The sequence below is a fragment of the Paenibacillus sp. 276b genome (assembly GCF_900107875.1).
Lineage (GTDB): Bacteria > Bacillota > Bacilli > Paenibacillales > Paenibacillaceae > Paenibacillus > Paenibacillus marchantiae.
Genome location: NZ_FNRR01000001.1, coordinates 2207181 through 2322523 on the forward strand (window position 1 = coordinate 2207181; position 115343 = coordinate 2322523).

Genomic DNA, 115343 nt, shown 5'->3' on the forward strand with positions numbered 1-115343 from the left:
TAAAAGAAGAACGTGCCCCACAGTGGGGGCACTTGTTTAAGAATCCTATCATTCATGTCACCTCTCTATAATGGTCAGCGTATGATTAGCGGAGTTACAAAGCCCTTTCTTCAGGTCTTCAAAACTAGCTTTAAACCTTTTACTTATTTGCGCTCTTGTCTGCTAAGCTGTGGGAAGGTTTAATGAAGGATGCCAGCAATGCAATACCTGCAAAGATTTGTGGTAAAGCGGAAGCGGGAATTGCTGTGTGGAAAATAGCACTCAGCGTACCAGCTACGAATGAACCCGCAATGAGTTTTAACCCGAACCCGATAACCCAACCTACCAAGAGAGCAAACAAAGTTTTAAGTAGAATAGTACTAATAATAATTGCTAACGCTCCTGCAACTCCGACTGCTCCTGCCGCACCAATACCCAAACCTGCCAATAACGCTCCGACTACTTTTTTCATTGTCGAATCTCTCCCTTAAAGTATTTGAAGTAGTCATGCTGATCACTTAATGGCTCGTACTTGATTCCGTTATCGGCGGGATACGACTCAGTGTGAATTACTTTTAATTCCTGAATCTCTTTAGGTATTCCATTAGGGTAAGCCGCACAGGTCATGTTCTCCCGTTCGTCCCTATTAAAGTGCTTGCAGAATATGCAAGGAATTGTAATATCCATTATAAAAATCCCCTCTCCATTACTGCCAATTCCATCTCTTTCGTAAACGTGACTGATTGAGTTTCTTCTATATAAAGGAGCTTCACTTAGACAGGCAAGGCAACGTAAGACGCTTTAGGAAGTTTGCTCCCTCTTACAGAGATATATTGCTCGTTATTAAAGAGATGATTTTATGAAACACATGTTGGCACATCGTTACCACCCCTCACATTTGAATCCACCGTACTGCTCGTACCACTCCCATATCTTCGCATCAATAGGTACTCCGGTTATCTTGGCGGTGAATGTTTCAGGCATCAACTCAATTGGAAACCACTTGGTTGCATAGTTACAAAGGTGGTTCGCAATATACGTCGATTCCGCATTGGTGAGGATTGTCTTCGCTCCGTAGTTGTCAGGGTCAAGGGCAGAGTACGTATAGAACTGTTGTGCTCCAATGTTGTGATAATGAAGCCAGTGCCCAATCTCATGAATGACCGTCCTCAGTTTATTAGGAGAGGACTTCTGTCCAGTATCGTATTCCATTTGAGCAATGACATCAGCGTTGGTGTAGTCATACGTCTTACTTACGACAACCTTTCCAGAGGAAGGGTCAAAGTATCCATTCGCACCATTACCGTTCTCAATCTTAATTGTTAGCTTATGCTTCTGAATCATATCAGCGAAGCCGCCGCAGGTATTCAGGAGTAACGCCAATGCTTCGGTCACATAGTTTGCGGCATCAATCTTCTTAGCGAAGTTTACTGACACTCCTAAGTTACTTGCCCACTTCTCAGCTTCAACAACGGAAGTAAACGGTTGCCACGTAACAGGAAGCTGTATGCCACTTTCCGGTGCGTCCGGTGGTTGTTGGTCTTCGGCTGGCTCTTCGGGCGGGTCAGGGTAGTTACCTAAGTCAGTTGTTCCGGTGAGTACAAGGTTAACGTCAGGCTCAGTAAGGAAGTGGAACATCAACTCAAGGTTCTTTCCGTCTCCGTGTGGTGTGTGGTACTCGAACAGGAACTCTTTACCTGCCACCACTGGATGCGCTACCTGAAAGTACAAGCCTTCCTCGTAGTTCTTGCAATGAATGTTCTTGGCAAGTACCTTTCCGTCCACAGTTAAATTCCAGTAGTCTTCGACGGTATTCATGTTCGTTCTGATGGATACCGCATAGAACTCAAGGTCATGGGACATTGTAAAGGTATCTTTGATCATCCTATCCCCGTTCGCCTTAGCAGGAACCATGATTGCCCTGCCCACAAAATGAGGGTGAGGTTTGGTAGGGTAGTAGGGTGGGTCTAGTCGCCCACCAACAGCATAACGATCTAACATTACTGACCTCCCTCAGTCTTGGAATCCATTATCTCTGTAATCACCCTAAGACGGAACCCACAGGTTGCTTTGAGGTCCTGGAACTCTTCCATAAATTTATCCTTGTGATGTTTTACAAGTGCCAAGCGCCTAAAAGCATCCTTGTTTTCACGGTATCTGGCCTTCTTTCCAGCAAGATGCGTATCCCTGTGTTCGTGGTATTGCATAATCGCCCTTATTCTCCGGTCACAACAAGTGAATAGATGATTACTGCTACATTTTTTTTGGAATGTCTTACCGCTTTTCTTGCAAACCAAGCCCTGTTTTGCTCTAGGTTTGTAAGGCGCAACGGAGGTCATACCCCCTAGTTCTTTAAAGTCAGTTGTCAAGTTAGACCAATTAATAGTTGAAATTTTGGGTATCACTTTAACTACTCCCATCTGTCGGAGAACTTTGTATAGCAAGTACGGAGGGTGAAGATACCTTCTCTTTTCCATGGCTGGCTTTGTTCTCATATCTTTACGAATTCCTATGTAATCTCTGAGCAATCTCCAACCTTGACCAAGTTTCCGTAACGATAATACTTACTGAAGATGATTAAGCTAATCGTCTTCACCGACACCCTTCTTCAGAAGAACACCGCCAACAGAGACGTATCTTGAACCAGCGTATTTTTCCTCAGCTACATCGTTCGAGTCATCCCAATGGGCATTCATCTTGTTTGCGTCATTGATGGTGTTACCGCCTATGTTAAGCAGAACCTCTTGCAATGGCTCATCACTCATGTGTTTCCTCCTAGTGTAAAATAGTTGGTTCGCCGTTCATCTGCTCAACTTGATTCATGACTTGCATCATCTCTTGAGCGAAGGTGATAATCATTGCTGCGGCTATATCAGAATCGACTTCCTCTTGTCGACCGCCATTCTTAGCGATGTTCTTTGCCGTGTGAGCAACCTTTCCCACGATGATTTCTGTGTATTGTTCTGTTGTCATCTTCATAGCTTGTCGCCTCATTCTCTATAGTGGTCGCTACATAGTCTCGGATAGTTGCAAAATCAAATTTTCAAGAGTGCGAAAGCAGAAACGCCCATCTTCTTGCTCAGACCTAACTGCCCTTCATAAACAACTCAAGAGTGGATGGAAAATTCAAAGGACGAATACTCGACCGCTCCGTAGTGACGGTCTTCCTTGTTCCGTTCAATGTCTCCGATTCTCATACGCTGAATGTCCCCGCTTTACGTCCAACCTGAAGCTTGTTAGATTGCAGGATGTAAAGGAGTTGAGCAGTTGTCACAGAACCACCGAACTCACTTTCAATCTCACGAGTCAGAACATCTTGAGCACGTTCAGGTCCCGGCAGGATTGCGGCAGGTTCTTCGACCAAAGTGTAGCTGTGAATACCGTCACCCAAGTTGTCAACACGAATCTTGTAGCCTTGCTTGTACAGTTCTTGGAGACGTGCCGCCCAACGCTGGCTGATTTCGTACAGTTCGTAGTTAGCCAATCCTTTAGAACCTGCGTTACGCAGTGCGTTCAGCACCATCACTCGTTGAGAAGTACGCTTCTGCTTACTAGGGTTGGATTTTGCTGTTGTCATGTGTCCCTGGCTCCGTTTCGATTGTTTGTTTTGCATTACACTCACAGTAGTCAAGCCATCGACGTAAAAAGGTGCGATAAAATAAAAAGACCCCCGAAAGGATCTTTTAGGTCTTCTTGGCTTGAACTCTTGAGGTTAAGTTAACCATCGCCAGAGTAGGTACAGAAGCCGAAACGGGCGGCTGGACTTGGTATGGCTTATCTCCTATAAAGGCAGTAGCGCCATTACCGGACACCGCTATTGTTACGTTTGCCTCCTTATCTACTGCTTCAATGACAAGCACAGTTCTTGGGTTATCGTCGTGGATACCACCCACCTTGGCGTAAACAGGGCATCCTGCCGCTGTTAATCTACTTGCGATATGCTGAACCAGTTCGGAGGTTACATGCGTATGGCTGGTCTTATACTCCCCTACGTTTAATGTGATGGGGTAATCCGTTCCGTTGACAGTAACGACGATGTTGTCATTAGCTCCAGTTTTAATCTCTGTGTCTTGTGCAAGAGAAACGTTTCCCCACACCCTAATCCCTGAAGCTGTTGCCATGTTATCACTCCTTTCAGACTTGCTATCTTCAATATAAGGTACTTACCTTAGTTAGTAACAAATAACAAAGAAGCCGTTATTATGTGGCCTCCTCTTCTTCCTCTTCGTCATCCTTCTCAGCAAACATACCGACTTCATACTCTATACCGAACTTGGAAAGCTTCTTCTTAACCTCTTCCTCAAAGATATCTCTCCAATCCAAAGCACCTTCGTTCATAAGACGGATTTGCTCTTGCGAGAAGTTGCCGCCCCAATAAGGAGATACCTCAATATCCGATTTGAATTGGACTCCTGCATCGTTAGGGATAACATTAGCCATTGTATCTGTAATCGCCTTTAGTACGGCTAGGTCAACGGTCTCAGGGGCATCGAAAATCAACTCGTCGTGTACTTGAAGGACAAGGTGGATATCATCCTTCTCAAGTTGAGACACATAGCCGTTAATTACCCACTCACGACGGTTTAAGCACGTAGTTCCGTCTGGTCGTTTAGGGTAGAACAGTTCCACCATCGCCTTCTTGGATTGGTCAGCGCTTGAGCCCTGGATTTTGGCATTACAACTCTGCCGCTTGCACTTTTCAATTTTCCAGTGCCAACCAGAACGCTTCCACAAATCCTCCTGTTTAGCTTCAGCAATGATCTCACCGAATCTGCGTTTGCGTCCAAGAACAGTCTCAATGTAGCCCTTCTCCATAACCTCTTTGTGGGTTGTTCCTTCCCACCTAAGGTAGTTAGGCATGGAGGACTTAAAGCCGTCAATCAGTTCCTTTGCTTCCTCTTTACTGGATTCAATTTGGTCACTTAAGCCCAAGTCCGTAATACCGTAAATTACACCGAATACTACGGACTTGGTTTTCTTACGAAGTAACTCAAAAAATGCGGAAAGGCGTTCAATGGTCAGACGGACAATCTCCGTAGTAGAAGAGTTAGTGCCCTGTTCTTTACTGTTCATATAAGTTATTGCATAGATAAGTTCATGAGAACCTGCATATTTCGTAATCGCTTCATCTACGTTAATGCTGGTCTCTTCTTCTGAATCCCCCTTGTAACCCCGAATCGTCTCGAACATATCATAGTCGAAGCTGTGAATCTGGCATGTTACCCGACTGTGCATATCAAGCCCTAGCTTGAAGATATCAATGAGGGTTTGTTCCTGAGTAAAGATAGCCAACCAGCGCAATTCCTGTTGCGAGAAGTCTCCGCTAACCAGTAGTCTCCCACTAGGGGCACGGAAGGCATAGCGAATCAGGTCAAATTTAGATGGAATTTGCTGAAGGTTTGGTGCTGAACAGGAAACACGTCCAGTCCTTACCAGTTGGTTGTAGGAACAGTGGATGATTCCTTCTACCGTATCGTCAGGAAGCTTATTACAGAAGGCATCAATTAGCTTCGACAGCCCACGGTATTCCAGAATATAGTCGATAATTTTGTGAGTCTTATCACCAAGGGTCACGGTTACCTTCTTATTTCTTGTAAGTACCTTCTTACTTGTAGACAGCTTAGGTACTTTACGCTTTAGGTCTTTGTCGTAAACCATTTCAGCCTCAAGAATCTTATGATCTACGTATAGTTTGCTGGCTAGTTGTGCGGGGGAGCCTAGGTTAAACTCTTCCAATACTTCGTACTCTTCCTTAAACTTAATCCCTTGTCGCTGTCGGGTTCGTGACTTAATAAGAGTAATCGTTCCGCCTAAGACGGCGAAAATATCTGCCTTAAGTTCGTCCAATTTCTCTTGTAGAACCTTACCAATAATATCTTTCAGAAACTTGGAGTCTAGCTCTACTCCCCGTCGTTCTGCTGTAGCAAAAACAGCCAGCAATGGCATCTCAACTTCTCGGAAAAGACGGTAAACGCCGTCAAGTCCAAAAGATGGATTTTCCACAATGCTTTTTTGATATCTGAACACCCAATGAGTCATGAATACGTCATGGCAAGCATAGTAGTTAGCAAGCCTGTGAGGTATACTATCGAATGTAATCTTGTCGAACATGCTACCGAACCTAAAAGTTGGGCGGCTAAGTTCATCATGGCTCAATTTACCTTGCTCGATTAGCCAAGGAAGAGCGTAAGAGTTGTACCATTCTTTCAGACCTTTTGGTTTATTTTCGTTTAATAAACTGCCCATAATTATCGTGTCCCAATGAATATTAAACGTAATGTCAATATCTGCCCAATTCTTGAGTGCGTGAATGTCAAACTTTGCATTTGCCATGACAATCATATCTTCTTCTTCTAACAATGGTTTAAGGGCGGTTGATACCGCGTCAAATGACAAACATTCAACATTTATCGACATTTCATGTAAAAAAGGGCGCATGGGTATATTAAAATACTCTTCTGATTCAAAACCTATGGAAATTGAGATTAAAGTGTCCCGCCAGTTGTTTAGTCCATAAGTTTCAGTGTCGAGATAGACATAGGCATCGCCTTGATACATCGTTTTATATGCTTTGTAGTAGTTGACTAATCGCTGAAGTAGCTCAGGAGTATTGATGAGCGTGTAATTGTCAGGCATGACGATCGATGCTTCTACGTCTAAGATTTTCTGTTCTTTCTTAGTGAGTTTCTTCGCCTTTTTAACTATTTCTGTATTCTTAGTGCGTGTGGTTCGGGCAGACTTCTTTTCGCCCTTAGTTAAAATGTTGATGACTTCGTTATCTGACATACTCACCCTCCCTATAAATATGAAAATAACGTTGTGATAAATATTATTGACTGTCGTGTTTAAATAGTGGATTTAATAACGAGGGCCGTCTCAGCCCCTTACTCATTACAGATTAGAATGGAAGTTTGCGTTGTGTTGCAGGTACTCCTTGTTGCTCATAGGCTGGCTTAACACCTTGTGGTGCATGATTATAAACGTTAGGTTGAGTCTGGGCACCTGCTACTAACACTTGCATGAAACCTGCAATCTCGTCTGGGCTATGTGGTGTAACTTGCGTTGTAATATCAGGCATCTGGTCGATTAATTCTTGCGTCGGGAACTCCAGAACAGGTTTTCCAGCTTCAGGGTTTGTCACATAGCGTCGGGCACTGTAGGCAGTGTCGGAAGCACCTTTACCAGTGCGGTAAAGGGTTACAAAGTTCTTAGTAGGGTCGCACTCGTCAAGATTGAATTCTTGGTTCAACTTTTGAACATGAGACTTAGCCAAAGAGACGAATTTGACTCTCTTCTCTATAGGGTCATACACACGGAACTTAATCCGCAATGCAGGATATTTGGAAGGGTTTGCTTTGCAAAGTGGGCAAATGTCTTTGCCGGGGCAACGAATGTATTTAGGTGTCAGACCGGATTCATAGTGCTCACGAATACCGAGCAGGTCTTCAAACCAGTCAATGAAGAGCATAGTCATCGGCTTTCCTTCTTCAAAAGTAATGAATTCTGCACCGCCAGAGAGAATTGCTCCAAGACCACGAACGACTGTATTAGACATAATGTGTTTCCTCCAATGTAATTTGTACTTGAGGTTCGCTGACCTCTTATTATTAGTCGTCGTTCCATCTCTTCAAAAAGGAGCGAATGACTTTTCAAGAATTGGATACGATATATTTCAAAGAGATTTAATCTTCTTTTAATATTTCTTACTTAAAATTAGTAGTGTATTTATACCTTTGGATATCTACGTTATTTGCTTCAACTACTAAAGGATTGGGTAACTAATATGATCTGTAAAATTATAGATTTGTTACAAAACCTATTTTAATTGCACTGTTTTACAACATAGTGTATTGACACTACTCTAAGTGCAGTTGTAGAATGTTTCTATCAGAAATTTGAAATATATATAGGAACATTTGAAGGTTTTTTTGGCAAAGTATGTTATACTTTAAACGAGAGAAATATTGAAGCTAAAAAACTCCTAAGACACTCTTACTAATATCTATTTATGTATATTATCTAAGGTAGGTAATTAGGCTGTTACCCCTGACATAATTTTTTTAACGTTTTCATCGCACGGGAAGCATGAGACTTGTTCAAGCCAAGTAAGTTAGAAATTTCTGTTGGCTTCATATCTATCCCTTCCTCTGTAAAGAGCATGAAATCAATGATTCGACGTTGTTGCGGTGTAAACATACAGAGGTTGTTCAAGTAATCCGTTTTTACGTCAGACAGTCCATAGCCTATTTCTTCAGTTGCGTACGAGAAGTAATCGATAGTTGAACCATATTCTTCATCTGCCCCATCGCAAAAATTAACAGAGGTGCTATTTTTGCTAATCATACGATTGTTTTTGCGGTAGTAGTCAAATACTGCACGTTGAACGACAGTGTGAGAGAATGTGAAGATATCTTTCTTAACTTGCCCTTTGTCGATGGCTGTAAGAATACGAAGCACGGCTTCTGATTGAACTTCTTCACGGTCTTCACTTCTCACGCCTTTCAGTATAAATTTGAAGATAGGTGTTAAGGATTCGACATCGAATTTCGATATCGTTGTTTGAGTTGTCATGGTTAATATTCCTCCAATGGTTTCATGTGTAATGTGTTGCCAGTTATATCAGAGGTCGTTGCTTCATCTGAGTAAGATGCGACTAAATTTGAATAGAATTTTGCTTACTGGAACATTGATCCGATTAGGTTCACGTTGTAGGTGTCGAGACGGTCTAGTAAACAAGCATTAAGCAGTTCATTGCTGTCTTTGAGCGCAGGAAAGCTAGGGTAGCGTACACGGTTCACAACGAACCCTGCCCTATCCAGTAAGATTGCGGCGTCTTGCATTCCCTTCTCGCCCGCTTTATCGTTGTCTAGCATCAAATCAATTTCCTCGATGCCAGCCAACTGCAACTCCCGAATTTGATTCCTGAAAAGAATACGTCCGTTAATCGAGATTGCGGGGATATCCACCTGATAGTTGGACATACAGTCAATAGGTGATTCGACCATCCTGACTCGCCTAATTCGGTGTTTCGTGGTTCTAAGTGTGTTAATGAAATGGAGACCAAAAATAATATCTTTCTTTATCGCGCTGCCTTCATTAATGAACTTAGTACCGTGATAGCTGTTGCCTATTTTTCTCTTCTGCACAAAACGGAGTTCTCCGGATCTCGTCCTCTGAGGGAATACAATTGTCGCAGTTGCAGTGTCAACACAGATTTCGTAGGTTTCGAGGGTTCTGTCGTTAAATCCCCTAGAACGCATGTAATTTATACCAGTCTGATAGAGTAGTTCATTACTAGTCCTCGAATCTTTCATGCTAGTAAGAACCCCCTCTTCAAGGTGGGGAATAACGTACTTGTTCCTGCGATTATCTATGAAGTCAACCATATCGAACGTTCTTCGTTTTTCTTCCTCGATGATATAGGTAGAAAGCAAAACTTTAATGCCCTCTCCTTCATTCAGGTCAAGAGCGTTCTCTATTAAAGTGTCAATTGTTCCTAAGTAGCCACAAAAAAAGCAGTTACAGTGATAGGGCGGTTCTTTAGAGATACCAAAAGATGCCCTTGTTTCGGAATGAAATGGACAGCAACTCATGACCCATTTCCCCGTATCATTCAGTCCTGTGAATGCTTTAGGGTTACTTAGAACCTTCGAGAGATGCTGATAAGAGAACCTGAGTTCATCTGTCAACTCTTCAGGATCAATGTACAAGGATTCAAGAATCTCAATATTGGGATCCTCTTGTTTGAGAGAGAGATTAATCACTTCCCTTCCCCCCTATCTGGGCGAAACCGGGAGAGTGGATTTCTATCTCATCCTCGTGAACATCAACGTGAACGTTGAAAAAGTTAGGGAAGTATTGGCAGTGAGCCGTTAACTCCTTACTCTCCTTATACGCTCCTAAGCTGATAGAGTTAAGGTACAGTTGTACCCACATGGGCTAGTCCCTCCCTCTCTTAGAAGTATTGTTCGTTAATGGAATCATCCAGGAGAGAGACGATACCAGAGTCGAAGTCATAGCGCACAAGGAACGATTGTCCGCTTGCATTTTCACGATTTTTTATGACCAAGATTCTAAAGGTGTTGTCACTCACTTTTACGATAGAGATGCCCTTTGAAGCATCCTGTACGATGGCGAAGGTTTCCCCAATATCTCCGGCATCAACGTTCTCCGTAATGTCCTTCTTTACTTTCTTAAGGGCATCGCGGTTCGCTTGAGCGACAACTATTGCGGGCTTACCCGTATCGAGAATTAAGTCTCGAACTCCTGCCGAAACATCATACAGGCGCTGTCTAAGGTCGCCGCTCCCCCGTGAGGGAAGTCGTAACTTTGATAATTGGTCGAGTGTCCAACGATTGTGTCCTTCTCGTTCGAGTATCCGGTGGATTTGGTCGAGCGTGTAAGGTTTGCCTCCATTACTCTTAAGGTCGTAAATTACCATGTCTTTCTTCTTCTGCTTAAGGCGGTCAATAAACTCCGCATAAGCATCTCTCTTTTCGTTAGAGAGCGTACCGCGTGTTAGAGCAAGCCGTGACACTTTGGCAAGTGTATTGTCCCAGTTATGGGCAATTTCTGACGCTCTTTGCTCCAAGGCGAAGTAGGCTGGATAGTCATCATCTAATGTACTGTTCCATGCCGCTGACATCATAAAGGATGATATGAGGGTCTTCCCCATGTTTGTTGGCGCAAACACGAGAAAGTAATCGACCGCCCCATCTGTGTATTCAAGTCCGTTGGTCGCTAAATCTAGCGGCTTGAATCCAGTAGTCATTCCTATGATTTCATCTTTTGCCCTACCGTGGATTTTGTCATAAGCATCGAGACGTTGTTGAGAATTTTCGATGTAGGAGTAGCCCTGACCCCTTAAGCCGATAGACTTCAGAAATCTTCCTGCTTCCATCTGAAGTTGCTGAATAGCCGCTGTCGTTTCCTTTTTGGCGAAAGTCTCCGAAGCAGATACCAGTATCGGTTTGAACTCCCTATAAAGAAAGTCCTCCCTCACCGCTCGCACAACGTGGTCGATGTTCTCCAATTCCACCAACTCAAACGTATCAAACTTGTTCATTACCGTTTCTATTGTTGGCAAGTATCCGTTTTTCTTTTTGAAGCCTTTGACGTACTCGAAGGTTTCTTTGTGTACCTGAAAGTAATTCTCAGTAATACCTGCATCCTCGACAACGCCCCACTCTTTAACGTTTAGGATGTGGTTGAGTAGCTGAAGTTCTTCGATTGCCGCCATTGTGTTCCCTCCCAATTTCCGATTACACTCTTAGTAGTCGAGTCATCTACGGAAAAAGGTGCAGAGTGATACCAGCTAAGGCTCTATGCGACTTCATTTCCCTCATCGATTATGTACAAGTCAGACTTGTCCTCCTGACCAATTTTCAATAACAACACCCTTTATGGGGATTTTTAACCCCTCTAATTTCAGGATAAAACATAAGATTTCTTCCGCCGGCAAATTTAATCCTATATTATGGAAATAGAAAAGGACTCACCGAATACAATTAGAAAAGTAATTGTATTCGGTGAGTCCTTACGGGTTTTCATGTAGTGACAGTGCTTGAGGTAGGTCATGCGATCAGCGCAACTAAGTTGTCTAATCAATGCCCTTTGGGCTGTTTTCACTTGCCTCTCTAAGTTCGTATCGAGCTGTTATGAGCTGTATCACAACATATGTAGAGTCTCTTTCAACTATGTTGTTCACAAATAGCTCGACAATAGGTATATCTTCACTAAACACACCAACAAACGCTCCACTTAACTTTAGTATTTGTAGGTATTATCCTCTCTTCTGTCTCTGCCGCCCAATGGAATGACCATCGTATTGTAAAGCATTCGAGATACAACCATGTCTCCAAGCATGTCATCTTGACGTAATATCGAATCAGGGAAATTGCTTGTAAAGATTGTACTTTTCTGTTCTTCTTTACGGAAGTCAATAACATCATAGATCAAATCTCGAATGATTGGGGTGATTCGACCGCTCCCGATATCATCTAGTATTAGTAGCGGAACGTCATTCATGTGGTTGAGTTCTCGGTGGGCTTCGTAGGTAAACTTCTCGTCATTACGAGTGTATATATCTCGCTGACGGTTAGCCCAAGCTCCAAATTTCAGATACATTCCTACAGGGGTTTCATAATCAAACCATTGTGGGTCACGACAAACTTTGTAAATAAATTCATTAAGAACGGCATTGGCTGTCCATGATTTACCTGTACCTTTGCCCCTGTTAATCAAGGCAAGGTTCGTACCTGAAGTGACAAAGCCTACTGAATTAGATAGCAACTCCTTCAGAATGGTTGCAAAGTCAGCGTTGTCCGCATCCTCAACGTAGTTGTGCAGGTTGGCAGTACGGTACTCCTTGGGGATTTTAGCCAAGCCGATAGCCTTTTCCAGTTTATCGTAGCCCACACAATAGGTGAGTGTATGCTCAGGCGGCAACTTCACTTCACCGCTACGAAGTTTGCACCAGTCCTTTACCACACAGGTATCACATGTGCTAAACAGTTCTGTCTTTGTTTCAGTCAATATACTCATTAGTTACCTCCTTTAATCCTCTTCAGGAAGTCTTCAGCAGACATGCCGCTCTTTGTCTGTGCGGTAGTCTCAACCATTTCCTTCTTCTCTTGCGCCGCGATATAGAACGGTTTCTTGCCTTTCTCGACGAACAAATCAATCTCTTCCGCCCGTCCTGAGGTACAGAACCACTCAAGGGACTGATTGTCGTATCCAATTTGGAAAAAGGCATTAATTCTTAGCTTAATTAGCGCCTTGTTGCCGTCAACATTCTTGAGCAAGCGCCCAATCATTCCACGGTGTTTACTTCGGGCGGTTTCATGTGTTCTGCCTGTAGCGTCAATAAACTTCTCGTAGAAGTATTGAACGAAGTTGTCGTTCTTCCATCGGTCAATGTCATCAGGCAGGGAGAACCTGCTTTTCCCTTCCCCAAAGTTGCCCGCTTTTTCAACAGTGCCACCTAGAACGTTTCTCATTACTTCCTTTGTCGCAGTTTGGTCGGAGATATCAGACTTTGCCTTTCCAGCGTATGGTGGGTTGAACATATCTTCACCTTCCTTCTTCACCCTGCTTAAAAGGGTCTCACGTATATGTGATTCAGTCTCAGCATCGACAGGAATCTCCCGAAAGATGATTCCCTCTTTGTCAAGCTTCTCAAGCATCTTAATGAAGCATTCGTATACATCTTCGTATAGGCATACCTCAACTTCTTTGTACACGGAATTTACAGTCCGCCAGAACATTTCGGATACATGTAGATGGTCAATCTTGTCTATGTCCATCAGATAGTAGGAGTTCGTCTTCCGATTACCGTTACGTTCCTTCAGGATGAACCCCTTCTCGCAGAGTTCGTCAATGTACTTGATTGCCGTTTTCTTGGTGCAGTTGCAAGCCATAGCAATTCGTGATACGGCAGGAAATGCTTCTCTTCCGTTCTCAAAAACGTACTTGGATATCACGCCGTAGGCTATCTTAGACGTGTCTGATAATTCCAAACAAGAAACCACCATGTTCGGCAGTTGCACATGCCCTCTATTTTCAGAGTCACGGTAAACGAATTGCTTTTCGCTAGATACTATCACCTGTCCTTTGTATTGCCCCATTGTTAAATCATCTCCCTGCTCTAAGTGGTCGGCGCAAGTATTGACAAAGTTGCGGGAGATGTTACGTCCAGCCCCTTCCCGAAGGACTTCGGCGGGCGACTCTTAGGCGTAAACTTGCTGATAATACTTGTGGTATTCAGTAATAAGATTGGACATATTGACCATCTCACCTGGCTTCCTTTAGAGAAGGGGATGTCACGTTGTTCACGTGTATGACTCCGTTGATAGCACAGTGGATAAGGCATATAGCTGTATGTCGTATATGTCTCAACCCCTCTGTTATCAACAGTCGATCTATCTATGGAAAAAGAGTTCGCTCGAAGGCGGGACTTTATTAACCGATTACGTGTACTCCTATTGCTCGAAGTTCTTTAATGAATTTGGAGTACGTTGTGATAGTGAAGGTAAAGAGTTCGGTTCCTCCAGACGATGCAAAGAGAGCTGCCAATCCTATTCCCTTTTAATTCCTAATTGCTTCAGCCAATCACTCAGATAGTTAGCCCCACGGGACGCTAGTAAGCCAGCAGCTACTGTAGATGAGTATGCGGCAATTCCGGTAAGTCCGAATGGATTAAGTCCGAATGCAAAAGCCAGTCCCACGCCTACTATAATAGAAACTGCATATGTGCCTGTATCCTTAATAGGCATTACTTTCTTGATGACTTCCGTGATTGCTTCTGTTAAGCCCGCTACAAGCATCCACAGACCGATTGCACCTACTGCTGTAGCCAATACTCCAGTTAAAGTTACCATTATTTCTTCACCGCCCTAGCAATTAGGATTGTGTTCAGGAACGCCAGTTCAGAGGCAGTCAGCGTACCATTCTTGGCTTTGGTAATCCAAGCTTCGTCCGTAAAGAACCCTTTATCTTTAAAGTCTGTCAGGTTCTTTACAAGCATGTCTAATGCCCACTTATCAAGCTTCATAGGTTCATCGTCCTCCGATACTTCAGTTTTAATTGGTGATTCAGGCGTACTGCAATCCTTCAGTTCAGCCGCCACATCGTTTAGGAATTGAGCCTTACTGATTCCCATAATTTTCAAAGCGTTCTTGAACGGGTCGGACTTGCGGTTCGGATCGAGCTCATTGTGGCCTGAAATCCGCTTCAAGGGATTCAGTCCGTACTTGTTACATAGATATGCCATATACCAAACGTACCGTTTGTATGCTTCTTGGTTATTGATGTTCCCCTTCTTATTGGAGTAACACAGTTCTACGCCGATTGCGTGATCATTGGAATCAAAGCCGTAAAGGTCATTGTCTGTAGTGACGTTGTACAGTACGTGCCAAGCCTTCTCTGTGAGCGGCACACACTCAATGATGACCTCATCATCAATAAAGGTATGTGCTGAAGCACTCTCGACGTTGGCAGAGTTCGTATAGTAGTTCACGTTACCCACCGCAGTACTGCCGTCATTGCCCGTGTCATGAGCCACGATAAATTCAATTCCTAGGTTCTTTAGGCCGGAACGTCTCTTCGTATTGACTGGTATGTATTTCTGTACAATGGAATACTTCATCTTGAAAGCCATCTAGTTCACCCTTTCTATTAAATCTTTGGGGTGCTATCCCCTACCTTTTCCTCCAGGATATTATTGACACTTTCCATTTGAGAATCACTAGGAACTGCAGTGGTAGTTTCTGTATTGGTAGTCTTGAACTCCCTCACTGTCTGCACTGCGAATAATCCGCCCACGATGGTCATAACGACAGGGCTAAGGCTTCCTATCATCTCAATCGAGACGGAGCTGACCGCTACCCCGAAGAAAGGTGCAAAGAATACAATAAGTAGGAACAGTGCAAACAGACCGCCAAACAGTACCATTAGAAAATCCTTAGCGGAGAAGCCGTCATTGTCGTTCCAGAATGCGTTCTTCACAAACTTCACCATCTTAGCGCACGTCTCCCCTCCGTCTTGAGAGTTGAGCCACTAATTGCTCTACCTTGATATTCAGCAGCCTGTTCTCACTAATCAATTCCATGTTTTCCTGTCGAAGCGTAATGACTTCGTTGCTTAGTCTCTCAATCTTTTCTTCCGAAGCTGTGAGACGTTCAATCAACTTTTCACGGAAGGCCTGTTCGTCCTTGGAGAGCAATTCTCTATCCGTTACCTTGTTATTGTTTTTGCCGCTGGCATAGCCGATTACACCGGATACAGCAGTACCAACGAGGCCAGCGATTGCTGTAATTACACCTACGTCCATATCGATCACCTGACCTTTTCTATCTGTTTGTGGCACGTTAATAAGTCACATAATAATCCGGTGTATATTGTGTGACTATAGACAACGGGATGCGATGGAGTAATGAATGATGTTGGGACGTTCCTACTCTACCTGCACACAGATAAGAACTCATCCGAATTGACCCTAGAAAGTTACGAACGGAATATCAAAGGCTTTCTTTCTGTCGAAACCAACTCCTTCTGACATTACAGCCATCGAGTCATCCCATATTAGAAAATAAATAGCGCATCTCTACGTTCTTGGTAGTGCAAGGTCTACTATTAATAGAATGTTCTGTGCCCTGAAATCCTTCGTCAAGTTTCTCGTAGAAATCGAGAGAGTTATTCAGGTGTCACCAGCCGCCCAAGTAAAGTGCGGTGAAAAAGAAAAGTCTCTACCTAAAGTAATCTCTGAAGCTAAGGTGACTGCCTTAATCAACACAACGTCCTAGCATCGACTACCAAATGATTGTTGAACTCCTGTACGGTCTTGGATTCCGTGTCAGCGAGATGCCCCCAACCAGGTAGAGAACATGGACTTCGAGCCAAAGAGTATTCGCATCGAAGGTAAAGGCGACGTTGAGTGGATCAACCCTATCCACGACAACACCCTTATCCGAATCAAGATGTTCATGAAGAAGAACGGCATTACATCGAGATGGTTGCTCCCTAGCAAGCTTGATAAGACTGTCCCTATGTCTAGGGAGAGCATCTACAAGATTTTTAAGAGAATCGCCGCCAAATCAGGCGTTGACACTAGAAACGTCAGCCCCCACGTCTTCCGTCACAGTTTCGCTATTCACATGCTTAACGCTGGTTGCGACATGGCTCTCGTTCAGGAGTATCTTGGTCATTCTGACATCTCGACAACCTAGATTTACGCAAAGGTTTCTCAGAAGAACACGCAAGATACCTTTAAGAAATACCACCCTCTCGCGGCTACTTCTATCTAAAGTTCCACTTTCTCACAACTACAATATAGGTAAATTTTCCAAAAAAATAACCCCTACCGAGTAATGGCAGGGGTCTTGTTTATATGATGAATGCATACCCTCCGTCGTCCGATTCCACTACGACAATGGTACACAACACAGTGGATTCTCCGCCTACTTCGATATGTGTAACCAAGTCACTAGCGTACCTCTCGGCCACTCGAATCTTAGTCACCAAATCCTTGCTTGCACCAAACGGAACGGTGATGCTAGAACTTAGGTATCCTGACTTGATTATGATGCTGCCATCTATATCTGAGTTCTTCCAAACCTCTACCGTAGAGTTCAAGTCGTTTGACTCAGAGCGTTGGATTGTGATTACGGACTCTAGGTGGCTTTCTCCCGACCCTGATACTGTGATTGAAGATGTGAGTACAGAACTAGCTGTGACCTCAATGCCCCCAATTATATCAGGTCTGGTTACATCAACCTTAGTTGGCAGTCCATCTGAATCGCTATTCCTTACGACAACTACCGAAGGTAAGCTGGAGTTGGAATTGTGCCTTACAACCAAAGTACTCTTCATAAAGTCCCTTGAGACTCTGATGTTCGTCTCCACAACACTGTCCCTTCTATTGCTAACCACAATCTCGGAAGGGAGTTGATATAAATCCTCCCGCTTAACTGTGATGGTGGAGCGAATGTCTCCCCTAGTAACTTTCATGAAGGTTTCAAGCATGTCGGGATTAAAGACTGTAAAGTTACCTGGTATGTCGGATTTATCCCAGTAACTCTTGACCGTAATCTTCGTAGCTAGGTCCTTGAACTTCTTCTGCTGGGCGGTAATGTAAGCAATTACGTCTGCATATCCATTACTGCGGGTAGTAGGGTCTTGGTACTCAATGACTAGCTGTGGTGCGTAGCTCGCGCCCCTCTCTCTTGAGCCGAAACGGACAAACATCTCACCGCTGATAGTGTCCAGATTCATAAACATGCCAGTGTTGTCCAGTGTTCCGTTGTACCACCCCTGAACGATACTCAGCATGTCAACCTCAGCGTACTCCTTAGCTACGTCTGCTTGAATCTCAGCGAGCTTCATGCCGTAAGCTGGTGAGCTTGCCCATGTCACGCCTAGCTCTGTCCAGTCATTCTCAACCTGATAAAAGGATACCGGATTACCCACAAGACTTGTCTGTTCTACGTAAAGTCTGAGCTTCGCGCTTAACAGCTTCATGCCCGCCGGGATGGTGCTGACATCGAACTGGATAAGCGAGTTGAAACTTTCTCCATTCGTATTACCTACCAACATCTCCTGCTCTTGCCCGTAGTTGAGCCGTGGAACGGATGAACGTGTGAATGCATCCTTAACCGGAGATAACGTGGAGACAATCTTCGGTGGTGGTACAACATCGACTACCGCCCGCATCTTACCTTTAGGGCGAACCGCAATGGTACTGAGGACGTTGGAAGTCCACTTCACGTCTATAGTAGAAGCAAGGTCTGCGAGGTAAACAGGAGCGACCTTCGCTGTGGCCTTCATTCTACCGTGCGGCTTTACGGTTATGGTTGTCGTTAGGTCGTTTCTGTAAGGAACAATGATGGAAGCTTTACGTTGGTTGAAGTACGCCCCACGCCTGCCGTATATCTCAATCTCACCAATGGTCAGCCAGCCACCGTTGTTGGCCGTAACGTTAACCCTGAACCAGTTGTACATGCCTGTTGGGTTAGGGATTTTGTACCTCCGTCTTTCGGCCGTACTCCAAGTGGTCTGTCCCTTTTGGGTATCCAGTACCGTCCAGTTGTCCCCGTCCACACTTCCTTCAAACGTCCAGTCCTTGGCCATGTCGTTTGGGCCTGTGGATGAAGGGGCTTCCATGAGGTATTCCGTAGCTATTGCAGGCTCTACGATGTTGATTGCCAACCACCCTACGCCGCCGTTACTCACCCCGTTACTCCATTGCCCTGAACCAACTACGTTGTTAAACGCGAAGAATGTATTGTAACCAGTCGCAACGTAGTTGTGGGAAGCCTTTAGTGTGTACCCATTAGATGTTGCATTAGTCATTGGCAAGGTCAGGTCACCAGAAAAGTCTCTGATTTCCTCTCCGTTCTCGTTAAACACACCAATAGTGCTTACAAGGTCGTTTGCGTAAGGGACGTATAAATATGTCTTTCTTTGGTCTAACCCACAGTCGTCGAATCCATACAACTCGAACTCTTGAACACCTAACTGATTTCCTATGGATGGGTTACTGATATCCCACTTAAAGTATCTGTAGGTCTTGTCCTTTTCTCCAAGAGCGAACTTACGAAGCTCCCCTCCCGCCGCCCAATCAGGTTGCGACCTCTGTTCGTCTAAGACATCCCAAGATACTTTATCAGTACTCCCTGATAACTTAAAATCACGTGGGGCCTGCGTTGGAGAAGAAGGTCTCGAAGCTATACCGTACCCTGCTACGTTTAAAGGTTTCCCGTAGTCAAATATCAACCAAGCTGGTACTTGCCCAGCAGGAGGTGCGTATGCGTAGGTGGCCGCTCCCGTTTGGTTATCAAACGCCAACCACTCAGGGTACAAATTACTGTACAGACCAGAGGACTCTATGGCGTACCCTTTCAAGTCCGTTGCAGTTACAGGCACTGTTACGTCTATCATAGGAGACTCTTTATACTCAATGTGGTTTTGGTAAACGTGCAGACCGGAGGACAAGTTGTCTTTGACAGGAACTGTTATCTCACAGACGAGGGAGTTATTGCCTGCTTCCGACACGTACATAATAAACAATGGACGGAAACCCGTACTTGTTACCGTGATGGCTGAGGCGCTGATATACGAGAACCCGCCTAACGTGTTACCTCTAACTGTCCTGCTGCTTACGTTCTGGGTAGTGTTTGGGGTCATTGACCAAGCCCCGCCCCAGTTCCAAACTCTGGTATCCCCTGCCGTAATCTTGCCTCCTAGGGTATTACCTGTAATGTATCTGTCCCATTCGTTGTCCGCGCCTGTCACAACAGCCCCACCAGTAGGAAGTCTTACCATAGCGTTAGATAGACTAGAGTCCTCTTCATAGAACTGAAGTGCGTCTATGCTACTATAATACCCCGCGTACCCATTCGTAGCTGTGATGTGTATTCGGTACATGGTGTAGTAGGTATCATTACTAAATGAGTAAAAACTACTTGTCAAAAGACCAGTCACATTCGTTCTCTCATCAAGCAAGAACCATTTTACGCCATCGTTGCTTCCCTGAATCTGCCATACCTTAGGTGCAGCATTGTTGTATATAGCTGACCGAACAGAGTAGTGCTTAATGAGCCGAGGCTTTTTGTAAACTACTGTCAAGTGGCTCGGTGCTGGATTGTTTGCCACCCACCTGTTCGTGTCACCTGATAATACGCCGTTAAATGCCCTCCAGCCGTTGTAATTTAAGTTGAGTGCTGAGCTTACTATTATTGTCATATCAGGAGAAGATGTGTTACTATTCAGTACAGGTATCGTGGGCACGAATTGCTTATTTAGCACCCTTCCCGTCATCAGCCCCCAATCGTTCGCAGTAGTCCAAGGCATTCCTCCCTGAACATTCCGGTCAGCTAATAAAATGACCCTACCCAGAGGATCAGTGTCGACCGCGATCAAGTAAAAGTCTCCGTCAGGGTTCACGATCTGCACTGCTGGTAAGAAGTCACTTGTCTCTGCACCTAACCCAGAAAATGTACCTACTGTTTCAGCTAGTGCTGCATAATGCGCCCGGATTCTCTTACCTACTGTCAGGTCTTTCTGTTCCAGCACTTCGTCAAAGTGAAGCAACCGCCCACCAGTGTCGATGTCAATAGCATCAAAACGGAAATCGTACCCATCGGAGTTCGTGGGTTTAGTGAGGACCTCTACCTCTACGTTATGTCTGCCGTAAGGAAGGTTTTCTCTTTGGAATCCAGCCACCCTGTGGTAGAAGTAAGAATCTCGTGCACTAAAATCTCTTACTTCTACACCGTCTATAGTCACTCGTATCGCAGGAGAGTACGTGGGGGATTTCGAAATGACTAACCGGAACTTACTTCCAATGAAAGCAAAAGTCATCTTGTTCCCCTTTTGGGTGGTGACACTACCCATTGCAGACCCGCCAGTGTGTGCCGCCAAAGCCGCACTTGTCCACCCTGCCGCCGGGAAGTAGGTGATCGCGGGGTGTGTCTGTTCATATCTAGTCCACCCAAGGTCAGGGTCAGCGACAACTGCCCCCTCTTCTCCCAGCACATAACCGTCATTGTCTATATCGAAAGCATCAAAGTAAAATGCTCCTTCAGGGGCCGTACCTTCGATGACCAACTCGACACTGTGGATAGCTTTAATCATGTTTAATCGCTCATAGACAAGTACCTGACCCACGTTAGCTGTACTATACCTAGTTGTAAAAGTCCCTTGGTCTACTCCGTTAATATACACCCTGACTTCCTGCTGCCTGTCGGTGTAGGTGCAAGCTAGTACTCTAAGTTTTGTACCGTAGAACCTGAACTTAATTCTGTCTTGAGTTCCTACTTGGTTGGCCGCGCTCCTTGATATTACCCTAGCAGCGCTTCCGTACATTCCGGTTATTCCTGTTGCATTGTATACGGTGTAACCGTTAGGGTAAGCCGCCTGAGTATCATCGTACCTCTTCCAAGAGGCATCAGGAGTAGCTAGTGGATACCCAAAAAGAGTATCCCTGTAGTCGTCAGTAGCCTCTACATAAAATTCTACTTCCGCAAGAGTTACGCCGTAAGTACCTTTTTGTACTAAGTCAAACCTAATGAATTTGTACTTGGCGTTAATTACATGAGTACGTGCAGTTCCGTACGGGCAATTGGCTGTAGCGTTGGTCACATAAGGCGCAATTTCTTCCCATGCGCCTGACGCATCTACCTTACCGTAGATAGTATAATCAGAAATAGTATCCTCTCGTGTCCTTGGGTATACGACGATCCGGTCGATGGAAGTAAAGTATCGAGACATTGACGTTAAGTCAAAGTCTAGGTTTACCCTCCCAGCTACAGTACTTGTACTAGCAGCCCTCTGTGTCAACCAGTATCCTGTTGCATCACTTTCTGTTTTCTTTCCATCAAACAAATACTGCATGTAGTAGTAGTTGCTGTTGACCCAAACGTTAGCGCTACTAGTCACTACTACCCCATTCTTAGACGTATACACAGACTGATTAGATATCCCGCCCGAACCCCCAGATAAATCCATCTTCCTTATCATGTGGTGCACCCGCTCTCATTGTATTGAGATATTAAATGTATTCGTACTCTATTGCAGGTCTGAAGCCTATCTTTGAAGGTGACGTGTACGTGCCCAGTGTGCTCCAATAGTTCGTAGGGTCTCCTAGCCTCCCTCTTACAGTCCTGCCTTGAAAATCCATCTGAAACCCTCCGGGCTGACCAGTAAACCCACTATACGGCGTATCCGAAGTCCACTCTGCTTCAATAGCTCCGTTGGTGTATCCCCATACTTCCCCGCCCCACGGACTATTGGCTACTACTTCATCCCATTCATTGGAAGGGAAAATGCCGAGACCTTCGTTTGTGGGGGAAGGATAACCACCCTGTCGGAGATAGGAAACACCGCCTGTAAGCATTCTGACTTTCGTCTTCAAAGGTTCAGGTATTAATCTCAACTCTCCGATACAAGAGTAGTTGGCATGCCCGTCATTTGCTTCGATATATATTCGGTATCTGGTATAGGCCTTAGAGTTGTTCACAGAGTACACTCGCTCTTCCAAAGAAATCCAGCCCGAGTAGGTTTGTCTATCGAGAGTAATCCACCCCTTACCGTCCCACCCTTCAAGTAACCAAGAACTTGGTGCGGCTGTTGGGCTGGTTGTAGTCTTTAGCGTGTATCCTTTGACAACTGTTGGTTTGTAGAAACGATACTCCAGCCACCCTTGTTTCACGTTACTAGGTAGTATCCAGCCCCAAGTCCCGTCAACCCCATCTGACGCCTTCCACGCAGGGTAAGCAGTTGCAGAAAGTACCCCACTTGCAGATAACGACCCGTTGACAGGTTCTATGCCCGAAGGTGAGAAGTCGTTTGCCATGATGGGTATCAAGCTGTAGTTAAAATTCGTACCGTGCGCGTAGCCTGCGTTGCTTAACGTGAACCACGCCGCTCCGTACTGCACAACCCTGTCGGCCACAAGGAGACCTTCCTTAACTTTAATGAAAAAGAAGTACCCATTAGGAATAGTCGTTCCATCTCTAGGAATTTCAGGCTCAATTGTGTCAATTCCAAGTCCAAAAAATTGACCCGCATTTGCCGCTGCCGCCCGATACCCGCACCTAATGAAGTCTCCAACCTCCATGTCGGTAATAAGAGTCCTCAGTTTTCCTCCCGTTTTAGGAAAGTCCTGTGTCTCTACGAAATATCCATCCCCGTCTATGTCGATAGCGTCCAACCTAACTCCGTAGGTTGCTGTAGAATAAACTTCCACAGTGTGACGCCCCCACGGTAGATCAAGCTTCTCGAATTGAAGACATGATGGAATAAGAACCCCTTGCTGACTAAACGTGCTACTAACACCGTCAATAACGATTACAATAGAAGCCGAATGCGTTGGATGAGTTACCCCAATAAACCGTAACTTACTTCCTGTAAACTCGAAGGTGACCTTTGTTCCTGCCACAGTCTGGGTGTAGTGCATCGAACCGCCAAAGTAGGTGTCGCTTACTTGAGTTGTCCAACCCACCCCGACATAATTAAAGGAAGGGTACGAACCATCGTACCTTCGCCATCCTTTGTCCGGTGCAAGAGTACCTGCCCCCAGTGTGTTGGCTACCTGCCCATCGAAGTCGATGTCAAAGGCGTCAAACCTGACATACTTAGCTTCCTTAAGTGTGATTTCGACTTCATGTAAAGAGTCGGAGTCAAGGTACTTCTCGTACATGATTCTTTTGTATGTTGTGGGTGAACCGTAGAAAGTAAACGACTCTACTTGTCCGTCAATAGAAATCTCTACCGCAGATGAATCCGTGTGCTGAGTCCCTATAATCCTCAACTTACTTCCGTAAAACTTGAACCTGATTTTGCTTCCAGCTACGTTGCTGTAACTCTCTGTGTTGTTGTAATCATTGTTGTTACCCGCATGTGTCCAAGCGCCTTCGTACTTAATCCGGACATCGTTGTTATCGTACCTAGCCCACCCCTTTTCAGGGAGAGCTAGTACATCACCTACCTGCGCCATTTACCATCTCTCCTTTCTCAGTAAGGGTCTGACCTAGCCAGTATGTCGAAGTCCCCGCCTGCCATTGTGTCCTCCTGTGTTACAATCCTTACATAAAAAGGTAAATCTTCTTCATCTGCGACTACCCCATTAAAGGACAGCGTGGTTTCTGGGATGAATGGGCTGTTGTACAAACTCAGCTCCATTGTAAGCTTCTCAGGAAATGTTGCAGGTTCTACATAAACCCGTAGGTTGTTCACATCAAATCCCGCTAAGTTCTTAACGAATACTCTCTGTGGTGGAGAAGTCTGACCAGCCACAAGAGTCCCGAAGTCCAGCAACTTAAAGATGCTGTTGAATCCATCGGAATAGTACATACCGTTCTGCCCTGTGCCATCATGGAAACCAATGACTGGCTTAATTAGGTACTCAATGACAAGTCTGGGTCTCTTGGTGGCATCTGCTACAATCGGGCTGTAGAAACCTGACCCCCTGTACCCACCAGACGGGGCAAAAAACAGCCCGTAAAAATCCTGACCTTTAGCTTTAAGTTGGTCTGTAAAATCAATGCTGATTTTAGAACCCACTGCATAGGCGGTGTTATTGACATAGAAGTTATCTCCGACAGATGTCGGGGGAACTCCTACCCCGAACGGTGACTTTACATTGGACACCTGAAAACCTTGTGTCCCGTACCTTGGAACTCCCCTATAAAGGTAAACATCAAGAACTGCTTTACTGATTACAACTTCACCTTTAAGCATTTCTTCCTTTATCCTGTCAATTTCGGTGAAGTATATGGCGCTAGTGTTCTGCATGTACCCGAACGTCCACCCTCCGAAGTAGGTACTGGTGTTATACCGCCACCCCGAAGGGTTACTTCCATCAGCTTCAGTCATGTACACTGCAAGCATTATGTTGTCCGGTGTCTGGTTGACGACTACAGTAGGGTCAATGGCGATAGGGTAAGTCGCGTTGGCAAGGAAGTCTTCGTCCTCGACAACAACCGTAAGAGTATCGAAAGTTCCGTCATGCCCCACGTCATAGCGGATACCGTAACTAACTTCTCCGTCAGCACTGACCATGTAAGGTTTATGGATAGCCCACAGCGAACTGCCTGTGTCAGCATCTACGATAGTCAACTCGTCCCCGTCTTCTCTCAACGAAGCCCCGCCAGATTTAACAGTAAATACGAACTCTCGTTCATGTGTTGGTTTGTTCAGTACGATGTTCTCTTTTACAGAATCCGTCTGAACGATATACTCAAAATCTACTCCATCCATACACTCCACAAAGCGGAACAGGTTGTCTTCGTTCTCTGTGCTGGTAGGGTTAGCCCCTTTAAGCTTGAAGTTAATCCACTTTTCGCTGTCTGCTCCCTTAAATTCAATCCCGTACAAGTGCTGATTATCTGAGGTCACGTCACCAAAGTAGGTGCGGAACAACCCGTTCACAACGCCTTCAGCGAACTCCCAACTCTTGATAGGGGTGATTTCAGTATTAATCTCAACCCACCCGTCCTCTGATGGGTAGTGAATAGGGTAGCCGTAGTATTCAGTTTGAAATCTGCCCTTACCCAAGTCGAATGTCTTGGTTGTTGCAGTCCGTTTTTCCACAACTTCTCTCATGAGTTACCCTCCTTACCTAAGCTCCCACAGGATGCTACCGCCCTTGTTCTTCTTAATAAGAGCGTCAACAATATCAAAGTCTCTTCCGTTCTTCTTGATATGCAGACGACCTTTCAAGTCTTGACTAGCAACAATTGTCAACTCCATTCTTGGAATAGAGTTCATAGGTACTTGGCATATAGCCTTGAAGCTGAAATTTACACCGTCTGTAGCAAACTTCGCTTTATACCCGAAGTTATATTGCGTGATTACGTTATGCCCTGAACCCTCTACTTTAGGGTTAAAGACGAACTCTGCGTCTTTGTATGTGATAATGTCGTTGTACATCATAGGCTGACCAGTCAGCAGATAAGTCTTCTCATCCGTGACATAGGTCATCTCAAGCATCTGGCCGAGTATCTTGAACACCCCGCCGTACACTTCAAAGTACAGCGAGCAGCCGTCTCCTAGGATGCCGAACCGGAGCAAGTCTTTCTTGAGTATCTGATAATAGTCGTTCTCTTCCGTTGTCTGATAATCAAACTCGGATAGATGCGATCCGTCTAAGTATTCGGCCACCCAGACAAATGGTTGAGCAACCGGAGATTTTGTGTCTCTGTTTCCAAACATGCCATGACCCCCATCATATTGGTTGAAAAAACCCTACACTAAGGTAGGGTCATTGATTACGTAAACTGGTATGCGACACGTGTCAGGAATGTAAAGCTTCCCGCTGTGGCCGTGGATGGTACGTTAGCGTGTAATGAAACTTTGGAGAAGTTTGTCACCGCTCCAAGCGAACCGTCATTGGCAGTACCTTTAATAATGCCTGCGCCAGCCCCTCCGCCTGCCTGAATAACCTTGGTAGTCGTACCTCCAATTGGGGTGAAAGTGGTCTCGTTCAACGAGTCTACCCGTGCTTCGACCCACTTGTTCATTACAACCTCCCCCGTGTTACTACCGAGTATGTCTTTAGTTGTAATTGTGCAGTTTGTCATGTCTGACACATTAGTGTTGATTCCCCTGTTATTCCAGATGAGGAAAGTGGTATCTATGGATACACTACCTGCATCTACGACTCCAATCTGCCATTCTGTCTTCTGTGTGGTATTCGTAATGTCGTACCACTGTACTAAAGGGCTTGCCATCGCCTGTCCCCTCCTTTGCTGATTACTCATAGACAATATAGGTTAGGCAGGAGACTCTTTAACAAAATGGCAGTACAAAACAAAAAAGACCCTCGAAAGGGTCTTCAGATTGTCGAGAAACCCTGTACTTTTTTCAAAGTACAGGGTTTCTCATATTTTAGTGGTCGGTATAAAACGGAAATAGGGAAGATTATCCCCGTTTTCCCAGGCGATCCAGGTGGATCGCCATCTTCTTCATGTTTTGCACAGCTGCCGTCATCAGGGCCTGTTCCCTGACGTTTTGCAGTCCGCGCAAACGGCAATAGCGAAACCCATGGAGCTCTTTGGCATCCGCGAAGCTTCGCTCAATCGTCTCTTTTCGTTTTCGGTAGAGATACTTCCCGGATCGACTGAGCCGGTTGCCCCGCACCCATTCTTTGCTGTCCTCCCAGACATGACGGGTCACCACTTTGCGGTGGTTGCGAGATCGTGTGCATTCGTTTAATAACGGGCAGTTCTTGCAATGTTGTGGATCAGAGGTGTACTGCCGGTATCCCTCGCGGTTGGTCGTTCTATATGGTAACTCGTGCTTTGCCGGACAAACATACATATTGCGCTGTGCATCATATATGAACTTCCATTTGGGGAATAAACCTTGGGTCGGGTGAAATCTTCGGTGAGCAATAACGGCAAAAATATTTCGGTTTTGCAGCCCTTTGCAGATGGGTGAAGTCAAGTACCCCGAGTCCAGAGCAACGGCTTCTACTTTAAAACCAAATCGTTGTTGTTGACGATCCAAACGGGACAAATACGGTATAGAATCATGGACGTTTCCAGCGGTCACATGTACATCCGTAATCATGTTGTATTTCAGATCCACAGTACGGTGGTCTAAGTAGAAAAATCCTTCCGGCTTCCCATCACGAATCATATAACCGCTGTCAGGATCTGTTGTGCTCACTTTAATTTCCTTTTCCTCGATCACGTCCTCTCTAGGCTTTAGTGCTTTTTTCCATGTGCATTCCGGTCAGCCTCTACAGCAGCATTGAGTTCATTCACATAATCACGGGTGTTTTGTAGAACCTGTTCCTTGGTGTACTTATGCTTATTCGCATTCGCTTTAACGTGAGTTGAATCGGTAACCAAGACACGTCCGCCTACCATACGGTGCTGAATCGCTTGAAGCACAATCCCATCAAAGATCTCCTGAAAGATTCCGGTGTCTTTAAAACGAGTACGCCGATTCCAGCTAATCGTAGAGTGGTCCGGTACGTTGTCGGTGAGACCTAACCCCAAAAACCAGCGGTAAGCGAGGTTGGCCTGAATTTCACGTTCGAGTTGGCGTTCGGAACGGATACCATAAAAATAACCAAGAAAAATCATCTTAAATAACACGACAGGATCGATCGCAGGCCGACCGTTATCCGTACAATATATCGGACGAACCTTTTCGTCGATGAAAGAAAAATCGATATACTTATCCACTTTACGGAGCAGATGATCTTGAGGAACCAGTTCTTCAATGGAACAAATTCGTAAGCCTGTTGTTTTTCTCGATTCGAACGCAACATATTTGTACACCCTTCCGTACGTTTATATACTAATATTATACAATATTAACGCGGTGTCGTGTTGAATTAAGTGGATGAAAAAATAGCTGTCGAGACTTTCTCGACAGCCTGAAGACCCTCGAAAGGGTCTTCATTGCTTACAGTATTTTCTTGTACTGTACGAACACTACGTCAGGTACTCCATCGACAATCTTCAGGGTATCAGGAGCGAAGTTGAAACCAGTGATTTCACTACTTGCATTCTTGATGTACTCGAAGTTGATGCCGGGCGTTTGAACCTGACCGTTGATTGCCAACCGCATCGTCTTATCTTTGGCTTGTCCTTTAGTGAGCAAGTACTGCGTCTCACCACCGACTGCTTCAAAGACTTCTTCCTCGTCCTGCGTCTCAAGCTTTGTCAGCCTACTATCCTGCTCCGTATTCTTTTGCTCGATGCCATCCATGCGGTCACCGTTAGTGGAATTCGCCTGCGATATCTTAGCCGCGAGGTTGGTCAGCACCGCCTGCACCGTCAACCCTGTGTAGTTAGGGTCACTGGCAACGCCCACCATACCTGCTCCCGCAGTGGCCTTCAGGTCGTTTACGGTCTTGTCGTCAGCATCCTTCCGGTCTTGAATCTCCTTGGTAATCTGTCCTTGGATAGATGTCGCAAGGTTGGCGTTACCGTCATTGTCCAGCGTACCTGAACCGCCGTAAACGTCCTTCATTAACTGGATAAGGTTCATGTATGCCTTGGCATCCGTCGCCCCTTCTACGAACCCTGAGCCGCCTTTAATGATAGTGTCCACCGGAACAATAGAGAGGTTTGTACGAACAGCGAAACGATAGTCTACATTCACTGCATTAGCGTCGAACGTAAAGGGTTGCTCCGTGCCGCCAACTAGACTGTAAAACTTCAGCGTATACACTCCTGTGTTCTCTTCTAACCGACCATATACAACATCTGAGTTTTCGTCACCGATTGGACTGTCCGTACCTGTCAGACGAACCTGAACCTTCTCAGTCAGTACGACGCCCTCCACGTTAAGCGCCGTGGCTACTGGTCGTGCTCCTACATCCGTAGAAACGTCTATCTCAGACACGCCTTCGACGTCGACATCATTGACTTGAACGAACACGTCAATCTTTGTATCTTCAAGAATCTCGCGGTGACTTTTAAAGTCGATAGAGATGTAACTCTCGTTAATCTTGTTGCTAGCGTCAAAGTGGTTGTTGCGGAGAATGTTGTTATTGAACTGCTCTCCACGGAATCGTGCTAGACCTCTTGTACCTGCCATCCTAATCACCTCTCGTATAGAAATTCATACCCATTATAAGTAAAGATTACGTGTAAATAACGATCTCTACGACTAAGCCTTTAGCCCCAGCCCCTACCTTGTCTACGTACAACCGGTAGCTGTCATTTACGCTCACGTCGGTCACGCTGACTACAGGCTGTTGCTGACTACTCTTGGAAGCCCGATTCCCCGCTTCGATGGTAATGTCTGTGGAGAGTATGTTCGTCCATGTCGGGTTCTCTAGGTTGGCCGTTATACATCTTTCGACCTTAACGACAGTATCCTCTGTGCCTGCCGTACCAAGCTTGGCTAACACATGGGACACCTTGCCACTAAATGGAGCAGGGACATCGAAGTCAGTTGTGCCCAACTTCACCTTCGGTAGTACTAGAACAATCGCCCTTAAGGTTGCTCGGTCTTGGATGTAATCCAGTCGGTCATCTAACCGATTAAACGGGGTATCCGTTGGGTTGAATTTCCTAGCTTCGATAATCTCTTCTTCCAGTGCAAGAAACCTTAACGTGTCGATGTTGCCGCCCGACTGAAGGTACTCAGCCTTCCAAGCCGTGATGTAAATCTCATCCCCGATAAAGAGGGGGACAGGCTGTCCCGCCTGCTTGTGTATCGGAGGATACACGCCAAGGTCTAACCGGATGGTGTTGGGGTCGATTTCCTCATAGCCCCCACCTTCCGATAAGCGCTGACCGTTATAGTAAACGTCAAGCATATTACTGCCCATCACATAAGGGTGAGTGAGCGTAATGTACAATCCGTTATTAGTATCCAGAAAATTCTGGTCGACGATAATCTCCTGTTCGTGACGATGCGTTACCTCGCCGCCGTACCGCTGAAGTCTCATTTTAGTGCCTGCCATGTCTCACACCTCCTTATAAATGGGTAATGTCGAGAAGGAAGTGAATCGGCTTTATACCGAAGTGCTCCGACTTCCGTTCTACTTTCATCCAAAACTTGGTCTTCTCTAGTGGGGCGAGTTGTCCCATAGCCAAACGCTGGGAGTAGTTCCCCACCGGAGCGTCAGCCCCGTCATCGTGGCATATATCTGCCCACTCGTACCCGAACTCAGCCATGTACTTGATAATACCCATACTGATGTCCTTGGCCGTCTTGTTGGTTGCCGGGTTAAATAGTTCCATCTGGACTTCTATCGCGTCATTGTACATCGTCCCTAGGTAGGTTTCGCCAGTAACGCTCAGCTCCACGCCTTTCCTTAGGACGCGGAGGTCAGTACCGTAAAGGTATAAGTCCCCTCCGTACATATCGAACGTACCTAAGCTGGAAAGCAGGACTCCGTTCTCATCGTAAACACGGAGGATTCCGTTATAAGGTAAAGTTGGTAACTCTATCTCTACGCCTGTCCATAGCGGTTCTACCGTGGCCGAAGATACCGTGTTTCCGTTAGGGTCACATAAATATGCAGTGTATCCCTCCGGTAAGTTACCTACGGTGATTTTGCTGGCCTTACATAGAACCATCCTATCAAGCTTAAGCATGTCGTAATCGATTGCGTCAGGGTTCTTCAGCGTTATACCCATCTTGCCAGCGGCTAGGTTAGCAGAGTCGAACAATTCCCACCCCGATCCTCTATTCGCGTAAAACGTCCATGTGTTCCCCTTCTTCTGCGCCCGCCAACGGCTATACTCTCTGCTGGTAGAATCCTTACTCTCTAAGAACTCTAGTCTGTGATACCCATCCTGCCATATCAGAATTCCTCCCTCGTCCCCCAACTCAGTAGGGATATAGTCAGCGGTGACTTCAAACATCAATGCCTGCTCGTTCTCTGGGACGTCGAATAACACCTTAGTCTCAGACTCTGTATGAGGGATAATCAACTTCTTTAAATTCGTATCCAATATAGGAGCATCTGCGGGTGAAAGGCTGTAGCGGGGGTCGATTCCCCCGCCATTGAACCCATCATCGAAAATGAGACCACTCCATTTCTTATAGATCCCCATGCACTCACCTACCTCGTCTTCTTCCAGTTCCAGATGTTCCAAGAAGCAATCTTACCGAGAATCAACCAAATGCGTGGTTTCTTGCGTTCAGGATGAGTAATCGCCGTACCGCCTTCCGATTTCTCAATGACCGTCTCAATGACTTTGGTAGGTCTCTTAGCTTCCTCACCTTCATCAATGCTGAGACTGATGACTTCCTTGACTCTGCCACCCTGCTCCGCACCTTGAATCGTTGTCTCGATGGCTTCCTTCTTACGTCGGCCTTCTTCAGCGGTCTCGATGTCGGTTTGAATAACCTTCTTCTTCCGGATAGCGTCAGTTACTTCGTCAACGTACCCTTCTTCGGTTACTGCAAGTAAATCAGCGGTTGAGTCTATATCAACAACGGTCTCCACAACCCCGCCATCCAATTGGGCTTGAATTTGCTCTTGGTTATCTACAACTAAACTCCTATCCCCAATATAAGCAGATACGCCCTCATAATTAACAGCATCGTAAATATTGTCACCAGACAGACCAACCAAATCTACGATATCTGCGTTGAGAGTGTTGTCGGCGCTACCTTGAGCAATCTCTTTATCCATTACACCGTCACCGATGGTCACGTTATCTGCCCACTCCACCTTCTCAGGGGAGATACCGTCCATAGAGCTTGTGTTCTCGCCGCGCTCGTCGCCGTAAACTACGGACTCAAGGGTGATTTCGTCTGTGCTTGCAACAGAATGGTAATCCGTGATAGCTTCGACAACGATGTTGGACTTACTGCCTCTGTCCGGTGTATCGTCGACTGCATCGTAGATTCTGATTCCACCTCTTGCGTGTACGTCCTCATGCAACGTACCTTCAGCAGTTTCAACCACTTCAGCAAGGTCAGGGTCTTGGATAACTGCATCAAAGTCTCGTAGGTGTCTACCTCTCTCACTAGGAGTGATGAGGACTTCGTAATTCTGCACATACGCCGCGACTTCTGTTTCGTTTGGTGCGTCAGAGTTAGGGACAATGGTACTCACTACTTCCGTCGTCTCTGTAAGAACAACGTCGGTATGGTTCTCTGAGAATGCAGTCTCTGTTCTGTGCATTGTCAAATTAAGATTAGCTTCAGCAATGGCTTTACCGATATCGTGTACTACAGCTTCATGCCCAATATTCCTTTCAGCCTCCGCGCCAAAGTCGTACACACCTTCTCCAAAGGATACGGATGTGGCGTGCTCAGGAGCTTCGTTAACCGCGTCCCCGAAGTACTCTACTGTTCCGGTCTTAGTGTCCGACCCTACGCCTTCCATTGAGCCTGCATTAAGTGCGCGTTCCAAGTCTGCAATAACAGCGTCTGTGATAGAACCTGCATCTGCGGTCATGGTCTCATCGACATGGGATTCAACCAGCCGCTCTAACCCCGCCTGAATCATCTCAGCCGCCCTGTGCCCATACATGATTTCTAGCAACCGCCCTGCACTTGAAATCTCCGGACTATCTGATACGATGCTCTTCAGGTTCTCTGCAAGCATTGTTTTCGTCAATTCAGTGTTCCGGTTAACCTCATTGCCGCCTTCGATGAAGTGCTCTGATTGGCTTCCTTCAGTTCGGGAAGAAACGTCGGCTGGCGTCGCATGTTCAATGTAAAGTGGGTCAGTGCTGTATGCTGCACCCTCCGTAAAGTGCTCGACATCAATGTCCCCGCCAGTACTGGCTAAGGCTTCCGTTCCGCTTTGGATATGAAGGTAGTCTCCTGACTCCGCTTCCCCTGCAACCATCACGTCGGGTCGTTCAGCTTCTCTGCCGTCCCCACTTACCGCTGATGTAAAGCTTTCGATCGCAGCGTCCTTGTCAAAGCTTAAGTTTACCGTATCTGTAAAGTCTTCTACCAAAGTCTCGTGCTCATGTGAAAAGTCGAACGGTGTCATCTTTTTAATAGCGTGCATATCAATCATGGTCATCGGACTCACTACGATAAGCCGCTCTTCGGTCTGATGTATATATGAAAAGTTCTCAACTTCCGCTTGCTCTTCCACAGAAGCATCAAACACAGGTAATATCAGCTTCCCGTCACTGTGTTCCTCTTCGACGGCCACGTAGTTGTCTAAGGTCAAGTTAAGCATCCAAGCATCTTCTGAAATAAGTGATGAGCTGTCTTTCATCTCCCCTGTCTCGTAAGCGGGGTCATTCGCTCCGTACATAAGTAATTCAGCATAGTCAGGTAAGGTATCCACCGCGTTAAGAATACGCCCGCCAAACCCGCCTAAGTTCCTTGCGAATACCTCATCTTCAGTTCCGTCCCCTACCCTTACGGTCTCAGTAGTTAGTGTGGACTCACTGCCTTGAGCGTCTACCTTATTCTCCCCCTCCAAGTACTGCTGAATGTCGGACAGATATGTCGCAACGCTTGCAAATACTGACTCTACTTCCACCCCCTCGTATTCCGTTGCAATGGATGTTTCTTTCAATCCATTCCCGAATAAACTCGAGGTCGCATAGGGTAGCTTCGTCGCGTTCTTCATGACTTCCATCTTCAGTGCGCTATAAGTACTATACGCAGGGGCAGACAGGTGGTATTGGGTATCACGGGAAACGTCAAGCAACGTGTCTATCCCGAATGCCAGTCCATAGCCCTTTTTAGAAAAAAGGGCGGTGAAACTGATTAGGTAAGATTTATTACCATTCAGCATATCACCGCCTACCTCCCTTGTTATTTAATTAACTGTTCTTGACCAGAGTCTCTTTCAGGATACCAAGACCAATCGGTGCGAACGGGCTAATCGTAGCCAAGGTCAGTGGACTTACTGGCGTATCCGCAAGAGTGTAACGGTAAATCTGCTTGTACTCATACGTCGCAAGGATTTCTGCATTCGCGGCAGGAATCTTACCTTGCTCGAAGTTAATGGTCTTCGTGCCAACATCGATGGTATAGTCAGTACCAAGTACCTGCTCTACACAGTCGACCTTTACTTTCAGCAAGAATGGTGTGCCGTCATCCTTGAGGGATGGCTGGTGCGAAAGGTGGAACACAGCTTTCGATCCGTCGCCCACGCCCAAGTCCTCGTCCTTAGAAGTTTCCAGTACTTCCAGCTCATCCAGTTGAGAGATGTTCTTCGGATGCACCGCGTAAACTTCATCCAGCTTCCCTACGAAACCGTCATTCGGGTGAACAACGTACATCGGAGAGATGTGATACTTACCACTGTATACCGATGGATTAAATCGGGATTCGCCCGCATCAATGCTCTTATCGTGCGTAATGAACGCCAGATAATGCTTCTGGTAGTACGTGCCGCCGATGGATTGTTGGAGCTGTACAGAGCTGTTACCGTTCGACGTATTATTACCGTAGTCTACATAGGTTGCGCCCAGCTTCATATCCTTCGCCCACAATACTTCGTCCTTAGTACGGCAACCGGAGAAGATTACGTTGTTCTTCCGTGGAGACTTACCGATGGTAGTCATCCGTCCGATGTACAGAGGTGCGTAGTACGTATTCTCTGCTCCCGCCGTTGGGTCAGGTCTCAGGAACATCACGATGCGGTCTTTGGTGAAATTGCCCCAGTAGTACATCGTGCTGTCTCGTTGCCATCCTCTATCGAAGTTGTCCAGCGGAGTGAAGGACAGCGCAGTAGGAAGCGATGGGTAGATGTAGTAGATGCAGGAGTAAACAGCGTCCAGCATTTTCTTTCCGTCTTGGGGGTCAAAGTTACGAGCAAGAATGTCGCCGTAATTGATTACCCCTGTGCCCGATCCCGCCAAGATGCGAACGTAGGAAGCGTGTAGCTCTGCGCCTGCGTCCGGTGCTTTCCTTGTACTTGTGATGGTGACGGTATTTGCTGTATAGTCTACAGTAAAGTCAGTTGTCGGAACTTCGATCTGGTTAATGAACAATCGAACTGAATCGGTTTTGATTGTCGTTGGGGTAGGAATCTGGAAGGTACGTTTTGTACCATCTCCGTCCGGTAGGATGGACTCAGGGTCACCTACGCCCACCGAACCGGTTGTGCCTTCTACGATCTTCTCTGAACGGACGTCGTCAAAGGTGAAGAAGAACAATCTCTTCGGCATACTTGGCGCATTTACGGCAGGAGCATAAGACACTGTGAACTTGTCTGTAGGTTGCGGAGCGGTGTTGGGTTTTACTACACCTGTAAAGTTGTCAATCGTGTACTCCGTCTTGTCGAGGTACACTCCGTTCTTGTAAACCATCTCAGAGTCAGCTTCTACAGGGCGGACGATAATCTGGAAACGGTCAGTCGTTCCTTCAATCAACTTAAGCTCTCCAAGTACAGAGTTTTGGGATACGAAGTCGAGTTCTCCTGCTTTCTTCACTACCCCACCGTAACCGTATACCATACCAAAGTTACGCATTTGCCCATCACTTCCGATGGAGCGGAACAATCGTACGTCAGCGAACTTAGTTTTCGTACTGTTGGGGTTTCCTGTTACTGCCCGATATTTAATAAACGTATTCCAACCGCTTGCGTTGAATCTCTTTTCTAGGTCATCTGGGAAAAGTTGAATGGTAGCATCGCCGTCGAACCATGTCACGTTACATCACCTCATTTTAGGAATTGCCCTACTATGGGGTAGTAGGGCTTGTAATTTCGATACCTTCGTCATCTACTGTGTTTAAGTACAATCCGAGTCCTGCGGGTCTGAATTGCGTGCCGGGTTTCTTCGTTAGTGGGGATACGCCCTCAACCAAGAAGTAACGGTAAACATCAAACTCGTCAGGGCAATTCGTTCTCTTGACACGAAGCTTGTTAGCGTTGAAGGAGAACGCCGCCAGTGCGATTGCATCCTTAAGTGTCCCACGGACACCTTCCTCTGGATGAACAACGTAAATCTTAGAGGTGTGTACCTTGCCGCTATAACGGGACGGGTTAAAGTTGTACTTGTAAAGTGGATTCTCCGAGTTGTTCCAAGCTCTTGGGTAATCCCGTTTCCCGTCTACAGACGAACGTGCAGGCGGCATAGCGTTGGCAGGAGAGTTCCAAGACAAGTAGCTGGCCTGATAACGCGCACCCAGTTTGGCTCGATGAATCATTACATTGTCGAGTCCGTTGGCCGGGTTTGCTGGGTAGTTCTTAATCAAAGGCATAATATTAGCTTGTTTATTCTTCAGGTCATCAAAGTCGTACTCAGCGACGCCCGCCACAGTAGTTGCGATAGGCACAGTGCCTGCGAACATGGCGTAAGCTTCGTCACCCTCTTCTATCGGGTCAAGCTTTCCGAAGTAGAATGGGATGATAGGTACAAGGTTTCCTTCAGGGGCTGGTACGTTATCACTCTGGATAATGAAGAATGCGTTGGTGTCTGTCAGCGTACCTTTGATAGAAAGCTCCGAGTCGTGCCACCAGTTGGTGTACTGTACTGCTGAGTTGTACTGGCTATCATAGTAAGACTCTATCAACTTCGACCGAATACCCGCAGAGACGATAGGGGACTGCATACGCAAGCCTTCTGCCTTTGTGATGGTGAATACCCCGCCCGACGAAGAACCGGAAGTCACCCACTCCGAAGCCTCCACTTCAATGTCCAACACCGCCCTTTTCAACCCGTCAGTTGAGTTGTCAACCCAAGGAAGGCAGATGTCGTTTCCGTTAGGTTTCAGTCCTCTTAATTCCTCTACGATGTAGAAGTACATGGTCTGCGGAGAACGGAATTTACGGAACTCGTTTGTCGCCCACTGTGCAAATTCAGGTAGTGGCGTAGCCCCTTTGACTGGCGACTTGCCAAGCGCCCCTAATTCACCGACTGTAGTTGACCACTGCCCTATCAAAGCTAGTCCGAACATGTGACCCTCTTTGTTTGCGTAGATGAAATGCTCCGCAACAGCAATCGGGAAAGACGATTGTGGCGTCGCTGTGTAAGTCGATTTCAGTGTGCCTGCGTCGAAGGACACTTTCTTGAAATTGGCTGCAACTGTCCATCCTTGAGTCGCTAGCAAATCTCCAAGCCTTGGTTGCAAGTCAGATTCTGTAATCCTTGGCGTAAATGTTGCTGGTGTCGTATCAATAAAAGGCATCTATAGCACCCCTTCACTTATTAGCTTTATATAGCAAGCCCCGCTGTTACACAGGGCAGTTTACCAGGTATTCCCAAGATGAACTTGACCCCGAACTGGAGGACATGACCACCTTTATTTGTGTTACACCGCCAACAGGACTGTACTGGAATTGGAGCGAACCTCCATTAGACACTTCCATGTTAGTGCTGGCAAGCAACTGATTCTGATAGTAAACATCCATACGGTCAGCTATTCCATACATGTTGTAGGTGATGACGACTCGTCCAGACGAATTTCCCATCTCATGCAGTTTCTCCGTATAAGCCCCGCCGCCAGAATCGTTCAGCTTACCGCACTGCAATGTATTAGCCGGTGGGGGTGGTGGAGGTGGTGGGGGCACGTACTTGGCAGTTACCGTTATGGTTGCCATAGCCGTTGCCTGCTGACCTACTTCATTCCACACCGTAAGCTTGACCGAATACGTGCCGACATTGCTGAATGTAAACGTTGCATGATCGACTGTATACAAGCCCTTTTTCACGTCACTCGCCACTTCCCACTTGTAATTCGTAATAGGGGAGTGCTTGCTGTACAGCGACGTGAACTTGATTGACGTGTCCTCTTCTATGCTTGAGTAAGCAGGGTCGATGGACAGAATAAGAGCAGGAGGTTCAGGCGGTGAAGGAGGAATCTCAGGGAGAGTGTACCCCGCCTTTAGAATGCCGAGAGCGGCAGGTCTGTATGGCGTTGCAGGTCTCTTTGTCAGTGGCGAAATCCCTTCGACCAAGTAGTAAGAGTAAACCTCATACCTGTTCTCGTCGTCACAGTAATCTCTCACAGCCTTTAACTCGTCACCATTCATTATAGTTAAGGGAGAGGTTAAAATAACGTTGCGCAGTGTTCCGAACGTACCATCTTCAGGATGAACTAGAAGCGCACGGGATGAATGAGCTTTCCCGCTGTACCTTGATGGACTAAACTGGTACTTGTATTGCTCGTTCATGTAATCCTTCCAGGCCCTTGGGTGCTTATGATTGTCAGCATCTTCCCTTAGCGGTGGCATAGAATTAGAAGGGACATTCCAAGACAGATAATGCGCTTGATACCTTGCACCGAACTTATTTCGCTTGACCATAATGGAGTCAATACCGTTACTCGGGAAGTGCGGATACTCCTTCATAACAGGAAGCAAAACCTCTTGCTTGATGCCTGGGTCGTCATAATTGAACTGACCAGACAGCTTGAGAGCGGCTTCTACGGTAGCCCCGTTCTTGTTGTATGCCGTCCCTGAGAATAAGGCAGACGGTGTGCCTTCTGCGTTTCGATTGGTCTCGATATGAATCTCAAGGAACATCCGACCGGATACCGGAGTGTAGCCACTCACTCCATCTCCACTCACTGCTTCAATGGTCACAGAGGACATGCCCTCAATTCCAGTGATATCGAACTGCCCCATCAACTGAGCATCGTTCCTGTTACTTGTTGGCTCTACCGCCCCTATGGTATTGAACTTTCCAATCTCCTGTCCTGCGATGGTCAGCGTGACAGCTTCGTCAGGCATGTCGCCGTCCGTGTCACCCATTAGCCATACCTTTACATACGACCCTGCATTGACCATCGGCTTACCTGAGATGATTGTGGAAGTTTTCGTCTGCTTCCGATAGAAGTCGAACGTGATATCCCGATTAATAACCTCTTCTGTCAAACCGTTCACATCGAAGTCTCCCATGTAAAGAGGAATCGCAGGTACGGCGTTGTCATCCCAAACAGGAGCAGTGTCCGCAACGATAATCAGCATGAGCGACTTACCGTCCACGAATCCTTTGACGAACACCTTACTGTCGTCCCACCAGTTCGTAAATTTTACGTCAACGAAGGCAATTTTCTCTGTGTGCTCAAGCTGAGGGATTCTTGTACGGGACGTGACTATTGGCGACTGGTACATCTGAGGGAAAGAATCAGTAATCCGTGACTGAAGAGCGTTTGTATTGTCATCCAGACCCCACATGCTTGTCTGAACCTCAACATCCAAAGCTACCCGTTTCAATTCATTGACGTTCTCCCACCCAACCAACATCTTCCCGTTTCCAATCCACTTCTCAAGCTGGTAGAAGTATAGCGTATGCCGCTCGAAGAGAGCATCTTCGTTAGCCTTCTGAATAGCCCAAGAGAATATGCCGCTGTCCTGCGGTGTCAACTGAGTACCGTAATCGGCATTCTTGTCATAGATTGCGAATGGTACTTTACAGTCCGTTCGTCCAATCTGCTCATTGATGTGAGCAAGCATTGCCATGCCAAACAAATTTCCCGATATATTTTTGACGACGATGTGCTTGGTCACATAAAAGTCGAAGGTGTCCGCTGACCCGACCGTGCTGTAATAAATCGCTACCTGACCGGATACCCCTGCTTCAAAGGTAATCGTGGTGGTTTCGTCAGTGTTCTTGACCGCTGTGTAATAGGATGTTGGAGCAATCTCTCCATCAAGGAAGATGTAGTAATCATCGTTTAGTACCTTAGGCAAGTCTATTTCAGGTTTAGCCAACGGAAGGTAGAAACGCTTGATCGTTGGCTTGGTCAGCTTATTAGAGTAGGTTACCTTAGTAAACTCCGCTACCTTAGACCAGCCGTTGGTTGTCATGATTCCAGCAAGCCCTTCTAGCAGGAACTCTTCGTTTATGGTTGTGTCGAGCCACGGCGTTGGCTGGTATGACGTATCTGCCATTTAATCACCTCCTTTCTATTTGAGAGTTTGGTAGTTTGCCCATACTACCTTAGGCTTGCCGCCCTCATTGAAGAACTCAAAGTGAAGCTGCGTTCCCTGCTTACATGGGATAATCGCCGTCAGGTACATACCCTCCGGTAAATCCTTCGTGTAAATGTTCTTACACACCAGTCGTTCCCCTACGTACAAGTTCCAATAGTCCCTTGCTTCATAGTTGGATACGCCAACTGCAACGGAAAGCAACTCACAATCCTCTTGAATGGTCAGCTTGTGTTCGACCTTACCCGCCATTTGGGACTCTATCATAATCCCTTCAATGTACGGGTTCGTTTTGGTAGGCATAAAAGGAAGGTCGAGTCTACCGCCAACCAGATAACTTGCAAAATTTGCTCCGCTAGACATTCACTACACCGCCTTAATATATTCGAGTTCCAGATTCTTAAATAATCCGTTCTCTCTAATAATAGTCCCTCTAACAGTGCTAAAAGATGCGATATCCGTTTCTTCTTCTAATTCCTCATTGACCAAGGAAGGATATGTAATCTCTATCAGGAAGCCTTCCACTATTAAATTTGCATCCCTCTCAAGGGTCAGGACTTCAATCATACCGTTATCGTATGTGTATACCACAGAGGTTACGAGAGCAGAATACCCCGCCAATTCTCTGCGGGCTTCCACGTTAATTACATTCGGTTCTACCAGTGCATCCATGACAGTTAAATCATCGCCGCCAGTGTACAGACCGGACTTCTTCATCTCCCTACGAATTAAATCGAGTATGGGATAGATTTCATTCGAGTTTACAAAGTTTCTAGTGTCCAAAGTATACACCTCACCTTCTACAGCATTATAAGAAAAAGCAGGGAACAATTAGCGCCATAAGCGTAAGTGCTCCCTGCCTGTGTGGTTATCCTACTTCTGATAAAGACTGCCATGTCAACTCTAGGTAGTTGAGGATTCCATCACTGTTTCCGACGATTCTGTTCCCCTTAACCAAGAAATAATTGGCAGTGAACGTCTTGGAATCGTATACGTAAACAGAATCAAGCAGTTCGATTAATGGATTACCTTTGACTACTACATTCTTCGTCCTTGCCTGACGTTTGTAATCGAAGAAAATCTTATTGGCTACGTCCTCCTTCAAGTCTCTCAAGGAGTTTCCGTCTATCTCTTCAATCCAGTCCAACTGAGCGCCCGCCGTGCGGATATTACCCTTGGTAGCGATAATCAGAGACTTGTCGAAGAAGTGTTCCACGATACCCGCTGTACCGGAAATCATCAAGTGATTTCTGACACGGGAGTAATCCGTAGAAGAAGTAACTTCCAGTAGATTCTCTCCATCAATGAACTCCCACTTCATGCCCGCTACCATAGCCCAGTCTGGTGAATCGAGGAAGTCCATCTTCTCCATTCGGAACGTCCCATACCTGTCGCAGTAGGCACGGTAAGGAATATCTTGAATAAGGGACTGTACGGCATCTGAAGCGTTCGTACCTATTGGGAAGGATACACTTGCCACGAACGGATTCTGCCAGCCGCCTACTTCCATAATTTTCTCCTGAGTCACGGCTTCAAGTTCTCCGCTCTCCTTGTTGAATTTCATGAAGGTGTTCTTCCCTTTGTTCACGTCGATGTAAACTGTGTCCTCAATCACGTAGTCAGGGTTGCTCATATCCTCCGAATGGAACTTCCAAGTGCTCATGCCTGCATGGACAACAATGTCTTCTACGATGCTTGATTTAATCCAAGAGAACGCTCCGCCATCTCCTGCATAAGCTTCTTCCGGCGGGTACTGCATAGGCTTGTAGAAGATAAATTCCTCAAGCATGTCGTACCTGTCCACGCAACTAAACGAGACGGTCTTCTCGTCAGAGTTCTCCGTAATCTCTCCTTTAATCATTCCGGTGAATATACGGACAACTTCTTCCCCGTATCCCGCATAGATCCTGATTGGAGTGTACTCGCTAATAACATGTCGCAGTTCCCCTTCTTCGTAATAACTCAACGGAGACTTGTCAGTCTTAAATGAGTCAGGGAACTCTGATCTACGCTCCCAAGATGGAGAATAAATACCGGAAGAGTTGTCCAGCGTTAGCCGTGCGGTACTAATAGTCGTATCAAGGTGGGTGTTGATTTCCCAACTCATTACATCTTTCTCAATGGTGTACATGTCTTCATAAACGAAGTCCCCAACTTCATACCACTTCTCGTCATACGTGTCACCGATGGCAGTAGCTAGTTGCTCGATGGCATAGTCGTTGGCAGCGTACTTCACACTGTCGAGATACATCGTTCCATCCGTCACTGCAAACAGAATTCTGCTTTGGTACGGATAGTCGAATGCCGCCCCACGAATTCCGGTGTTAACCCAGACATCATTTATCTTCACATATACATCGATATCCGTTTGGTCATGGCAGACTACAGTGTACTCGATAAAATCAGAAGTCGTGTTTAGCTTAAACGTGCCGCCACCAGATGTATAAATTTGGTCATCCTTGATGTTTAGAAGAAACCCCTTCGTTCCATCACTAATAACTAACTTACCGCTGGTACCCGCCGCTGTCTTCAGGCTAAAGTTAATCGTAAACGGAAACTTCTTGATTTTACCTAGCCGCTCGATACCTGCTTCACCTCCGCTGGTCGAGATTGCTTGGTAATCTCCTTTGTCCTTCTGTACAACCGTGCTGTACGGAGTCCAGTTGTTGGCACTATTCATTCCATCTTCAAAGTCCCACATTGCCTTCGATTCAACGGTTTCTACATCAAACTCTTTCGCTCTGAGCCACAAGATACCGAACTTTCCTCTCGATGCTTTCGAGGAATTGGCGAAAGTGAATTTCACCACGTTATGTCCTTTTGGCATCGGTATGGAAGGTGGGTATGCCACTCCGTTTTTAGCGCTCACCCCGTTGATACGCACTACTTCGTAATCATTAACTGTGACGATAATCGTGTCATCCAGTTCAAGGTCAGAGAAGTATGCCCAGCCAAGGTTTCCTGCCTTAAACCAATCGTGCTCGAAAACCAGAGTCTTTGCCTGGCCCGCCCCGCCCGTTCCGTTAAATCCGAGGACGTTCATCGAAGTCTTGTCATCAACAACAGTCATTTGCACTGCACCGTTTGTCTCTGTGTACTTCTTGACATCAAGTGTAGTCTTCTTGGTTGTAAATTCCTTGAAGTAAGTTTGTTTAGTGGTTGTCCTGTTGTATTGGTACGTGACGATTTCCTTGTCGATGCTGGCATCTCCAGTCGAGTCTGCCGTTCTTGGTTTACCATCGCCCCAAGACTTGACTCGTACAACAACGGGCTGCCTTCCAAACTTGAGGGCATTCGCCTTCGTATCATAAAGAATGTCAATTCGGTTGCCTTTGATATCCCCGCCCGTGTCATCTGCAAGATACTCTCCCCAACTCGTTCCATTGACAATCAGTTCCACTTTGCTCTTCAAAGGGATGACAGAGGGATCTACCGCAATAATCTTCCAGTTCTTCCATGTCCGTACGTCTGTACCGCCCCGTGTGATTCCAATACAGCCAGGGCAGTCTGCTACATATGCCGTTGCTTCCATGTTGTATTCCACGTAGGAGGTCGAGTCTGCCATTACTCCTGGAGCGTCCATTAGAACAGAAGCATCCTGAATGTTCCTTGGGTCAATTTTCTTGCTTGCTGTCTGAATAGTTTTCTTGCCCCGAAGGTATGGTTCAGGATTCTGTGCTACGTCGTTAAATCGTACTTCAAAGTGCAAGTGTGTTCCGTCACCGCCACCGCTGGAGATGGAGTGTCCGGTATTACCTCCAAGACCTACAAGACCACCTGCGTTAACCTTATCCCCCACACTGACACTGATTTTGTTTAAGTGGGCATACCTTGTCTGCCACCCGTTTCCGTGATTAACGTAGACGACTTTACCGTACCCTCTTAAGGTGCTGGCGATGGCTACTGTACCTGCCCACACAGCGTAAACAGGGTCGTCCATCGCAAGGTCAAGGTCAATCCCTTTATGCTTCTTACGGGAACAGCGAGGGTCTGTCTCGAACCAATCGGTGATATACATCCCGTTGATGGTACGCTCCCCATTCTCCTTCCCATGCATCGTTGAACTAGCTTTTATTGGCATTGAGAAGTCTGCGTTTCTCAGGTCGGTGCTGGTATCAACCAGCGTACCGTCAACGTAGTTCGTAATCTTCTCCGCTTTGTCGATGGATAGCATATCATTCACTGCACTGTCTACCACATACTGGACTGCATCGTATTTTCTACGGAAGCCCCGCACGTATGATGTTTTGTCCAACTCTACGATTACCTTCGGCTCGTTCCCTAGCGCGTTTACACGCTCCATGATGCCTTGTAGCAACTGCCTTGAAGGGTAGTTAACGTTAGATACATAAGCCACTTCAGCCACCTGCCTTATCTATATTTCTCCGTAATCCACTCGATAAATCTGTTGAGGAAGGTTACGGCTTCCGCTCTTGTGATACACGCTTCTGGTTCAAACTTACCATCTTCATAAAGTGGGAACACATAACACCCGTCATGGAACTTTTCATCCAAGAGGGTCAGTACATCGTTCGAGTACCATTGGGAAAGGATAACATCCTTATCCACAATCGGCCTCAGCGGCGTGTCATTGTATGCGAACGCACGGTCGGTGTACCGATTGTGCAGGTTCTCGTAAATACGGCTCATGAGTGCGAAGAAGTCTCCGCGACGAATACGAACGTCACCGAAAAATCTGTCGTTGTATGTCACCCGCCCTGATTCCACAACGACCGTTTCACTTGTACGTCTACTCACCCCTTTAATTACGGCGTTATACCCTATGACAGCAGGGAAGCCATTGTACATGTATGGCAAGTAAACTTCACCCTTATGAATGACAAACACATCACGCTGAAATCCGATCGCGTTCCGGATGACCACGCCTGCATCACTTCCTGCGCCAACGGTAACGAGAAGTCTCTTCAGCTTCACGCCAAGGACTGTACAAGACTCCGGTTGGTTGCTGTAGCTGAAATGGTATGTTGAAGCATACTTTAGGGTTGCGTGTGGCATCCGGTAGTCGCCTACTCTATTGTAAGGGGTATTGACACACCCGATATCTTTCCGGTCAGGGATGCCATAAGCAATGACCACGACTTCGATGCCCGCCGACAGCGGGTTGGTCATGGTTACTTTTCCGTTCTCTACCTTCTCAGGAAGAACCTCCACCCCGTTCACGATGACGAACACCGGATTGTTCACGTGGTATTTGTAATCAGGTACAAGAAACTCTTGCTGTCCGCTTACGGTCACAAACCGCTTGACCATTCGCTCGTACCCTTCTTTGAACACGTTGTACGTCATACCACTTAAGACCTCTACGTCACCCGTCAAATCTGTTCTCATACGGGTAATCTCAAGTGTGTCACGGTAATACCAATCCAGCGGATCTACGTCAATCCATCTTTTCATTTCTTAGTACCCCCTCAGCAACTTGTCTACGTGTCGGTACGTCCGCATAAGAAACGTAATGGATTCTGCTCTTGTAGCCGCTTCGTCCGGACGGAAGTAAACAACAGACTCCCCGTCTGCTTCCCAGTTCGTGGCGATAAGTCCAAGTTGCTGCATATTGTCGATATACTTGTTTGCCCAATGATTTTCGATATCAATGAACTCTGTCATGTACTTGTACTCAAAATCTTGCTTGCGGACGAGAGACATGCCGATGGTTACGATGTACTTCGTTTCCATCTCAGCGGTTTTAATATCGGGTTCTCCGGTCACGATGCCGATGTAAACTGTACCCTTCTCGTCGTAATACTTATGTTGAGAGCCGATGAACTGAAGCCAGTCGGCATATTCCTTCTTAGAATAAAACAGCATGGTTAGGGTAGCGTTATAATGAGACGTTCCGTTCTGAATAAGCCCCGCAGAAGATGCCAAGGTCTGGTTAACATGGGTCTTCAGGTAAGGCGTCGGTGGTTTGTACTCCGTAATCAGCTTTGCTTTGACCTGAATAAAGTGGACTCCGTTGTCGTAAAACAGTTTCTTCTTATATACCGAATCCTCTGACAAGAGGTTATTTTGTTGTGTCATGGTCGTACCTCCTTATAAAATAACTCCCCATCTCATTATAAGACGGGGAGTGGTTTTGCTAACTTCTATAATTGCTAGGATTCATAGCCTGCTGGCTACGAAGGTTTCCTACCCGACCGACAGACAAGCCTTGTCCAATGGATTGTCCGACTTGTTGCAACTGGCGGTTTGTCATACCGTTGGTGATGTTAGGAAGCGTGATGTTGACGGTGACATCCCCTGTACCAATGGTTGTCGTGTTGTGAGTGTTGCCACGGGTAAGGTACTCGTAGCGGCTCATAGAACTTACTCCATTAGGCATGTTAAACGTTCCCGCTGTGGATTTCATTTCATCCAGGATACCCAACTGAGTCTGTAAAGATTGCTTTTGCAAGTCTCGGATTTCGGCGTTAATCTTAGTTGTTTCGTCCGCTCCCGCCGAAGGAAGTTTAGCTCTCAGATCGGCAATGACTTGATTGATTTCAGATACCTCTTCCTTGGCATTGGCAATCCGCTTGTTACGAAGGATCGGCGAGGAGTCATCAGGGTTTCCAGTTCGTAGCTTGAGTTCCAGTAACTCATTCTCACGGTCAGAACTGTTGTCCTGAATCTTAGCCCTGCCAATTCCGATGGAAGCAAGGTTGTACTCTTTAATCAGGGCTTGCTCATTGGCGATTGTATTCTGTAGCTGTAATACCTGCGTTGCCTGGTCTTCGGAAAGGTCTCCGATGGCTTGGATTGCTTGAAGGTTTGCCAGCTCATTTTTCATCTGAGATAGCTTATTCAGTGTAATCTTCTTCATGGTGTCCAAGTATTCTTGAGACTGAGTGTCCATGTTGTACGCTGCCGCCAATTCTTTTGCTTGAGCAATAAGGTCAATGCGAGACAAGCTGGTGTTAACCTTACGAACCTGACCTTGATACGTTTCTTGTTTTGTGTTCCACTCTTGCTGAAGAATGTCAACTTCCCCTTCGGATGCCACTTTATCTCTTGTCGAAGTAAGGTTATCATAAGCAGCTTTAGCATCGGCGTACTCTTGCGACTCAGGGTCAGCGCTGTCCATGACCGCCTTGGCGTTGGCGATATACTTATCAATGATAGCCAGTTCTTCATTCAATACCTGACGCATGGATTCAGTCTGCTTCTTACGCAGTGCAATGTACTCGTCGGAATCAGTCTTCATTCCGCCCATGAGCGCACGAAGCGTGTCAATTTGACTGGTGTCCTTAATCTCATTGATACGGTCAGAGACACGGCTTATAACAGAGCCAGAGTCGATGGAAGAGAACTGGGCTGCACCTTCCTTGTACTTCTCGTCATATTCCTTCTCCGCATTCTCTTGAATTCTCTTATCCTCTGCCTCTTTAAGCTTTGTTGCTTCGTACTGCTTGCTAATGGCTTTCTGTCGCATTTTTTCTGTTTCTGCAGCACGTCCAGACTTTGCATTAAACTCAGCAACGGCTTCCTCTACTGTCTGTCCGCCGCTGGCTTCCCGTTGTTTGAGCCATTTTGAAAATTCTTCACCAGTTCCCGAGAATTTGTAATAATTCATTATCTCGCCCATCATGCCAAGGTCCTCCGGTTTGTATCCTTTAGTCTTGAAAGGATTGTGAAGCGGACCTTGGGCTTCAAAGACACCGAGGTCGGATGGAGTTCCACCGAAAAAGGATGATATTCCGTTCTTTGCAGAGTAGAAAAGCCCCATCAAGTTATTCCGATTCTTAGCCCAACCGCCTTCAGCAAGCGCGTTAAACGTGTTAGCCATGCCTTTCAGATCGTTGTCACGGTCGTCAGCCTGAGCAAGTAACCTTTCGTCATCTGTTGACAGGTAAGACTCTGTCAATCCTTTGGCCGCTTGAGCGAGACCGATTGCCCCGGCAATCTCCATAGCCATCTTAGCGATACCTCCCGCCAAGTTTTTAACAGAAGCCAGAGCCCCCTTGCCCAAGTCTGGAATATCCTTCAAGAACTGTTTGAACCCATTCTTGAGGGATGCTGTAGAAGACATTCCAGAGTTCATGCCTCGTACAGCGTTGGACAGATCTCCGAAGGCAGGGGATGCTTGTCGAGCAGAAGTAGCGGCTTCCCGCTGGGTCTTCTCGTAATCATCCATCGCAGCACTCAGCTTTTGGATATCGTCAATCGGAGGTAAGCCGTTTCGCTGTCTGTCCACCAAGTGGTCTTCAAATCCCTGGAAATCTCCTTGTGACATTTGGGACATCCTATTGGACAAGTCAGAGTAATTGGTATCACTTGCTCTGTGTGCATTAAACACCCCCTGATTGGCGGTGCTACTGTTCAGGGTGGTCAGGAGGCTAGGGGTAATGACGGAAGCCAATTCAGTTCGGGTACTTAAGCGGCTGTTATACTGCTTCGTCCGGTCGAATTTTTCAGCATCCGTCAACTCCTTATTCGGCTCCCAATTTTTAGCTTCGTCCATCGTGCTAAATAGAGTCGGCAAGTCTTTAACCTCTATGTTATTAGACTTCAGGTAGTTCTTAAAATGGTCGCTTTGCTTTTCCGTCAATCCGTTCAGATCACGTAAATAACCATTAAGTAATGGGTCTTTCTGCATCTCCCCGACCTCTTTACGGGTCATGTTCTTGATAGAATTATCAACATTCATGCCCGATACGTTCTTTAGAAATGCAGTGCGTGCAGTCTCTCTCTCGAAGTTGGGTCTAAAGTCAGCACCAATCTTCCCGGCTCCCCACTTGATTCCCTTAAGTAGCATCATCCCAAGCAATACGTTAGATAACACGTCTCCTAACTTGACGAACAATTGAGCATTCTTAGTCACGTTTTCTGCCATGTTCATAAGTGCGTAGGACACTTTATTGATGGTAGGGGTCATCTCCTGAACAAGAGCATCAAAGGCAATGGTTATGCTTTGCCCTGCCCGTTTAGTGTTGACGAGTGGGTTGTCTACAGATGACTTAACCATGTTCTCATATTTAGATTTATCAAAGTTTCCACTAACCTCCATGACCTTAACGAACGTGTTCATAATTTCGTGCATCGTAGCCGCACCTTTGGAGGATTGGTACGTACCAAACAAAGCATCATTGGTATTGCGGACGGTAGAGCTGTCTGCACCGGACAACTTCTCGGCAATAGACTTAAACAATTCCTCCGCTGGAACAAGAATCTTTGCTCCTGTATCATCAACTTTCGCTAGACCCAGTTCCTGCAATTTTTTCATAGCTTCAGGAGATTGAAGTCTGTTGGCTACTTCTGCACTGTCTTCGCCGAAGTATGGATCAACCTGTGATTTATCCATCTTGTTCAGTGCACTAGGAGACTGTAATCTGTTCAGAATGGAGTTGTAGAAGTTACTGACATTCGCCCCTTCAAGTGATTTTGCTTGGAGGGTTGTACCCGCCATAACGATTGACGTTTCAGGGTCAACTTTGGAACCTGAACTTTTCAGTGTATCAATAATTTGCTCAATACTTGCTTTTGTCACGTCGGATACAACCGCCAAAGGTTGTGCGATTCTATCCTCCAGATCAGCCACCCCAAGTCCAAACTGAGCCTTCGTTGAGGCAAGACCATTGGCGATATTGCCAGGACTACTTCCAGGAGCCAGTGCATTCAACTGTGCAGTTACGCGGACAAACTCCTTCATCTCTACAGGGTCATCAAGCAAACCAGAAGCCATGCCACCTACTTGATAAAGCTGTTTGTAATCCGTGCCGTAAAACATAGACTGCTGTCTGATAAAGTTTTGCAGATCACTGACCGCACTCTCCACGCCAGCCATGTTCGTCGTTTCAAGAGGGTTGCCGTCTTTGTCTTGGTTGTATTCGTCCTTCAGCTTCAAGTTCCGCATCATTTTAATCTGTTCAGGCTGAATATTCTTAAACGCCTCAACCGCTTTAGACATCGCCATCATGAGAGCATTATCGAAGGCTCCCGAAATTCTTTGACGTATGATGTTAATGATTGCCCCTTGTACAGCTTCGGCGTTAACCGCTCCCGACCCACTATCCTTTTCACTGCTACTGCCTCCTTTGGATGCAGTTCCTCCACCGTTGTTTTGACTGTCAGAAGAAGATGAACCAGAACGAGGAGTAGAAAGGCCAAGTCCTCCTGCATTCCGAATCTGAGTATCACTGTTAAGTCCACCTGGTCCGGATTGAACCTTATTAATCTCTTGGATGATCGACTGCACCTGAACATTTACCTGCTCACGGATTTTGTTAATCAACGCATTGTTGATGCGGTTAATCTGATTCATGAGGTGAGGCTTCAGCTTAGGTTCAGGGGTGATTTGCACATCATTTATTGCCGTTATTAATTGGTCAATCTCTTCCTGAACATTGTTGCTCAATTTCTTGTCAAGAGCCTTTGCCACTCGTTCAAGTTGAGCCTTCAATCCAGCGCCGCGAATAGAGCCTAAATCGACCGTGCCAAGCGCTTCCAGCTTGTCCACCGTAGTGTCAAGTTCCTGAGCAAGAATCTTCTTGACCTTCTTGCTTAGGTCGCCTAATGGAATCTGCATCTTGCCCGCCATTGCAGTGTTAATGCCTGCAACGGTTTTGTTAACGTATTCATTCAGGCTTTGTTCAAGTTCGTTAGGGATTCTCTTTACCTTGTCCGCAACTTCCATTCCGCTCATGTCAGGAATTTCAACCTCTAGTGCCTTCAACAATTTTTCCTTAGCATCCTTGATTACCTTGTTCAAATCTGCCTTGGAAATTTTCATGTCGCCGGCATCGGCTACGTCAGGGTTCTGAAGCATACTCACAATCTTTTGTTTGATTTTATTGACGAAAGCCATAACCGTTTCCTTGCCAATCGTAATCTGTAAACGGTCAAGAGTTTCCGATTTCATCAGATTGGATTTTTGCTTCTGGATAGCACTGACAAGGTTATGAATTTGCAGTTTGATGACCTTGGCTACTTCTTTATTAATCTCGTTAAAGTCATCTTTACTGATAGGAAGCTTTTGCCCGCCGGCGTAGTTAGGGTCGATTTCAATGTGCATGTTACGAACGTGCGTACGCAACTCTTCGTTGATTTCATTTTCTACTTTGCCCAAGATGCTTTGAAGAGTCTCAAGCTTAACTGTGAGGCCAGCCGAACCTAACTGCTCAAGAACAATCCCGTTTCCTGCGATGAGATTGTTGAGTTCATTTGTCAATGACTGACGGAGATTGCTTCCAGCCCCACGTGATACCTGCGATTGCAATCCGGACAGGGACGAACGCATTGCGTCAATCCGCTGCTCCAATCTACCAAAACGAGAATCGAGAGTTTCCATCTCCTGCCCATATCGAGCCATATGATCTATGGATTTCTGCAACTCTAAAATCACGTCAGTTTGGATTTTGTTATTCATAGTCTCACCACCCTCATAAAATAAAACTCCTGCCCCTCCCTAGAAGGAAGCAGAGCAGGAGGATTTATAATAGCTGTGCAAGGAAATTCATGTCTTCCGCATCGGCTACTTTATAACCATTCACGTATTTACCGTCAGTTGTTACTTCCTCTTCACTGGTTGAATCACCAGCAGGAACGCTTCCGCCGAACAGGCCGCCAAGCGACATGGTAGAAACCTTAATAGTAAACTGAATGTGTTCGTTGCATTGTTCCAAGTAGTAACCTAACTGAGGTAAGGTTAATTGCCACACATCATGCTTTTTCAAGTGGCAGTAGTGGGCAAGTTTGAAGAAGATGTTAGCCCAATCGACAGGCGGCTGACTGTCATAGTCTTCTTCCTCTTCCTGAGTGGTTACATGGACTTTTTTAGTCCATTGAGACCAATCATGCAATCGATAATCTGTTTAGCCGTCTCCAAATCAACGTACTCGCCAAGATGCTCGACCGTCATGTGTTTGTAATATGGCTTAAATGCCATAAGGAGTACTTCAAGCAATTCTTCAAATCTATCTTCCTCATCTTCAGGGATAAGGTTAGCGATGATTACACCGGAATCAATCGTATTAAGTCTCTTCATCAATCTTCGAGCATCAAGCAACCCTAGTGGTGGGATGTAATAAGTCTTACCGTCACGTAAACGAACCTGTTCATCTGTCTCGAAGAATACTTTCTCGCGAATGTCAGCTTCCTCTTGGGTCAGTGGCTTCTTCTCTTCTTCAGCTGTTACCTGTGGAGTCTGCTCTTCTACTTGACTGGCTACTTCTTCAGCGATGCCGCCAGCTTTTGGGATAACTAAATCTCGTTCACTCATTTTAATAGCCCCCTTTATATTTCTCCCCCAAGAAAAGTGAATCGAATTGACCACAGAGCGGGGGAAGTCCCTGCAATCAACTCACAGAACATTCTAAGTAAGTAAACCTAGACTCTAACATTAGGTATGTAAAAAGACTCCCCGAAGGGAGTCTAGTGATTAGCAATCTTCCGCAGATACAGAACCAACTTCGTAACGCTTGATAGAACCAAGCTTACCGTCCGGACGTTCAGGGTCGATTACAGTCAGCGTTACGCTATGCGTGGACGCTTGTTGACGTTGTGCGTCGAGAGTGAAGTTGGACTTCACACGGCATTGGAACAACTCCGTTTGATAACCTTGGATTGTACCGTCCTTCTGCTCGAACTGACCATCGTGAACAACGTGTACTGTCAACGGCATGTCTTTGGTTGTGATATCGAGAATATCAACAACTTCGTTCCGCTTGTAGTTGACGTAAATGTTTACATCTTTGAGTGCCGAGTTGAACTTCAGAATGCCGCCACTTACGACGTACTGATCTTCAGTAGGAGTAGAGCTAGTCGTTTTCTTCAGCAATTTGTTACCTTGCAGAGTACGAACAGAAATCTGAGGGTCAACGTTCAGGGATGCTCCGTACACAAGATCAACAGTAAAGTCTGAGCCGTTCTGTTTAACCGTATGCTTTTCTTCCAGCACCCACACGAAGCCGTCAGGGTCTGGTGTAATCCCAGCCAGTGCCGCAGCATAAACGATAACAACCGTTTTACCTGCCAGCGCCATATCGAATACGACATCCTGACCCGTTACTGTAACATCTGTACTCAGGTCAGCGCCGCCCACTGCACCCTCGAAAGACTTAGGTGTTGGAGAAGCAAGAGCGACTTGAGTAAGTTTCGCTTGATACGGAGAAGCGGAAGGGACTACAAAGGTCTCAGTGATCATGCTGTACGCCGAACCAGAAATTCCTTCACGGAGTTTCGAGCCAGTAGCCAAACGTACAAGGTTAAGGTCGAACTTAGCGGATTCCGCTGTGATATCAATTGTCTTCTTACGAAGCAACGTATCCAGTGCTACGCTAGAGTCACCGCCCTCAATGTCCTGCATGTCCAGCTGAATATCCAGACGCATGTTGTTCAGCGTACCGATTGTAACGAGGTCGTCACAGTTCGGGATTTTCGCCATGAACTTACCAGCACCCTTAATCAACATTTTTTTGTTCTTAGTAATCTTACTCATTCAGAAAACCTCCTTATATTCATCTATCCCAATGGTGAAGCATATTTGGGTGAAATACTTGTAGGTGTTCTCTAGGTCGATGTCGTCTTCAGCACTTGTGACATACTCACCCTTGAACACACTTCCTTTTGGCATCCAAAAGTATTGGACGTCGAAAATTTGGCAAATACGGTCAGCGATGTTCACTGCCAGTTCCACGTCATCCTGTGTATAGATATCGAAGTCAACGATGAACCTATACTCAAGGTGATTTTCGCCTCTTGCGCCGGGATTTTTGTAGAACGTAATCAAGGGCAAGTTGTGCTGAACTAAGTCCTTCGGCTTCTTCCTCTTCTGAATCTTCGTTCCCAAATCTTCCAGAGAAGTGTCTGCCGCCAGCCCTAGCATGGCAAAAATCTCAGGGTCATGACGAAGCGTGGAATGAATATAGGCGTAAATATCAGAGACGCTGATCTTTCCCATATCATCACATCCTCTTATGAGTGCTTCGTATACCAATATAAGTTGAAATGGGTATATTTCTAACCACCCTGTGTACTGCGTTGTCCACCATCGAAATGGACTCATTAAGGCTATATTCGAACAGTGAGACGGTGGAATCTCTACCTAAATGGTTCTTTTTCATTCTATTAGGAGCGCTCCTGACGTTGGATTCATGGATGTTGTCGCCCAAGTCTACCCACTGCCCATATGGTCTTTAGTAGCTAAGTGGCTGGTATGTGTTCTATCGATGACCATCCATCCCAACTGCCCTTTCTTTACTTGATTTCGATAATGGATGCCACAGGCTGGCTACCCGAAGTCATAAATAGCTTCCGAGCCTTGAACGCCCTTTGCTCCTTGAAAAGCAAACGTTGCTCTTCATTGCCCACTCGGAGATTCGGCTTGTCACTAACATAGATATCTCCGAAGCCCAAGTTCTCGACAATCAAGGTGGTATCTTCTGCTTGAGCGTTATAAATGAACTGACCGATGATAGAAAGTTGTTGGGTAAACTCTGCTACTACGCCGCCCTCCAATCCATCTAGGCTAACCGTTTCAGTCTCTTTCTCAGGGGCTTTAGGAGTCCTCTTCCGTTTGTTTGTTGTTCCTGCCATTGTTAAAATGCTCCCCTCATTGTGATATGTAATAATTCAAACCAAGTAAAAAGTCGTCCACTAATTTCTGACCAGACTTGTGTTCAGGCGGGTAAACATGTTCTTTCAGCATCCCAAACTTCTTACCACCTTTCTATCTTTGTCACAAGTCATTATAGGTAGGTGGAGTCTCGCTTTAACCGAAAGCTTTTAAAAACAAATAGCGTGACCCGCAGGGTAACGCCAAGCTTTGCTATAGTTTTACTCAGTGAGTATTTTCACTACCTCTTGCCTATGTTTTATTATTCTATATATCTTTCTTTTATATCTCTTAATCTTTTATATCTCTTTATACGGTGTAAACTTTACAATACAGAACTCACAACAAATGCACTTTTTACATTTCATATGGGTCTGTATGGTAAACCATACAATTCAGACCTGAATGGTAAACTGTACACTTCAGACATAACATGCAGTACGTATCTGGGGGCAAGGAGCTAAATATTATATAAAAAGTAATATATGAACACTTATATAATCTACTAATCTTGTGAATAATGTCTCTACCCACAAAATGAGAGGGATTTACTGGCGGCTGACCTATTCGAGAGAGGGTTGAATGCTTCGGCTATTACCACATACCCTGCTGTGACGAAGCTTCTGAGCGATGGTAGGAAGGAGTTTCCGTTGCAAGATGAAATCGTAAAGCTGACTAAACTGAGCAGGAAAACAGTTGTCATATCGTTACAGGCTTTGGAGGATTGCGGACTACCGGTCTACGTTTATATCCAAAGAAACAGAGCCACGGCGTAAGTTGCCTGTGGCTTTGTCTTTAGTTTCTGGATGCCCCCAAGAGGGAAGGCATTGGCCAGTGTTCCAGTTCTTCAGGGTCTTTTGCAAAGTCCATGTTCAAGTCTTCCCATTTGATGTTCGGGTTGATTTCCCACGATGCCCGATAGATGACATTATCTCTGGAAACTCAGGGTCTTGTCCCTGCTTGTACTTGTGCATCTCTTCCGAATCGGCAAATTCAGCTATATCAATCCAACCCTTCTAAGTGCATATCAAAACGTTCAATCATAAACTCGAAAACGGCAGACAGGTTTCCCCTCAAAATAGTAGTCAGCCACCTCCTGCAAATACTTTTTATTCTCTGGAGTTGTTCTCAAGTAGATTCTCTCTGTTTTCATCACGATAACCCTCTCTTCTTCATACACGGTCTACAGCCAGTGAGTGTTTTTGGCAGAACTTGCATCCGTTGGTTAGGATCATCTAACTCTTCAGGCAAGACCAAGTAGCCATATCGGTTCATGACTTTTCCTGTAATTTTACCGATACAATGGAGACAAAGCAGGGGTTCTCCTTGAAGCCCTTCGGCAACAAAGTTCTCCCTTGCTTTATCTGTGACGTACCTGAACTCGCACTTCATGCACTTGACTAGCAAATCCACTTTACGTCAATCCCTTTGTTCGACTTCTTACCAGAAAGAGTCAAGTGTGCTTGAGATGGGAACGATTCTTCAAAGCCGTCACGCACTGCGTACTCCGCAGTGTTGACAATCGTATTTCGGCAAACCAGCCAACGCTTCTTTTCTCGAACCAATCCATTGTACGGGTCAATAGCGAATCTCTTGATTGGTTTACTAAATTCCTTGTGCCAACGCCCACAATATGTAACGTTCAAAGGTTTTACAGGCTCAAGCTTGTCCATTACTAAATATATTGGTTCTCTTGGATACATATATTGTATATATATTCCACCTTTACTGAGTTTTATGACTCCTTCAATATAGTCACCGTTCAGTAGAATACGAATGTTATGTTCATTAGTCTTGGCGAAGTCAATTGCTCTATTAAGCAACCTAATATCTGCGGCTTCAGACCCGATATGCAAATCATTAAGTAATAGTACATTCAAGTTCTTCACCGATGGGGCGGTAAAACCTGATTTCAGGTATTTCATTGTTATCCTCCTAGTCCAAGTAATTTTCTCCGTATCTCCGCTTTCTTCTTATCTTGAGCACAAGGTCGGCACTCGTAAATTCCCATGTACCTATCCACTAACTCTTGATAAGGAACATTCAAGGTATCCGATAGACAGTGGATACATTTACTGCCTTCCGTCTCATAGATAGTGGCTAGAGCCTTTGCATTCTGCGTAATAAACCTTCCGCAACCGCATTTCAATATGACCACCTCATTTACCAATATAGGTAGGTTTGTGCGTACTTAAACTTTTTGTACGTACTAGACGCAACCTTTCACGTAGATGGCTCGACTGCTGAAAATGTAAGGAGCAACCTAGTGAAATACTTGAAAAAGTTTTTTTAACTAGAAAGTACACTCCTAGACGTACATATCAATCATGTGCAAGCCAACTGACGATTCTCGAAATTGACTAGTGTGAAAGACTTGGTGTTCGTGGCGAAATAGTAAACGTTCAAGGCTGTGAACTTATGTGGGGGTTGCTAGAGTTAAATATGCGGTGACACATACGGACCCGTGCCAATGCGGGGGCGAGTGTTGATTCTCAGAGCGGTCTCATACGCCGCTTCTCAAGGGTTCAATTCCCGTCAAGACTAGCATATCGGGATGTGGAGAAGTTTGGAGTTCTCGCTTGCCTTGGAAGCAAGAGATCGCAGGTTCAAGTCCTGCCACTCCGACCATCGGGAAGTAGCTGAAATAGATTAGCGGCGGCGTGAAATACCGTAGATGTTAGTGCGTTACCAACCTTTTCGACCGTATGCTCTCTTAATTTAATGGAATTTTATGTTCATTTTTAGTTATGCACTAATCTTAACTTCATTTATTTTGTGAAGTAAAGATTAGTGCATAACTAAAAATCCCTCACGCCATGTGGCGCAAGGGATTGGGGAATTAGTACAACGTGATATATTGATCGCGTTCCCATTGGTGGACTTGTGTACGGTACATGTCCCACTCAATTTCTTTCAGCTCATAGAAGTGAGCCAGGGCGTGGTCGCCGAGAGCATCACAGATGACTTCGCTGCGGATCAATTCGTTCAATGCTTCTTTCAGGTCAGCTGGCAAGCTTGGAATGCCTTCTTCCACGCGCTCTTCTTCTGACATGATGTAGATGTTACGGTCAATCGGAGCTGGCAAGGACAGCTCACGTTTGATTCCATCCAAACCTGCTTTCAGCAAAACAGCCAAGGCAAGGTAAGGGTTCGCAGCCGGATCCGGGTTACGTACTTCAACACGTGTGCTCAGACCACGGGAAGCTGGAATACGGATCATTGGACTACGGTTACTAGCAGACCAAGCTACATAACAAGGTGCTTCGTAACCTGGTACAAGACGTTTGTATGAGTTCACAGTTGGGTTCGTAATTGCTGCAAACGCACGCGCATGCTTCAAAGTTCCAGCCATGAAGTGACGTGCAGTTTTGCTCAGACCCAGCTCGTCCGACTCGTCTACGAATGCGTTCACTTTGCCTTGGAACAAGGATTGGTTACAGTGCATACCGGAACCGTTCATACCAAACAGTGGTTTCGGCATAAAGGTAGCATGTAGACCATGCTGACGTGCAATCGTTTTAACAACGAGTTTGAACGTTTGGATCTGGTCTGCTGCTTTTAGAGCATCAGCATATTTAAAGTCGATCTCATGCTGACCTGGAGCTACCTCATGGTGGGAAGCTTCGATCTCAAAGCCCATTTCTTCAAGTGTGATAACAATGTCACGACGACAGTTTTCACCAAGATCCGTAGGCGCTAGGTCGAAATATCCACCTTGGTCATTCAGTTCATTAGTCGGGTTTCCTTTTTCGTCTGTTTTGAACAAGAAGAACTCTGGTTCAGGACCGACGTTGAAGGAAGTGAATCCCATTTCTTCGGCTTCTTTCAGGTTTCGTTTCAAGATGCCACGCGGATCTCCTGGAAACGGATTACCATCCGGAAGATATACGTCGCAAATCAGTCGAGCAACACGGTTCTCGGCTACCCAAGGGAAAATCAGCCAAGAATCGAGATCCGGATAGAGGTACATGTCGGACTCTTCAATACGCACATAACCTTCAATGGAAGATCCATCAAACATCATTTTATTGTCCAGAGCCTTAGTAAGCTGGCTCACAGGGATCTCAACGTTTTTGATTGCTCCAAGCAAATCGGTAAATTGCAAACGAATGAATCGTACATTTTCTTCTTTTGAGATACGTAGTATGTCTTCTTTAGTAAAACTCACGATACCCTCTCCCTTTCTTCTCTGCGTATTTGGCTTGCCTGTTATATTTGTACATTAGAATATTGCATGGGTCAAGGAGTCCTCCTACCCAAAAGCAGGATTTCCCCTGACTTACGAGGTTATACGAACTTATTTTTTATTAAAGAAACGGGAAAGCTCTCCCTGGATGAGAGATACTTGTCCAGGTCTCTTACCTGACACCAGTTGTTGTTTAAGCAGACGGTGTAGTTGGGAGTCCGATAGTTCTCTACGTTTCACTTCCGTATCGGCTGTAATAACAGTCGCTTCTTCTGACTCTTTAGATACAGGATTCATCACTTGTTTAATGCCTGCAATGTTAACTCCTTTTTCAATCAGAGCCTTGATTTCCAGCAATCGTTCTACGTCATTGAAAGAGAACAAACGCTGATTACCTGACGTTCTCGCAGGAACAATCAAACTGTGCTGCTCATAATAACGAATCTGACGCGCGGACAGATCCGTAAGTTTCATTACAATACCTATCGGGAATAAGGCCATATTTCTGCGAATTTCGTCACCCATCATTCATCAACCTTCCAGTCATCTATTCTTCACTCTATTGTACATTTAGTTATTACTAAGTGTCAATGATGTGTTAGATAAACTCACAATAATTTGCGTTCTTTCATGGTCTGTAATGACATCAAAACGCCATATTTAACATGAGAGTACGTTAAACCGCCCTGCATATAGCCAATAAAAGGCTCACGGATAGGCGCATCTGCCGACAATTCAAGGCTTCCACCCTGTATAAACGTACCTGCCGCCATGATGACAGGGTGCTCGTAACCCGGCATGTCCCAAGGTTCAGGAACTACATGGCTATCTACTGCAGCAGCCCGCTGTATTCCTTGCACAAAGGCAATTAAATGCTCGGCCGAACTGAATTGAACAGCCTGAATCAGATCTGTACGCATCTCGTTCCATGCCGGTTTGGTTACAAATCCGGATGCAGCAAACATCGCCGCAGCGAATGTGCTCCCTTTAATGGCCTGTCCTACAATTGTCGGAGCCATGTAAAGTCCTTGGTAGATGCCACGAGTTGTTCCCAACATCGCGCCAACCTCACCGCCAATTCCAGGAGCAGTCAAACGATAGGCAGCCAATTGCACGTACTTTTCCTTCCCGCATATGTATCCACCGGTTTCCGCTAGACCTCCACCAGGATTTTTAATCAGTGAACCTGCCATCAGGTCTACCCCGATTTCAGTTGGTTCACGTTCCTCCGTGAATTCACCATAACAGTTATCCACAAATATGATGACATCTTCCTTGATCGCCTTTACACGTGTAACCATATCAGCGATTTCTTCAATACAGAAGGAAGATCTCCAATCATATCCTCTGGAGCGTTGAATACCAATGACTTTTGTCGCTGCATTGATACTTTTCTCTACCGCCGCCCAATCTACTCCGCCATCTTCTAACAGAGCCGTCTCTTGATAGCCAATTCCGAAATCCCGTAATGATCCTGTTCCATCACCAGGCTTGCCAATGACTTTATGCAATGTGTCATAGGGCTTACCCGTAATGTACAACAACTCGTCACCTGGACGAAGTACACCGAACAAAGCTGTAGCAATAGTATGTGTACCTGATGCAAAATGGGGACGCACCAGTGCCGCCTCTGCACCAAACACATCGGCATACACTTCATCAAGCACCTCACGCCCGCGATCGTTATAAGCGTACCCCGTTGAACCCGCAAAGTGAAAATCACTGACTTTTCTACGCTGAAAAGCATTGATTACTTTCCATTGGTTATGATCGGTGATCCGGTCAATCTGTTGCAATTGCCCCTCAATCTGACGTTCAACCTGTCGTTGAAGTTCAATAATCTCTGAATCAAAGCTTGCCATCTTGCTTCATTCCCCTTCATAGCACGAATCTGACGTCAAACATCAATTATCGTGTCAACTTATCATACAAATATGTCATCGATGTTACAGTTGTATGAAATCTTCAAGTAAATAACCGAATTTCTCATATTCGCCTTTTTGCAGTTCCACTTCATAAATTACATCATTATCTTCAAATGTGGTCTCAACAACATCGCCTATTTTGTAAAGTACAGATGTAAGATCGCCACGCTCAGCCGGAATACGGAACCGTTTGGTAGCGCCAGTCAATTCAGCCTGGATAAGCTCACGAATTTTCAGCAAGTCATCTGCATCTAGAGCGCTCACTTTGATATGTTCTTTATCCAAAGGAAGCATCTCAAGCTGCTCCGGTGTACAAGCATCCTTTTTGTTATACAATACCAATTGAGGCTTGTCCCCTGAACCCAGTTGCTGCAAAATCGTGTGTACAGTTCTCATCTGGTCTTCACGCATTGCAGATGATGCATCGACCACATGTAATATAAGGTCCGCTTCATTCACTTCCTCCAGCGTTGCCCGGAAAGCCGCAATCAGATCATGAGGAAGGTTTTGTATAAACCCAACCGTATCTGTGAGTACGATTTCTTTACCACTTGGCAGTTCCATCGTCCGTGAGGTTGGATCCAGTGTGGCAAACAGCTGGTCTTGAATATACACATCTGCGGCCGTTAATTGTTTAAGCAAGGTGGATTTACCCGCATTCGTATAACCTACAAGGGCTACCTGAACGATCCCCGTCTTCTTGCGACGTTCCCGGTGCAGCTTGCGATGACGTGTCACTTCTTCCAAATGACGCTTCAAGTCATCTATGCGGCCACGAATATGTCGACGATCCGTCTCCAGTTTACTTTCACCTGGACCCCGCGTTCCAATTCCGCCACCAAGTCTGGACAAATTCTTTCCGTGACCCGACAAACGTGGTAACAAATAGCTCAACTGAGCCAACTCAACCTGGATAATACCTTCTCTTGTGTTGGCGCGCTGCGCAAAGATATCCAAAATCAGCTGGGTGCGGTCAATAATTTTGAGATCCAACGCTTCTTCCAGGTTACGAACTTGAGCACCGGACAGCTCCTGGTCAAAAATAGCTGTTGTTGCTCCCATTTCCTCAGCCACTGCACGAAGTTCTTCCACTTTCCCCTTACCAATGAACCATTTGGTGTCCCGGGTTTTCAGGTTCTGTGACAATACACTCAGCACTTCCACGCCTGCCGTCTCGGCCAGTTTTACCAACTCCTCAAGGGAGTACTCCGGGTTAATACCCGAACGTTTGACCTCATCGGTAACCAGACTCACCAACACGGCGCGATCCTTCTTCACCATATCTGTATCATGTGTTCCATTTGTCATCGTGTATATTCACTCCTTCTATTACGTTTCCGCATATATTCTGTGCCACCATGGTTCCATGGCATGCTTTAAGCCGAACCGGTTAACCCGGCCGGCTGCGTTAAAAATTATATTATCGCTTACTTTTGCTCAAACTTCAAATCCTCTGTGCGGATGGTCATCAGCTCTAGTTTTCCCGGATTTCCCTGGGTATACTGTTCCAATAGTCGAACTGCCTGATGGCGAATCGATCGTTCAATGGCATTTCGGACATATCGGGCATTGCTGAACGCATGAAGAGATTCATTTTTTTCCTGAAGCAGATGCTGCTTTAGTTTGAGTATGGTCTGTGGCATGAGAATATAGTCACGTTCCTTAGCCATAATCTCGGAGATTTGAATCAATTGATCAATGCTATAGTCCGGAAATTCAACCTGGATCGGAAAACGGGAAGGTAATCCGGGATTCGTCTGCAGAAAAAAATCAATCTCTTCCGAGTATCCCGCCAAGATGAGGATAAATTGATTCTTATTATCTTCCATTGACTTCACAAGTGTGTCGATAGCTTCCTTCCCAAAATCCTTCTCGCCCCCGCGAGCCAGACTGTATGCCTCATCAATAAATAAGATTCCACCCAATGCCTTTTTGACCAAATCCCTCGTTTTTTGTGCCGTATGCCCGATGTATTCCCCGACCAAGTCTGCACGTTCCACTTCAATCAAATGACCCTTACTCAATACACCCATCTTCTGAAACAGCTTCGCAACGATTCGTGCTACCGTTGTTTTTCCGGTTCCCGGATTGCCTTTGAAAATCATATGATACACGTGCGCCCCACTTATCAGTCCAGCTTCGGTACGCATTTGGGCAATCTGTAAGAAAGCATAGATTTCAAATACTAAATCCTTGATATTTTCGAGTCCAACCAGCTGCTCCAATTCACCTTGAATCTCCTGAAAATGCGCATGTTTGGCTAAACCTTTTGCCGCTTGTATTGCCGTCTCTTCTTCTTTGACCAGCATCTGAGGTTCCTGGTTACGCAAAACAACATTAATTTGTCTGGATGGTCTGCCTCCCGGTTGCCCTCCTGCAGCCATGACCCGTCCGTTCATTCGCCATCACCTCTATTTTATCGGGCTGAACTCTCCTGATTATTAATGTATTCTATCAGGTGCTCTAATATTAGAAGGATGGCGAAGAATTCTGCGACTTTTCCATGACTTAAATCTGAATATTTTTTCTGAACTCCCCATTCTCAAACAAGGTTTGTCTATGCTTCAAGGACAGTTGGAAATACGGAAACACATGAGCATCAATGGCATGCAACAATTCCTTGGCTGTCCGGTTCGCCAGATCATAATCCCCCGTCGTAATGTGCTTACGTGAAAGAGCATCTTCAAGTTCATCTTCGTCCAGCAAAAATATTTCTCCATCCTTCAGGACAACGACATCCAGATACAGATCATCAAACCACGGAACACCTTGATCGGTTATGCCCTGGCTGCGGCATGTATCAATGTACCATTCAACAATTCGCTCCTGATCGTCAAACATGGCCGTAACAACAAAGTGCTCGCCTTTCGGATAATACTGCAACCAGGAATAACCTTTATCCGCAATGCAGAAGGTGCTTCCTCCATAGGTTTTCCACAAAGGCTCTTTCAAATCTTGTATTGTATACAACGTAATGTAACCCGTAAAAATTTTGGATTGAACGAACCGGCATGTAAATTGTCGGTTCGTAATCCGGCGCCAGTTCGCGCGGTCCCCGAATTTCCGTTTCATACGAACCCCTCTTTGCCGACCACAGGTCCGTGACCTGCTGATATTGGTGAACAGCGAATAACGTCCGCATTACCGATTCCACAAGTGCCTGAATCCGCTTTGCACAACGTATTACGAATAGTTACAGCTTACCATATTTAAGTTATACACTCAAAATCAAGCTTTGCCCCATCTATTAGAGAGTTATGGTTCCACTCCAATGGTTATACAAACCAAAAAACCTGCTTCCCCAATATGAGGGAGCAGGTTTTAGGTTGTAATGATTTAATGCGCCTTATTCTTGTTAACCGCCAGTTCCAGTTTGAGAATCTGTCGGTGCATTCGTTTCTCCATTGTTGCCGTTGTTTCCACTATCTGGTGGCGTGACCACTTCGCCCGGTGTCGTCACAGATCCATCATTGGAACCCTCACCCGTACCTCCAGGTTCTGTTGTTCCCTGTCCAGGCGGTGTGTTTCCTTCTCCGGTCTGTCCGTTCCCTTGACCTGTCCCGCCGTTGTTTCCGTTGTTTCCATTATTGCCGTTACCAGTGTTGCCATTTTCATTTCCGTTGCCATTGTTACCCTCAGAACTTCCATTCCCCGGCGAACCGTTGTCTGGATTTTCTGTTCCAGGCTGTTCTGTGCCCGGTTCCGTCCCTGGCTCCGTGCCCGTATCTGGCTGTTCCGGTTCCAATTCCTCCGCTTCAATCATCAGCGATATGATATTGGACGGATCAGTCTCCAGTCCCGTAGCTGAATCAACAGCTGTCACATAGTATTCGTAGGTGAGACCCGGGAGTGCACCTAGATCCTGCGCACTGGTCGAACCAACCGCATCTAATAGATGGGTGAACTGTCCCTCAGATGTCTCTTTTCTGTAAATCCGATACTGTGTCGAGGAATCTCCCGTTGCAGTCCAATTCAATGATACAGTTTGCGTAGATGAATCATACGCACCATTCAAACCACTCACTGAAAGTGTTGGTTTCTCTGGTTCTTTCTCCGGTGGAGGTGTCTGGGCTCCTGCTGGAGCTTCGAAGTCCTTCACAGGAACTCCTTTCAACGCATCCCCCATAACTTTGGCAAAGAACGCCGCTGATAGCTTACTGCTATTTTTGAGCATATGGGTTGCATCAGGATTGTCGTAACCCATCCATACTGCAGCAGTCCATTCTGGCGTGTATCCGACGAACCAAACATCACGGTTGGCACTGTTGCCGGAGATACCACTTTGAACGGTTCCCGTCTTACCGGCAACTGGTCGATCCAGACGTGCTGAACGACCTGTACCGTCATTCACGACATTTTGCAGCATCTTAGTCAAGGAATAAGCATTTTGCTCACTCATAACACGTGTCGTTTCCGATTTATCGTGTTTATAGGTCGTTTTTCCCGCGCTATCCTTAATTTCCTTAATGGAATACGCCTGCTGGTACTCACCCAGATTGGCGAATGCACTATAGGCTTGCGCCATTTCCAGCGTATTCGTACCTTTGCTAAGACCACCCAGCGCAATCGCCAGGTTTTTGTCTTCATCCGTAAGTTGGATACCTACGCTTTTTGCAAACTGAACACCTGTATTCACACCAATTTTGTTTAGGAGCCATACTGCCGGGATATTCTCCGATTTTGTAATGGCATCCGTCATACTAATGGTTGAAGAATAACCATGCAAGTTACCCGGGCAGTAATTTCCGAAGCATTGCTTTTCATTACTGAGAGCTGAGTTTGCATTGTAATTACCTGATTCAAGAGCCGGTGCATAAGTCACAATCGGTTTAAATGCCGATCCAGGCTGTCTGCGGCTCTGTGTTACCCGGCTGTAGCCTTTTGTTTGATAATCCCGTCCGCCCATCAAGGCGACGAGACTGCCATTTTCATGGTTCATAATTACCATGGAACCTTGAACTGGCTGATCGTCTTTACTTGACTCAAACAAACTGTCATCCGAGAAAGCACTTTCCATGGCTGTTTGAGCCTGAGCATCCATCGTCGTGTAAATTTTGTACCCGCCGATATTCAGATCATCCTCCGTTTTACCAGTCACTTTTTCCGCTTCACGAAGAACATAGTCGATAAAGGCTTGGTACTTTTGATCTTTCTCAGGCGGTGTATAGTCATAATCTACTTCTTTGGCTTCATCCATTTCCGCCTTGGTGATGTAACCTTGCTCATACATCAGCTGCAATACCACAGCACGTCGTGCCTTGGAATCGTTGGGATTGCTCAGCGGGTTATAGGCAGAAGGCCCTTTAGGCATCGCTGCCAATGTGGCAATTTGCCAGATCTTCAACTCATTAAGGTCAGACACTCCAAAATAAAATTCAGACGCAGCCTTAATTCCATAACGCTGATGACCGAAGAAAATCCGGTTCAGATACATCGTCAGAATTTCGTCTTTTGAGTACTTGCGCTCCAATGCCATTGCAATGGAAACCTCTGTCGCTTTACGGAAGAAGGTCTTGTCACGGGACAAGAACATATTTTTCGCAAGCTGCTGAGTCAGCGTACTGCCACCCTCCACCATGGAGCGGGCCATGACGTCTTTAACCGCTGCACGTCCGATAGACCAGATATCCACGCCCTGATGCTCGTAGAATCGTTTGTCCTCCGTAGCAACAAAAGCTTCCTTTACTAGATCCGGAATATCTTCTTCATTGACCGGCTCCAGCTTTTGAATGGACAACTCGCCCATTAACTGTCCGTTACGATCATATACTTTTGAAGTTTCATTGATTGTTGTTTTGTCCTTGTTGGCTTTGAGCAGATTTTCCCCACTCACCATAATAAATAAATATCCACCCAGTGCACAAAATATGGCGATTGCCATGGTGAAAAACAGTGTCCATCCAACGCGTTTACCCGTAATTTTTTTCTTTTTAGAGGTCTTTGGCTTCGCTTTTTTGGTTGACTTGTTATTACTGTTGCGATTGTTAGACCTCGACAACGGATCGTTTGGCATGTTACCTCCTGACTCCCTTTCAGTTGCATAATTTCTATTCGTCTACTGGCTCAAGCTCCTATTGAGCTTATTTTGCCCGGAATGAAAAGAACAACCCTTATTCAGGTTGCTCTGTTTCGATTCCTATACATGTAGACGAAATGGTTGATAAAAAGGTTTCGTAATTTTTTAAGCTTCGCCGCTATTATCTTGCTGCATCAGCGATACGCTGCGTTGCGGCGTGAACGTGGAGATGGCGTGCTTGTAGACCATTTGCTGGCGTCCGTCGCTGTCAATGACGATCGTAAAATTGTCAAATGCCTTGATCGTTCCGCGGATTTGAAAGCCATTGGTCAGATAGACCGTAGCTGGAATGTTTTCTTTCCGCAGTTGGTTCAAGAACGTATCTTGGATGTTGATGGACTTGTTCATTAGCCGTACCCCCATTGGTTCATTTGAATTCGTGTTATAAGTAATATTCAATATCGCTGAGTAGCTTTCGTGCTATTATATCATGAACGGATTCATATAATCCACAAAAACCCCTTGCCTGCTATTTTGCACCTATGCCTGAGCTTCGCTTGCAACTAGAAGACTTATCCATTATACACCGCTTGTCAGAATTGCAAAAGAGGGACAAATTCTACCCTTTTCCACGTTTCCCTTCTACTTTTCTGGATCTGTATATGTTTTCCCTTCTTCTCTGGCCAACGTCATATTTTTCCGATTCTTTCTATCATGGATTAAGAGTTTGAGGTATGTATTGGTATTGATGAGAACAATAATTAACCAAATTAAGGCGACAAGACCTCCAATGGCAAAACCAATTCCAAATAATCCTGAGAAAAAGAGATATAAACTCGCTACTCCGCTCGGTTCTGCACTCATAAAATCTCCCCCTTCACCTTACAAACAAAATCAAATGGCCTGTCATGTGAATTCATTTTAATATTTATGTTATTTTTTTACAATGCATTTCTTTGCTTAAATCTACATAGAACTCCGAATATTCCCTCTTTTAATAACATCATTTCATATAAAAAAAGTAAAAACCTCTACCTTTTATTTCTAAAAGATAGAGGTTCTAAAGTCCTAATCGGTGGCAAATTCCACCTTCGATATTCAGTCAAACTTACGTTTGATCATCTCACATACATGGGCATAATTCCCTGCAAAATCTTCGGTATCCGTCATATCCACCCATTCAATGTCTTTCATATGCCGGAACCAGGACAATTGTCGCTTGGCAAAACGACGTGTATCCCTTTTCAGCCACTCTACCGCAGCCTCCCAGCTTACTTCACCCTGAAGATAAGCCGCAATTTCCTTATAACCGAGCCCCTGCATGGAGATATGTCCTCTCGCTACGCCGCGCTCCAGTAAAGACTTGACCTCATCTACCAAACCCTGCTCGATCATAAGATCAATTCGCTCTTCCACTCGGGCATACAGTTTCTGACGATCCATTGTCAAACCCACAATAAGCAGGTCATATGGAGACTCTTTCTTCTGGGAAGCCAGCTGCTCGGACAACTTCTCACCTGTAAGGTGATAGATCTCCAGTGCACGAACAATTCGGCGCTGGTCATTCGGATGCAGTCGTTCTGCGCTAACCGGATCAATGACCCTCAGCTTATCATGTAACGCCTGCGGGCCATGTTGCTCTGCATAACGGAACTGTTCATCCCGGAACGCTTCATCTGAGCCGCTGTCCGAGAATTGAAAGCCGTAACATACCGATTCCACATACAGACCGGTGCCACCAACAATAAAAGGCAACTTGCCGCGCTCATGGATTTCCCCAATCAGACGTGTGCAGCTCTCCTGAAATTCCGCCACGGAATAGGGGTATTCCGGTTCATGGATGTCGATGAGGTGATGAGGCACACCCTTCATTTCATCGCGAGTAATTTTGGCCGTCCCGATATCCATTTCGCGATATACCTGCATGGAATCCCCCGAAACAATCTCACAATTGAACGCCTGTGCAAGCTCAATACTCATTCTTGTTTTGCCTACCGCTGTTGGTCCAACCAGCACAAGCAGCTTCGGTTTAACTTCCGCTTTCAACATTAATCACTCCGTACAGTGTTTTTGCATTGCCCCGGTCATGTACTTCAAAACCGAGTCTTGTGAACTCCGCGCTGCCGCGCTTCTCTTTCATAACTACCCGCTTGCGAGCAACTCTTTTCGCTTCAATAATGCTCTGTTCATCCAGTGCATTTGGATTCGCATAATCTCGCAAAGGCTGAATGGCGCTTGAATCAAGCATTGGTTCACGGAACATCGGATCGAAATATACCGTGTCACAGCTTCGGTCTGGCAAGGAACGCAGCAAATCGAGATGATTCGCATGCCGCAGCTCAATGCGCCGGAAAGCTTCGTTTACCGCAGGCTTAATGCTCTCGTACTGAGACATGCCTTCTACTAATAACGTATACAGTGGCAGGGAGCTTTCACAGGCGATGACCCGACCACTTTTGCCTACAGCAACCGAGAATACCAGTGCATCTGTACCCAATCCTGCCGTACAATCGATAACGGTATCCCCTTCAAGGATCGCCCCCGCGTCCAGCATCGGATCAGCTTCTCCTTTTAACACACGTTTGGCCCGAACAAATCCCATACTGGGGTGAAACTCAAGCAGCGGTGAATCCGGACGAAACAAACGAACTTTACCCTGAAGCACAACTATAATCTCATCAATCTCATAATGTGCAATCATTGCAGGTAAAGACATCCTTTTGCGTGGTACATAGGTTCCTCCCGTTGTTTCAGCAAGGTTTCGTGCACGTTCCACAAGGTGGCCTGCTTCCTTTTCACCGGTTGTAATATACATAATTTCCTCCTAAATAGCTACATGACCCGTTTAAACAATTTCTCCAGATCATAGGTTGAAAATGACACCACAATCGGTCTCCCGTGTGGACAAGTATACGGTTGACGGCAAGAACCAAGACGCTGAATCAACACTTCCGCCTCCTGATCCGTCAATTTCTGATTGGCTTTGATGGATGCCTTGCAAGAGCACATGATCGACGCCGCTTCTCGCATCTTGGCAACATCAATACTACGTTCACTCAGCACCCATTCAGACATCTCTTCAATAATGTCTTTCTCATCCCCCTTGGGGAACCAGAACGGGTGGGAACGCACCCGGAAGGTCTGCCCACCGAAATGTTCCAAATAGACACCCGCCTGCTCGAACCAAGCCAGTCTTGTTTTGAGCTTTTCCGTCTCGGATGGTGTGAACTCCAGTGTAATGGGCAGCAGCAACTCCTGCGAAGCCTGAGCCGGATTGCCAAACTGCTCGTAATAATACTCATAATTCACCCGTTCATGGGCTGCATGCTGATCAATCAGATATAGACCATCTTGATTTTGTGCAATCAAGTACGTCCCGTGGTGCTGCCCAATCAGGCTTAGTTCAGGAAACGCAGGCATAGAAACATCCGATTTAACGGCAGATGCCAGCCTTGCCGGGTCAGGTAAACTTGGAGCTTTCCAGCTCCGCTCTCCTTTTGCAGCCACCGCAGATGGATTATAAGATGAACGCCCTTCTCTAACCGGAGAATTCATCGAATTGGAACGATACGCAGAAGTCGGAGCCTGTGAAGTCGATAGCCCCTTATCTTCAGTTGAAGGTAAGGCATCTTGCGCAGCACGATCTGTAGCAGCACCGGTACTTCCACTCACAGCAGAAGCTGAATCGCTATGGGAATTTTCGTCATCACTATAATTCTTCAAAACATTAGATCCTGAGTCCCCGCTCAACATCCCAAATGGATCATAGGATGGTGGTATCTCGGGTGGAGCTTCAGGCAACGGCAGCGTCTGACCCTCACCGTTACCATCAGGCTCTGATTGCACATCAGCCGGAGCCACATCAGCTGGAGCATCCAGATCATCGTCCTCTGAAGTCATTTTAGTGAGTCCAGCATATTTCCCCAATGGACCCTGTTGCCCATACCCTGCGGATTCCGTTTCCTCCTTTAGAGGACCTCTCGGGAACAGGAACTGTTCCTGGATAAAGGAACTGTTATCTCCACGTCTGATTTGCTGCTTGGTTACCTGTGGAATGAGCACTTCCTTCCGCAAAATTCCACGCAGTGTCGTTTCCACAAACTCATACAGCTCCGCTTCCTTGCTGAAACGAACCTCCAGCTTCGCCGGATGCACGTTCACATCGACCAGGGATGGATGCATTTCCAATTGCACCACGACAAGTGGGAACCGATTAATGGGCAGCAACGTATGATACGCCTTCAGAATAGCCTGGTTGAGCCCGTAATTCCGAATAAAGCGTCCATTCACAATGGTCGACATGCCACCACGATTGGCACGAGTCCATTCCGGCAAACTGATCAGCCCGCTCACTCGATAGTCCAGACTCTCTCCCTGAATGGGGAGCATCGCTTTGGCGGCACTAGTACCATAGATCGCTGCAACCACTTGCAGCAGATCCCCATTGCCCAGCGTCTGAAGCAGTGTATTTTCATTATGACGCAGCGTGAACGAGATGTTAGGATGAGACATTGCCATACGATAGAGAACATCCGAGATATGTCCCAGCTCGGTCTGGATCGTTTTCATATATTTAAGCCTGGCTGGCGTATTGAAAAATAGTTCTTTCACCTCAAAGTCCGTGCCTTGGGGTGAGGTTTCATCCTCATGTGAGAGAAGTTTGCCTCCCTCAATCACAATTCGTCTTCCTCGCCCATCATTCCCACTGGCCGATAACACTTCCACTTTGGAGACAGCGGCAATACTCGCCAAGGCTTCTCCCCGGAATCCAAGACTTGTGATCTGGAACAAATCGCGGCCATGAGCTATTTTACTAGTTGCATGACGATAGAAGGCCTTTTCCATATCCTCCGGCTCGATACCGGAACCATTGTCTTTGACCCGAATGCGGAGCAGTCCGCCCTCTTCCACCGTAACATCAATCTTGGAGGCGCCTGCATCCACCGAGTTTTCGAGCAGCTCCTTAACGACTGAAGCAGGTCGTTCGACCACCTCACCTGCCGCAATCTGGTTGGCAATATGTTCATCAAGCACATGAATTTTCGCCACAGGTTTTCCCCTCCCCTATACTCAGGATAATTGCTGTGCCTTTAATTTGAGATCATTCAGTATTTGCATCGCCTGAAGCGGCGTCATGTTCATTACATCAATATCCTTCATATTACGAATAAACTCCCGAGCAGGCTTGTCAAGGGCAACTACCTCCGTTTTCGGAGTTACACTTGGCTCTTCATCTCCAAAGATGGACAATTGAACCACATCAGCATGTTTGGAGACTGCCTGCTGCTTGCCATTTTGTTTTTTGTCCTGTTGTTTCTGTACTGGAGCTTCAGTCGCAGCAGTGAGTTCGACAGGTTCTATAGATTCCTGCTCCCGAATCAACGATGAATGATCTGTGGACTGGAACTCTGCACCGACTCGAGCATGATCACCCGATTGCTGCTTGTCATTCCCGGCAAATTCGCTGCCAACCGCAACCTGAGCCGCCGCATGCTCGAAACCGTGCAGCAAGCCATTCGCCCGCTCAATGATACTGTCCGGCAGTCCTGCAAGCCGTGCACAATAGATCCCGTAGCTGCTGCTGGCAGCCCCGGCAATCAATTTACGTAGGAAATTGACCTTGTCCCCGCTCTCCTGAACGGCCATGGAGTAATTCGCCAACTTGTCCAAACTCTCTTCCAGATGAGCAAGCTCATGGAAATGAGTTGATACCAGCGCTTTGCACCCAATGATATCGTGCACATATTCAATGACAGACTGGGCAATCGCCATTCCCTCACTGGTAGACGTTCCCCGACCCAGTTCATCGATAATAATCAGACTGCGTGGTGTTGCTTTATCCGTCATGACCTGAATGTCGGCCATCTCCACCATAAACGTACTTTGTCCACCGATGAGATCGTCTGCCGCACCAATCCGTGTGAAAATACGATCCATAATCGGTACTTCAGCTTGTCCTGCCGGCACGAAACAGCCGATCTGAGCCAGAATCGAAATCAGCGCCACCTGCCGCATATACGTACTTTTCCCCGCCATATTCGGACCGGTAATCAGCAGAATGCGCGCCTCTTCCTTCTGCATCGCAGTATTGTTGGCGATAAAAGCACCATCTCGCATCACCGCTTCAACCACCGGATGGCGCCCCTGTTCCACAACCAAATCGTAACCATCGGTCAATGTAGGCCGTACGAAATTACGCTCTGCACTGATGACGGCAAAGGATTGATACACGTCAATCTCCGCGACCAGCTCAGCCAGTTTTTGCAACCTGGCGATCTCCTGATTAAGCCGTTCCCGCAGTTCCGCGAACAAGCCGTACTCAATATCGACCATCTTGTCCTGAGCTTCCAGAATCAGCGTCTCTTTTTCTTTCAGCTCCGGTGTAATATAACGCTCAGCATTCGCAAGGGTTTGTTTCCGCTCATAACGGCCTTCTGGCAGAGAAGCCAAGTTCGACTTGGTAATTTCAATATAGTACCCAAACACTTTGTTGTAGCCAATTTTCAACGAGCGAACGCCAGTCGCTTCACGTTCTCTGGCCTCCAGTTCAGCAATCCACTGCTTGCCATTCACCGAGGCTTCCCGAAGCTCATCCAACCGCTCGTGGTATCCTTCACGAATTAAGCCACCATCACGCACGGACACAGGCGGCTCATCAACGATAGCCTGACCAATTGCATCTCGCAGATCACTGCAATCATCCATAATACCAGCAATGTGCTGTAGCGTCGTGGAAGGCGAGCCTGCACAATACTGACGTAACCCTGGAATTTTGTCTAGTGACAGCTTCAGTGCATTCAGATCCCGACCGTTAGCATTACCAAAGGCAATTCGACCCACCAGGCGTTCCAAATCGTAGATGTCTTTGAGTTCTGCACGCAGATCTTCCCTCAATATAAACTGGTTATACAGCGTATCTACCGCTTCCAGACGTTCATTGATTTTTCCTTTTTGCAGCAAGGGTTTATCAACCCAGCGACGTAGCATGCGGGCACCCATAGACGTTTCTGTGCGGTCCAGCAGCCAGAGCAGCGATCCTTTTTTCGAACGCTCACGTACCGTTTCCACCAGTTCCAGGTTACGCCGAGTAAAGGGGTCCAGAATCATAAAGTGATCCGGCTCATACGTTGAAACCTGTGTCAATTGTCCAAGTGAACGTTTCTGTGTCTCACTTAAATAGGAGAAAAGACGCGCTATGCAGGCTTGACGTTCAGGCTCCAGACGTGCCCATACCGCTTCTCCGAATTGCTGACGCACCAAATCTTCCTTGCTCTTCGTCCATGGTGTATACACCACAGGTCGACCAATTGGAGATGCCTGGGTAGCCACCGTATCAAGCAACGCAACATCCCCCACTAGTTCAGAAGGTTCGTAGATTCCGATCTCATCCTTGAGCCACTCTTGTGAGTATGGAACAGAGGTCACGTAGAGCTCCCCTGTGGACAAGTCACAGGCAGCCAGTGCAAGTGTGTTCTGATTCCCTGTCAGGCAAACCATATAGTTATTGGACTTGTCCCCCAAGGTCTTGCCTTCCATTACCGTTCCGGGTGTTATAACTCGTACAATTTCACGCCGCACCATGCCTTTGGTTACCGTTGGATCTTCCATCTGTTCGCAGATGGCTACTTTGTATCCTTTTTCAATCAAGCGCTGTATGTAATTGTCAGCCGAATGATAAGGCACACCGCACATCGGGATTTTATCTTCTCCCCCTCCTGCGCGTGCTGTTAATGTAATCTCTAGCTCACGGGAAGCATTAACCGCATCCTCAAAGAACAATTCATAGAAATCACCTAATCTAAAAAAAAGAAAAGCGTCCTGCGCTTCGGCCTTCACTTGCAAATATTGTTGAATCATTGGCGTATACTGAGCCATGAGTATCCTCCATCCGTTCCAATGTTGTCAGGAAGAGAAGCTGTCTCGGAAGGAACAATAAGGCGGTCAGGCACCTTATTCGTGCCACCGCCTCATGTTTCGGCTTCCGCCGCTTCCCTCACAGGTTGCTGTTCCATTTCTTCCGTAACGATGATTAAAATCGACTTATTTCTCATTATACCAAAAAAGTGCCCACTCTTCATGAACCTGCTCGAATATTCCAGAGTTTACGTATATCCCGACTCTCGTCCCATGTTCTACCCTGTCTTAGCTGGCTAATTAATGGAGCGGCGTAACGTTCATAACGCTCATAACCGTCCATTTGCGTCAGGTCATCCAGCAGTGCCGGAATATGCGCCTGCATTACCTCACGGTTTCCTTCATAAAAAGCAGTATGAATAGCAGCCTTCGCCAAAGGACGTTGACGCAGCTGATGATAACCTCTCGCGATAAGACCAGCTAGAGCAACAACACCTTTGGCAACCAGAGGAGATACCAGAAAACTGGGTAACGTGCGGTATTCAAATCCACCGTAAGATTTCAGTCGAAAATCACCCAATGCCCCATAACGTGGACGCCGGCCTGAACCTCGTGGGTCCTGAAGAACGGCAAGCGGCAATGCTAGATAATTGTCAAGTGCACGCAGCAGCTCCCCATTTAGTGTAACGCCACTGAAATGGATATGTCCGCCGAGCGGCAATCCGCGCTGGGGCATTCCCCCTGCCTGCCAGATCAGCGAGTGATCACTAATACTACGAGATGCAGCCGCAAAGGCTCTCATCAGATGAGCCAGCAGTTCGCGCGGCTCAGAGCTGGGAGCGGGTCGCAGTTCGGCTACCGGATATATTCGTCGTCCACCGATCGTCACGGAATCACAGCCGGCTACGCCTGTTCGTTCGAGAAATCTGGAGGCGGGCACGATTTTGGATTCTGGCATTTGCACAAGTAGGAATTCAGGGTCCATTCCAAGTATGGGGGCTGCATTACGATGCCGCTCTTCATCCAGTTCGGACTGAAGCTGTTTCCAGCCTGCACGGTACATGGCAGAGAGATCTGTCATGCCCTTCCATGGCCTTGGGTCAATCGAGATGACAGAACAACCGCTCTTTCCTGACGCTTCCAGTCTTACAGCGCCGTGATCCAGTCCAACCGTATACAATGTTTTGGTGGCAAGCCGTTCAATACGTTTGAATAACGTTGATGCTGCTTCACGATCCAGCACACTTTCTTGCGCTCCACCCATTCCACTGGTGTCCCTACGTTTGATGCGAATCGCTTGAAGACAGCATATCTCTACATCGTAACGTACACGCAGACCCAACTCCCGGTCACGCCTGCCCTGCGAAGCCAGCACTTCAATCCCGGATCGTTTCAGGCGATCTGCTCGTTCACGAGGGAGCATGCGTTCATATCGGCGCACCGCCTCCTCGGCCTCATCTATCACATTCATCCTGTCCCTCCTCCCAATTCTCGCCCAAAATGAAAAAAGAGGGCTTACGCCCTCTTCACTGCCGCTTGCGGCGCATATGATACCTTAAGTTTATGAATCCATCCAGATCGCTGAGCTTACAGCTCATCGTCAAGCAGGTCGGGATCGAGATCGTCATAATCTCCATCACCACTACCGAAGTCATAATCCTTGTCTTCATAATCTCCACAGCCATCCGTGCACACTTTCACACAAACTTTGGTCTCGGCGACCAGTTCAACAGCGAATTCCCGTTCTACCCGGATAATTACGCTGCCTCCACCTGCCGACACCGTGGCTTCCACACAGCTCGGTTCCTGCGTTGCATCCGCAGATACCTCTACAGTGGCGGCCCGGTGTTTCGGGTCCAGATAGGACAAAGGCACATGTTCTACATACGACACCGTTTCTTTGGCTACATCCGTCTGTGAATTTTTGTCATAGGAATACCAAATGTTGATATCGTAAGTACCAATAACTTCAATTCCGTCCCCCGCTGATACGGCTTCATATTGGTGGTTGATAATCCAAGCCCCCAAAATACTGGTCGGACCATGTGGCGGAGTCACGGTATGTGTTACGGTAGAGAACTTACGACCTTTCCCGCAGATCGCCTTCGTGATGATCTCTCTACATTGATGTTTATGACTCAATGACATCTTTAAACCTCCTCCATACAATCATTCTTTACAAGTGTATGCAGGGCATCCGTCTAGGGTGACAACTATTTTCTATTATTCATTTGTAGATTGGGACCGGTCCGATACCGGAGACGGAGCTTTGTCCTTCTTGGCTATTTTCAGATACAGCGCGAGTTCCCGGCACAGCTGGAGAATAGCTGAACGAATCTCGAATTCTTCCCTTGTATCCGGCAACTCCATTCGCTTGAATTCTTCTTGCACATCTGCGAGAAGTTTTTCTGTACGTCCGGTGTAAGATTCAGTGAGTACATCCTGACTGAGCTGGTCGAACAGCTCCGATACCATTTCCGCATGCGGCATCTTCTGATAGATCTGGGATACCAGATGCATCATATGCTGGATGGAATCCAATTGCGTTTTGCGCATATAAAAGTAAACACTCCATCCCTCGTTCGGATGGATGACCTGATTCTCCAATGAACGTTTGGCTGCTTCAATGCCGCCCAGTACAGCTTTGTCAGCTTCGATCAGTTCTTTCCCTGCCCACACTTCATTCGGATTACGTAGCGTAGCTGCAAACTCCTTAAAGATAACCGAGAATAACTCATCAATTCTTTTGCGAATACGCAGCATCTGCGGGTCCGCAGCCGGCATATACGCCAGATTGACAACCATCGCGGAACCGAGACCAATCAGCAACAGCCCAATTTGGACCAAAACCACATGTACGTCCATTTCACCGCCGCCAAATACCCGGAACACCACGACAGAACCCGTCACAATGCCTTCCTTGAATCCGGCCCGAACGATAACCGGAAATGCAATTAGTATGTAGAACGCCAGCACCCAATAATGGAAGCCAAGAAAGTGAAAAAGTACACTTGCAAATAAAAGCCCCACTACGGAAGCGAAAAATCTCGCAGATATGGTGCGAATACTTCTTTTCCGTGTCACATCAACGCCGAGTATGGCTAACAAGCCCGCCGATGTTGGTCCGGGCAAGCCGCACCAGTCCGCAATCAGCACGGCCATCAGCGCGGCTATTGCGGTTTTAATTACCCTAAAACCCATTAACTCCCTCTCCTCTAAGCTGCAAAAATGTCAAAGCCAGCGACCCATACCTATCCAAGTGAGCGCTTGTCCAATGCCTGACAGCGTGTATCGTCATATATCATATCCCTAGTATTACACATCCTGCCAAAAACCATTTCTTATCTAATCAAAAGAATCATTCAGGAAGAACCGCATTTCGGAATTCGCTGCTACAGTCATAAACGGCATCAACCGACATGCATATGCATGTCGGTCTCAATAACGCGCCCCGGATGAGGGACGCTGGCAATTTGATTGATGCGACAGAAGCCTCTAGGCCCTCTTCTCCAATCGTCGCATTCATTCCGGACTGCGCGGAATATTCGTAATAGTATGGTACTTGATTTTTCGGGTTCGGGCAACGTGACACCTCTTGTGAAATTGTATACATATCATGAAGCATTCTATTTTGCACACGCATGTTTTGCAGAATTACCTGCGTCCTGCCAGCAGCTTGCGTTCTACATATACAACGAGCTGGTACATCGCTGTAGCTACAGCCGCAATAATCAACAGGCTCGATAAAACAAGGGTAAAGTTAAACACTTGAAATCCGTAGATGATCAGATAGCCCAATCCCTGCTTGGCGACCAGAAATTCACCCACGATTACACCGACCCAGGCCATGCCCACGTTTACTTTTAAGGTAGAGACAATGGCAGGAAAGGAAGCGGGTAATACAACTTTGCTGAAGATCTCGGAGCGATCGCCACCAAACGTACGGATAACCTTTATATAGTTCTGATCTACTTCATTAAAACTGTTATACACGACAAGTGTAGTAATAATGACCGTGATTGACAAAGTCGTCATGACAATGGCCGTAAATCCTGCACCAAACATGACGATAAAGATTGGACCCAGCGCTACTTTGGGCATGCTGTTGAACACAACCATATAAGGATCAAGCACTTTGGACAAAAAAGGAGACCACCAGATCAGAACCGCAAGCAGTGTTCCGACGAGTGTCCCCAGCAAAAAGCCGACTGCCGTTTCCCCTACGGTTACCCCAACATGCGCCCATAGTTCTCCACTGACGATGTCCTTCCAGATCTGATTGAAAATTTTGCTGGGATAACTGAACAAAAGCACATCAATCCAGCGCAGCCTTCCCGCCAGTTCCCACAGCAAAAACATAAACACCAACATGGACAGCTGCACCGTCAGCACTTTATGTCGCCATCTGGCAACCTGCTGAATATGACTTTGGTGCAGCTGTCTCATCCAATCATCACGCATTTCCTGCTTCTGGTTCGTCTGATTCACCCGTTCTTCTCACCTCCACCGGACTGATCCAATTCACTCCATAACGCCTGAAACAGCTCATTGAACCCTGGCTGCTCCCTCGCGTGAAAAGGCTGTGCGTTCCGCAGATCTTCGGGAATGATAAACTCCTTCCGAATGCGCCCCGGATTACGATCAAGCACGATGACGCGGTCACTGACGGCAATAGCTTCGGACAGATCATGGGTGACAAGCACCGAAGTTTTGCCGGATTTCTTCAGTGTGTCTGAGACCAGATCCTCCAGCTGCAGCTTGGTTTGATAATCAAGTGCGGAAAAGGGTTCATCCAGCAACAGTATTCCCGGATCCGTAGCTAGTGTACGTACCAAAGCCACCCGTTGCCTCATGCCCCCGGATAACTCGGAAGGATACTGGCTTTCGGTTCCAGCTAGACCCATACCTGCCAGCAGCTCACGTGTGCGCTCGCGACTCTCGTCATTGAGCCCACCTGTCAATTCAAGTCCGATCAGGACATTATCCAAAATGGTACGCCATGGAAACAGATAATCCTGTTGCAACATATAGCCAATCTGGGCGGACGGACCTTCGATGCGTTTTCCTTTTACCTTGACCTCGCCTGCGGTTGGTGTGAGCAGCCCGGCGATGATCGACAGCAATGTCGTTTTACCACATCCGCTTGGGCCAACAAGACTAACGAACTCTCCTTGCTCGACCTGAAGATTCAAATTTTCGATAACCAGAGATGCTTCACGCTCGCTGACATAGACTTGCGAAATCCCTTCCAGTTTGATCACCGTTTCGGATTCAGGCATACATGCTCACGTCCTTTCCTGAATACCTGGTTACTTCGCTGATGCTGCTTGTTCTGCATAGGAATTATCCACAATCGTTTGAGAATCCACACGCTGTTTCAGTTCTCCCGCAGCACTCATGACGTCCAGCAAGTTATTCCATTCGTCCTCATCAATGATTGGATCGGTTGCATATGTGCCCTGTTCCTTGTAACGGTTCACACTGCTTACCAGAATGGCTGGATCAATATCTTTGAAATAAGGCTTGATGACTTCAGCAATCTCTTCAGCGGTGTGGGAATCCACCCAAGCTTGTGCTTTGTGCAAGCCGTTAGTGAACTTCTGAACGATGTCCTTGTTGTCATTAATATAGCTTTGTTTGGTCATGAAAACCGTATAAGGCAGATGACCACTTTCCTTCCCAAACGAGGCTACAACTTTGCCGCGACCCTCTTTCTCAAAGATGGACGCCTGAGGTTCAAAAAGCTGCACATAATCCCCCGTACCTGAAGCAAATGCAGAAGCGATGTTGGCAAAATCCACATTTTGAATCAGTTCCAGATCATTCTGCGGATCAATGCCATGTTTTTTCAGCGTGAATTCGCCTGCCATTTGAGGCATGCCGCCTTTTCTTTGTCCGAGAAATGTACTCTGTTTCAATTGATCCCAATTAAAGTCACCTTCGGGATTGCGGGCAAACAGAAACGTTCCGTCCGTCTGTGTAAGCTGGGCAAAGTTAATGACCGGATCTTCTGCGCCTTGTTGATAGACATAAATAGACGTCTCTGCTCCGACCAATGCGATATCTACTGAGCCTGCAAGCAATGCGGCCATCGTTTTGTCTCCACCAGCCGTCGTCTGAATGTCCACTTCAAGCCCCTGTTCTTCAAAAAAACCTTGGGCCACGGCCACATACTCCGGTGCGTAAAACACAGAACGTGTGACCTCACCAATCGTAATTTTGGTTTCATCCTTATCTTTATTGCAGCTGGTGAGAGCCACGATGATAATGAGCAAAATGACGATGGCCCGGATGAACCAGGGCGTGTATTTCATGATATTTCCCTCCTTCACTGGTTTCAGCTGTTCTCTCTACTATGGATATGCTGATGCCCAGCAAAAGGTTAAGAACTTGCATGCAAAAGAAGAGCCGGGCAATGATGCCCCGCTCTTCAAGAATTTGATAATAATGATATAGCTGTCTACAGCTTGTAAATCTCAGCATATTTCGCTTCCAGATAATCGGCCAAATAGTCTGGGTTCAACTCTTCACCCGTTACGGCCACAATCAGTTCGGAAGGTGTACGGCTTTTGCCATAACGATAAATTTTGTCAGTCAACCATTCCTTGATGGGAATCAGGTTACCTTCGGCAATATAGGCATCGAACTCAGGCATTTCTTTGCGCAATGTATGTAGAATCTGTGCAGCATACATATTGCCGAGCGAGTAAGAAGCAAAGTAACCAAAGTCACCACCCGACCAGTGAACATCCTGAAGCACACCCATACCATCATTCGGCGGCACAATGCCAAGATATTCCTTGTATTTTGCATTCCAGGTGTCCGGCAGGTCCTTGACTTCTAGACCTTCGTTAAACAGCATTTTCTCAATTTCATAACGAATGATGATGTGCAGATTGTACGTCAGCTCATCGGCTTCAATCCGGATCAGAGAGCTTTCAACCCGGTTAATTGCCCGGTAAAAGTCTTCCAGCTCAACCTCGTTTAATTGAGGGAAGTGCTGTTGCAAATCTTTATAATAACGCGTCCAGAATGGAAGACTGCGACCAATCATATTTTCCCAAAGACGCGACTGGGATTCGTGGATACCCATGGACGTTCCTTCGGCAAGAAGGGTACCGGCCAGGCTGTCGTCAATATTTTGCTCATACAGAGCGTGTCCGCCTTCGTGTAGTGAACTGAAGACCGCACTCGTCATGTCATCCTGCAAATAATTCGTCGTGATCCGCACATCACCTGGATTCAGGCCCGTTGCGAACGGATGAACACTCTCATCGAGTCTTCCGGCTTCAAAGTCATAACCCATTTGTCCCAGAATAAACAGACTGAATTTCTCCTGTTGATCCTTGTCAAACAGCTGGTTCAAGAACTCCGTGTTCGGCTTGTTCGCCGAAGCATTGATCTTCTCTTGCAGCGGAACCAAACGGGCTTTGAGACGGGCAAATACCGCATCCACCTTTTCTACAGTCAGTTCCGGTTCATACATGTCCAGAAGGGTATCATAACGAGTATCTTTCACACCCCAATAGTCAATGAACTCTTGTTTGAGCTTCACAATATCGGTGAGGTAGGGCGAAAAACCTGCAAAATCACTGTTATGCTTGGCATCTTCCCAAGCCGTTTCTGATTTTGCGGTAAGTACGGTATACGCTTGTACTTTTTCTGGTGGTACGGACTGACTGCGATTATATTCTTTCTGGCAATCTTCCACCTGACGACGGTCGATATCTTCCAGCTGTTCCATCACGGCTGGATTTGTTAATGTATCCAGGTAGGATTTCATCTCAGCTGAGGTTTGCAGTTTGAATGCTTCGGTTGACAGCATTCCCAGTGTTTCCGAACGTGTCGGGACACCTTTTTTGGGCGCACCTGTGCGCAGATCCCAGTGAAGCAAACCAATGGCTTCATGATAACTCTTGATTTTGCGAGCCAGATTACGGAAGGATTCCAGCTGTTCCTGTGTGTGTTGTTCCATTGTTAACGTTCACCTCTTCAAAAAAATGTTGGTTTCCCTATTGATGATACTTTTTGCAATGCGTATAATCAACTTTTAACAGATGCAAATTGCATTATTCCTCCAAACCGAGGAATAATGCAATTTGCTGACCGTGGTATAATAAAAATACCAAAGGGCGTAGGACAAGCTGCATTTGATGCAAGTGGCCGTGCTCATCGTATTGGATAACAGGAGGCAATAGACATGAACAACATTCAAGAGATTCTGGCTTACAACAAATCATTTGTCGAGACTAAAGAATACGAAAAGTATACGGCAGGCAAGTTTCCAACCAAAAAGATGGTCATCATCACTTGTATGGACACTCGTCTGGTGGAAATGCTGCCCAAGGCCATGAACCTGAAGAATGGCGATGTGAAAATCATCAAAAACGCTGGCGCAATCATTTCTCAACCTTTCGGGTCTGTTATGCGTAGTGTTCTCGTCGCCATCTATGAGCTTGGTGCCGACGAAGTACTGGTTGTTGGACACACGGAATGCGGTATGGCTTCCCTACACGCAGAGACCATGATTGGACATATGGTTGAACGGGGTGTATCTGAGGAAGTCATGAGCACACTGGAGAACTCCGGCATACGTTTACAAAAGTGGCTACGCGGGTTTGACAGCGTTGAAGAAGGGGTAAAACATACTGTGGAAGTGATCAAGAAACATCCATTGCTTCCACCTACTGTACCCGTTCACGGCATGGTCATCGACTCCTACACAGGTGAACTTGATCTTGTCGCAGATGGGTATGGGCAATAGACTTCTCTCTAAATGGTTTTGGGTGCGGACCTCAGGGTCCGCACTCTTTTTTTGTCTAAATTGAGGCAGTTGTTCTGTCAGGTTGTCAAACCATACAGTTTCAGTGTACACTTTTATGAAAGCGGTCAAAGAAAGCAATTTACATTGTTTTTGCTGGCCCAGCCCTAATATTAAGGAGACATGTGCATGAACATACTTTCCTACGGATTGCTCGGGCTTCTTACCCGCGAGGAGTCATCAGGTTATGATCTAATGCTGAAGATCCAGCCGCATTGGCAGGCTAAGCACAGTCAGATCTATCCGCTCCTCTCCAAAATGGAAAACGATGAGCTTTTAGCCTCCCGCTGGGTGCAACAGTCTGACAAACCAGACAAAAAAATGTATGCAGTCACGGAGAAAGGTATTGAAAAACTGCTGGGATGGATGATCACTCCCGTTACCGCTCCGGTTACGCGTGACGAGTTCAATCTGCGCATTTTATGTGTCGGCATTGCAGAAGACGGAAGCATGAGACGCATTCTGAATGAGCGCAAAAACTGGTTCATGGAACGCATCCGTTATTTCGAGGATTTGAAGTCCCGTATCCCTCAGGATAATCTGCGAGTAGGCAGTCGGGAATTCGGAAGTTACATTCTGGTACAAAAAGGGTTAATGAACGCACAAACGGGCATCGAATGGTGTAACTGGGTAACCCAATTACTCGATGGTCAGGCGGCAATTCAGGACCCTTGTCCAAGTATTTCAGAAAGATAAACAAAATTTGAAACGTTCCTGTAAGTTGACCGTATTACTTGAGTAAGGCCCATTTTTGGGCGAATCAAACAAATTAATCGGGGGGTTACGATCTTTACAATGAAGAAAAAATTCGGAATTAAACATCTCATGATGGTTTTCATGGCCTTTACATTACTGTTTGCAACAGTCGGAGTCGCGAATCCGGATTCTGCTGATGCTAGACGTGGTGGCGGTTTCAAATCGGGAACAAAAAGCTATACCAACACACCTAAGAAATCCGATTCCAACAGCAATGTGAGCAAATCTAATACGAATAATAACTCCAATGGAGCAGCTACAACGAACCGTGGCGGATTCTTCGGCGGTGGCGGTGGATTTATGAAAGGTATGATGCTGGGTGGTCTTGCTGGCATGATGTTCGGCGGATTGTTCGGTGGCATGGGCGCTCTGGGTAACATTCTTGGATTGCTCGTAAACGTAGCTGCAATTATGCTGATCGTGATGCTCGCGATGGCCCTGTTCAGAGCCATTACGAATCGTCGTAAACCAGCAGCAGATGGTCGTTATGACCGCAAAAATGATCGTGATGATGATGACCGTAACAGAAACGGACGGTACTAATCTCTATGGTTCTGAGCATGGATGAAATTGTCAACGCGATCTGTATTCACATGGCTGAACGCAAGGGTGTTCGCCCAACCGATGTCAATGTGGAACTGAGCTGGGAAGAAGATACGGGATATTCCGCAGAAGTCTGGATTCAAGGCCGAAGTCAGTATCTGGTCGAATCCAACATGATTGAAGCGATCCTGCGCTATCTGCACAGTGAATACGACATTCGAGCTTACCGTGAGAATGTAAGACTGGATCTGGATGAAGAGATCACAGCGATTGTGAATCAATAAATGAATAACTAATAAGCCATTTGCGGATGGAATATAAAAAGGACCGTCTCCATGATGTCATTGACATGATTGGAGACGGTCCTTTTTTGTGTTCCTTGGGAAGATGAAACCTTTGCATCTACCTTCCCAAGATTCATAATGTAATCTTATGGCTACTTCAATTTCACCAGACTGTAGTTTTTCTTGCCTTTACGGATAATGATGAATTTACCACCGATTGCGTGCTCTGCAGAGACCGTGAATTCCAGTTCCGTAACTTTCTCACCATTCATGGAAATGGCCCCTTTGGTGACATCCTCACGCGCCTGACGTTTGGATGGCTCCAGGCCAAGATCCACGAGCCAGTCTACAATATTTTTTGCTTCACCATCGGTTTCGAAGGTCGGCATTTCTTTAAAGCCCTGCTCGATTTCGTCAGCTGTAAGGGAACGAATGTCTCCGCTGAAGAGTGCTGCGGTAATGCGTTTCGCCTGCTCCAGCATGTCGTCGCCGTGAACAAATTTCGTCATTTCTTCAGCGAGTGCCTTTTGTGCTTCACGCTTGTGGGGCTCCGTTTCTACCTTTTCAGCCAAAGCTTCAATTTCTTCTTTGCTTAGGAATGTGAAGTATTTCAGGTATTTGATTACATCACGGTCATCCGTGTTCGCCCAGAACTGGTAGAATTCGAATGGAGTCGTCTTATTCGCATCAAGCCAGATGGACCCGCCTGCGGATTTACCGAATTTCGTTCCGTCGGATTTGAGCATCAGCGGGATCGTCAGACCGTAAGCTTTAGCTTCTGGCCCTTCTTTTTTACGGATCAGGTCCAGACCGCTTGTAATGTTGCCCCATTGATCGGAACCGCCGATTTGCAGCTGTACATCCTCATGTTGGAACAGGTGCAGGTAATCGAGCGATTGGAGAATCTGGTAGGAGAACTCGGTAAACGAAATTCCATCTTCCAGTCTGCTCGCAACCACATCTTTGGCTAGCATCGTGTTGAGGTTAAAGTTCTTACCGTAGTCACGCAAAAATTCAATCACATTGATTTTGTGTGTCCAGTCGTAGTTATTGACCATACGTACCTGATTGTCGCCATCCGTTACGAAAAGCTTTTTCATTTGTGCAGTCAGAGCATCTACATTGGCTTGTACCTCTTCCAACGTTTGCAGGGAACGTTCCGATTGACGACCACTTGGATCACCAATCGTTCCTGTTGCCCCACCAATCAGAATGACTGGACGGTGCCCAGCGAGTTGGAAACGTTTCAGCATCATGAACGGAATCAAATGTCCGATGTGCATGCTGTCTCCTGTAGGGTCAACTCCGCAATACAATGAAACCGACGTGGTCTCTGTCAGCTCACGCAGACCCTCCGCATCTGTCTGTTGATTAATGGCGTCGCGCCATTCCAGTTCATCAATAATATTCAAAACAAACAACCCCTTCTCTATGCATTGGTATTAGGCCATGATCTACGTTAATTCACAAGGAGCTAAGCCGGGAGAGGCTTTTTTGGACACAAAAAAATCGCCGCCTTGTCTTCAATAGACATAGGGACGATTATCATAACCGTGGTACCACCCAACTTGCACAGACAACAACTCACACGCTGTCCATACCGCTTTCAGCAAAATATCGTTTGCCATTCCGCTTGGCATTACCCAAGTACTCCAGAGTGTAATTCGCAGCCCTTGTATGTATCAGGTTCCATCAACCCCTGACTTTCTGTAACAGGGACAAAGCCGCTACTGCGCTCTATCAACGTAATTCATGTATTCAATTTATAGCCAGTATAGCCGAACGTCAATATCATTGCAAGGCCAAGTATTTAATCTTTATATAGAGCAACAGATGAGTGCCTACGCCAAAGTTTATAAAGACATCATGTTCAACTTCTCGTGGTAATATGCATAAGCCTTTTCTGCAATCTGATCTTCATTGTTCCAAAATTGCTGATCCAGCGCATCAAGATGTTGCTCTTCCTCTACTGTTAGAAACTTAGGAATATCCCACAGTTCAGCAAGTCTTTCATCCTCTCCCAAATGCTTAATCAGCCATATGCTGACTTTATGATGTCCATTACTTGAGTCGCACCAATGGTATGTAATGCCTGCAACGCGTAAAGGTATACCTCTTCGCCCCAGTTGCAGAAAAATTGAACAAAACCACCGTTAAAGACGTCCACCTCTAGCAGCCATAAAGCAGCAATTTCCTGTTCATTCGTTGTTAACGCAGCCCAGCCCTGAGCGGATTCATTCTTTTTTCCCCACAAAGGTTAACGCATATTCATACCACACATCATTAATATCCTGTTCACTCATGTCAATCACCTCTCTTTTCTTGGTTCCAGCCTCTCCAGATCTTGCCGTTTACCCGTCTGATGCCAATACAAGTAAGGATCTCCAAGCTGTTGGAAAGCCTTCTCAACACTTTGGGTCAATTCTTGCGTCACTGCGTTTGTGTAATTCAAGTGTGTCTGTTTATTATCCACACCATATCGTTTCAGCAATTCCACATGCGTTGCCGTAAAAATGATATCCTCCAGCAGCCAGTAGATTACTGCTTCCGTCTGTTCCATTCTTTTTTCCAACATAACCATGCCACGCTCGTATATACGAACTATATATGCATCATTTTCAATCTCTACATATGGAACTCCTTCCCCTTTAAAGCTCTCAAACAAGCGGTTAACATAGTCCTCAATCTGCTGCCTGCGGAAGGATGTCCGCTCAAGCAACTGAAAAAGAGTTTTTGCAATCTCTGTTTTGCTTAGTATGTTGGACATAAAATCTCCTTTTGACATGATAATGAAAAAGCTGCCAATGGCAGCCTCTTCATAACAAGTTTTCAATCAGGTTCCACAGAAAGTCCGGTAGGAGGTATCGCACTGCGTAGGCAGTTCCGCGTACTCAGCTTGTTCGGTAGAATGTGCAAACGGGTTTGAAAGAACAGCAAGAAGTTTCTCCATCACACTAAGATCTCCGTGATTCTCCGCTCGGTCCAGTGCTTCTTCCACCCGATGATTACGAGGAATCACCGCTGGGTTGCTAGTTCTCATCAATTGCTGCGATTCTTCTTTCCCTTCCTGCTGTCTGCCTAATCTTGCCTGGCGACGCTCATTCCACTCCGCAAACTCTGAAGTATCGAATAAAGGAGCTCCGTTGAGCGTATCAAAGGTCAGTGAGAGAAACGTATTTGTGTAATCTGCACTATGCTTCTCCATCAATTCAAGAATATCCCTGATTAGCGCTTCATCCTCAGCCTCTTCATTAAACAAGCCCAGCTTGCTCCGCATTCCCGAGAGCCAGTGGTGGTGATACAATTCAGAGAATTGTGCAATCGCATCCTGAGCGATTTGTACAGCCTGTTCTTCATCCTCATGCAGCAGTGGCAGAAGCGTCTCGGCAAACCGAGCCAGATTCCAGCCGCCAATATACGGTTGATTTCCATATGCATACCGACCTTGCGTGTCAATGGAGCTAAATACCGTCGCTGGATTGTAGGCATCCATAAACGCACACGGCCCATAATCGATGGTTTCACCACTGATGGCCATATTATCTGTATTCATTACGCCATGAATGAAACCAACCTGTTGCCACTTGGCGATAAGTGAAGCCTGTCGACGAATGACTTCCTGAAGTAACTGGAGATAGCGATTATCGGCTTCGGCAATATCGGGAAAATGCCGTTTCAGTGTATAGTCAGCCAATGCTCTGAGCTCATCAATCGATCCCCATCTGGCTGCGTATTGGAAGGTTGCTACACGTAAATGACTTGAAGCCACTCGCGTCAAGATTGCACCAGGTCGCTCTGTTTCGCGTGTAATGTTTTCTCCAGTAGATACAACCGCCAGACTTCGCGTCGTTGGAATACCCAGTGCATGCATCGCTTCACTAATAATATACTCACGCAGCATTGGCCCAACGGCAGCACGTCCATCACCTCCGCGAGAGTACGGGGTTCTTCCCGAACCTTTCAGCTGGATATCCACTCGCTCGGCTTGTGGTGTGATCTGTTCTCCCAGCAGCAAAGCTCTTCCATCACCAAGCATATTAAAGTTGCCGAACTGATGACCTGCATAGGCCTGAGCCAGAGGCTCGGCACCTTCCGGAATCAGGTTACCTGCAAACACCTCCGCTCCTTCATCACTGTTAAGAGCCTCGGCATTTAGCCCCAGGCTGGCTGCAAGCGATGTATTGAAGATGATCAACTTGGGTGATTGAACAGGTACCGCACCCTGATTTGTAAAAAAGGTCTGTGGCAAACGTCCATAACTGTTGTCAAAGTGCCAGCCTTTTTTCAGCGTTTCTTGTTGCATGGTGATCACAACTCCTTTTCTGTAACCAAGCGATATCAGGATATCCCTTCGTTTTATTTTAGCCTTGTGAACCAATGCTCATTTATGTAGTCGCATGGAAATTCAACGGAAAGAACATTCAGCATGTTCATGATGAAACTTTAGCATATTTATATCCCTTTTGCATTCATCCTGCTGTAACTTTCATACCCGAGGCACCGTTTAAGTTTCAAAGGGGGATCAGATTGAGAAAATATATCTATTGGATTGGGTCTATAACACTTTTGTTTATGTGCCTTACGGGTTGTTCAGCGGACAACATACAATCAAAGGGAAATCAGGTTATCGTTCAACAACCGGTTGAGAGCTCCAATCAATATACCCTGTATAGAAAAATTACCGATCCAGCACAGGTGCAAGCCATCAGGAACATCACCGCCTCTATCCCGTCGAACAATACTATAGCGGATATGGTGCGACCTCCGGATTATAAATTCTTTTTCAAGAAAAAGAACACAGATTCCTCAGATAAAAGTGTCATCTATAACCTCTGGATCAGTCCCCATCAGGATCAGGTTGAAATCATCATTGAAAGTAAACCTACTTATGTTCAATTAACTAAGAAGAAATCTGCAAAACTTTTCGAACTCATCACAGGTGAAAAGCTTCCGGGGTATGTTGAGTAAAAATATCCAATTGTACTCCGCAGTTTACCCAAAATAAAGACCCAAGAGGTTCATTGGCAAGGGGAGTCATTCCGATCATTCCACCTCAACCAATACATCTTGGGTCTGTTCCATTTATTCAGATCGCATACCTGTTACAAGACAATCTTAAGTATGTGCTTCTTGAGCTTGTACAGGCTGTACGGGCAGACTCTCTTTTTTAAATCCGAGGTTAAAGAAAACATTGAGCAGGATGGCACACAGACTGCCTGTGATAATACCATCCCCAACAATAATGCGGATACTTTGAGGCAGCTGGGCAAACAGATCCGGCACAGCCGTGACGCCAAGACCGAGTGAAACCGAACAAGCAACGATTAACAGATTGGATTGCTTGCTGAAATCCACATGTTGCAGCATTTTAATCCCGGATGAGACTACCATGCCGAACAGAACAACCGTTGCCCCGCCGAGTACCGCGCTGGGAATAATCGTTGCGAATGCCGCAACTTTGGGGATCAGTCCAAGAAAAATCAGAATACCTCCGGCTGCAACAACCACATTGGTCGTTTTCACTTTGGAGAGCTGAACCAAACCGACATTCTGAGCAAATGTGTTATACGGAAAAGCATTGAAGATACCACCAAGTACAAATGCCAGACCTTCTGCGCGGTATCCTCGTGCCAAATCCTTTTCGTTAATCGGTTGATCACAGATTTTGCTCAAGGCCATAAACACACCTGTAGATTCGATAATGACAACTGTGCCGACAATAATCATGGTAATGATCGGACCGATTTCGAAGGTAGGCCATCCAAAGTAAAAGGGCTGGGGCAAATGAAACCAAGAGGCTTCCTGTACAGAGCTGAAATTCACTTTCCCCATGATGGCAGCGACGAGGGTACCCACAATAATACCGAGGAGAACTGCGAGGGATCTGACAAAGCCGCGAGCATATCGATTCAGCACCAGAATGAAGAGCAATACCCCGAATGAGAGCGCCAGATTGTCCAGACTTCCGAAATTCTCACTGTTTGCTCCACCTGCCATGTTCTTGATGCCCGTTGGAATTAACGCCAGACCAATAATGGTTACGACTGTTCCAATCACAACGGGAGGAAACAGTTTGACGATTTTACTAAAGAAAACAGCACATATAACGATGAATATCCCTGCTGCTATGATGGAACCGTAAATGGCCGGAATTCCATATTGTGATCCAATCGCAATCATGGGAGTCACAGCAACAAATGAGCTTCCAAGAACCGCTGGCAAGCCAATCCCCAAATACTTCCCTTTACGTGCTTGAAGCCATGTCGCGACACCACAGGTTAACAGGTCAATCGATACCAGATACGCTAATTGTTCCGCAGTCAGGTTTAACGCTCTTCCCACAAGCAGCGGAACCAAAATGGCCCCGGCATACATCGCCAATACGTGCTGAATTCCCAGTGAAAAAATCCTCATTCTCTTGGTTTCTCTCATCCCTACCTGCCCCCTGTAATTTAGAATCACTTTACCGCTGCAAAAATCATGTTATGTTGATTCACATTATATAAACAATTGCGGGAAGTTCCATGATCCATCACATAGAATTGTTGCAGGTTATAAAGAGAACACAATATATTGGGCATTTTGTACAAAAAGGAATGAAAACACCTCCTTCTTTTGTTATATTATCTCACATAAAAAAGGCTAGCCAGAAAATTCTGACTAACCTGATCATATGAAAGCCACCGCCATGGCGACTTCTTATGCATAATATAATATGGACAATATGCAGACTCAAATGGAATAATCGACCACAATTACATTCTCCAGCCACTCATTCAGGAAGGCTACAAATGCCTGATGTGCAGGATGCGGGCCATAAGCACGCAGCGCTTCCTGATCTTCAAATGTCACTCTCAGGCCAAGTGTGAAGCCCTGAATATGATCCGTCTCCTCTGTTACATTAATACCTGCGGTGAGATCCACAATTCCAGGAATCTGTTCCTGTAACGCGAGTAATTGAGCTACCAATTCTTCCTGTTTGACCGTAGTGATTTTATCGTTCAATTTGAATGCGACCAAATGTTCATACATTATCTTTTCACCTCATTCCTTTAACGAGTAGTGATTTAGCTTTTTAATACTCTGCTTTGAACATGATGCAGAAGTTTCTGAAGCCAGATCATATCACTCTGAATGGAGTGGTACGCGTGATCTCGCATCAACAACAGTGCATCTTTCAGATCCTCCTGCACATCAATCTCCTGAGGTGTATGAGATTCAATATATTCCAGCCTCTTATTCATCTTCTCAATAATATCCTCAATCAAATACGCGATCTTCTGATTATCCACCTTATCCAAATGGACCAACGCAGCGTATAAGGACTGTACATTCGTAAACTTCTGGAACACCTTATATATGCTCTGTTCAAGGGACTGACGTCCTTTTTCGGTAATTCCATATGTCGTTTTGTCTGGTCGATTTTCACTCTGAATTGTTTCTACCTTCTCAATAAGACCCTTCTTCAGCAACACTTCAAAATTATAATAAATGGTACCTTCGGTAATCTTGGCATCCGTTTGATCCAGATGTTTCCCAATTCGCTTCTTAATATCATAGGGATAATAATTCCCTTCACTTAGTGCACCGAGTATAAATATTTGAATCGACATGTGACTGCCCCCATTCTGCTAATCGAAGGGCATAGCTTCTTCTTCATCGCCTACCCTCATATCTTCTATTTTATATCATAACGGGCTGTTGTACAGACTCCTGTGTGGTACTAGTTTGCTTGGCTTTTTTGAAATGATGAATGGCTGTATTGATAACAAAGGCTCCCACACCAACCAATGCCAGCCCAACAGCATAATGCACCGTTCGTCCCCCACCGAAGAGAATATTGTAATCCAGATGCGTTGAATAGAACATCGGTGTGATTTGACTTACGAATTTGAAATATCCTGGCATCATCTCCGGTGACATGGACGTCCCGTTTGCAATGGATTGGCTGAGTACGAATATCATATTGATCAGCATTCCGCCTTGACCCAGAAGCATGATAAAGATACTTGTAAACTCAATCGACACAAACAACTGCAAACTATGCACCATCCACAGTTTCAAAAACGCTTCCACGCCATACCCTTGCACCATAAAATAAATGCCTATCCCTACAAGTGGAGCAAGGATGGAAACAAGCAGGTTGACTCCTCGCATTGCAAAGAATGCTTTCCATTTCCCCATCTGTCCTTGCAGTTGTTTCATGCCGCCAATGCTTTGCATCGCATAGATCATGGCTCCAACATAGAGCGCCATGGTGATAAACATCGGTGCCATCTGATTTTGCATGCCTGCTGGTTGCGGGTTGCTCAGAACGATGTCGGATGATACTTTGTCCATGGTCGATTCCACAATCTGTTTCGATTGCTCCGCAGGAACCTGCATACTGCTCAGCACACCCTCAAAGCTCTGTGCCTGAACCTGAGCACCGATCTGCGCAGTGATTTGAGCAGCTACATTTTTCATTGAACTGGTGATCGTTGTTGGGTTCGATTCATTAATCAGGTACTGGAGCTGAGCTTTACCGCCTTGTTCAGACAGTTTCTCCGTAAAATCACCCGGTATACGTATGATCATATGAATATCCCGATCTTCAAGCCCTGTCTTTGCCTGTTGCAATGATTCGTTGGTTACTACCTTAAATGGCAATTGTTCTTGCAATTTTTGTACAAACTCAGTACCGGATTGCTGGTCCTCGTTGACAATGGCCACCGTAAGATTGGTTACATTTTTGGGGATTGCACTATATCCCGACATAAAAACGGTCAACATTACAATCTGATAAAAAACGATCATGAATATGCCTGCCTTGACTCCGCCGTGCTTCAGTATGTTCTTCACTCTTTACTCCACCTTGTTGTTTTAATTTAAACTACTTGAATTAAAGTACTCTTATTTGTTATATTTGTCAATGAGACCAACCAAGGAGGCGAAACGAATGACGAAGAGCTCTATTATTTCTCTGTCAGAAATCACGAATTTCCAATCGAAAGAAGAAGAATTCAGTCCCTACCGTTGGTATCGCAGCATGTTGAATCAGGAACCTGTCATCTACAATGAAGAGACCGATTCCTGGCATATATTCAAGTATGATCTTGTCAAAACCGTGCTTAATGATCACGAGCACTTCTCCAGTGTGAGAAAAAGATCAATTGTGAACGTCGGATATTCAAGTGAAGAAAAAGGTGCGGACAGTGAGCATCACATGCCGGACAAGCTGGATATTCACAATGTAGATCCGCCGGATCATCGCAAGCGGAGATCATTGCTGGCAAGTGCGTTTACACCGAGAAGTCTCAAGCTTTGGGAACCGAGAATACAGGCAGTGGCCGAAGAGCTAATTAAAGAGTTTGAGCATCAATCAGAAGTGGACATTGTTGAAGCTTATACGAGCATGTTTCCTGTCATTATCATGTCTGACCTGCTTGGCGTTCCTTCCAAAGATCGTCATTTGTTCAAGGGTTGGGTGGACACCATGTTTATGCCCACTACCGATGCCACCTTTGATCAAATTAACGAAATGAAAAAGATTGCCGGCGAAGAATATTTTAAATACTTGTATCCCTTCGTTGTGTCCAAAAGATCCAATCTGGGAGAAGATATCATATCCGACCTGATCCAGGTGGAAGTGGATGGCGAGCACTTTACGGATGAAGAGATTGTGCGAACCACCATGTTTATTCTGGGTGCTGGCATAGAAACAACAAGCAACCTGCTGGCCAACTCGTTCTATGCCCTTCTGTATGATCAACCGGAATTGTATGCCGAACTCAGGGATAACCTTGAGCTTGTTCCAGCCGCGGTAGAGGAAATGCTGAGATATCGCTTTCACATCAGCAAAATGGACCGGATGGTCAAAGAGGATAACGATCTGCTTGGTGTTAAACTGAAAAAGGGAGACGCTATCGTAGCGTGGATGAGTGCAGCCAATATGGATGAGAACATGTTCGAAGACCCGTTCACCTTAAATATTCATCGATCGAACAATAATAAACAGCTTGCATTTGGTTTTGGTACTCACTTCTGTCTGGGGGCACCACTGGCGCGTCTGGAAGCCAAAATTGTACTGACCACATTCCTAAAAACCTTCACCAGCATTGAACCCGTGGAAGGATTCAATCTGGAGGAAAACCTGACTGCCTCTGCGGCCGGACAATCTTTAACGACCCTTCCGCTGAAGCTATATACGTAAATTCATCTGACGTAAATTCATTTATGAATTGATAATCTTCACTATATTTTCGATGGATAAAATCAAAACAAAAAGAGCAGATCTCATCTGCTCTTTCTTTCTACATTCGTTAATTCAGTAAACCTGTTCCATTCATCATAAATGGCACCACTCGCTCAGCCAATTCAGCCGGGGATTCCTGTCTCTCCTCCAAATTCCAGCGATACGTCACCCCATAGATGGACCAGCTCAGCATCGTTGCCAAATACGCCAATGTTTTGGGTGGCTCTGCTCCATCTGTTTGACTCATGGCAAGCTCCAGAACGAGCTTCTCTAACTGGGCCTTAATATTTTCTTCAAAGATTGGCGCTACGGACTCATATTTCTTGATACATTGATTACTTGAATCATGATAATTACATAACGAGATCACCAGTTGCTTCAGGGTCTCTTCTGTCAAATGTGCCTCTGCATCAATCTGTTTGAGCACATATTCTTGGAAAGCATAGGACAAAACGGATTCAAGCAGTTCATATTTGTCTGCAAAATGGGCATAGAATGTGGCCCGGTTAATCGTCGCCTTTTGTGTAATATCCTGAACTGTGATGGCTGAGAAATCCTTTTTATTCAAATGATAAAAAAACGCATCCTGAATTAATTGACGGGTTCGGATCACCCGTGGATCATTGGGATTTGGAGAAAACTCACCTGACATATACAAAGTGTCCCTTCTAATCGATCTTGTAATCAAACTTCTTAATGCTCTGCTCCTATTATAAATAGCTCCTGTTAGCTCAACAAGTAATCCGGGGTTAAACCAACATTATTATGGTCGCTTCGCTTAAGCAACACATTGGATAAATCGTCGGTTGATGCAGCCACTCTCCATTGATAATATTGCACTCGTACCCCGCTTGGAGGTGCACTATTATGGAGGTGTTTGACTTGAGTAATCATCAACAACAAGTTCAATCCACGGAAAATCTGTTTCAACCTTATACGATTCATAACTTAACCCTGCAGTCTCGCATCGTTATGCCCGCTATGGGTCGGGCTTTCTCACCCGATGGTGTACCGGGTACCGATGTAGCGGCTTATTATCGCAGACGTGCCGAAAATGGCGTCGGACTTATTATTACCGAAGGTGTAACCATTGATCATCCGGCGGCAACCAGCGAACCGCGTGTTCCCCGTTTTCATGGTGAAGAAGCATTGAACGGCTGGGCAGAAGTCGTCAGACAAGTTCATGAAGCAGGGGGCAAGATTTTTCCTCAGCTCTGGCATATGGGTATGGCTCGTCCAGCGGGATCGCAGCCTCATCCGGAAGCTCCATCCATTGGACCGTCGGGTATTGATCTCGAGGGAAATCTGACGGGTGAACCGATGACAGACGAAGAAATCGCCAACATCATTCAGGCTTTTGTGGACGCAGCAGTTCATGCCAAACAGCTTGGGTTTGACGGCATTGAAATTCAAGGAGCACATGGTTACCTGGTTGACCAATTCTTCTGGGACAGAACAAATACACGGACAGACCGCTACGGCGGTGATCTTATCAAGCGTACGCAATTCGCTACCGAACTTATTCAAGCAATCCGTTCTGCCGTGGGTCCCGATTACCCGATTGCCATTCGTTTGTCGCAATGGAAAATGAGTGATTATTACGTCAAACCGCTGGACACACCAGATAAGCTGGAGTTATTCCTGAATGTGTTGGTAGAGGCCGGCATCGATATATTCCATTGCTCAACACGACGTTTCTGGGAGCCGGAATATGAAGGTTCGGAACTTGGATTTGCCGGCTGGGTGAAAAAACTGACAGGCAAACCAACGATAGCCGTGGGTTCTGTCGGTCTGGATGATGAATTTACAAGTCTCTATACGGAAGGTAAAGGTGCAGGACACAAGGATTTAGATGATCTTCTCCTTCGTTTGGACCAGCAGGAATTTGATCTGGTTGCCGTTGGACGCGCACTACTGGCTGATCCGGCGTGGGCTGTGAAAATCCGTGATGGCCGTGTGAATGAAATTCAGGCTTTTTCGCCAGAAGCACTTGCTACGTTGCTATAACAATAATTTAGGTTCAAATTAATATTGTTATCCGTTAAATGAGCTATAATTGAACCAAAATACTCGTCATCCATCTAGTTAGGGACAGCGGGTATTTTGGTTTTTTTACATGTTTGAACAAAACAGAGCGAGCAATATCGTCCAAGAAAGTTCCTTCTTTTCATATTATAATGACATTTAACTTACCAGAAAGAAGGTGCAGCAGGTGACTCGCGAAGTGCGAACCGTCGTGTTCGATACCGATTTACAGCTCGAAGCCTATCAATTTGAAGGTATTATGCAGAAATTCCCCAATCATTTTCATGACTATTACGTCATTGGATTTATTGAGCAAGGCAAGCGCCATCTCGTATGTAATAACGAAGAATATATCCTGAACACTGGAGACATGATTATTTTTAATCCGCATGATCCCCATGCCTGCGAACAGGTGGACGGCAGAACTCTGGATTATCGCTGCATCAACATTCAACCTGAGGTCATGCGCCAATATGTGCTGGAAATTACCGGACAAGATTATTTGCCACGGTTTACTTCCCCTGTTCTCTATCAGAGCGAACATGTTACTTCTTTGCATGAGCTGCATCAGATGATCTTGGAAGAGCAAGCTGACTTTCACAAAGAAGAACTGCTGCTCTTTCTGCTGGAACAGCTGATGAGAGAATATGCCGATGCCGAACCGCCCATTTCCGCCCAGGACGTCACCATCGAGATTAGACTCATATGCGAGTACATAGAGACTCATTATATGGAGAGCATTACGCTGAACCAATTAGTCGAGTTAACAGGGCTGAGCAAATACCATCTATTGCGTTTGTTCACTCGGCAAAAAGGGATATCTCCCTACCGCTACCTGGAAACAATTCGCATCAATCAGGCCAAACGGCTATTGGAACAAGGCCAGCTCCCGATTGAGGTTGCAGCGCAGACCGGTTTCAGTGACCAGAGTCACTTTACGAATTTTTTCAAAAAGCTAATTGGCTTGACCCCCAAGCAATACAGACGCATCTTCAACCATGAAGTGGATCCAAAGCGCACAGCGGATGATCTGTTATGACAGGTCAGAACAAAATTTCCACTGGACACCTGCTAGCCTTACTTACGATCCTGATCTGGGGAACAACGTTTATCTCCACCAAGGTGCTGCTGATCGATTTCACGCCGGTGGAGATTCTCTTTTTCCGTTTCGTGATTGGCTATGGGGTGCTCTTCCTGATCTATCCGCGGTTAATGCGAATTACCTCACTCCGAGAAGAAATGCTGTTTATCGGTGCTGGATTATGCGGGGTTACGTTATATTTTCTCATTGAAAATATTGCACTGGTGTACACCTTAGCTTCCAATGTAGGTGTTATTGTTTCGATTGCCCCTTTCTTTACCGCAGTCCTTGCACATTTCTTTCTGGATGGAGAGAGATTGCAAAAGCGGTTTATCGTGGGCTTCGCCATTGCCTTGTCTGGCATTATCCTTATTGGATTCAACGGCAGTTTCATTCTGCAACTGAATCCGCTGGGGGATCTGCTCGCTTTCGTGGCACCTGCTGTGTGGGCAATCTACTCTGTACTCATGCGCAAAATAGGTGAACTTCCTTATCACACCATCGGTGCTACACGCAAAGTATTCTTTTATGGACTATTATTCATGCTGCCAGCTTTGTTCCTGTTCGAATTCCACTTCGATCTCGGGCGCTTCGCCAACATGACCAACCTCTCGAACCTTCTCTTTCTCGGACTGGGTGCCTCTGCCTTATGTTTTGTAACCTGGAACCGGGCAGTGAGTCTGCTGGGAGCCGTCAAAACAAGTGTGTACATTTATTTGGTGCCTGTCATTACTGTCGTCGCTTCTGCACTGATTCTACATGAACGGATTACCTGGATAACGCTGCTTGGCGCTCTATTAACGTTGCTCGGATCATTTATCTCAGAGAAGAAAGTACACAGAAAAGACCACCGTAGTACGTTGCCAGAACTTGAATAGTATATGGTTTCATCGTCCAAAACTCAAAGAAAGGCATTAATCCATTACGGATTAGTGCCTCTTCATTTTGCCAGGACATTGAGCAGATGCAACTTCTAATTCAACATGGACAGAAGATTCACCAGCTCCTGCTTCTCCAGATGTCTCCATTGTCCACGTTCCAGTCCATCCAGCGTAACATTCATAATTCGGATGCGCTCCAGCTTGAGCACTCTGTATCCCAAGGCTTTGCACATTCTGCGGATTTGCAGATTAAGCCCCTGAGTCAAAATGATACGAAATACGTTCTCACTATGCTTATATACCTCACACGGTTTCGTCACCACATTCATAATCTCAACCCCTTGCGACATCGCCCGTACGAATTCGTCTGTCACTGGTTTATCTACGGTTACTACGTATTCCTTGTCGTGGTTATGCTCCGAACGCATCATCTTGTTCACAATGTCCCCGTCGTTCGTCAGAAAAATCAATCCCTCGGACGCCTTATCCAGCCTGCCAATCGCAAAGATACGCGAGGGATAATTCACATACTGAATGATGTTTCCCTCCACCTGTTCGGCTGCGGTGCAGACAATGCCGATGGGTTTATTCAGAGCAAGGTAAACAGGCTCGCGATCATTGTAAGGAATATCCTGGCCATCAATGAGCACAATATCCTCAGGCTCCACGTCCGCTCCTTTTTCACATACTTTACCATTAATCGTAATGCGCCCGGCTGCAATTAATCGGTTCGTTTCCCTGCGGGAGCAGTATCCCGTTTCACTTATGTATTTGTTAATTCGCATGCTCCACCACCACTTTGTTCAATAGGTTAGTACCTTGTACTGATTTTCATCACACATCATCTCACTTATAATGAAACGAAGCAAATAAATTGTTATTCGGAGGTACATAGGTAATCCAAAATAAACTATGGAAAGGAGTTAACCATGGACAAAAAGTGTATGAGAGTCCTTAAAAAGTTATATTTTCACGCCAATGGTGATTATGACAGAGCACGTGAAGTAATGATCTATCAAACGGATACACTAACTCCTGCCGAACAAGATATACTGACTTCAGTGGGCTGGGTGGCTAATGATCTGGAGATGGTCCACCATGATGATATCATTCAACGACTAATCGCTTTCCAGCAGAATGAACGTCTATCCTGGTCAACGATTACCCAAGCATTTATTGCAGGTGTCGGGGGCAGTTATCCTCGAGGCATATCTACGCTCGCAAGCTACCATATGATGATTCACTCAGAGCCACATGCTTACGAAGAGACTAAACAGTTCCTGGCTTGCAGAGTTTGTGGTTTCAGTCATAGCGATGAGAGCTGGAAGAATCTATCCAATATCCGTTACGCCCTTCACCAAGGTTATGATTACAGTGGCACAAGCGTAGGTGCATACGCCGATCTGACAGAGTTTGTCACCTTACTTGAGCAAGGACCAATTAAACCGACTCCCGAGGATATCACCACATTCAATCAACTGCTTCGCATGCTGGATGAGGCTGAAGACGAAGAGTCTCCGGGGAAATTTGAGAAACGACTCACTGCAGAGAAATTAGTCAAAGGACACGCCGGGATTCGCCGAAGTATTCTTCAAGCGCTGTCCAGAGTAGGTGTACTGCCCAATCAGGTTCTCTCCCTCAGTACAGACCATTGGACCAACAACGAGCATATCCTGAACGGTGAGTTGCTGCTTAATAATACCAAAGGCCGCTCTGATATGGAGATGCCTTGGGCTGGCTGGCAAGGTAAACTAGGCGTCGATTGGGACAAAGCACGCAAGCTGTTTGGAAATGCGATTCAAGTCAAAGACTGAACGGTCAGCCCGTCATAATTAATGTGTTGTCCGTTTAAACAGCTTAATCCAGACACAAAGAGGAGTTTACCATGCACAAAGTTAACCAGCTTTCAATTGACCCTGATGTTCTGAACCAGAATACTGGCATATGGATTGGCGGAGAAATCGCATATGTTACAGATTGGCCGCTTAATCAGGAGAGCCAACCCTTGTTGCATCTGTTCTCCATTGATTGCAATACACTTTTACAACAGATGCATGTCCCTTCGTTGCCACCCGGGAAGTACATTTCGGTCTTCTCCACCTATTCCGCTTCGGAATACTTTTTGGACCAGGTAACCTATACGGGGGATGAGCTGGAATGGAAGGAGAATATTCTCGCTGGATGTACATATGTATCCGTATCTTCAGAGCCACTAACTTCCGTATGTCCCATTCAATCCATTCCTTTATGCGGAGTAGGATTGACGGAAGTAGAGATCGAGGAACAGGATTTCCCTGCCTTTTCATTTTTCTCTTCCATGCTACCAAACGGTGTGAACGGAATTAGCCATTTGTTAGAGGACTATCAATTCGTTGGTCAGATTTATTCCGGGGATTTCCCCCATCCCTATCAGGATATACTGGGACTTTCCGATGCAAACGGATATTTGTTATTACGAACTGGCCCTGCGACTGCTCAGGCACCCTTGGATGGAATTTTCTTTGTGCAAACTGCTTAGTGGGACGACAGCTTAAGTTAAATCATATTCGGATTAATGTTTCCGAACGTCAAGAAGTTTCCTGTCTATTACAGATAAGGAAACTTTTTTTGCTTCGACACGAAATCGTTTTAGGTTGAACATTGTGTGAGAAAGATCATTCATTCGTCAAAAGTTAACATTATTTTACAATAAAAAGCATGTACAATTGCATAATTATGGTATAAGTTATATACGAAAGAAACATTATTTACATAATATAAAATTTATATCCATCTTAGGAGGACAACTTATGAGAAGAATTTTCGCTTTAAGCTGCGGTTTTTATCTGTTAATCGGCATAACCAGCGTTGTACTCGGTGCACTTCTACCCGTTTTATTGACACATTATGAGCGTGGTTATAGTGATGGCGGATTTTTGTTGTTTCTGCAGTTCCTCGGTTTTCTTGTCGGGGTGCTCGTTGCTCCTTCCATGACTGCCCGCATCGGCAGAAAATCCATGTTAACCATCGCACTGATCTGTATTGTGGCCGCCTATGCCGTTCTCGGATTCTTGCCATCCTGGACAGTTGTTCTTCTTCTAACCATTATTGTCGGGTTTGGGTCTGGTATCATTGAGCCCTCCGTTGGTGCGTTTACGATAGAATTTACGGAAAATCAGAAAGCAGTAGCAATGTCCAAGCTTGATGTGTACTTTGCCCTCGGAGCACTTCTCATTCCGGCAGTCGCTGCCTTATACATTTGGCTGGATCTTTGGCATCTTACGTTTTATACCGTTTCCGCGTTATCCCTTATTCTAATGCTGTTATGGGTGACCATGCCCACCTCCGCCGCTTCTTATCTGAAACAAGCTGGTGAAAACACCGTTGGACATGCAACGGGCAGGGCCCAGTATTCCAGAAAACATATGGGGCTGCTCACCATCTTCGTCATCTTTTTCTTCGTTTACATGGGTCTGGAGTTAGGCCTGATGAACTTCCTGCCTTCCATCCTGGTCGAACGATTGCAGTTACAGGAGTCTGTCGCTTCACTCAGCGTATCCATCCTATGGATTGCCATGATTATCGGTCGTCTTTTTTCCGGAAAAATTGCTGAAGCTGTCAACTACATGCCTTTCCTGATCTGGAGTACGGTAGGTACACTTCTGTTCGCCGTTGCCATGGTGTTCGTTACGGGCCAATGGGCAACATACCTGCTAATCTTCGGAACCGGATTGTTCATGTCAGGGCTGTTCTGTATTGCACTGGTCTATGCCAACATTTTGATTCCGGGCATGACTGAGCGCACAACCAGCATCCTGATTGCATCAGGGGGTATCGGCGGCGCCATTCTGCAGTATGTAACCGGATGGAGCATGAGTGCATGGCCTGTAGTGAACACGATCTGGATTTTGGCCGGATTTTGTCTGATTTTGCTACTCACTCTCGTACTCTCTCATCTCTGGAATGTAAGGAACAGCGCCGTAAGTGGAACTCTCGCACATCAGAGTAAAGAGATTTAAACGTTGCTTCTTGAGAGGGGTGATGCCCGCGTAATCCGAAATTATTGATCTTCGTTCAGGCTAGTACATTACATTTATGGAGGGAATCGTATGCAAACCTTAACCAAAAACCGTTTCAGAACCGGACAAGGGATTAAGTTGATTGACGATGCAGGCGTTGAATATCTGGATGGTGTGTCCGGTACGTTCAACCTGTCACTGGGCTACAATCACCCGCATGTCGTGAGCAAAATTCAGGAACAAGTCGGCAATCTGACGCATATGTCTTCCTCCTTCACAGAACCGTATGTGGATGAAGTGCTCGATCATCTGATTGAATATGCTCCAAACGACATTAATGCCGGATGGATGCGGGATATTACGGGCTCAACCGCCAATGAATGTGCCACCAAAATTGCACAGAAATACACGCAATCCACAGACATTATCAGCCTGTACCTGTCCCATCATGGTCAGACCCAGTTTGCAACAGGCATTTCGGGAAATGCCTTCCGGCGGAAACGGTTTCCAAATTCGGCTGTTGCCAACTCCGTTCATGTGCCTGCACCATACTGCTATCGTTGCCCATTCAAATCCTCAAGCGGAGACTGCGGATATCAATGCGTTGAAGCTATCTCCGATGCCATAGAATATGCGAGTTCCGGCTCAGTCGCCTGCATGATTATTGAACCGATCCTCGGCAATGGCGGCAATATCATTCCTCCTGCTGGTTATTTCAAGCGCCTGCGTAAACTGTGTGATGAGTACAATATCATTCTTATTGCCGACGAAGTACAGACGGGAATCGGACGTACCGGGTATATGTTTGCCAGCGAACTGTTCGATATCCAGCCTGACATGATTACCCTTGCCAAAGGTCTCGGTGGTATCGGTGTGCCTGTTGCTGCGGTATTGATGCAGTCCCGATTAAATGTACTGGAAAAGCATGAACATTCCTTCACCTCAGGAAGCAATCTGATCTCTGTAACCGCAGCCAAATCTACCCTGGAGGTTGTATCCGAACCCGGATTCCTGGATGACGTGAAACGCAAAGGTGAAATTTTAGGTGGATTACTGCAAGATTTGGCCATGAAATATCCAAGCATTGGTGAAGCTCGCGGAGTCGGCCTGATGTGGGGATTGGAAATGGTGGGTGACAATAACGAACCGGATACGGATAAAACCAACGCCATTATCGACCGTGCCTTCACGGATGAGCATCTGATTTTAAGAGGATCACGTTACGGCTTCGGGAACGTAGTTAAGGTCAGACCATCGCTTACCACAACAGAAGATGAGTTGGTTGAAATTGTAGAGCGACTCGATTCGGTGCTTGCCAGCGTTCATTAATACGTTTCAATGCCATTGCTCGTAGTGGTCGTTTCGGTTACGAACCGTTCTTCTGATCGCTGTTATCCCTGGATTTTTTTGATTTCCCTTTTCCGAGGGAAAAATCCGTTGATAGCGTATGCTTCCGAAGCAGCTTTCTTTCAGAAAGCTTTAAGGCGAACGCTCCGCTTCTCCAGAATCGATTTCGTCCCCTTCACTACTTTCGTATCTTGTCAGAAACTGTTTTTAAAATGAATCGCTATAGTTACATTTCATATTATTATAAGGAGGTTTTAACATGTTAGCATTGGTATACAAATCGGCTTGGGATGTAGCGCTTGAGGAACGGCCTGTTCCAGAAATCGCAAGAGACAATCAGGTGCTGGTTCGAATCCGGGCAACGGGTGTGTGCGGTACCGACCTCGGTATTGTTAGTGGTAAATATCATGCGGTTCCTTCCGTTATTCTGGGTCATGAGTCTGCCGGGGAAGTCATTGCCGTGGGCTCTGCTGTAACGACACTGCAACCGGGCGACCGGGTTGTCATCGATCCTACCTATTATTGCGGGCAATGCGACATGTGCAGAACAGGCAGACAAAATCACTGCACACATAAGTCGGTTACAGAGACAGGTGTGAGTGCTGACGGTACATTTACGGATTATTATGTAACCGAGGATCGCTTTTTGTATAAATTGAAGGACCATGTGAGCTATGAAGAAGCGACCTTGACTGAACCACTGAGCTGCATGCTTACAGGCATTAATCAGATCCATCTGCTGCCGAATTTTAGAACGATTATCCTCGGCGCAGGGCCGATTGGTATTCTATACAGCTACGCCCTCGCTTCCAAAGGTGTCACTGGCTGTCTCGTCGACATCTCCGAAGAACGCCTGGCTATTGCAGGTTCGATTGCACCGGATCGCTGGGAGGTTCATTCATCCTTTGAAAATGCGATAGAGTCGCTGGCACCAACAACTAATCAGGTTGATATGATTGTGGATACGACAGGCGTTGTGGGCACACAAGTGCTCTCGCAACTCGCCAGCGGCGGTTATCTCATGCTGGTCGGTCTGAGAGATGGAAACACATCGTTCAATCCCAAGGAAGTTGTGGACCGCAGTCTGAAAATCATTGGCTCCATCGACTCCCTGGGTACATTCGCAACAGCACATTACATGATTGAGCAACAGATTATCCCGGCGAAAAAAATTATCACCCATTCGTTCCCATTGGAGGATTACGAAGAGGCATTCCGCACACTCGGCTGCGATATTCAGGGGCGCACACTTCAAGCTTCTTCACATGCCATCAAAGTGGTGCTGCAATCCAGCGGCTCCAGTATCTAATGTAGCAAGTTAATCATGATTGAGATAAATTAGAGATAATTGCTTACAGAATCCTGGAGGAGGAATACAACATGGTAGCAAACAAGGAGTTTGACGGGCTGGGAGAGTCGAAGGATGACAGCATTCAGGCGGTCATTTTTGACATGGATGGCGTACTGATTGACAGCGAACCGATTTATTTCGAGATTGAACGCAGCTCTTTTGCCCATTTTGGCGCAAAAATGACGGAGGAAGAACATCACACCTATGTTGGAGTTACGCTGGAATCGATGTGGCGGCAAGTGTTGGACAAGCACCAGTTGACGGCTACCGTGGAAGAAGCCCTCGCCTACCATCAACATAATGTGATGCAGACGATGCTGGCTCACCCGAAGCTGACAGCCATGCCTTCTGTGGAACGCTGGTTAAGCTGGCTGCATGAGCAGCACATTCCGATAGCCGTTGCTTCTTCATCTCCACGTGCACTGATCGATCTGATCATGGACAAGACCGGACTTGGAAAATACTTTGAGGTCCGAATGACAGGTGAGGAAGTCACGAACGGCAAACCGGCTCCAGATATTTTCCTGACTACAGCTGAAATGATTGGAGCATCCCCTTCGAACTGTCTTGTCATTGAGGATTCGCGCAATGGTGTTCAGGCCGCCAAAAGTGCAGGCATGCGCTGCATCGGATACCGTAATCCGGGATCAGGTGACCAGGACTTATCCAAAGCCGATCTTCAGATTTCCAATTACGATGAGTTATGGACGCTCAAGGATACACTTCCGTTGGAAGGCAGATCGCCAAGCTTGTCGGAAATAAACTAAGACGAAAATAAATAACCCAAACGGCTTCAATTCAATGGAATTGGAGCCGTTTGGGTTTTGCTTGCTGCAAATTTAACGCGAGAACGCAAACTCAAATATCGTCTAGACCGAAATATCCAGACTTCCACCCAAATTAGGATGAGGAGCCGGAACCGACTTTAACATTTCTGTTAGTTGTTGACCTTGCTGCTCTGCCATGTCTTTCGACATTGACATAACTTGCAAGCTCGCCGACTGCGCCACTGAGACTTGACTCATAGCCATTGATAATGCTGCAATATCCATGTTCTGCACTCCTTTCGTTTTCTGGTCAATAGGCATACCTATTTTATATCGGTCAGGTGGGAGGAAATATGTAATTCTCTCCTTCATGTCCATCAGCTTAACATTCGCCCCACCCTAAATCCCCCGAAGATGCTATAGCAATACAAAACATCAACCAATACGTATATGTTAAAATCATGGGGGAGGGTTGTTTATGAACGGAAAAAAATTTGTTATCTTTTTATCAGTCATCGCCGGACTTTGCGTCGGGTTATTTGGTGGATTTATCTACTGGGCCTTGTCCGGAGTCTAGAACATTTCTATGAAAAAGAGTCCCTAACCCAAGTATTTTAATACCCCCTCCGTTTCCTTCGCTCTCAGGGTTACTTTGGCTAATAACTGTTCCGGCTGCTGAAAATCCTCTTTGATCTCTGCCATCATTTCCTTCAACATCTCTTCCAGTTGCGCTAGTGTTGTCTCTTTAGGTAAAATTCGAGTTCTTGCGATCTCATGTTTACGAAACGAATCATCGTACGATGGAACTGTTTCCTGACCGAATGCACTTATTTCTAGCTCAACTTTTATTCCTTCCGACATTGATTTCACCTCTTCCCACTCATTTGAAGTTGATTAGGACTCAATCAATCCATATTTCACAAAACTGTGGTACAAACCATCTTCTTCGATAGTCCCAGTTATATCATCTGCAATGGCTTTGAGACCTGGCTTGGCATTGCCCATCGCAATCCCTACAGCACAGTACTCCAGCATTTCCGCATCATTCATGCCGTCCCCAATGGCGAGTGTATCTTCACGTGACATACCCAGATGCTCCAATAAATCTGCAATAGCAATGGCTTTATGAATGCCCGGGATCATCAGTTCACCGCTCCCTTCACCGAAGATGGGCACTGTGCACTGAATGACTTCGAATTTGCCTTCGAACTCCTGCTTGATTTGATCGAACGGAATCGTAGAGCTTTCCAGAAAACAAACCTTGTTAACGTCGTCCTTGTATAAATCGGCTTCACCATATGTCAAACCAGCAATAAACGGATGTGGCTTTTGTTCTTTTTTCGCTCTGGCACCGGGATCATTCTCTACATCCCCATAAATGCGACGTTCCAGATGAGATTGAAGATTGGCGCTGGCGTACAAAGCCGAATTGGATTCGAGGTAGAAGTCAATCTGGTGTTCATTGAAAAAATCGACCATATGTCGTACATCTTCTGCCGTTACCCTTTTGTGATACAGCACATCCTGACCGAATTCAACATATCCACCACCAGCACCGATCAGACCGTCAAATCCTACGTCCCAAATAGAATCATAGATTTCCGCCTTCGATCGTCCTGTACATAAATAAAGCAGATGTCCATTTTCACGTGCCTGTTTGCATGCCTGTTGTGCGGAAACCGGAATGTTGCCGTCATCATCTACCAATGTGCCATCAATATCTATAAAAACAATCTTTCGATTCGTTGTACTCATCTCGTATCCCCCATTAAAGTAATCCAAACGCATCACCCTATATTCCCCTTCGGTATCCGCAGTTCGTACATCAAATTAATCATAGTCATAATCACTTATTTTATAGCAATTTGTCCATATGCACCGTCTGCCAATCATCGTCCTGCTCCACTACAACCACATATCCCTGACGTTTCCAGAAATCCACGGCACCAGGCAAAAAGCGATGTGTATGCAAATACAAGGTTGTGTAGTGCAGCTCTGCCACCACTTTCTCCAGTTCTCTTACGAGGAGTGAACCGATACCGTATCTGCGATATTTAGAATCCACATAACATTTTACAATTTCGGCGGCAGACTGCTCAGGATATTGTCCATTCACAGCTTCGATACGCCCATCATAAGGCAGGATACCGATGGAACCCACGATCTCATTATCTTCCGTGACCGCAACTAGAAAGACAGTAACGGCTGAATCCAGATAATGTTCTTTGAATTGCTCCAGATCTACAGGTAATTCCTCATGATCCAGCATTGGAAATACTTCTTTGCGTACACGCATGGCAAAATCAATTGCATCTTTCATTTGGTGCTCTTGAATAGCTATCACTCTCGGGACCGCCTGAAGCTGTGTCACAAAATCCACATTCCTTATTCTTAGATTCGAGCCCGTTTTCAGCTCCGTATACGAACCCAAATAAGCGCAAGTTCGCTCTCTGCTTACAATTCTACCGAATTAAACTCTTCCTATCAATCTATCTAAACTACTAACCAAAATAGCAGAAAGCCCGCGCGATTTGATAGGGTTCGCATACGATAAGGCGTGTCATCAATCATATTCGAGGGGGAAGAACATATGTGGTTATCGCTTGGAATGTCTGCTGCAGCTCTGCTGGCAATTGGGTTCGTCTATCGTTATGTGGAAGATAAACTTGCCGCCAAAAAGTTTTATCCCCACGCACCCAAGCAGCTGTTAATCAAGTTCAAGGAAGGTACGACAGCTGACGAGATGCACACTCTGCATAAAAAAGCAAAATGCAACGTAGCCGAAACGTATGAAGATCTGGGCTGGTATCGCCTTGAATCAAGAAAGAAAATGCAATGTATGTTAAAACACTACAAGGATCATGTGCTCATTGAGCACGCTGAACCTAACTACTACCTTCAGGCATCGTTTACACCAAATGACCCGTTTTTCCCTTACCAATACAACTTGCAAAAAATCAATGCTCCTGCTGCCTGGGATATTTCCCAAAGTAACAGTTCGGTGAAAATCGCGATCATTGACACTGGTGTGCAGTTAAACCATCCAGAGCTCGCTGGCAAGCTCCTTCCCGGATACGATTACGTTGATTATGATAATATTCCCGAAGACGGTAACGGACACGGTACCCATGTAGCTGGAATTGCGGCTTCTATAACCAATAACGGAGTTGGCATTGCAGGTGTGGCACCACTCGCTTCGATTGTCCCGCTGCGTGTGTTGGATAACAATGGACAAGGTACAACGGGTAACGTCGGAAACGGACTTGTTTATGCAGCCAACAACGGTATTCAAGTCGTTAACCTGAGTCTCGGTGGACCAACGGGAGAAGCCTTTCTTCAGGCTGCCGTGCAATATGCATGGGATCGGGGCGCTGTCATTATCGCGGCAGCAGGTAATGATAATACTTCGTATCCGATTGTACCTGCATCTTATCCCAATGTCATTGCGGTAGCTTCAACCAATCCTTCCGACCTCAAATCGAATTTCTCAAACTACGGATCGTGGGTAGATATGGCTGCACCGGGTGATACCATTCTGTCCACATACCTGGGTGGCTCATATGCCTATCTAAGCGGAACGTCCATGGCCGCTCCCCATGTAGCGGGAGTAGCTGCATTGCTGGCTTCCCGTGGGAAAACTAATGCGCAGATTCGTGATGCCTTATGCTTCGCATCCGATCCCGTATCCGGCTCTGGTGTCTACTGGACATATGGGCGACTGAATGCCTATCAGAGTCTGCAAGTGCCATAACACAATTACATTCACTCTTGATGGCATGGATCATCGCCATTTCCGTTTCTCACGTATAAAGAAATCAAAAAAACCATGGGGCTTCTATCGAAGCTCCATGGTTTAAAGAAGTTTATTTGGTTCTACACTTTTGCTGCCCATATTTCGATTTCAATTTTAATTTCGGGTAGACCTAACTCCGTAATATATCCAATTGTCATCGCAGGATAATCCTGACTGAATAATTGTCCCCACTCAGCGTATAAGAAATCCCAATCGATCTTCTCCGTCGCCCATACGTTAACTTTGATAATATGTTCAGCATCTAAATGCTCTAATTCGAGTACTGTTTTAATATTATTGAATGTATTCGTGACTTGCTCATTCAGACCGTCCGGAAAGTGTCCGCTACGATCTGCTCCAATTTGACCCGACGTCACGAATAACTCTGCATTCCTCGGAATTCTTGTAATATGCGTGTACTGTCCTACAGGAGCTGGCATATTAGCTGGATTTTTTCTAGTAATTTTGTCGGTTTTCATGTTGATTACCTCGTCATTCTTAAGATTTTTCTGCGATATTCCCTAGTTTTCTTCCTCATTTGGGCACACTTCTCCCTTGGAATAGGTTCTAGAAAAAGACAGCAGTGGAGTATCCATATCCCGGAGATATAAACGCAAGTGATTTTTTCTTCATGATTGGATGCTCCTCCCTTCTTAAGTGACAAGATTCTCTTGATCTTTTCATTATATATATGAAACAAATTATGAGTCAAATTCATCCCTCATAAGCAAAGAGCAATCCCGTGTCAACGAGACTGCTCTTTGTAATATTCGAAAGGGACTAACCCTGGAGTTAAAAATAGTGCGCTCCATTATTGGCAATAACCTCTTTGTACCAATGGAAACTTTTCTTTTTCACTCTGCGAAGTGAGCCGCTTCCATCATTGTTCCGGTCTACATAAATGTAACCGTAACGTTTTTTCATCTCCCCTGTACCCGCGCTGACCAGATCAATCGGTCCCCAGCTCGTGTAACCCAGAAGCTCAACCCCATCCTGAATGGCTTCAGCCATCTCGGCAAAATGACGATTCAGATAATCAATGCGGTAATCGTCTTCAACGATGTCATTGTCTAGTAAAACATCCGTTGCACCAAGCCCATTTTCCACAATAAACAATGGTTTGCCATAGCGATCATACAGCTGGTTACAGGTAATTCGAAGACCCTTCGGATCAATCGTCCAGCCCCATTCGGAAGCTTGAAGATACGGGTTCTTCACTGAACCAAACACATTACCTTCGGTCGAATCCTTCAAAATCTCCGGATCGGTACTTGTACAGCGGCTGGCGTAATAACTGAATCCGATATAATCGACTGTATTCTGCATGAGAATATCTGCATCTTCCGGCTGCATATCAATCACAATTTCGTGTTCTCTGAAGAAACGCTTCGTATACCCAGGATACGCTCCTTTGGACTGAACATCGATAAAGAAGAACGACTCCCGGTCCTGCTCCATGGCTTTCCATACATCGTCTGGATTGGAAGTGTACGGATAGACCATGCCTGCTGCCAGCATGCACCCAATCTGTGCACCTGGAATGATCTCATGACAGGCTTTCACAGCCAAAGCACTAGCAACCAATTCATGATGCGCTGCCTGATAGAGAACCTGCTCTTTATTCTCACCTTCCTGGAGAACAATACCCGCTCCAATGTACGGAAGATGCAGCAGCATATTGATTTCATTAAACGTCATCCAGTATTTCACCTTGTCCTTGTAACGATCGAACAATGTCTTGGCATAAGTCTCAAAGAAACCAATCATCTTACGGTTCTTCCACCCGCCATACGTTTCGACCAGATGTACAGGGACATCAAAGTGACAGATTGTGACCACAGGTTCAATATTGTACTTCAATAATTCGTCGAAGACATCATCGTAAAACTGCAATCCCGCCTCGTTCGGCTCAGCGTCATCGCCATTAGGGAAAATCCGTGCCCAGGCTACAGAGAGCCTGAAGCACTTGAATCCCATTTCCGCAAATAGTGCGATATCTTCTTTGTATCGATGATAGAAATCAATCGCTTCATGCGAAGGATAAAACTCGCCATCTTTGGGCTCATATGAATTGAGATTTCCCAAAGCAATCGGGAAGCGATTAGCCCCCGTGGGGATCAGGTCAACCGTAGTTAACCCTTTGCCACCTTCAAGATAGGCTCCTTCAAGCTGGTTCGCGGCCGTTGCTCCTCCCCATAGAAAATTCTCCGGGAAGGCTGTTAATTTTTCATACATTCACGTCTACCTCCTATCCATAATGAACGTTCATTTAACCGAGCACTGTAAGCAATTTGTCTTTCTCTTTCACAGATGCATCCTTCGTGCCTACTACATCCAGATAATTGGACGTGTTCGTAATAATAATCGGTGTAACCGTCTCATATCCGGCATCCTTGATCGCTTGCAGATCAAATTCCATGATCAGATCGCCCACATTAACGCGGTCGCCATCTTTTACATGAGCTGTGAAATGCTGACCTTTCAATTGCACCGTATCCTGTCCGATATGAATCAGCATCTCAACACCATCATCAGTGACAAGTCCAATGGCGTGTTTGGTGCGATATACCGTTTGTACGACACCCATGATTGGAGATACGACTCTGCCGCTGGTTGGACGAATCGCAATCCCTTTACCCATATGCTCTCCTGCAAAGGTAACATCATTGATCTCTTTCAGTTCAACCACTTCACCAGCCATTGGGCTGAAAATTTCATATCTGTTGTTCGGGTTTGGATCAAGTACAGGTGTTGGCGCTGGAACTGCGTCTGCTTTGTCTTTGAAACCAACAACATACGTAAGAACAAAACCAAGGATGAACGCAACCGCTGTAGCTACAAGAGCCATGTAGAACCCGGAATCAACGCCTGTTTTTGAGTTGATGAAGGTCGGATAGCCGAATACGCCAAGTCCGCCAAACATGTACATTTTCGATCCGAATAATCCTAGAATTCCGCCTCCAATACCACCTGCGATACAGCTCATGATAAATGGTTTTTTCAGGGGAAGTGTCACACCATAGATGGCTGGCTCAGTTACACCGAAGATCCCCGAGATGAAAGCTGGAATACTTAATGATTTCAATTTGGCATTCTTGGTTTTTAACATAACAGCGAGTACTGCACCAATTTGGGCAAAGGAAGCGGCGAAAGACATCGCAACCACTGGGTCAGAACCGGACGTACTCAGGTTCAGAAGCATGACTGGTACGAGTCCCCAGTGAAGACCAAACAATACAAACACTTGCCACAAACCGCCAATGACCAAACCTGTAACGAGTGGGCTTAATTCATAGATGCCTGTTGCTCCCGCACCAATCAATTGACCTGCCCATGTGGATATTGGACCAATTACAAGGAATGTTGCAGGAACGATAACCAGCAGTGTGAAGAATGGAACCAGGAACGTACTAACCACTTTAGGAATAACATTTTTGAAGAATCTCTCTATTTTCACTGCAAAGAATGTAGCGATAATGATCGGAATAACTGATGATGAGTAATTCATCAGGATTACAGGAATACCCAAGAACGTAATGTGAATTGGTGATTCAAATAATGTACCTGCGAACAACGTATACAGTGGATCACCCGCAGTCAAACCGGACAGCGTAGGATATACGAGTGTAGCTCCAATCGCCATACCGAGGAACGGTGAGCCGCCAAATTTTTTGATGGCCGTATAACCCAGGAATACCGGGAAGAAGTAGAACAGACAATCGCCCGTTGCATTCAGCAGATGGTACGTACCTGATGTGTCCGCTATCCATCCGAAGGACAAAAACATGGCTGTAAAACCTTTGATCATCCCCGTCGCAGCCAGCAGTCCAAGCAGCGGAGTGAAGACACCAGAAATCATATCAATAAAGCGACTAAACAAACTTCCCTTTTTACCAGAACTTTCCTGCTCTTCTGGAACCTGGCCCTCAGCAGGCAGATTACCAGCTTTTACAACGGCTTTATATACATCCGGCACTTCATTGCCGATTACGACCTGATATTGTCCACCACTCTGCATGACGGTAATGACACCCGGCAGATTTTTAAGTTCTTCCGTTTTAGCAACGCTTTCATCTTTGAGTTTAAAGCGCAATCTCGTTACGCAATGGAATACACTGTTTACGTTTTTAGCTCCGCCTACACCAGACAAGATGTCTTTGGCCAGTTGATCGTAGTTCATAGTAATTCTCCCTCTCTAAGTAGACTCCCGATGCTTGTGAAACAAAGAAAACCTGAACTACTGAACATACACAACGCACCGAAAAATCCGGAAACAAGTCGTGATATTCAGCAATTCAGGTTTTGCCCTTAACGGTTGCAACCCTGTAAGGCTGTACACAGCGATATTCAGTTGTAGCATTAACAACTTCATCTTAAAGTAAGTTGCAACCCATCTTTACGGACCCAGAGTGGTCGGAAGTATCGGAATTGCCTGATTGAACAGTTACAATCCGATTGATGTATGCGCTTACTTTATGGATTCATAATATAATAACTTCTAATCTTTTGCAAGCGTTTTTTTAAGAATCTTTATTTTGTAATATCGTTACTCTGAAGTGGCATGCACCACACGCTCAATATGAATGGTTAAATACATCATTTCTTCGTTAGTCAGTTGATACGTGTAGTTATTTTCAATGAATTTTCTAATCTTCTCCGAGCACTTGTGCGCTTC

Annotated in this window: 101 protein-coding genes, 1 tRNA gene and 1 other annotated feature (2 of these 103 cut by a window edge); of the genes, 19 read left to right on the forward strand and 83 right to left on the reverse strand. The window is 46.0% G+C overall.

Annotation, left to right across the window (positions count from 1 at the left end):
• The 19 genes from BLV50_RS09375 to BLV50_RS09475 form a co-directional block, all read right to left on the reverse strand.
• Positions 1-52: the 5' end (the start) of a hypothetical protein gene (locus BLV50_RS09375; RefSeq protein ID WP_090807149.1), read on the reverse strand. It extends 305 nt beyond the left edge of the window; the window shows 52 of its 357 coding nt (coding positions 1-52); its start codon is at positions 50-52; the stop codon falls past the left edge of the window.
• Positions 53-139: 87 nt separating this feature from the next.
• The gene (locus tag BLV50_RS09380) at positions 140-451 is read right to left on the reverse strand and encodes a hypothetical protein (protein WP_090807151.1); all 312 of its coding nucleotides are present in this window, start codon (positions 449-451) and stop codon (positions 140-142) included.
• A 410-nt stretch (positions 452-861) separates the two neighbouring features.
• Positions 862-1842 (reverse strand): hypothetical protein, encoded by a 981-nt coding sequence (locus tag BLV50_RS09390; protein WP_090807557.1) that lies wholly within the window; start codon positions 1840-1842, stop codon positions 862-864.
• A gap of 137 nt (positions 1843-1979) precedes the next feature.
• On the reverse strand, positions 1980-2474 hold the full coding sequence (locus BLV50_RS09395) for a hypothetical protein (protein WP_090807155.1): 495 nt from the start codon (positions 2472-2474) through the stop codon (positions 1980-1982).
• A gap of 87 nt (positions 2475-2561) precedes the next feature.
• Entirely contained in the window at positions 2562-2744 is a 183-nt protein-coding gene (locus BLV50_RS09400) for a hypothetical protein (RefSeq protein WP_090807157.1), read from the reverse strand.
• Positions 2745-2754: 10 nt separating this feature from the next.
• On the reverse strand, positions 2755-2958 hold the full coding sequence (locus BLV50_RS09405; protein ID WP_090807160.1) for a hypothetical protein: 204 nt from the start codon (positions 2956-2958) through the stop codon (positions 2755-2757).
• A gap of 214 nt (positions 2959-3172) precedes the next feature.
• Positions 3173-3556: a hypothetical protein gene (locus BLV50_RS09410; protein ID WP_090807162.1), complete on the reverse strand. Its 384-nt coding sequence runs from the start codon at positions 3554-3556 to the stop codon at positions 3173-3175.
• 106 nt (positions 3557-3662) lie between these two features.
• A complete protein-coding gene (locus BLV50_RS09415; RefSeq protein WP_218135383.1) occupies positions 3663-4076 on the reverse strand; it encodes a hypothetical protein in 414 nt (137 codons plus the stop codon).
• A gap of 103 nt (positions 4077-4179) precedes the next feature.
• The gene (locus BLV50_RS09420) at positions 4180-6765 is read right to left on the reverse strand and encodes a DNA polymerase (protein WP_090807166.1); all 2586 of its coding nucleotides are present in this window, start codon (positions 6763-6765) and stop codon (positions 4180-4182) included.
• 112 nt (positions 6766-6877) lie between these two features.
• Positions 6878-7534: a hypothetical protein gene (locus tag BLV50_RS09425; RefSeq protein WP_090807168.1), complete on the reverse strand. Its 657-nt coding sequence runs from the start codon at positions 7532-7534 to the stop codon at positions 6878-6880.
• A gap of 485 nt (positions 7535-8019) precedes the next feature.
• Positions 8020-8550: a sigma-70 family RNA polymerase sigma factor gene (locus BLV50_RS09430; protein ID WP_090807170.1), complete on the reverse strand. Its 531-nt coding sequence runs from the start codon at positions 8548-8550 to the stop codon at positions 8020-8022.
• A 104-nt stretch (positions 8551-8654) separates the two neighbouring features.
• Complete coding sequence (locus BLV50_RS09435; protein WP_256337906.1) at positions 8655-9743, reverse strand: toprim domain-containing protein; 1089 nt, start codon at positions 9741-9743, stop codon at positions 8655-8657.
• A 191-nt stretch (positions 9744-9934) separates the two neighbouring features.
• Positions 9935-11218: a DnaB-like helicase C-terminal domain-containing protein gene (locus BLV50_RS09445; RefSeq protein WP_090807175.1), complete on the reverse strand. Its 1284-nt coding sequence runs from the start codon at positions 11216-11218 to the stop codon at positions 9935-9937.
• 527 nt (positions 11219-11745) lie between these two features.
• On the reverse strand, positions 11746-12522 hold the full coding sequence (locus BLV50_RS09450) for an ATP-binding protein (protein ID WP_090807177.1): 777 nt from the start codon (positions 12520-12522) through the stop codon (positions 11746-11748).
• On the reverse strand, positions 12522-13604 hold the full coding sequence (locus tag BLV50_RS09455; protein WP_090807179.1) for a helix-turn-helix domain-containing protein: 1083 nt from the start codon (positions 13602-13604) through the stop codon (positions 12522-12524). Before BLV50_RS09455 ends, BLV50_RS09450 begins: the two co-directional genes overlap by 1 nt.
• Before the next feature lie 450 nt (positions 13605-14054).
• Positions 14055-14357, reverse strand: a complete 303-nt coding sequence (locus tag BLV50_RS09460) for a hypothetical protein (RefSeq protein ID WP_177031150.1) — start codon at positions 14355-14357, stop codon at positions 14055-14057.
• Positions 14357-15124 (reverse strand): peptidoglycan recognition protein family protein, encoded by a 768-nt coding sequence (locus BLV50_RS09465; protein ID WP_256337907.1) that lies wholly within the window; start codon positions 15122-15124, stop codon positions 14357-14359. The genes BLV50_RS09460 and BLV50_RS09465 overlap by 1 nt, the downstream gene beginning before the upstream one ends.
• A 29-nt stretch (positions 15125-15153) precedes the next feature.
• Entirely contained in the window at positions 15154-15495 is a 342-nt protein-coding gene (locus BLV50_RS09470; RefSeq protein ID WP_090807183.1) for a hypothetical protein, read from the reverse strand.
• A gap of 1 nt (position 15496) precedes the next feature.
• Positions 15497-15844 (reverse strand): hypothetical protein, encoded by a 348-nt coding sequence (locus BLV50_RS09475; RefSeq protein ID WP_256337908.1) that lies wholly within the window; start codon positions 15842-15844, stop codon positions 15497-15499.
• 517 nt (positions 15845-16361) lie between these two features.
• Here BLV50_RS09475 and BLV50_RS33770 point away from each other — a divergent pair.
• Positions 16362-16703, forward strand: a complete 342-nt coding sequence (locus BLV50_RS33770; protein WP_090807187.1) for a tyrosine-type recombinase/integrase — start codon at positions 16362-16364, stop codon at positions 16701-16703.
• A gap of 157 nt (positions 16704-16860) precedes the next feature.
• Here the strand turns inward: BLV50_RS33770 and BLV50_RS09485 are convergent, their stop codons facing one another.
• From BLV50_RS09485 to BLV50_RS09600, 24 genes are all read right to left on the reverse strand, one after another.
• Positions 16861-21993 carry a DNRLRE domain-containing protein gene (locus BLV50_RS09485; RefSeq protein WP_090807189.1) on the reverse strand — a complete coding sequence of 1711 codons (5133 nt, stop codon included), beginning with the start codon at positions 21991-21993 and terminating at the stop codon, positions 16861-16863.
• 31 nt (positions 21994-22024) lie between these two features.
• Positions 22025-23971, reverse strand: coding sequence for a hypothetical protein (locus BLV50_RS09490; RefSeq protein ID WP_090807190.1), 1947 nt, complete (start codon positions 23969-23971; stop codon positions 22025-22027).
• 17 nt (positions 23972-23988) lie between these two features.
• Positions 23989-25578 (reverse strand): hypothetical protein, encoded by a 1590-nt coding sequence (locus BLV50_RS09495; protein WP_090807191.1) that lies wholly within the window; start codon positions 25576-25578, stop codon positions 23989-23991.
• Between the two features lie 12 nt (positions 25579-25590).
• Entirely contained in the window at positions 25591-26136 is a 546-nt protein-coding gene (locus BLV50_RS09500; protein WP_256337909.1) for a hypothetical protein, read from the reverse strand.
• 107 nt (positions 26137-26243) lie between these two features.
• Complete coding sequence (locus BLV50_RS09505) at positions 26244-26705, reverse strand: hypothetical protein (protein WP_090807196.1); 462 nt, start codon at positions 26703-26705, stop codon at positions 26244-26246.
• Positions 26706-26895: 190 nt separating this feature from the next.
• Positions 26896-28265 (reverse strand): IS1182 family transposase gene (locus tag BLV50_RS09510; RefSeq protein ID WP_256337910.1). Its coding sequence is split into 2 segments (ribosomal slippage): positions 26896-27689 and positions 27689-28265, totalling 1371 coding nucleotides; the frame shifts between segments, so codons are not numbered across the junction.
• A 127-nt stretch (positions 28266-28392) separates the two neighbouring features.
• Positions 28393-29532: a hypothetical protein gene (locus BLV50_RS09515; protein WP_090807199.1), complete on the reverse strand. Its 1140-nt coding sequence runs from the start codon at positions 29530-29532 to the stop codon at positions 28393-28395.
• Between the two features lie 46 nt (positions 29533-29578).
• A complete protein-coding gene (locus tag BLV50_RS09520) occupies positions 29579-30406 on the reverse strand; it encodes a hypothetical protein (RefSeq protein ID WP_090807201.1) in 828 nt (275 codons plus the stop codon).
• 13 nt (positions 30407-30419) lie between these two features.
• The gene (locus BLV50_RS09525) at positions 30420-31547 is read right to left on the reverse strand and encodes a cell adhesion protein (RefSeq protein ID WP_371129226.1); all 1128 of its coding nucleotides are present in this window, start codon (positions 31545-31547) and stop codon (positions 30420-30422) included.
• On the reverse strand, positions 31514-34168 hold the full coding sequence (locus BLV50_RS09530; RefSeq protein WP_090807203.1) for a hypothetical protein: 2655 nt from the start codon (positions 34166-34168) through the stop codon (positions 31514-31516). Before BLV50_RS09530 ends, BLV50_RS09525 begins: the two co-directional genes overlap by 34 nt.
• A 28-nt stretch (positions 34169-34196) precedes the next feature.
• The gene (locus BLV50_RS09535; RefSeq protein ID WP_090807205.1) at positions 34197-36032 is read right to left on the reverse strand and encodes a hypothetical protein; all 1836 of its coding nucleotides are present in this window, start codon (positions 36030-36032) and stop codon (positions 34197-34199) included.
• A 31-nt stretch (positions 36033-36063) separates the two neighbouring features.
• A complete protein-coding gene (locus BLV50_RS09540; protein ID WP_090807206.1) occupies positions 36064-37512 on the reverse strand; it encodes a hypothetical protein in 1449 nt (482 codons plus the stop codon).
• Between the two features lie 46 nt (positions 37513-37558).
• Complete coding sequence (locus tag BLV50_RS09545; RefSeq protein ID WP_090807208.1) at positions 37559-40219, reverse strand: PKD domain-containing protein; 2661 nt, start codon at positions 40217-40219, stop codon at positions 37559-37561.
• Between the two features lie 15 nt (positions 40220-40234).
• Positions 40235-40621 (reverse strand): Low copy number virion structural protein, encoded by a 387-nt coding sequence (locus BLV50_RS09550; protein ID WP_090807210.1) that lies wholly within the window; start codon positions 40619-40621, stop codon positions 40235-40237.
• 3 nt (positions 40622-40624) lie between these two features.
• Complete coding sequence (locus BLV50_RS09555; RefSeq protein ID WP_090807213.1) at positions 40625-41041, reverse strand: hypothetical protein; 417 nt, start codon at positions 41039-41041, stop codon at positions 40625-40627.
• 85 nt (positions 41042-41126) lie between these two features.
• Positions 41127-44615, reverse strand: coding sequence for a peptidoglycan DD-metalloendopeptidase family protein (locus tag BLV50_RS09560; RefSeq protein WP_090807215.1), 3489 nt, complete (start codon positions 44613-44615; stop codon positions 41127-41129).
• 14 nt (positions 44616-44629) lie between these two features.
• Positions 44630-45673, reverse strand: coding sequence for an S-layer homology domain-containing protein (locus BLV50_RS09565; protein WP_090807217.1), 1044 nt, complete (start codon positions 45671-45673; stop codon positions 44630-44632).
• 3 nt (positions 45674-45676) lie between these two features.
• Positions 45677-46297 (reverse strand): S-layer homology domain-containing protein, encoded by a 621-nt coding sequence (locus tag BLV50_RS09570; protein ID WP_090807218.1) that lies wholly within the window; start codon positions 46295-46297, stop codon positions 45677-45679.
• 58 nt (positions 46298-46355) lie between these two features.
• Positions 46356-51620 (reverse strand): hypothetical protein, encoded by a 5265-nt coding sequence (locus tag BLV50_RS09575; RefSeq protein ID WP_090807220.1) that lies wholly within the window; start codon positions 51618-51620, stop codon positions 46356-46358.
• A gap of 64 nt (positions 51621-51684) precedes the next feature.
• Entirely contained in the window at positions 51685-52053 is a 369-nt protein-coding gene (locus BLV50_RS09580) for a hypothetical protein (protein ID WP_090807222.1), read from the reverse strand.
• Positions 52014-52472, reverse strand: coding sequence for a DNA polymerase III subunit gamma/tau (locus BLV50_RS09585; protein ID WP_254790253.1), 459 nt, complete (start codon positions 52470-52472; stop codon positions 52014-52016). Before BLV50_RS09585 ends, BLV50_RS09580 begins: the two co-directional genes overlap by 40 nt.
• Before the next feature lie 159 nt (positions 52473-52631).
• Positions 52632-53690 carry a hypothetical protein gene (locus BLV50_RS09590; protein ID WP_090807224.1) on the reverse strand — a complete coding sequence of 353 codons (1059 nt, stop codon included), beginning with the start codon at positions 53688-53690 and terminating at the stop codon, positions 52632-52634.
• On the reverse strand, positions 53691-54152 hold the full coding sequence (locus BLV50_RS09595; RefSeq protein WP_090807226.1) for a hypothetical protein: 462 nt from the start codon (positions 54150-54152) through the stop codon (positions 53691-53693). It lies immediately after the preceding gene.
• A gap of 296 nt (positions 54153-54448) precedes the next feature.
• Positions 54449-54787, reverse strand: coding sequence for a hypothetical protein (locus BLV50_RS09600; RefSeq protein WP_090807228.1), 339 nt, complete (start codon positions 54785-54787; stop codon positions 54449-54451).
• 597 nt (positions 54788-55384) lie between these two features.
• Between BLV50_RS09600 and BLV50_RS33775 the strand changes: the two genes are divergently transcribed.
• Complete coding sequence (locus tag BLV50_RS33775) at positions 55385-55582, forward strand: helix-turn-helix domain-containing protein (RefSeq protein ID WP_177031152.1); 198 nt, start codon at positions 55385-55387, stop codon at positions 55580-55582.
• Positions 55583-56206: 624 nt separating this feature from the next.
• Here the strand turns inward: BLV50_RS33775 and BLV50_RS09615 are convergent.
• A complete protein-coding gene (locus tag BLV50_RS09615; RefSeq protein ID WP_090807234.1) occupies positions 56207-56731 on the reverse strand; it encodes a hypothetical protein in 525 nt (174 codons plus the stop codon).
• A 625-nt stretch (positions 56732-57356) separates the two neighbouring features.
• Here BLV50_RS09615 and BLV50_RS09625 point away from each other — a divergent pair.
• Positions 57357-57434: transfer RNA gene (locus BLV50_RS09625), tRNA-Pro, on the forward strand.
• A gap of 211 nt (positions 57435-57645) precedes the next feature.
• On the opposite strand, the gene glnA is transcribed toward BLV50_RS09625, so the two are convergent.
• The 20 genes from glnA to BLV50_RS09725 all read right to left on the reverse strand — a co-directional run bounded on the left by glnA (position 57646) and on the right by BLV50_RS09725 (position 82762).
• Complete coding sequence (gene glnA, locus BLV50_RS09630) at positions 57646-58974, reverse strand: type I glutamate--ammonia ligase (RefSeq protein WP_063562869.1); 1329 nt, start codon at positions 58972-58974, stop codon at positions 57646-57648.
• 129 nt (positions 58975-59103) lie between these two features.
• Positions 59104-59517: a MerR family transcriptional regulator gene (locus tag BLV50_RS09635; RefSeq protein ID WP_063563200.1), complete on the reverse strand. Its 414-nt coding sequence runs from the start codon at positions 59515-59517 to the stop codon at positions 59104-59106.
• An 83-nt stretch (positions 59518-59600) separates the two neighbouring features.
• Positions 59601-60854: a methionine gamma-lyase family protein gene (locus BLV50_RS09640; RefSeq protein WP_064637107.1), complete on the reverse strand. Its 1254-nt coding sequence runs from the start codon at positions 60852-60854 to the stop codon at positions 59601-59603.
• A gap of 84 nt (positions 60855-60938) precedes the next feature.
• Positions 60939-62225: a GTPase HflX gene (gene hflX, locus BLV50_RS09645; RefSeq protein WP_024630468.1), complete on the reverse strand. Its 1287-nt coding sequence runs from the start codon at positions 62223-62225 to the stop codon at positions 60939-60941.
• Positions 62226-62344: 119 nt separating this feature from the next.
• Positions 62345-63316 carry an AAA family ATPase gene (locus BLV50_RS09650; protein WP_024630469.1) on the reverse strand — a complete coding sequence of 324 codons (972 nt, stop codon included), beginning with the start codon at positions 63314-63316 and terminating at the stop codon, positions 62345-62347.
• Positions 63317-63425: 109 nt separating this feature from the next.
• Complete coding sequence (locus BLV50_RS09655; protein WP_076289087.1) at positions 63426-63989, reverse strand: ribonuclease FAU-1 family protein; 564 nt, start codon at positions 63987-63989, stop codon at positions 63426-63428.
• Positions 63990-64272: 283 nt separating this feature from the next.
• A complete protein-coding gene (locus BLV50_RS09660; RefSeq protein WP_090807236.1) occupies positions 64273-66930 on the reverse strand; it encodes a penicillin-binding protein 1A in 2658 nt (885 codons plus the stop codon).
• 168 nt (positions 66931-67098) lie between these two features.
• On the reverse strand, positions 67099-67341 hold the full coding sequence (gene hfq / locus BLV50_RS09665) for an RNA chaperone Hfq (RefSeq protein ID WP_017687918.1): 243 nt from the start codon (positions 67339-67341) through the stop codon (positions 67099-67101).
• 234 nt (positions 67342-67575) lie between these two features.
• A complete protein-coding gene (locus tag BLV50_RS09670) occupies positions 67576-67797 on the reverse strand; it encodes a hypothetical protein (RefSeq protein ID WP_064637103.1) in 222 nt (73 codons plus the stop codon).
• A 234-nt stretch (positions 67798-68031) separates the two neighbouring features.
• Complete coding sequence (gene miaA, locus BLV50_RS09675) at positions 68032-68979, reverse strand: tRNA (adenosine(37)-N6)-dimethylallyltransferase MiaA (RefSeq protein ID WP_371129240.1); 948 nt, start codon at positions 68977-68979, stop codon at positions 68032-68034.
• Positions 68963-69748 carry a class I SAM-dependent methyltransferase gene (locus BLV50_RS09680; RefSeq protein WP_063563082.1) on the reverse strand — a complete coding sequence of 262 codons (786 nt, stop codon included), beginning with the start codon at positions 69746-69748 and terminating at the stop codon, positions 68963-68965. Before BLV50_RS09680 ends, miaA begins: the two co-directional genes overlap by 17 nt.
• 17 nt (positions 69749-69765) lie before the next feature.
• Positions 69766-71982 (reverse strand): DNA mismatch repair endonuclease MutL, encoded by a 2217-nt coding sequence (gene mutL, locus BLV50_RS09685; protein ID WP_090807238.1) that lies wholly within the window; start codon positions 71980-71982, stop codon positions 69766-69768.
• Between the two features lie 21 nt (positions 71983-72003).
• On the reverse strand, positions 72004-74808 hold the full coding sequence (mutS, locus tag BLV50_RS09690) for a DNA mismatch repair protein MutS (RefSeq protein ID WP_090807240.1): 2805 nt from the start codon (positions 74806-74808) through the stop codon (positions 72004-72006).
• Between the two features lie 199 nt (positions 74809-75007).
• Positions 75008-76258: a putative amidoligase domain-containing protein gene (locus BLV50_RS09695; RefSeq protein WP_256337911.1), complete on the reverse strand. Its 1251-nt coding sequence runs from the start codon at positions 76256-76258 to the stop codon at positions 75008-75010.
• A gap of 116 nt (positions 76259-76374) precedes the next feature.
• A complete protein-coding gene (locus tag BLV50_RS09700) occupies positions 76375-76935 on the reverse strand; it encodes an outer spore coat protein CotE (RefSeq protein WP_053780858.1) in 561 nt (186 codons plus the stop codon).
• 75 nt (positions 76936-77010) lie between these two features.
• Positions 77011-77988, reverse strand: coding sequence for an aromatic acid exporter family protein (locus BLV50_RS09705; protein ID WP_063563085.1), 978 nt, complete (start codon positions 77986-77988; stop codon positions 77011-77013).
• A 453-nt stretch (positions 77989-78441) separates the two neighbouring features.
• Positions 78442-79233: an ABC transporter permease gene (locus BLV50_RS09710; RefSeq protein ID WP_371129241.1), complete on the reverse strand. Its 792-nt coding sequence runs from the start codon at positions 79231-79233 to the stop codon at positions 78442-78444.
• Positions 79234-79271: 38 nt separating this feature from the next.
• Positions 79272-80066, reverse strand: coding sequence for an ABC transporter ATP-binding protein (locus BLV50_RS09715; RefSeq protein ID WP_072733323.1), 795 nt, complete (start codon positions 80064-80066; stop codon positions 79272-79274).
• A 30-nt stretch (positions 80067-80096) separates the two neighbouring features.
• The gene (locus BLV50_RS09720) at positions 80097-81101 is read right to left on the reverse strand and encodes an ABC transporter substrate-binding protein (RefSeq protein WP_063563087.1); all 1005 of its coding nucleotides are present in this window, start codon (positions 81099-81101) and stop codon (positions 80097-80099) included.
• 146 nt (positions 81102-81247) lie between these two features.
• Positions 81248-82762 (reverse strand): carboxypeptidase M32, encoded by a 1515-nt coding sequence (locus BLV50_RS09725; protein WP_090807242.1) that lies wholly within the window; start codon positions 82760-82762, stop codon positions 81248-81250.
• A gap of 225 nt (positions 82763-82987) precedes the next feature.
• On the opposite strand from BLV50_RS09725, the gene BLV50_RS09730 reads away from it, so the two are divergent.
• From BLV50_RS09730 to BLV50_RS09745, 4 genes are all read left to right on the forward strand, one after another.
• Positions 82988-83551 carry a beta-class carbonic anhydrase gene (locus tag BLV50_RS09730; protein ID WP_063563089.1) on the forward strand — a complete coding sequence of 188 codons (564 nt, stop codon included), beginning with the start codon at positions 82988-82990 and terminating at the stop codon, positions 83549-83551.
• 186 nt (positions 83552-83737) lie between these two features.
• On the forward strand, positions 83738-84304 hold the full coding sequence (locus BLV50_RS09735; RefSeq protein ID WP_072733326.1) for a PadR family transcriptional regulator: 567 nt from the start codon (positions 83738-83740) through the stop codon (positions 84302-84304).
• A gap of 99 nt (positions 84305-84403) precedes the next feature.
• Positions 84404-84907, forward strand: coding sequence for a hypothetical protein (locus tag BLV50_RS09740; protein WP_063563091.1), 504 nt, complete (start codon positions 84404-84406; stop codon positions 84905-84907).
• 5 nt (positions 84908-84912) lie between these two features.
• Complete coding sequence (locus tag BLV50_RS09745; protein WP_024630486.1) at positions 84913-85191, forward strand: YxcD family protein; 279 nt, start codon at positions 84913-84915, stop codon at positions 85189-85191.
• Between the two features lie 152 nt (positions 85192-85343).
• Here BLV50_RS09745 and tyrS read toward each other — a convergent pair whose 3' ends face one another.
• From tyrS to BLV50_RS09765, 5 genes are all read right to left on the reverse strand, one after another.
• On the reverse strand, positions 85344-86603 hold the full coding sequence (tyrS, locus tag BLV50_RS09750) for a tyrosine--tRNA ligase (protein WP_063563092.1): 1260 nt from the start codon (positions 86601-86603) through the stop codon (positions 85344-85346).
• Positions 86604-86722: 119 nt separating this feature from the next.
• Positions 86723-86944: a binding site (T-box leader), on the reverse strand.
• Positions 86945-87044: 100 nt separating this feature from the next.
• Positions 87045-87215, reverse strand: coding sequence for a DMP19 family protein (locus BLV50_RS33420; RefSeq protein WP_256337912.1), 171 nt, complete (start codon positions 87213-87215; stop codon positions 87045-87047).
• 8 nt (positions 87216-87223) lie between these two features.
• The gene (locus BLV50_RS33425; protein ID WP_256337913.1) at positions 87224-87445 is read right to left on the reverse strand and encodes a DMP19 family protein; all 222 of its coding nucleotides are present in this window, start codon (positions 87443-87445) and stop codon (positions 87224-87226) included.
• A 54-nt stretch (positions 87446-87499) separates the two neighbouring features.
• A complete protein-coding gene (locus BLV50_RS09760) occupies positions 87500-87958 on the reverse strand; it encodes an Imm63 family immunity protein (protein ID WP_072733327.1) in 459 nt (152 codons plus the stop codon).
• A gap of 66 nt (positions 87959-88024) precedes the next feature.
• Positions 88025-89494 (reverse strand): protein adenylyltransferase SelO, encoded by a 1470-nt coding sequence (locus BLV50_RS09765; protein ID WP_072733328.1) that lies wholly within the window; start codon positions 89492-89494, stop codon positions 88025-88027.
• Between the two features lie 224 nt (positions 89495-89718).
• On the opposite strand from BLV50_RS09765, the gene BLV50_RS09770 reads away from it, so the two are divergent.
• Positions 89719-90159, forward strand: coding sequence for a YhfM domain-containing protein (locus BLV50_RS09770; RefSeq protein WP_072733329.1), 441 nt, complete (start codon positions 89719-89721; stop codon positions 90157-90159).
• 147 nt (positions 90160-90306) lie between these two features.
• Here the strand turns inward: BLV50_RS09770 and BLV50_RS09775 are convergent, their stop codons facing one another.
• The 4 genes from BLV50_RS09775 to BLV50_RS09790 form a co-directional block, all read right to left on the reverse strand.
• Positions 90307-91623: a nucleobase:cation symporter-2 family protein gene (locus BLV50_RS09775; RefSeq protein WP_072733330.1), complete on the reverse strand. Its 1317-nt coding sequence runs from the start codon at positions 91621-91623 to the stop codon at positions 90307-90309.
• Positions 91624-91923: 300 nt separating this feature from the next.
• Positions 91924-92223, reverse strand: a complete 300-nt coding sequence (locus tag BLV50_RS09780) for a Dabb family protein (protein WP_090807246.1) — start codon at positions 92221-92223, stop codon at positions 91924-91926.
• Positions 92224-92258: 35 nt separating this feature from the next.
• Entirely contained in the window at positions 92259-92804 is a 546-nt protein-coding gene (locus tag BLV50_RS09785) for a PadR family transcriptional regulator (protein ID WP_090807248.1), read from the reverse strand.
• 70 nt (positions 92805-92874) lie between these two features.
• On the reverse strand, positions 92875-94032 hold the full coding sequence (locus BLV50_RS09790; protein WP_079693954.1) for a YhgE/Pip domain-containing protein: 1158 nt from the start codon (positions 94030-94032) through the stop codon (positions 92875-92877).
• Between the two features lie 97 nt (positions 94033-94129).
• Between BLV50_RS09790 and BLV50_RS09795 the strand changes: the two genes are divergently transcribed.
• Entirely contained in the window at positions 94130-95383 is a 1254-nt protein-coding gene (locus BLV50_RS09795; protein WP_072733333.1) for a cytochrome P450, read from the forward strand.
• 109 nt (positions 95384-95492) lie between these two features.
• On the opposite strand, the gene BLV50_RS09800 is transcribed toward BLV50_RS09795, so the two are convergent.
• Entirely contained in the window at positions 95493-96077 is a 585-nt protein-coding gene (locus BLV50_RS09800) for a TetR/AcrR family transcriptional regulator (protein WP_063563100.1), read from the reverse strand.
• A 230-nt stretch (positions 96078-96307) separates the two neighbouring features.
• Between BLV50_RS09800 and BLV50_RS09805 the strand changes: the two genes are divergently transcribed.
• The 3 genes from BLV50_RS09805 (at position 96308) to BLV50_RS09815 (ending at position 99409) form a co-directional block, all read left to right on the forward strand.
• On the forward strand, positions 96308-97432 hold the full coding sequence (locus tag BLV50_RS09805; RefSeq protein WP_090807570.1) for an NADH:flavin oxidoreductase: 1125 nt from the start codon (positions 96308-96310) through the stop codon (positions 97430-97432).
• Between the two features lie 205 nt (positions 97433-97637).
• Positions 97638-98489 (forward strand): AraC family ligand binding domain-containing protein, encoded by an 852-nt coding sequence (locus BLV50_RS09810; protein ID WP_090807250.1) that lies wholly within the window; start codon positions 97638-97640, stop codon positions 98487-98489.
• Entirely contained in the window at positions 98486-99409 is a 924-nt protein-coding gene (locus BLV50_RS09815) for a DMT family transporter (protein WP_090807252.1), read from the forward strand. Before BLV50_RS09810 ends, BLV50_RS09815 begins: the two co-directional genes overlap by 4 nt.
• Positions 99410-99504: 95 nt before the next feature.
• Here BLV50_RS09815 and BLV50_RS09820 read toward each other — a convergent pair whose 3' ends face one another.
• Positions 99505-100197 (reverse strand): pseudouridine synthase, encoded by a 693-nt coding sequence (locus BLV50_RS09820; protein WP_090807254.1) that lies wholly within the window; start codon positions 100195-100197, stop codon positions 99505-99507.
• A 159-nt stretch (positions 100198-100356) separates the two neighbouring features.
• Between BLV50_RS09820 and BLV50_RS09825 the strand changes: the two genes are divergently transcribed.
• The 6 genes from BLV50_RS09825 to BLV50_RS09850 all read left to right on the forward strand — a co-directional run bounded on the left by BLV50_RS09825 (position 100357) and on the right by BLV50_RS09850 (position 106875).
• Entirely contained in the window at positions 100357-101226 is an 870-nt protein-coding gene (locus BLV50_RS09825; protein WP_256337914.1) for a hypothetical protein, read from the forward strand.
• 71 nt (positions 101227-101297) lie between these two features.
• Positions 101298-101930: a hypothetical protein gene (locus BLV50_RS09830; protein WP_090807258.1), complete on the forward strand. Its 633-nt coding sequence runs from the start codon at positions 101298-101300 to the stop codon at positions 101928-101930.
• Positions 101931-102201: 271 nt separating this feature from the next.
• The gene (locus BLV50_RS09835) at positions 102202-103410 is read left to right on the forward strand and encodes an MFS transporter (RefSeq protein ID WP_063563106.1); all 1209 of its coding nucleotides are present in this window, start codon (positions 102202-102204) and stop codon (positions 103408-103410) included.
• Between the two features lie 90 nt (positions 103411-103500).
• On the forward strand, positions 103501-104739 hold the full coding sequence (locus tag BLV50_RS09840; RefSeq protein WP_024630502.1) for an aspartate aminotransferase family protein: 1239 nt from the start codon (positions 103501-103503) through the stop codon (positions 104737-104739).
• 277 nt (positions 104740-105016) lie between these two features.
• Complete coding sequence (locus BLV50_RS09845) at positions 105017-106066, forward strand: zinc-dependent alcohol dehydrogenase (protein ID WP_063563107.1); 1050 nt, start codon at positions 105017-105019, stop codon at positions 106064-106066.
• 71 nt (positions 106067-106137) lie between these two features.
• The gene (locus tag BLV50_RS09850) at positions 106138-106875 is read left to right on the forward strand and encodes an HAD family hydrolase (protein ID WP_090807260.1); all 738 of its coding nucleotides are present in this window, start codon (positions 106138-106140) and stop codon (positions 106873-106875) included.
• Positions 106876-106977: 102 nt separating this feature from the next.
• Here BLV50_RS09850 and BLV50_RS09855 read toward each other — a convergent pair whose 3' ends face one another.
• The 4 genes from BLV50_RS09855 to BLV50_RS09870 all read right to left on the reverse strand — a co-directional run bounded on the left by BLV50_RS09855 (position 106978) and on the right by BLV50_RS09870 (position 109219).
• Positions 106978-107160, reverse strand: coding sequence for a YjfB family protein (locus tag BLV50_RS09855; RefSeq protein ID WP_024630505.1), 183 nt, complete (start codon positions 107158-107160; stop codon positions 106978-106980).
• 315 nt (positions 107161-107475) lie between these two features.
• On the reverse strand, positions 107476-107736 hold the full coding sequence (locus tag BLV50_RS09860) for a hypothetical protein (protein WP_079693962.1): 261 nt from the start codon (positions 107734-107736) through the stop codon (positions 107476-107478).
• Between the two features lie 33 nt (positions 107737-107769).
• Positions 107770-108630 carry a Cof-type HAD-IIB family hydrolase gene (locus BLV50_RS09865; protein ID WP_064640777.1) on the reverse strand — a complete coding sequence of 287 codons (861 nt, stop codon included), beginning with the start codon at positions 108628-108630 and terminating at the stop codon, positions 107770-107772.
• A 100-nt stretch (positions 108631-108730) separates the two neighbouring features.
• A complete protein-coding gene (locus BLV50_RS09870; protein ID WP_256337915.1) occupies positions 108731-109219 on the reverse strand; it encodes a GNAT family N-acetyltransferase in 489 nt (162 codons plus the stop codon).
• Positions 109220-109465: 246 nt separating this feature from the next.
• On the opposite strand from BLV50_RS09870, the gene BLV50_RS09875 reads away from it, so the two are divergent.
• Complete coding sequence (locus BLV50_RS09875; RefSeq protein WP_090807264.1) at positions 109466-110626, forward strand: S8 family peptidase; 1161 nt, start codon at positions 109466-109468, stop codon at positions 110624-110626.
• A gap of 122 nt (positions 110627-110748) precedes the next feature.
• Here BLV50_RS09875 and BLV50_RS09880 read toward each other — a convergent pair whose 3' ends face one another.
• The 4 genes from BLV50_RS09880 to licT form a co-directional block, all read right to left on the reverse strand.
• Positions 110749-111147 carry a RidA family protein gene (locus BLV50_RS09880; protein ID WP_090807266.1) on the reverse strand — a complete coding sequence of 133 codons (399 nt, stop codon included), beginning with the start codon at positions 111145-111147 and terminating at the stop codon, positions 110749-110751.
• Positions 111148-111460: 313 nt separating this feature from the next.
• Positions 111461-112903 (reverse strand): 6-phospho-beta-glucosidase, encoded by a 1443-nt coding sequence (locus BLV50_RS09885; protein ID WP_090807268.1) that lies wholly within the window; start codon positions 112901-112903, stop codon positions 111461-111463.
• A 34-nt stretch (positions 112904-112937) separates the two neighbouring features.
• A complete protein-coding gene (locus BLV50_RS09890) occupies positions 112938-114848 on the reverse strand; it encodes a beta-glucoside-specific PTS transporter subunit IIABC (protein ID WP_090807270.1) in 1911 nt (636 codons plus the stop codon).
• 366 nt (positions 114849-115214) lie between these two features.
• Positions 115215-115343, reverse strand: the 3' end of a protein-coding gene (gene licT / locus BLV50_RS09895) for a BglG family transcription antiterminator LicT (RefSeq protein ID WP_063563219.1). Its footprint extends 711 nt past the window's final position; only the last 129 of its 840 coding nucleotides appear in the window; its start codon lies off the right edge, out of view — the gene reads right to left on this strand; it ends in the stop codon at positions 115215-115217.

Bases quoted from the DNA above. Each gene is read 5' to 3' on its own strand.
- BLV50_RS09380 (WP_090807151.1), bottom strand. From the start codon at position 451: ATGAAAAAAGTAGTCGGAGCGTTATTGGCAGGTTTGGGTATTGGTGCG.
- BLV50_RS09390 (WP_090807557.1), bottom strand. From the start codon at position 1,842: ATGTCCCATGACCTTGAGTTCTATGCGGTATCCATCAGAACGAACATG.
- BLV50_RS09395 (WP_090807155.1), bottom strand. From the start codon at position 2,474: ATGAGAACAAAGCCAGCCATGGAAAAGAGAAGGTATCTTCACCCTCCG.
- BLV50_RS09400 (WP_090807157.1), bottom strand. From the start codon at position 2,744: ATGAGTGATGAGCCATTGCAAGAGGTTCTGCTTAACATAGGCGGTAAC.
- BLV50_RS09405 (WP_090807160.1), bottom strand. From the start codon at position 2,958: ATGAAGATGACAACAGAACAATACACAGAAATCATCGTGGGAAAGGTT.
- BLV50_RS09410 (WP_090807162.1), bottom strand. From the start codon at position 3,556: ATGACAACAGCAAAATCCAACCCTAGTAAGCAGAAGCGTACTTCTCAA.
- BLV50_RS09420 (WP_090807166.1), bottom strand. From the start codon at position 6,765: ATGTCAGATAACGAAGTCATCAACATTTTAACTAAGGGCGAAAAGAAG.
- BLV50_RS09425 (WP_090807168.1), bottom strand. From the start codon at position 7,534: ATGTCTAATACAGTCGTTCGTGGTCTTGGAGCAATTCTCTCTGGCGGT.
- BLV50_RS09430 (WP_090807170.1), bottom strand. From the start codon at position 8,550: ATGACAACTCAAACAACGATATCGAAATTCGATGTCGAATCCTTAACA.
- BLV50_RS09445 (WP_090807175.1), bottom strand. From the start codon at position 11,218: ATGGCGGCAATCGAAGAACTTCAGCTACTCAACCACATCCTAAACGTT.
- BLV50_RS09450 (WP_090807177.1), bottom strand. From the start codon at position 12,522: ATGAGTATATTGACTGAAACAAAGACAGAACTGTTTAGCACATGTGAT.
- BLV50_RS09455 (WP_090807179.1), bottom strand. From the start codon at position 13,604: ATGGGGCAATACAAAGGACAGGTGATAGTATCTAGCGAAAAGCAATTC.
- BLV50_RS09460 (WP_177031150.1), bottom strand. From the start codon at position 14,357: ATGGTAACTTTAACTGGAGTATTGGCTACAGCAGTAGGTGCAATCGGT.
- BLV50_RS09465 (WP_256337907.1), bottom strand. From the start codon at position 15,124: ATGAAGTATTCCATTGTACAGAAATACATACCAGTCAATACGAAGAGA.
- BLV50_RS09470 (WP_090807183.1), bottom strand. From the start codon at position 15,495: ATGGTGAAGTTTGTGAAGAACGCATTCTGGAACGACAATGACGGCTTC.
- BLV50_RS33770 (WP_090807187.1), top strand. From the start codon at position 16,362: ATGGACTTCGAGCCAAAGAGTATTCGCATCGAAGGTAAAGGCGACGTT.
- BLV50_RS09485 (WP_090807189.1), bottom strand. From the start codon at position 21,993: ATGATAAGGAAGATGGATTTATCTGGGGGTTCGGGCGGGATATCTAAT.
- BLV50_RS09490 (WP_090807190.1), bottom strand. From the start codon at position 23,971: ATGGCGCAGGTAGGTGATGTACTAGCTCTCCCTGAAAAGGGGTGGGCT.
- BLV50_RS09495 (WP_090807191.1), bottom strand. From the start codon at position 25,578: ATGAGAGAAGTTGTGGAAAAACGGACTGCAACAACCAAGACATTCGAC.
- BLV50_RS09505 (WP_090807196.1), bottom strand. From the start codon at position 26,705: ATGGCAAGCCCTTTAGTACAGTGGTACGACATTACGAATACCACACAG.
- BLV50_RS09515 (WP_090807199.1), bottom strand. From the start codon at position 29,532: ATGGCAGGTACAAGAGGTCTAGCACGATTCCGTGGAGAGCAGTTCAAT.
- BLV50_RS09520 (WP_090807201.1), bottom strand. From the start codon at position 30,406: ATGGCAGGCACTAAAATGAGACTTCAGCGGTACGGCGGCGAGGTAACG.
- BLV50_RS09530 (WP_090807203.1), bottom strand. From the start codon at position 34,168: ATGCTGAATGGTAATAAATCTTACCTAATCAGTTTCACCGCCCTTTTT.
- BLV50_RS09540 (WP_090807206.1), bottom strand. From the start codon at position 37,512: ATGCCTTTTATTGATACGACACCAGCAACATTTACGCCAAGGATTACA.
- BLV50_RS09545 (WP_090807208.1), bottom strand. From the start codon at position 40,219: ATGGCAGATACGTCATACCAGCCAACGCCGTGGCTCGACACAACCATA.
- BLV50_RS09550 (WP_090807210.1), bottom strand. From the start codon at position 40,621: ATGTCTAGCGGAGCAAATTTTGCAAGTTATCTGGTTGGCGGTAGACTC.
- BLV50_RS09565 (WP_090807217.1), bottom strand. From the start codon at position 45,673: ATGAAAAGATGGATTGACGTAGATCCGCTGGATTGGTATTACCGTGAC.
- BLV50_RS09570 (WP_090807218.1), bottom strand. From the start codon at position 46,297: ATGACACAACAAAATAACCTCTTGTCAGAGGATTCGGTATATAAGAAG.
- BLV50_RS09575 (WP_090807220.1), bottom strand. From the start codon at position 51,620: ATGAATAACAAAATCCAAACTGACGTGATTTTAGAGTTGCAGAAATCC.
- BLV50_RS09585 (WP_254790253.1), bottom strand. From the start codon at position 52,472: ATGAGTGAACGAGATTTAGTTATCCCAAAAGCTGGCGGCATCGCTGAA.
- BLV50_RS09590 (WP_090807224.1), bottom strand. From the start codon at position 53,690: ATGAGTAAGATTACTAAGAACAAAAAAATGTTGATTAAGGGTGCTGGT.
- BLV50_RS09595 (WP_090807226.1), bottom strand. From the start codon at position 54,152: ATGGGAAAGATCAGCGTCTCTGATATTTACGCCTATATTCATTCCACG.
- BLV50_RS09600 (WP_090807228.1), bottom strand. From the start codon at position 54,787: ATGGCAGGAACAACAAACAAACGGAAGAGGACTCCTAAAGCCCCTGAG.
- BLV50_RS09615 (WP_090807234.1), bottom strand. From the start codon at position 56,731: ATGAAATACCTGAAATCAGGTTTTACCGCCCCATCGGTGAAGAACTTG.
- BLV50_RS09635 (WP_063563200.1), bottom strand. From the start codon at position 59,517: ATGGGTGACGAAATTCGCAGAAATATGGCCTTATTCCCGATAGGTATT.
- BLV50_RS09640 (WP_064637107.1), bottom strand. From the start codon at position 60,854: ATGGCAAGCTTTGATTCAGAGATTATTGAACTTCAACGACAGGTTGAA.
- hflX (WP_024630468.1), bottom strand. From the start codon at position 62,225: ATGACAAATGGAACACATGATACAGATATGGTGAAGAAGGATCGCGCC.
- BLV50_RS09650 (WP_024630469.1), bottom strand. From the start codon at position 63,316: ATGAACGGACGGGTCATGGCTGCAGGAGGGCAACCGGGAGGCAGACCA.
- BLV50_RS09655 (WP_076289087.1), bottom strand. From the start codon at position 63,989: ATGAAACGGAAATTCGGGGACCGCGCGAACTGGCGCCGGATTACGAAC.
- BLV50_RS09660 (WP_090807236.1), bottom strand. From the start codon at position 66,930: ATGCCAAACGATCCGTTGTCGAGGTCTAACAATCGCAACAGTAATAAC.
- hfq (WP_017687918.1), bottom strand. From the start codon at position 67,341: ATGAACAAGTCCATCAACATCCAAGATACGTTCTTGAACCAACTGCGG.
- BLV50_RS09670 (WP_064637103.1), bottom strand. From the start codon at position 67,797: ATGAGTGCAGAACCGAGCGGAGTAGCGAGTTTATATCTCTTTTTCTCA.
- BLV50_RS09680 (WP_063563082.1), bottom strand. From the start codon at position 69,748: ATGTATATTACAACCGGTGAAAAGGAAGCAGGCCACCTTGTGGAACGT.
- mutS (WP_090807240.1), bottom strand. From the start codon at position 74,808: ATGGCTCAGTATACGCCAATGATTCAACAATATTTGCAAGTGAAGGCC.
- BLV50_RS09695 (WP_256337911.1), bottom strand. From the start codon at position 76,258: ATGAATGTGATAGATGAGGCCGAGGAGGCGGTGCGCCGATATGAACGC.
- BLV50_RS09700 (WP_053780858.1), bottom strand. From the start codon at position 76,935: ATGTCATTGAGTCATAAACATCAATGTAGAGAGATCATCACGAAGGCG.
- BLV50_RS09705 (WP_063563085.1), bottom strand. From the start codon at position 77,988: ATGGGTTTTAGGGTAATTAAAACCGCAATAGCCGCGCTGATGGCCGTG.
- BLV50_RS09710 (WP_371129241.1), bottom strand. From the start codon at position 79,233: ATGAGACAGCTGCACCAAAGTCATATTCAGCAGGTTGCCAGATGGCGA.
- BLV50_RS09715 (WP_072733323.1), bottom strand. From the start codon at position 80,066: ATGCCTGAATCCGAAACGGTGATCAAACTGGAAGGGATTTCGCAAGTC.
- BLV50_RS09720 (WP_063563087.1), bottom strand. From the start codon at position 81,101: ATGAAATACACGCCCTGGTTCATCCGGGCCATCGTCATTTTGCTCATT.
- BLV50_RS09725 (WP_090807242.1), bottom strand. From the start codon at position 82,762: ATGGAACAACACACACAGGAACAGCTGGAATCCTTCCGTAATCTGGCT.
- BLV50_RS09730 (WP_063563089.1), top strand. From the start codon at position 82,988: ATGAACAACATTCAAGAGATTCTGGCTTACAACAAATCATTTGTCGAG.
- BLV50_RS09735 (WP_072733326.1), top strand. From the start codon at position 83,738: ATGAACATACTTTCCTACGGATTGCTCGGGCTTCTTACCCGCGAGGAG.
- BLV50_RS09740 (WP_063563091.1), top strand. From the start codon at position 84,404: ATGAAGAAAAAATTCGGAATTAAACATCTCATGATGGTTTTCATGGCC.
- BLV50_RS09745 (WP_024630486.1), top strand. From the start codon at position 84,913: ATGGTTCTGAGCATGGATGAAATTGTCAACGCGATCTGTATTCACATG.
- BLV50_RS09760 (WP_072733327.1), bottom strand. From the start codon at position 87,958: ATGTCCAACATACTAAGCAAAACAGAGATTGCAAAAACTCTTTTTCAG.
- BLV50_RS09765 (WP_072733328.1), bottom strand. From the start codon at position 89,494: ATGCAACAAGAAACGCTGAAAAAAGGCTGGCACTTTGACAACAGTTAT.
- BLV50_RS09775 (WP_072733330.1), bottom strand. From the start codon at position 91,623: ATGAGAGAAACCAAGAGAATGAGGATTTTTTCACTGGGAATTCAGCAC.
- BLV50_RS09780 (WP_090807246.1), bottom strand. From the start codon at position 92,223: ATGTATGAACATTTGGTCGCATTCAAATTGAACGATAAAATCACTACG.
- BLV50_RS09785 (WP_090807248.1), bottom strand. From the start codon at position 92,804: ATGTCGATTCAAATATTTATACTCGGTGCACTAAGTGAAGGGAATTAT.
- BLV50_RS09795 (WP_072733333.1), top strand. From the start codon at position 94,130: ATGACGAAGAGCTCTATTATTTCTCTGTCAGAAATCACGAATTTCCAA.
- BLV50_RS09800 (WP_063563100.1), bottom strand. From the start codon at position 96,077: ATGTCAGGTGAGTTTTCTCCAAATCCCAATGATCCACGGGTGATCCGA.
- BLV50_RS09815 (WP_090807252.1), top strand. From the start codon at position 98,486: ATGACAGGTCAGAACAAAATTTCCACTGGACACCTGCTAGCCTTACTT.
- BLV50_RS09820 (WP_090807254.1), bottom strand. From the start codon at position 100,197: ATGCGAATTAACAAATACATAAGTGAAACGGGATACTGCTCCCGCAGG.
- BLV50_RS09825 (WP_256337914.1), top strand. From the start codon at position 100,357: ATGAGAGTCCTTAAAAAGTTATATTTTCACGCCAATGGTGATTATGAC.
- BLV50_RS09830 (WP_090807258.1), top strand. From the start codon at position 101,298: ATGCACAAAGTTAACCAGCTTTCAATTGACCCTGATGTTCTGAACCAG.
- BLV50_RS09835 (WP_063563106.1), top strand. From the start codon at position 102,202: ATGAGAAGAATTTTCGCTTTAAGCTGCGGTTTTTATCTGTTAATCGGC.
- BLV50_RS09840 (WP_024630502.1), top strand. From the start codon at position 103,501: ATGCAAACCTTAACCAAAAACCGTTTCAGAACCGGACAAGGGATTAAG.
- BLV50_RS09845 (WP_063563107.1), top strand. From the start codon at position 105,017: ATGTTAGCATTGGTATACAAATCGGCTTGGGATGTAGCGCTTGAGGAA.
- BLV50_RS09850 (WP_090807260.1), top strand. From the start codon at position 106,138: ATGGTAGCAAACAAGGAGTTTGACGGGCTGGGAGAGTCGAAGGATGAC.
- BLV50_RS09855 (WP_024630505.1), bottom strand. From the start codon at position 107,160: ATGGATATTGCAGCATTATCAATGGCTATGAGTCAAGTCTCAGTGGCG.
- BLV50_RS09860 (WP_079693962.1), bottom strand. From the start codon at position 107,736: ATGTCGGAAGGAATAAAAGTTGAGCTAGAAATAAGTGCATTCGGTCAG.
- BLV50_RS09865 (WP_064640777.1), bottom strand. From the start codon at position 108,630: ATGAGTACAACGAATCGAAAGATTGTTTTTATAGATATTGATGGCACA.
- BLV50_RS09875 (WP_090807264.1), top strand. From the start codon at position 109,466: ATGTGGTTATCGCTTGGAATGTCTGCTGCAGCTCTGCTGGCAATTGGG.
- BLV50_RS09880 (WP_090807266.1), bottom strand. From the start codon at position 111,147: ATGAAAACCGACAAAATTACTAGAAAAAATCCAGCTAATATGCCAGCT.
- BLV50_RS09885 (WP_090807268.1), bottom strand. From the start codon at position 112,903: ATGTATGAAAAATTAACAGCCTTCCCGGAGAATTTTCTATGGGGAGGA.
- BLV50_RS09890 (WP_090807270.1), bottom strand. From the start codon at position 114,848: ATGAACTACGATCAACTGGCCAAAGACATCTTGTCTGGTGTAGGCGGA.